The organism is Peribacillus sp. NJ4, assembly GCF_030348345.1.
Lineage (GTDB): Bacteria > Bacillota > Bacilli > Bacillales > DSM-1321 > Peribacillus.
Map to the genome: position 1 here is coordinate 1925488 of NZ_JAUCFQ010000001.1, position 115343 is coordinate 2040830.

General features: G+C 41.4%; 124 protein-coding genes, 1 pseudogene and 2 riboswitches (2 of these 127 only partly in view). Of the genes and pseudogenes, 102 read left to right on the forward strand and 23 right to left on the reverse strand.

Features of this window, described 5'->3' with window-relative positions:
• The 6 genes from QUF94_RS09650 to phoU all read left to right on the forward strand — a co-directional run.
• On the forward strand, positions 1-1555 hold the 3' portion of the coding sequence (locus QUF94_RS09650) for a peptidoglycan D,D-transpeptidase FtsI family protein (protein ID WP_289315657.1). The gene continues 614 nt to the left of window position 1, outside the view; 1555 of the gene's 2169 nt are visible here — the last part of the coding sequence; its start codon lies beyond the left edge, outside the window; it ends in the stop codon at positions 1553-1555.
• Positions 1556-1761: 206 nt separating this feature from the next.
• Positions 1762-2724 carry a PstS family phosphate ABC transporter substrate-binding protein gene (locus tag QUF94_RS09655; RefSeq protein WP_289315658.1) on the forward strand — a complete coding sequence of 321 codons (963 nt, stop codon included), beginning with the start codon at positions 1762-1764 and terminating at the stop codon, positions 2722-2724.
• Positions 2725-2862: 138 nt separating this feature from the next.
• Positions 2863-3762, forward strand: a complete 900-nt coding sequence (gene pstC, locus QUF94_RS09660) for a phosphate ABC transporter permease subunit PstC (RefSeq protein WP_289318334.1) — start codon at positions 2863-2865, stop codon at positions 3760-3762.
• A gap of 3 nt (positions 3763-3765) precedes the next feature.
• Positions 3766-4644: a phosphate ABC transporter permease PstA gene (gene pstA, locus QUF94_RS09665; protein WP_289315659.1), complete on the forward strand. Its 879-nt coding sequence runs from the start codon at positions 3766-3768 to the stop codon at positions 4642-4644.
• A gap of 16 nt (positions 4645-4660) precedes the next feature.
• On the forward strand, positions 4661-5488 hold the full coding sequence (gene pstB / locus QUF94_RS09670) for a phosphate ABC transporter ATP-binding protein PstB (RefSeq protein WP_289315660.1): 828 nt from the start codon (positions 4661-4663) through the stop codon (positions 5486-5488).
• A gap of 20 nt (positions 5489-5508) precedes the next feature.
• The gene (gene phoU, locus QUF94_RS09675; RefSeq protein ID WP_289315661.1) at positions 5509-6162 is read left to right on the forward strand and encodes a phosphate signaling complex protein PhoU; all 654 of its coding nucleotides are present in this window, start codon (positions 5509-5511) and stop codon (positions 6160-6162) included.
• Between the two features lie 68 nt (positions 6163-6230).
• Here phoU and QUF94_RS09680 read toward each other — a convergent pair whose 3' ends face one another.
• Together QUF94_RS09680 and QUF94_RS09685 are read right to left on the reverse strand one after the other, a co-directional pair.
• Positions 6231-6683 (reverse strand): hypothetical protein, encoded by a 453-nt coding sequence (locus tag QUF94_RS09680; RefSeq protein ID WP_289315662.1) that lies wholly within the window; start codon positions 6681-6683, stop codon positions 6231-6233.
• 2 nt (positions 6684-6685) lie between these two features.
• A complete protein-coding gene (locus QUF94_RS09685; protein ID WP_289315663.1) occupies positions 6686-7066 on the reverse strand; it encodes a hypothetical protein in 381 nt (126 codons plus the stop codon).
• 424 nt (positions 7067-7490) lie between these two features.
• Between QUF94_RS09685 and QUF94_RS09690 the strand changes: the two genes are divergently transcribed.
• The 5 genes from QUF94_RS09690 (at position 7491) to QUF94_RS09710 (ending at position 11088) form a co-directional block, all read left to right on the forward strand.
• A complete protein-coding gene (locus QUF94_RS09690) occupies positions 7491-8096 on the forward strand; it encodes a hypothetical protein (RefSeq protein WP_289315664.1) in 606 nt (201 codons plus the stop codon).
• Positions 8097-8215: 119 nt separating this feature from the next.
• Positions 8216-8365, forward strand: coding sequence for a 50S ribosomal protein L33 (gene rpmG, locus QUF94_RS09695; protein WP_028391797.1), 150 nt, complete (start codon positions 8216-8218; stop codon positions 8363-8365).
• Between the two features lie 170 nt (positions 8366-8535).
• Positions 8536-9108, forward strand: coding sequence for a 5-formyltetrahydrofolate cyclo-ligase (locus tag QUF94_RS09700; RefSeq protein WP_289315665.1), 573 nt, complete (start codon positions 8536-8538; stop codon positions 9106-9108).
• A 76-nt stretch (positions 9109-9184) separates the two neighbouring features.
• The gene (locus QUF94_RS09705; RefSeq protein ID WP_289315666.1) at positions 9185-9373 is read left to right on the forward strand and encodes a hypothetical protein; all 189 of its coding nucleotides are present in this window, start codon (positions 9185-9187) and stop codon (positions 9371-9373) included.
• 176 nt (positions 9374-9549) lie between these two features.
• On the forward strand, positions 9550-11088 hold the full coding sequence (locus QUF94_RS09710) for a rhomboid family intramembrane serine protease (RefSeq protein ID WP_289315667.1): 1539 nt from the start codon (positions 9550-9552) through the stop codon (positions 11086-11088).
• On the opposite strand, the gene QUF94_RS09715 is transcribed toward QUF94_RS09710, so the two are convergent.
• Positions 11083-11940, reverse strand: coding sequence for a hypothetical protein (locus QUF94_RS09715; RefSeq protein WP_289315668.1), 858 nt, complete (start codon positions 11938-11940; stop codon positions 11083-11085). The genes QUF94_RS09710 and QUF94_RS09715 overlap by 6 nt on opposite strands.
• 239 nt (positions 11941-12179) lie before the next feature.
• On the opposite strand from QUF94_RS09715, the gene QUF94_RS09720 reads away from it, so the two are divergent.
• The 5 genes from QUF94_RS09720 (at position 12180) to QUF94_RS09740 (ending at position 18062) form a co-directional block, all read left to right on the forward strand.
• Positions 12180-12389, forward strand: a complete 210-nt coding sequence (locus tag QUF94_RS09720) for a YqgQ family protein (protein WP_076365307.1) — start codon at positions 12180-12182, stop codon at positions 12387-12389.
• A 14-nt stretch (positions 12390-12403) separates the two neighbouring features.
• A complete protein-coding gene (locus QUF94_RS09725; protein WP_289318335.1) occupies positions 12404-13375 on the forward strand; it encodes an ROK family glucokinase in 972 nt (323 codons plus the stop codon).
• 161 nt (positions 13376-13536) lie between these two features.
• The gene (locus QUF94_RS09730) at positions 13537-15390 is read left to right on the forward strand and encodes an LTA synthase family protein (protein WP_289315669.1); all 1854 of its coding nucleotides are present in this window, start codon (positions 13537-13539) and stop codon (positions 15388-15390) included.
• Between the two features lie 159 nt (positions 15391-15549).
• A complete protein-coding gene (locus QUF94_RS09735; RefSeq protein ID WP_289315670.1) occupies positions 15550-16716 on the forward strand; it encodes a M14 family metallopeptidase in 1167 nt (388 codons plus the stop codon).
• A gap of 173 nt (positions 16717-16889) precedes the next feature.
• Complete coding sequence (locus QUF94_RS09740; RefSeq protein WP_289315671.1) at positions 16890-18062, forward strand: YqgU-like beta propeller domain-containing protein; 1173 nt, start codon at positions 16890-16892, stop codon at positions 18060-18062.
• 41 nt (positions 18063-18103) lie between these two features.
• Here QUF94_RS09740 and QUF94_RS09745 read toward each other — a convergent pair whose 3' ends face one another.
• On the reverse strand, positions 18104-18277 hold the full coding sequence (locus tag QUF94_RS09745) for a DUF2759 domain-containing protein (protein WP_289315672.1): 174 nt from the start codon (positions 18275-18277) through the stop codon (positions 18104-18106).
• A gap of 233 nt (positions 18278-18510) precedes the next feature.
• Between QUF94_RS09745 and QUF94_RS09750 the strand changes: the two genes are divergently transcribed.
• On the forward strand, positions 18511-19137 hold the full coding sequence (locus QUF94_RS09750; protein WP_289315673.1) for an MBL fold metallo-hydrolase: 627 nt from the start codon (positions 18511-18513) through the stop codon (positions 19135-19137).
• Between the two features lie 421 nt (positions 19138-19558).
• Complete coding sequence (locus QUF94_RS09755; RefSeq protein WP_289315674.1) at positions 19559-20686, forward strand: class I SAM-dependent methyltransferase; 1128 nt, start codon at positions 19559-19561, stop codon at positions 20684-20686.
• 55 nt (positions 20687-20741) lie between these two features.
• On the opposite strand, the gene QUF94_RS09760 is transcribed toward QUF94_RS09755, so the two are convergent.
• Positions 20742-20984, reverse strand: coding sequence for a DUF2626 domain-containing protein (locus tag QUF94_RS09760; RefSeq protein ID WP_289315675.1), 243 nt, complete (start codon positions 20982-20984; stop codon positions 20742-20744).
• Positions 20985-21069: 85 nt separating this feature from the next.
• Positions 21070-21771 carry a helix-turn-helix transcriptional regulator gene (locus tag QUF94_RS09765; protein ID WP_289315676.1) on the reverse strand — a complete coding sequence of 234 codons (702 nt, stop codon included), beginning with the start codon at positions 21769-21771 and terminating at the stop codon, positions 21070-21072.
• A 214-nt stretch (positions 21772-21985) separates the two neighbouring features.
• Between QUF94_RS09765 and QUF94_RS09770 the strand changes: the two genes are divergently transcribed.
• From QUF94_RS09770 to QUF94_RS09810, 9 genes and pseudogenes are all read left to right on the forward strand, one after another.
• The gene (locus QUF94_RS09770; protein ID WP_289315677.1) at positions 21986-22366 is read left to right on the forward strand and encodes a Spx/MgsR family RNA polymerase-binding regulatory protein; all 381 of its coding nucleotides are present in this window, start codon (positions 21986-21988) and stop codon (positions 22364-22366) included.
• Positions 22367-22471: 105 nt separating this feature from the next.
• Complete coding sequence (comGA, locus tag QUF94_RS09775) at positions 22472-23548, forward strand: competence type IV pilus ATPase ComGA (RefSeq protein WP_289318336.1); 1077 nt, start codon at positions 22472-22474, stop codon at positions 23546-23548.
• Complete coding sequence (gene comGB / locus QUF94_RS09780; RefSeq protein ID WP_289315678.1) at positions 23532-24566, forward strand: competence type IV pilus assembly protein ComGB; 1035 nt, start codon at positions 23532-23534, stop codon at positions 24564-24566. Before comGA ends, comGB begins: the two co-directional genes overlap by 17 nt.
• Before the next feature lie 113 nt (positions 24567-24679).
• Positions 24680-24964 (forward strand): annotated as a pseudogene (gene comGC / locus QUF94_RS09785) (competence type IV pilus major pilin ComGC); the annotation flags it as partial.
• Positions 24957-25415: a competence type IV pilus minor pilin ComGD gene (comGD, locus tag QUF94_RS09790; protein ID WP_289315679.1), complete on the forward strand. Its 459-nt coding sequence runs from the start codon at positions 24957-24959 to the stop codon at positions 25413-25415. The pseudogene comGC and the gene comGD, both read left to right, overlap by 8 nt.
• The gene (locus QUF94_RS09795) at positions 25402-25740 is read left to right on the forward strand and encodes a hypothetical protein (RefSeq protein ID WP_289315680.1); all 339 of its coding nucleotides are present in this window, start codon (positions 25402-25404) and stop codon (positions 25738-25740) included. Before comGD ends, QUF94_RS09795 begins: the two co-directional genes overlap by 14 nt.
• On the forward strand, positions 25688-26167 hold the full coding sequence (gene comGF / locus QUF94_RS09800; RefSeq protein ID WP_289315681.1) for a competence type IV pilus minor pilin ComGF: 480 nt from the start codon (positions 25688-25690) through the stop codon (positions 26165-26167). Before QUF94_RS09795 ends, comGF begins: the two co-directional genes overlap by 53 nt.
• Entirely contained in the window at positions 26160-26546 is a 387-nt protein-coding gene (gene comGG, locus QUF94_RS09805) for a competence type IV pilus minor pilin ComGG (protein ID WP_289315682.1), read from the forward strand. Before comGF ends, comGG begins: the two co-directional genes overlap by 8 nt.
• A 127-nt stretch (positions 26547-26673) precedes the next feature.
• Positions 26674-26859 (forward strand): YqzE family protein, encoded by a 186-nt coding sequence (locus QUF94_RS09810; protein ID WP_289315683.1) that lies wholly within the window; start codon positions 26674-26676, stop codon positions 26857-26859.
• A gap of 45 nt (positions 26860-26904) precedes the next feature.
• Here the strand turns inward: QUF94_RS09810 and QUF94_RS09815 are convergent, their stop codons facing one another.
• Both QUF94_RS09815 and QUF94_RS09820 read right to left on the reverse strand, forming a co-directional pair.
• Entirely contained in the window at positions 26905-27702 is a 798-nt protein-coding gene (locus QUF94_RS09815; protein ID WP_289315684.1) for a YqhG family protein, read from the reverse strand.
• Positions 27680-29368 (reverse strand): DEAD/DEAH box helicase, encoded by a 1689-nt coding sequence (locus tag QUF94_RS09820; RefSeq protein WP_289315685.1) that lies wholly within the window; start codon positions 29366-29368, stop codon positions 27680-27682. The genes QUF94_RS09815 and QUF94_RS09820 overlap by 23 nt, the downstream gene beginning before the upstream one ends.
• 374 nt (positions 29369-29742) lie before the next feature.
• A riboswitch (glycine riboswitch) is annotated at positions 29743-29830 on the forward strand.
• A 3-nt stretch (positions 29831-29833) separates the two neighbouring features.
• A riboswitch (glycine riboswitch) is annotated at positions 29834-29917 on the forward strand.
• 134 nt (positions 29918-30051) lie between these two features.
• On the opposite strand from QUF94_RS09820, the gene gcvT reads away from it, so the two are divergent.
• Genes gcvT through gcvPB form a run of 3 tightly spaced genes read left to right on the forward strand, consistent with a single transcriptional unit; the run spans position 30052 to position 33975 of the window.
• Positions 30052-31158, forward strand: coding sequence for a glycine cleavage system aminomethyltransferase GcvT (gene gcvT, locus QUF94_RS09825; protein WP_289315686.1), 1107 nt, complete (start codon positions 30052-30054; stop codon positions 31156-31158).
• A gap of 17 nt (positions 31159-31175) precedes the next feature.
• Positions 31176-32522 carry an aminomethyl-transferring glycine dehydrogenase subunit GcvPA gene (gcvPA, locus tag QUF94_RS09830; RefSeq protein ID WP_289315687.1) on the forward strand — a complete coding sequence of 449 codons (1347 nt, stop codon included), beginning with the start codon at positions 31176-31178 and terminating at the stop codon, positions 32520-32522.
• The gene (gcvPB, locus tag QUF94_RS09835) at positions 32515-33975 is read left to right on the forward strand and encodes an aminomethyl-transferring glycine dehydrogenase subunit GcvPB (protein WP_289315688.1); all 1461 of its coding nucleotides are present in this window, start codon (positions 32515-32517) and stop codon (positions 33973-33975) included. The genes gcvPA and gcvPB overlap by 8 nt, the downstream gene beginning before the upstream one ends.
• A gap of 159 nt (positions 33976-34134) precedes the next feature.
• On the opposite strand, the gene QUF94_RS09840 is transcribed toward gcvPB, so the two are convergent.
• Positions 34135-34518 carry a rhodanese-like domain-containing protein gene (locus QUF94_RS09840; protein ID WP_289315689.1) on the reverse strand — a complete coding sequence of 128 codons (384 nt, stop codon included), beginning with the start codon at positions 34516-34518 and terminating at the stop codon, positions 34135-34137.
• Between the two features lie 214 nt (positions 34519-34732).
• On the opposite strand from QUF94_RS09840, the gene QUF94_RS09845 reads away from it, so the two are divergent.
• Both QUF94_RS09845 and QUF94_RS09850 read left to right on the forward strand, forming a co-directional pair.
• Positions 34733-35569 carry a lipoate--protein ligase family protein gene (locus tag QUF94_RS09845; RefSeq protein ID WP_289315690.1) on the forward strand — a complete coding sequence of 279 codons (837 nt, stop codon included), beginning with the start codon at positions 34733-34735 and terminating at the stop codon, positions 35567-35569.
• A gap of 390 nt (positions 35570-35959) precedes the next feature.
• The gene (locus QUF94_RS09850) at positions 35960-38530 is read left to right on the forward strand and encodes a vitamin B12-dependent ribonucleotide reductase (RefSeq protein WP_289315691.1); all 2571 of its coding nucleotides are present in this window, start codon (positions 35960-35962) and stop codon (positions 38528-38530) included.
• Between the two features lie 175 nt (positions 38531-38705).
• Here the strand turns inward: QUF94_RS09850 and QUF94_RS09855 are convergent, their stop codons facing one another.
• Positions 38706-38891 (reverse strand): hypothetical protein, encoded by a 186-nt coding sequence (locus QUF94_RS09855; protein WP_289315692.1) that lies wholly within the window; start codon positions 38889-38891, stop codon positions 38706-38708.
• A 143-nt stretch (positions 38892-39034) separates the two neighbouring features.
• Here QUF94_RS09855 and splB point away from each other — a divergent pair, with 143 nt between their 5' ends.
• Together splB and QUF94_RS09865 are read left to right on the forward strand one after the other, a co-directional pair.
• On the forward strand, positions 39035-40060 hold the full coding sequence (gene splB / locus QUF94_RS09860) for a spore photoproduct lyase (RefSeq protein WP_289315693.1): 1026 nt from the start codon (positions 39035-39037) through the stop codon (positions 40058-40060).
• A gap of 83 nt (positions 40061-40143) precedes the next feature.
• Positions 40144-41025: a patatin-like phospholipase family protein gene (locus QUF94_RS09865; protein ID WP_289315694.1), complete on the forward strand. Its 882-nt coding sequence runs from the start codon at positions 40144-40146 to the stop codon at positions 41023-41025.
• Positions 41026-41047: 22 nt separating this feature from the next.
• Here the strand turns inward: QUF94_RS09865 and QUF94_RS09870 are convergent, their stop codons facing one another.
• Together QUF94_RS09870 and QUF94_RS09875 are read right to left on the reverse strand one after the other, a co-directional pair.
• Positions 41048-41422 carry an SA1362 family protein gene (locus QUF94_RS09870; protein ID WP_061464010.1) on the reverse strand — a complete coding sequence of 125 codons (375 nt, stop codon included), beginning with the start codon at positions 41420-41422 and terminating at the stop codon, positions 41048-41050.
• A gap of 137 nt (positions 41423-41559) precedes the next feature.
• Positions 41560-42513, reverse strand: coding sequence for a DUF1385 domain-containing protein (locus tag QUF94_RS09875; RefSeq protein WP_289315695.1), 954 nt, complete (start codon positions 42511-42513; stop codon positions 41560-41562).
• Positions 42514-42846: 333 nt separating this feature from the next.
• Between QUF94_RS09875 and QUF94_RS09880 the strand changes: the two genes are divergently transcribed.
• From QUF94_RS09880 to QUF94_RS10015, 28 genes are all read left to right on the forward strand, one after another.
• A complete protein-coding gene (locus QUF94_RS09880; RefSeq protein ID WP_289315696.1) occupies positions 42847-43359 on the forward strand; it encodes a YqhR family membrane protein in 513 nt (170 codons plus the stop codon).
• 93 nt (positions 43360-43452) lie between these two features.
• Positions 43453-43899 carry a type II 3-dehydroquinate dehydratase gene (aroQ, locus tag QUF94_RS09885; RefSeq protein ID WP_289315697.1) on the forward strand — a complete coding sequence of 149 codons (447 nt, stop codon included), beginning with the start codon at positions 43453-43455 and terminating at the stop codon, positions 43897-43899.
• Entirely contained in the window at positions 43900-44961 is a 1062-nt protein-coding gene (locus QUF94_RS09890; protein ID WP_289315698.1) for a M24 family metallopeptidase, read from the forward strand.
• Between the two features lie 26 nt (positions 44962-44987).
• Positions 44988-45545, forward strand: a complete 558-nt coding sequence (gene efp / locus QUF94_RS09895; protein ID WP_034308328.1) for an elongation factor P — start codon at positions 44988-44990, stop codon at positions 45543-45545.
• 586 nt (positions 45546-46131) lie between these two features.
• A complete protein-coding gene (spoIIIAA, locus tag QUF94_RS09900; protein ID WP_289315699.1) occupies positions 46132-47064 on the forward strand; it encodes a stage III sporulation protein AA in 933 nt (310 codons plus the stop codon).
• Positions 47057-47572 (forward strand): stage III sporulation protein SpoIIIAB, encoded by a 516-nt coding sequence (gene spoIIIAB, locus QUF94_RS09905; RefSeq protein ID WP_289315700.1) that lies wholly within the window; start codon positions 47057-47059, stop codon positions 47570-47572. The genes spoIIIAA and spoIIIAB overlap by 8 nt, the downstream gene beginning before the upstream one ends.
• A gap of 21 nt (positions 47573-47593) precedes the next feature.
• The gene (gene spoIIIAC, locus QUF94_RS09910) at positions 47594-47797 is read left to right on the forward strand and encodes a stage III sporulation protein AC (RefSeq protein WP_034308319.1); all 204 of its coding nucleotides are present in this window, start codon (positions 47594-47596) and stop codon (positions 47795-47797) included.
• A 14-nt stretch (positions 47798-47811) separates the two neighbouring features.
• The gene (gene spoIIIAD / locus QUF94_RS09915; protein ID WP_289318337.1) at positions 47812-48201 is read left to right on the forward strand and encodes a stage III sporulation protein AD; all 390 of its coding nucleotides are present in this window, start codon (positions 47812-47814) and stop codon (positions 48199-48201) included.
• A 33-nt stretch (positions 48202-48234) separates the two neighbouring features.
• Positions 48235-49443 carry a stage III sporulation protein AE gene (gene spoIIIAE, locus QUF94_RS09920; protein ID WP_289315701.1) on the forward strand — a complete coding sequence of 403 codons (1209 nt, stop codon included), beginning with the start codon at positions 48235-48237 and terminating at the stop codon, positions 49441-49443.
• Between the two features lie 16 nt (positions 49444-49459).
• Positions 49460-50068, forward strand: coding sequence for a stage III sporulation protein AF (gene spoIIIAF, locus QUF94_RS09925; protein ID WP_289315702.1), 609 nt, complete (start codon positions 49460-49462; stop codon positions 50066-50068).
• Positions 50069-50075: 7 nt separating this feature from the next.
• The gene (gene spoIIIAG, locus QUF94_RS09930) at positions 50076-50744 is read left to right on the forward strand and encodes a stage III sporulation protein AG (protein WP_289315703.1); all 669 of its coding nucleotides are present in this window, start codon (positions 50076-50078) and stop codon (positions 50742-50744) included.
• Positions 50745-50758: 14 nt separating this feature from the next.
• Positions 50759-51352 carry a SpoIIIAH-like family protein gene (locus tag QUF94_RS09935; protein WP_289315704.1) on the forward strand — a complete coding sequence of 198 codons (594 nt, stop codon included), beginning with the start codon at positions 50759-50761 and terminating at the stop codon, positions 51350-51352.
• A gap of 623 nt (positions 51353-51975) precedes the next feature.
• Positions 51976-52473 (forward strand): acetyl-CoA carboxylase biotin carboxyl carrier protein, encoded by a 498-nt coding sequence (gene accB / locus QUF94_RS09940; RefSeq protein ID WP_289315705.1) that lies wholly within the window; start codon positions 51976-51978, stop codon positions 52471-52473.
• 14 nt (positions 52474-52487) lie between these two features.
• Complete coding sequence (gene accC, locus QUF94_RS09945) at positions 52488-53840, forward strand: acetyl-CoA carboxylase biotin carboxylase subunit (RefSeq protein ID WP_289315706.1); 1353 nt, start codon at positions 52488-52490, stop codon at positions 53838-53840.
• Between the two features lie 37 nt (positions 53841-53877).
• Complete coding sequence (locus tag QUF94_RS09950; RefSeq protein ID WP_222620245.1) at positions 53878-54282, forward strand: Asp23/Gls24 family envelope stress response protein; 405 nt, start codon at positions 53878-53880, stop codon at positions 54280-54282.
• A 451-nt stretch (positions 54283-54733) separates the two neighbouring features.
• Positions 54734-55126 (forward strand): transcription antitermination factor NusB, encoded by a 393-nt coding sequence (nusB, locus tag QUF94_RS09955; protein WP_289315707.1) that lies wholly within the window; start codon positions 54734-54736, stop codon positions 55124-55126.
• 71 nt (positions 55127-55197) lie between these two features.
• Positions 55198-56073 (forward strand): bifunctional methylenetetrahydrofolate dehydrogenase/methenyltetrahydrofolate cyclohydrolase FolD, encoded by an 876-nt coding sequence (folD, locus tag QUF94_RS09960; protein ID WP_289315708.1) that lies wholly within the window; start codon positions 55198-55200, stop codon positions 56071-56073.
• 148 nt (positions 56074-56221) lie between these two features.
• A complete protein-coding gene (gene xseA, locus QUF94_RS09965; protein ID WP_289315709.1) occupies positions 56222-57574 on the forward strand; it encodes an exodeoxyribonuclease VII large subunit in 1353 nt (450 codons plus the stop codon).
• Positions 57571-57804: an exodeoxyribonuclease VII small subunit gene (locus tag QUF94_RS09970; RefSeq protein ID WP_064463276.1), complete on the forward strand. Its 234-nt coding sequence runs from the start codon at positions 57571-57573 to the stop codon at positions 57802-57804. Before xseA ends, QUF94_RS09970 begins: the two co-directional genes overlap by 4 nt.
• Before the next feature lies 1 nt (position 57805).
• Entirely contained in the window at positions 57806-58699 is an 894-nt protein-coding gene (locus tag QUF94_RS09975; protein WP_289315710.1) for a polyprenyl synthetase family protein, read from the forward strand.
• Between the two features lie 250 nt (positions 58700-58949).
• Positions 58950-60842: a 1-deoxy-D-xylulose-5-phosphate synthase gene (gene dxs, locus QUF94_RS09980; RefSeq protein ID WP_289315711.1), complete on the forward strand. Its 1893-nt coding sequence runs from the start codon at positions 58950-58952 to the stop codon at positions 60840-60842.
• Between the two features lie 4 nt (positions 60843-60846).
• Positions 60847-61674 (forward strand): TlyA family RNA methyltransferase, encoded by an 828-nt coding sequence (locus QUF94_RS09985; protein WP_289315712.1) that lies wholly within the window; start codon positions 60847-60849, stop codon positions 61672-61674.
• A gap of 132 nt (positions 61675-61806) precedes the next feature.
• Positions 61807-61956, forward strand: coding sequence for a hypothetical protein (locus QUF94_RS09990; protein WP_289315713.1), 150 nt, complete (start codon positions 61807-61809; stop codon positions 61954-61956).
• Between the two features lie 34 nt (positions 61957-61990).
• Positions 61991-62440 (forward strand): transcriptional regulator AhrC/ArgR, encoded by a 450-nt coding sequence (gene ahrC / locus QUF94_RS09995; protein ID WP_061144401.1) that lies wholly within the window; start codon positions 61991-61993, stop codon positions 62438-62440.
• A gap of 22 nt (positions 62441-62462) precedes the next feature.
• On the forward strand, positions 62463-64178 hold the full coding sequence (gene recN, locus QUF94_RS10000) for a DNA repair protein RecN (protein WP_289315714.1): 1716 nt from the start codon (positions 62463-62465) through the stop codon (positions 64176-64178).
• A 162-nt stretch (positions 64179-64340) separates the two neighbouring features.
• Positions 64341-65633 carry a SpoIVB peptidase gene (gene spoIVB, locus QUF94_RS10005; RefSeq protein ID WP_289315715.1) on the forward strand — a complete coding sequence of 431 codons (1293 nt, stop codon included), beginning with the start codon at positions 64341-64343 and terminating at the stop codon, positions 65631-65633.
• Between the two features lie 323 nt (positions 65634-65956).
• Positions 65957-66748 carry a sporulation transcription factor Spo0A gene (gene spo0A / locus QUF94_RS10010; protein WP_289315716.1) on the forward strand — a complete coding sequence of 264 codons (792 nt, stop codon included), beginning with the start codon at positions 65957-65959 and terminating at the stop codon, positions 66746-66748.
• Between the two features lie 586 nt (positions 66749-67334).
• Positions 67335-68069, forward strand: coding sequence for a glycerophosphodiester phosphodiesterase (locus QUF94_RS10015; protein WP_289315717.1), 735 nt, complete (start codon positions 67335-67337; stop codon positions 68067-68069).
• A gap of 48 nt (positions 68070-68117) precedes the next feature.
• Here QUF94_RS10015 and QUF94_RS10020 read toward each other — a convergent pair whose 3' ends face one another.
• On the reverse strand, positions 68118-68354 hold the full coding sequence (locus QUF94_RS10020; RefSeq protein WP_101222519.1) for a DUF2627 domain-containing protein: 237 nt from the start codon (positions 68352-68354) through the stop codon (positions 68118-68120).
• A 207-nt stretch (positions 68355-68561) separates the two neighbouring features.
• Between QUF94_RS10020 and QUF94_RS10025 the strand changes: the two genes are divergently transcribed.
• The 16 genes from QUF94_RS10025 (at position 68562) to QUF94_RS10100 (ending at position 87829) form a co-directional block, all read left to right on the forward strand.
• Positions 68562-70619, forward strand: a complete 2058-nt coding sequence (locus QUF94_RS10025) for a sigma-54 interaction domain-containing protein (RefSeq protein ID WP_289315718.1) — start codon at positions 68562-68564, stop codon at positions 70617-70619.
• Positions 70620-70987: 368 nt separating this feature from the next.
• On the forward strand, positions 70988-72085 hold the full coding sequence (gene bcd / locus QUF94_RS10030) for a branched-chain amino acid dehydrogenase (RefSeq protein WP_289315719.1): 1098 nt from the start codon (positions 70988-70990) through the stop codon (positions 72083-72085).
• Between the two features lie 133 nt (positions 72086-72218).
• Positions 72219-73640, forward strand: coding sequence for a dihydrolipoyl dehydrogenase (gene lpdA, locus QUF94_RS10035; RefSeq protein ID WP_289315720.1), 1422 nt, complete (start codon positions 72219-72221; stop codon positions 73638-73640).
• Positions 73641-73664: 24 nt separating this feature from the next.
• Positions 73665-74660: a thiamine pyrophosphate-dependent dehydrogenase E1 component subunit alpha gene (locus tag QUF94_RS10040; RefSeq protein WP_289315721.1), complete on the forward strand. Its 996-nt coding sequence runs from the start codon at positions 73665-73667 to the stop codon at positions 74658-74660.
• A 12-nt stretch (positions 74661-74672) separates the two neighbouring features.
• Positions 74673-75656, forward strand: coding sequence for an alpha-ketoacid dehydrogenase subunit beta (locus QUF94_RS10045; protein WP_289315722.1), 984 nt, complete (start codon positions 74673-74675; stop codon positions 75654-75656).
• A gap of 26 nt (positions 75657-75682) precedes the next feature.
• Positions 75683-76972, forward strand: a complete 1290-nt coding sequence (locus QUF94_RS10050; protein ID WP_289315723.1) for a dihydrolipoamide acetyltransferase family protein — start codon at positions 75683-75685, stop codon at positions 76970-76972.
• Positions 76973-77323: 351 nt separating this feature from the next.
• Positions 77324-79201 (forward strand): methylmalonyl-CoA mutase family protein, encoded by a 1878-nt coding sequence (locus tag QUF94_RS10055; RefSeq protein WP_289315724.1) that lies wholly within the window; start codon positions 77324-77326, stop codon positions 79199-79201.
• A 1-nt stretch (position 79202) separates the two neighbouring features.
• Positions 79203-81395 (forward strand): methylmalonyl-CoA mutase, encoded by a 2193-nt coding sequence (gene scpA / locus QUF94_RS10060; RefSeq protein WP_289315725.1) that lies wholly within the window; start codon positions 79203-79205, stop codon positions 81393-81395.
• Positions 81395-82522 carry a methylmalonyl Co-A mutase-associated GTPase MeaB gene (gene meaB, locus QUF94_RS10065; protein WP_289315726.1) on the forward strand — a complete coding sequence of 376 codons (1128 nt, stop codon included), beginning with the start codon at positions 81395-81397 and terminating at the stop codon, positions 82520-82522. Before scpA ends, meaB begins: the two co-directional genes overlap by 1 nt.
• Positions 82523-82714: 192 nt before the next feature.
• A complete protein-coding gene (locus QUF94_RS10070) occupies positions 82715-83152 on the forward strand; it encodes a BrxA/BrxB family bacilliredoxin (RefSeq protein WP_289315727.1) in 438 nt (145 codons plus the stop codon).
• An 86-nt stretch (positions 83153-83238) separates the two neighbouring features.
• A complete protein-coding gene (locus QUF94_RS10075; protein WP_289315728.1) occupies positions 83239-83460 on the forward strand; it encodes a hypothetical protein in 222 nt (73 codons plus the stop codon).
• Between the two features lie 330 nt (positions 83461-83790).
• Entirely contained in the window at positions 83791-84594 is an 804-nt protein-coding gene (locus tag QUF94_RS10080) for a transporter substrate-binding domain-containing protein (RefSeq protein WP_421157108.1), read from the forward strand.
• A 130-nt stretch (positions 84595-84724) separates the two neighbouring features.
• Positions 84725-85384, forward strand: a complete 660-nt coding sequence (locus tag QUF94_RS10085; protein WP_289315730.1) for an amino acid ABC transporter permease — start codon at positions 84725-84727, stop codon at positions 85382-85384.
• A complete protein-coding gene (locus tag QUF94_RS10090) occupies positions 85377-86099 on the forward strand; it encodes an amino acid ABC transporter ATP-binding protein (protein WP_289315731.1) in 723 nt (240 codons plus the stop codon). The genes QUF94_RS10085 and QUF94_RS10090 overlap by 8 nt, the downstream gene beginning before the upstream one ends.
• Positions 86100-86292: 193 nt before the next feature.
• Positions 86293-87282, forward strand: coding sequence for an aromatic acid exporter family protein (locus QUF94_RS10095; protein WP_289315732.1), 990 nt, complete (start codon positions 86293-86295; stop codon positions 87280-87282).
• A gap of 31 nt (positions 87283-87313) precedes the next feature.
• Positions 87314-87829: a L,D-transpeptidase gene (locus QUF94_RS10100; RefSeq protein WP_289315733.1), complete on the forward strand. Its 516-nt coding sequence runs from the start codon at positions 87314-87316 to the stop codon at positions 87827-87829.
• 42 nt (positions 87830-87871) lie between these two features.
• Here the strand turns inward: QUF94_RS10100 and prli42 are convergent, their stop codons facing one another.
• Positions 87872-87967: a stressosome-associated protein Prli42 gene (gene prli42 / locus QUF94_RS10105; protein ID WP_155726463.1), complete on the reverse strand. Its 96-nt coding sequence runs from the start codon at positions 87965-87967 to the stop codon at positions 87872-87874.
• Between the two features lie 167 nt (positions 87968-88134).
• Here prli42 and mce point away from each other — a divergent pair, with 167 nt between their 5' ends.
• The 7 genes from mce (at position 88135) to gndA (ending at position 94749) form a co-directional block, all read left to right on the forward strand.
• Positions 88135-88560: a methylmalonyl-CoA epimerase gene (gene mce, locus QUF94_RS10110; protein ID WP_289315734.1), complete on the forward strand. Its 426-nt coding sequence runs from the start codon at positions 88135-88137 to the stop codon at positions 88558-88560.
• Complete coding sequence (locus QUF94_RS10115; RefSeq protein WP_289315735.1) at positions 88557-90107, forward strand: acyl-CoA carboxylase subunit beta; 1551 nt, start codon at positions 88557-88559, stop codon at positions 90105-90107. The genes mce and QUF94_RS10115 overlap by 4 nt, the downstream gene beginning before the upstream one ends.
• Positions 90108-90331: 224 nt before the next feature.
• Positions 90332-91453, forward strand: coding sequence for a tripeptidase T (locus QUF94_RS10120; protein WP_289315736.1), 1122 nt, complete (start codon positions 90332-90334; stop codon positions 91451-91453).
• A gap of 147 nt (positions 91454-91600) precedes the next feature.
• Positions 91601-91735 (forward strand): hypothetical protein, encoded by a 135-nt coding sequence (locus tag QUF94_RS10125; protein WP_289315737.1) that lies wholly within the window; start codon positions 91601-91603, stop codon positions 91733-91735.
• Between the two features lie 47 nt (positions 91736-91782).
• Positions 91783-91923 (forward strand): hypothetical protein, encoded by a 141-nt coding sequence (locus tag QUF94_RS10130; RefSeq protein ID WP_289315738.1) that lies wholly within the window; start codon positions 91783-91785, stop codon positions 91921-91923.
• Between the two features lie 97 nt (positions 91924-92020).
• Complete coding sequence (locus tag QUF94_RS10135) at positions 92021-93295, forward strand: DNA polymerase IV (protein WP_289315739.1); 1275 nt, start codon at positions 92021-92023, stop codon at positions 93293-93295.
• Between the two features lie 41 nt (positions 93296-93336).
• Positions 93337-94749, forward strand: coding sequence for an NADP-dependent phosphogluconate dehydrogenase (gndA, locus tag QUF94_RS10140; protein WP_289315740.1), 1413 nt, complete (start codon positions 93337-93339; stop codon positions 94747-94749).
• A 92-nt stretch (positions 94750-94841) separates the two neighbouring features.
• On the opposite strand, the gene QUF94_RS10145 is transcribed toward gndA, so the two are convergent.
• Positions 94842-95015 (reverse strand): asparagine synthase, encoded by a 174-nt coding sequence (locus QUF94_RS10145; protein ID WP_089361468.1) that lies wholly within the window; start codon positions 95013-95015, stop codon positions 94842-94844.
• A 292-nt stretch (positions 95016-95307) separates the two neighbouring features.
• Between QUF94_RS10145 and QUF94_RS10150 the strand changes: the two genes are divergently transcribed.
• Positions 95308-95469, forward strand: coding sequence for a hypothetical protein (locus QUF94_RS10150; RefSeq protein ID WP_289315741.1), 162 nt, complete (start codon positions 95308-95310; stop codon positions 95467-95469).
• Positions 95470-95515: 46 nt separating this feature from the next.
• Here QUF94_RS10150 and zwf read toward each other — a convergent pair whose 3' ends face one another.
• Positions 95516-97015, reverse strand: coding sequence for a glucose-6-phosphate dehydrogenase (gene zwf / locus QUF94_RS10155; protein WP_289315742.1), 1500 nt, complete (start codon positions 97013-97015; stop codon positions 95516-95518).
• A gap of 228 nt (positions 97016-97243) precedes the next feature.
• Here zwf and rnz point away from each other — a divergent pair, with 228 nt between their 5' ends.
• The 5 genes from rnz (at position 97244) to QUF94_RS10180 (ending at position 102088) form a co-directional block, all read left to right on the forward strand.
• The gene (rnz, locus tag QUF94_RS10160; protein ID WP_289315743.1) at positions 97244-98185 is read left to right on the forward strand and encodes a ribonuclease Z; all 942 of its coding nucleotides are present in this window, start codon (positions 97244-97246) and stop codon (positions 98183-98185) included.
• A 63-nt stretch (positions 98186-98248) separates the two neighbouring features.
• Positions 98249-99067: a squalene/phytoene synthase family protein gene (locus tag QUF94_RS10165; RefSeq protein ID WP_289315744.1), complete on the forward strand. Its 819-nt coding sequence runs from the start codon at positions 98249-98251 to the stop codon at positions 99065-99067.
• A 192-nt stretch (positions 99068-99259) separates the two neighbouring features.
• Positions 99260-100255 carry an ABC transporter substrate-binding protein gene (locus QUF94_RS10170; protein ID WP_289315745.1) on the forward strand — a complete coding sequence of 332 codons (996 nt, stop codon included), beginning with the start codon at positions 99260-99262 and terminating at the stop codon, positions 100253-100255.
• A gap of 32 nt (positions 100256-100287) precedes the next feature.
• A complete protein-coding gene (locus QUF94_RS10175) occupies positions 100288-101319 on the forward strand; it encodes an ABC transporter permease (RefSeq protein ID WP_289315746.1) in 1032 nt (343 codons plus the stop codon).
• Complete coding sequence (locus QUF94_RS10180) at positions 101294-102088, forward strand: ABC transporter ATP-binding protein (protein WP_289315747.1); 795 nt, start codon at positions 101294-101296, stop codon at positions 102086-102088. The genes QUF94_RS10175 and QUF94_RS10180 overlap by 26 nt, the downstream gene beginning before the upstream one ends.
• 172 nt (positions 102089-102260) lie before the next feature.
• On the opposite strand, the gene QUF94_RS10185 is transcribed toward QUF94_RS10180, so the two are convergent.
• Positions 102261-102815, reverse strand: a complete 555-nt coding sequence (locus tag QUF94_RS10185) for a MerR family transcriptional regulator (RefSeq protein ID WP_289315748.1) — start codon at positions 102813-102815, stop codon at positions 102261-102263.
• A gap of 288 nt (positions 102816-103103) precedes the next feature.
• Here QUF94_RS10185 and QUF94_RS10190 point away from each other — a divergent pair, with 288 nt between their 5' ends.
• Entirely contained in the window at positions 103104-103535 is a 432-nt protein-coding gene (locus tag QUF94_RS10190) for a VOC family protein (protein WP_289315749.1), read from the forward strand.
• Positions 103536-103675: 140 nt separating this feature from the next.
• Here the strand turns inward: QUF94_RS10190 and proC are convergent, their stop codons facing one another.
• On the reverse strand, positions 103676-104521 hold the full coding sequence (proC, locus tag QUF94_RS10195; RefSeq protein WP_289315750.1) for a pyrroline-5-carboxylate reductase: 846 nt from the start codon (positions 104519-104521) through the stop codon (positions 103676-103678).
• Positions 104522-105031: 510 nt separating this feature from the next.
• On the opposite strand from proC, the gene QUF94_RS10200 reads away from it, so the two are divergent.
• The 3 genes from QUF94_RS10200 to QUF94_RS10210 all read left to right on the forward strand — a co-directional run bounded on the left by QUF94_RS10200 (position 105032) and on the right by QUF94_RS10210 (position 107493).
• Complete coding sequence (locus tag QUF94_RS10200) at positions 105032-106000, forward strand: MBL fold metallo-hydrolase (RefSeq protein WP_289315751.1); 969 nt, start codon at positions 105032-105034, stop codon at positions 105998-106000.
• On the forward strand, positions 106000-106815 hold the full coding sequence (locus QUF94_RS10205; protein WP_430103143.1) for an SDR family NAD(P)-dependent oxidoreductase: 816 nt from the start codon (positions 106000-106002) through the stop codon (positions 106813-106815). Before QUF94_RS10200 ends, QUF94_RS10205 begins: the two co-directional genes overlap by 1 nt.
• A gap of 150 nt (positions 106816-106965) precedes the next feature.
• Positions 106966-107493 (forward strand): DUF3221 domain-containing protein, encoded by a 528-nt coding sequence (locus QUF94_RS10210; RefSeq protein ID WP_289315753.1) that lies wholly within the window; start codon positions 106966-106968, stop codon positions 107491-107493.
• Positions 107494-107582: 89 nt separating this feature from the next.
• On the opposite strand, the gene QUF94_RS10215 is transcribed toward QUF94_RS10210, so the two are convergent.
• Positions 107583-108242, reverse strand: a complete 660-nt coding sequence (locus tag QUF94_RS10215; RefSeq protein WP_063575710.1) for a C40 family peptidase — start codon at positions 108240-108242, stop codon at positions 107583-107585.
• Between the two features lie 413 nt (positions 108243-108655).
• Between QUF94_RS10215 and QUF94_RS10220 the strand changes: the two genes are divergently transcribed.
• The 3 genes from QUF94_RS10220 (at position 108656) to QUF94_RS10230 (ending at position 110845) form a co-directional block, all read left to right on the forward strand.
• Positions 108656-109915 carry a Y-family DNA polymerase gene (locus QUF94_RS10220; RefSeq protein WP_289315754.1) on the forward strand — a complete coding sequence of 420 codons (1260 nt, stop codon included), beginning with the start codon at positions 108656-108658 and terminating at the stop codon, positions 109913-109915.
• 26 nt (positions 109916-109941) lie between these two features.
• Complete coding sequence (locus tag QUF94_RS10225) at positions 109942-110274, forward strand: YolD-like family protein (RefSeq protein ID WP_289315755.1); 333 nt, start codon at positions 109942-109944, stop codon at positions 110272-110274.
• A gap of 247 nt (positions 110275-110521) precedes the next feature.
• Complete coding sequence (locus QUF94_RS10230; RefSeq protein ID WP_289315756.1) at positions 110522-110845, forward strand: iron-sulfur cluster biosynthesis family protein; 324 nt, start codon at positions 110522-110524, stop codon at positions 110843-110845.
• 44 nt (positions 110846-110889) lie between these two features.
• On the opposite strand, the gene QUF94_RS10235 is transcribed toward QUF94_RS10230, so the two are convergent.
• Complete coding sequence (locus QUF94_RS10235; protein WP_289315757.1) at positions 110890-111789, reverse strand: alpha/beta hydrolase; 900 nt, start codon at positions 111787-111789, stop codon at positions 110890-110892.
• A gap of 130 nt (positions 111790-111919) precedes the next feature.
• Between QUF94_RS10235 and QUF94_RS10240 the strand changes: the two genes are divergently transcribed.
• The 3 genes from QUF94_RS10240 to QUF94_RS10250 all read left to right on the forward strand — a co-directional run bounded on the left by QUF94_RS10240 (position 111920) and on the right by QUF94_RS10250 (position 112985).
• Complete coding sequence (locus QUF94_RS10240) at positions 111920-112183, forward strand: YqkE family protein (protein WP_289315758.1); 264 nt, start codon at positions 111920-111922, stop codon at positions 112181-112183.
• 163 nt (positions 112184-112346) lie between these two features.
• Complete coding sequence (locus QUF94_RS10245; RefSeq protein WP_289315759.1) at positions 112347-112784, forward strand: MarR family winged helix-turn-helix transcriptional regulator; 438 nt, start codon at positions 112347-112349, stop codon at positions 112782-112784.
• Positions 112785-112823: 39 nt separating this feature from the next.
• Positions 112824-112985 carry a hypothetical protein gene (locus QUF94_RS10250; RefSeq protein ID WP_289315760.1) on the forward strand — a complete coding sequence of 54 codons (162 nt, stop codon included), beginning with the start codon at positions 112824-112826 and terminating at the stop codon, positions 112983-112985.
• Positions 112986-113232: 247 nt separating this feature from the next.
• Here the strand turns inward: QUF94_RS10250 and QUF94_RS10255 are convergent, their stop codons facing one another.
• The 3 genes from QUF94_RS10255 to mciZ form a co-directional block, all read right to left on the reverse strand.
• Complete coding sequence (locus QUF94_RS10255; protein WP_252281220.1) at positions 113233-113658, reverse strand: Ohr family peroxiredoxin; 426 nt, start codon at positions 113656-113658, stop codon at positions 113233-113235.
• A gap of 307 nt (positions 113659-113965) precedes the next feature.
• On the reverse strand, positions 113966-114874 hold the full coding sequence (locus QUF94_RS10260) for an aldo/keto reductase (RefSeq protein ID WP_289315761.1): 909 nt from the start codon (positions 114872-114874) through the stop codon (positions 113966-113968).
• A gap of 56 nt (positions 114875-114930) precedes the next feature.
• Positions 114931-115092 carry a Z-ring formation inhibitor MciZ gene (mciZ, locus tag QUF94_RS10265; RefSeq protein WP_289315762.1) on the reverse strand — a complete coding sequence of 54 codons (162 nt, stop codon included), beginning with the start codon at positions 115090-115092 and terminating at the stop codon, positions 114931-114933.
• Positions 115093-115167: 75 nt separating this feature from the next.
• Between mciZ and QUF94_RS10270 the strand changes: the two genes are divergently transcribed.
• Positions 115168-115343 carry the start of an NUDIX hydrolase gene (locus QUF94_RS10270; RefSeq protein ID WP_289315763.1) on the forward strand. Its footprint extends 376 nt past the window's final position, so 176 of the gene's 552 nt are visible here — the first part of the coding sequence; it begins with the start codon at positions 115168-115170; its stop codon lies beyond the right edge, outside the window.

A 115343-nucleotide genomic window follows, 5' to 3' on the forward strand; every position in this document is an offset into this window, starting at 1 on the left:
AAGTGAAAACCTTGATTCCCTCCCAGGGGTCGATATATCAACGGATTGGGATCGTTTCTATACGTATAATAAAACACTTAAATCTGTATTAGGTAAAGTTTCCTCATCTGAAGAAGGATTGCCTAGTGAAAGCCTGGACTATTATCTAGCACGCGATTATAGCCGGAATGACCGAGTTGGCAAGAGTTATATTGAGGCGCAATATGAGGATATTCTTCAGGGACAGAAAGCTAAGGTAAGGAATGTGACCGATAAATCGGGAAATGTCGTCGATTCCGAAGTGATTACTGAAGGTTCGCGAGGAAAAGATCTTATATTGACAGTCGATATGGATTTACAGCTTGCAACTGAGGAAATCATTGAAAAGCAATTGATTGCCAAGAAAAAATTGGGCAACACCAAATTCTTGGATAGGGCTTTTGTCGTCATGATGGATCCCGATACAGGTGAAGTATTGACGATGGCTGGTAAGAAATACGAGAAGAACCCAGAAACCGGGAAATCTTACATTGAGGACTTTGCATTGGGAAATATCACGACTTCCTATACAATGGGTTCTGCAGTTAAAGGTGCTACCGTTTTAACTGGTTATCAGCAAGGTGCGATCCAGCCGGGTACTTACTTTTATGATACGAAGTTGAGAATCAAAGGTACCCCTCCTAAAGGTTCTTATAGTGACTTCGGGAACATTAATGATTTGACTGCGTTAAAAGTATCTTCTAACGTTTATATGTTCAGAACGGCAATTAATATTGCAGGTGCGAATTATGTGCCGAATGAACCTTTGAATATTAGTTCAAGCGCCTTTTCAACAATGCGGAATTCTTTCGCACAGTTTGGCTTGGGTGTGCGGACGGGGATTGATCTTCCGAATGAAATGAGTGGATTCAAAGGTTCTGAAACTTCTCCAGGTAAGCTGCTTGACCTTGCTATAGGACAGTATGATACGTACACACCAATGCAGCTCGTGCAATATGTTTCGACCATTGCGAATGGCGGTAACCGCATGAAGCCGCATATGGTTAAGGAAATCCGCGATCCTGTTGATAATAATGAGGAATTGGGTCCTATTGCCGAAGACGTTTCTCCGACTGTCCTTAATCGACTTGATATGAAGGAAGAATGGGTTGAACGTGTTCAGAGCGGTTTCGAGAAAGTTTCAATGGAACAAGGCGGAACAGCTTATACCTATTTTGGGAAAAAATCTTATACAGTGGCTGCTAAAACCGGAACGGCGGAAGCATTCTATGACGGCCCGAACCGGATGGATTATAGCGAGCCACAAGAAACGATGAACATCACGCTTGTTGGCTATGCACCTGCCAAAAATCCGGAGGTTGCTTTTGCAGTCGTTGTGCCTTGGGCATACCAAGGACATACGGGCCATAGCATGAGTAAAGAAATAAGTGAAGAAATCATGGATACTTATTTCGATTTGAAGAAAGAACGGGCAAAGAAGGAAAATACTGAAACCTCGACTGATTTGAAAGTGGAGAACGGTAAAGACGTCCAAAAGGACCAGGCTGAAGTTAGAAAAAGCCAGGAAAATGAATAAAAGGTTAAAACACGTTTTTGGGTAAACCGAAAACGTGTTTTTTTTGCATTTTAAGAACGAAATCAGTTCAGTTTCTTTCATCTTTACAATAAGCACACAATAATTTACTGAATATTTACAAATGCTTTAAACGGAATTTACAGTCTGAAAGTATGATATGAGAGTAGTACAAAATATTCATATAAAATTCTTAGGGGGATTTACAAATGAGACGTTTCAAAGGTATGGCAATGACTGTAATGATGGGCGGAGTAATTGCAGTAGCGGCGGGTTGTGGATCCGATGACACTAAGACAAGCAGCGGTGAAGGAAAAGGATCTGGCCAACTGCAGGGAGAAGTGATTACGGATGGTTCTTCAACGGTCTTTCCAATCATGGAGGCAGTTGCAGAAGAATATATGGCTACACAGCCTGATGTGAAGGTTTCAGTGGGATCGTCAGGAACAGGTGGGGGATTCAAGAAATTCATCGCTGGTGATACGGACCTAGCCAATGCATCCCGTCCGGTCAAAGAAGAAGAAACTGCCTTACTTGAAAAAGAGGGAGTTAAATATACAGAATTGAAACTGGCATTTGACGGTATTTCAATCGTTGCCAATAAAGATAATGAATTCATCGATTCACTAACAGTTGAAGAACTTCAAAAACTGTGGGTTGATAATGGAAAGGTGAAGAAATGGTCTGATATACGTCCTGAATGGCCGAAGGAAGAAATTAAATTCTACTCTCCGGGAACAGATTCAGGCACATATGATTATTTCAATGAAGTGATCCTTGAAGAAAAACCGATGGTGGAAAATGCTACGCTTTCAGAAGATGATAACGTTCTTGTACAAGGTGTAGAAGGTGATAAAAATGCGATTGGATTCTTCGGTTATGCCTACTATTCAGAAAATAAAGATAAGTTAAAGATCATTTCCATCGACAACGGCAAAGGTGCCGTAGAGCCAACACATGAAACGATCAAAAGTGGCGAGTATGCCCCGTTATCACGTCCACTATACACATATGTAGCTAATAAGTCTGTAGCTGAAAAAGAACAAGTGGCAGATTATACTCAATTCGTCATTGAAAATGCAGGAGAGCTTGCTGAAGAAGTGGGTTATATCAGCCTGCCGGAAGAAGAGTACCAGAAAGATCTTGATAAATTAAAAGAACTGGAAAAATAACCGATATTACAGGCTACTGAAATCCCGCCTTGACTCGATTAAGGCGGGGGTAACAGCTTGTAAATCCAAAAATTGCGTGTCTGAAATGGAGGATGCAAGTTGGAACTTAGAAAAACAGAAACCTATTCTGTACAGCAAATGATCCTGGAAAAGAAAAGTAAGAAAAAAATGAATATGGAAAAAATCATACCTAAGCTTTTGTTCCTTACGGCGGCAATTTCCGTTTTCACTACACTCGGGATTATCCTGACGCTTATATTTGAAACATTTATCTTTTTTGACAGAGTGTCCATCGTGGAATTTTTTACAGAAGCTAAATGGCTGCCATTTGCATCTACACCTTCCTATGGGATTATGCCCCTTATCGTTGGAACGTTGAAGATAACAGTCATAGCAGCGGTGGTTGCAGTTCCAGTAGGGCTTGCAACAGCCATTTTCTTGAGTGAATATGCATCTGAGAAAACACGGAGAATCATCAAGCCGATTTTAGAAGTTTTAGCTGGGATTCCTACTATCGTTTACGGCTTCTTTGCCTTAACTTTTGTAACACCGGTTTTGCGGGATATATTTCCTTTCCTTGACATGTTCAATGCTTTAAGTCCAGGAATCGTTGTAGGTATCATGATCATGCCGATGATAGCCTCATTGTCGGAAGATGCCCTTGTATCAGTGCCGAAGTCGATTCGCGAAGGTGCGTATGCTTTAGGAGCAACGAAACTCGAAACGACAATTAAAGTGGTATTGCCAGCAGCCATTTCAGGAATTGTGGCATCCATCGTTCTTGCTTTATCCAGAGCGATCGGGGAAACCATGATTGTGAGTGTTGCCGGTGGCTCGACCCCAAATATGAGCATGGATGTGACTTCATCGATCCAAACGATGACTGCTTATATCGTACAGGTCAGTTCGGGGGATGCAGGGTACGGGACAACGATTTACTACAGCATATATGCGGTTGGAATGACACTGTTCGTCTTTACGCTTATCATGAATTTACTGGCGCAGTTCATCTCTCGCAAGTTCAGGGAGGAATATTAAGACATGAAACTGATAAACAAAAGTCATGTTGCAAAAAAGATGCCCGTTAGGCTGGCTGTTAACACGATTTGTAAAGGATTATTCTTCTTGGCAACATTGGTTGGCCTCGTAGTACTGGCCATCTTATTTTATCGGATATTCACTCAAGGAATTGGTAGTCTGAATGTGGATTTCCTTCAGAATTTCGCTTCCAGGAAACCAGAAGAGGCTGGTATAAAGGCAGCATTGATCGGTTCAATATGGTTGATGGTAGTCGTGGCTCCAGTTTCCCTGCTGCTTGGTGTCGGAACGGCCATTTATTTAGAGGAATATGCCAGGAAAAATTGGATCACCACTTTTATCAAAGTGAATATTTCCAATCTGGCAGGTGTCCCGTCAATAGTATTTGGACTGCTGGGCTTAACGGTTTTCGTTCGTGCTCTAGCATTGGACCGGTCCATATTGGCAGCAGGCTTGACCATGAGCCTACTCGTTCTTCCGGTCATCATAGTAGCTGCCCAAGAGGCCATACGTGCCGTACCGCGTGATTTAAGGGAAGCTTCCTTTGGAATGGGTGCAACAAAGTGGCAGACGATATTGAAAGTGGTCCTGCCGGCTGCGGTACCTGGCATTTTAACTGGAGGAATACTGGCTTTGTCACGGGCAATCGGTGAAACGGCGCCACTTGTGGTGGTTGGCATACCGATGTTCATCGCCTTTTTACCACAAACGGTCATGGATACATTTACAGTTCTGCCAATGCAAATCTATAATTGGACATCTCGTCCACAGGAGGAATTCCAGCAGGTTGCTGCCGCCGGAATCATCGTTTTACTCATCCTGTTAATTTTCATGAATTCAATAGCGGTTTTAATTCGAAATAAATTCCAGAAAAGATACTAATAGGAGGAAGGAAAGCATGAATATGACCTTAATGAGAGAAAATGAGTCACCGGCTATCGGGTTCGAAAATGTCGAGTCCGTTCCCTTTTCGGAAAAGGTATATGAAACGTCCAATCTCAATTTATGGTATGGAGAAAACCATGCTTTGAAAAATATTAATTTGGATATGCATCAAAATGAGGTGACAGCCATCATAGGACCTTCGGGATGTGGGAAATCCACCTACATCAAAACATTGAACCGAATGATCGAACTAGTCCCGAATGTTAAAACGACAGGCCAGATTAAATATAGGAACAGGAATATCCTCGATCAGTCCTACAAGGTTGAAGATTTAAGGACACAGGTGGGAATGGTCTTCCAAAAGCCTAATCCCTTTCCTAAATCAATTTATGAAAATGTTGTATACGGACCGAGGATCCATGGAATAAAAAATAAAAAAATTCTTGATGAGATAGTTGAAAAGAGTTTAAAAGGGGCAGCCATTTGGGATGAAGTGAAAGACCGTCTGCATGAAAATGCATATGGACTTTCAGGTGGACAGCAACAGCGTCTTTGTATCGCCAGATGTTTGGCAATCGAACCAGATGTCATATTAATGGATGAACCGACATCTGCCCTTGATCCGATTTCCACTTTGAAAATAGAAGAATTGGTCCAAGAACTTAAAAAGGATTTCAGCATCATCATCGTTACCCATAACATGCAGCAGGCAGCACGTATCTCTGATAGAACAGCCTTCTTCTTAAATGGGGAAGTCATCGAATATTCTGATACCAACACCATCTTCTCTAATCCGAATGATAAAAGGACAGAAGATTACATTACCGGACGCTTCGGTTAAAGAGAAAGGGAGATGCGATAATGGTCGTTCGTGAAAATTTCGAGCTTCAGTTGAAAGAGTTACAGGAGAAAATAGTGAAGTTGGCTAATTTAGCTTCAGGGGCAATATCAAAATCATATGCCGCACTGGAAAACAATAATGTTGATGATGCTCTTGAAGTTATAGATGATGATACAATAGCTGATTTACTGGAAGAGGAAATTAATGACTTTGCGATTTTACTGATTGCGAAGCAGCAGCCGGTTGCAATTGATTTGCGGCGTATCATTGCTGCCATAAAAATTGCCTCGGATATTGAGAGGATGGCGGACTTTGGCGTCAATATCGCTAAATCAGCCATCCGAATCGGTGACCAGCCATTTATTCTGCCTTTAACACCTTTAAGGCAGATGCATGATATTACATTAAAGATGATTGAACTTTCGATAGAAGCATTTGAGAAGGAAGATGTTGTCCTTTCAAGAGAAATCATTGAAATGGATGATGAGGTCGATCGCTTTTATGGAGAGATGATTCGAAGTCTCCTTCGGCTTTCAGATGAAAAAAACCTACAGCAGGTCACACAGCTTTCCTTAATTGCCCGTTATTTAGAAAGAACGGCAGATCATACAACGAATATCGCAGAGAATATTTACTTCCTGGTAAGAGGGAGATATATCAGCAGGAATGAATGAATTCCTATTTGAAAAAAAGAGAGGCTTTTTTTTCGGACAAAGTCCAATTAAAAAGTCTCTCTTATTCATTAATGGGTCAAAGTATTGGCCAATTGTCTATATGTCATATTATTCGTAACGACAAACTCGCCGATTTGAACTTTTTTTGAGAAATCATGTTCATTCATATAAGCGTCAAATCCAGCAGCATCATCGATGATCTTTTCCTTGGAGAGCCTATCGGCAATTTCAGTTGTGTTCATATTCGTTTTCACTTTAATCGTATAGGAGACGATGGATTGATCTTTTTTTGAAGCTTCATTCTCCATTAAAACTTTATCTGCATCCTTTGGTTGGACGGTCTTTTTTGTTTCCTCCATAGGAAGGGAAACGACGAATCCCTGCTTCACGAGCAATTCCTTAGCTTCCTCTGCAGTCGGAGTGGTACCTTCGATTAATCCGGTGCCATAATAAAAACCGGCAAAGATTGTTGTTGTAAAGATGATACCGGCGGAAAGACCTTGCAGTACTGCTTTGTTCATCTTCATTCACCCCGCAATCTTTGTTGCTCGATCACTGAAATGGTTTGTTCCTTCGTTAACGAGGATTGTCTAGCGATCAGGTCCAAAGAAAGACCTTGACTATATAAGGATAGAACCTGACTTTTTAGAATTTCATGAATAGGTTCAACTTCATTGGAAGTGACAAGTGATTTAGTCTTAACGGGAGGAACAGGGTCATCCTGGATAACGAATTCCTCTTCAAGAATCTTCACCTTCTTCTTTAATTGGTAGATATCCTGCATATACGTAATGGTCATCTGTTCTAAATCTTCTTCTAATTTGGCAACTTTATCTTTACTGAAAAAGGAAATGATAAGAAGGAAAATTGCTAATGAAAAAAGAAGGATGATAAGTGTTTCCATGATTTCACCTCAGAAGCTAAATTTCGACATTTACTTATATTTTACACATATTATAAAAAAATTGGAGATTTTCATATTTTTATATCTTCAGGAAGTGGCAGTTACCTTCAATTATTGTCTGTTTTGTTTCAAATTATTGTCGAAATGCCTCATGACTATCGTTGAAGAAAAAAATTCAGGCACTAAAAAGGGGAAAAAACCCTTTAGATATAACATACATAAAATTCGACAAAATGTGTTTATTGTCCATCAGCCAATTCAGTGCTAACATAAAGATAGAATAAATCGAAAAAACTAAATATTTTGAATAGTTAAAATTAATGAACCTATAAGGAAATGGTGTGCAGATTCTAAAGTGGATAGTTTCACTGTCAGCGCCTAACGATAAGTTATATAAGGATAAAGAAGGGGAAGGGATGATTATATGAATTCGATCGCGTATATGCCGCAGGATAACCAGGATATGTATCGTAAGGGGTTAAAGGCTGGGTTATGGATGGATGAGAGTTTTGATTGGTATCCTGAGGAAGATATGATGAGTCATCCTAATGGGGAGATCCGGACACTTTCACAAACTTATACCCAAGGGCAGGTGACTTTTTCGAAGTTCACGATTAGGAATACCTCATTTGAGACTAAGCGCCCAAAAGTGTTTTTTCACTATGAAAACGCTTTCGAACGACAGGCGGTGGCTTTTTATAGCCCGAATGAACGGGCGATTTTACATGTAGCCCCTCAATCGATTGCCTTATTGGGTGGATTGGTGAAAGGGAAAAGCATTTCTCAATATTGCATCCAAGGTAAGGGAAGCCTTTATCAAGAGGGATGCTTCAAATCATTGAAAGAAGGGCTCCTGGCTTATTCACCGCTCGCCAAAGGGGAGGTAACCAGCGTTTTCACACTAGAGACGGAAATCTTACCGAAGGAATGTGTGGAAGCTGTGGCTTGGGTCATTCATGCTGAAACGAAAGAAGAAGCGAAAATCATTAATAATCAGCTCCTCCTGACGATGCAAAACGTAACCAATTAAAAATTAAAAAAAAGTTAATGTTGGATTTCCCAAAAAACATACTAGCAATTCGCATCGAATAATGCTATTATAGAAAAGTCCTATGTGAAAAAGTCAATATGTTTGGAGGGAAATACACAATGCGCGTGAATATTACATTAGCTTGCACTGAATGTGGAGACCGTAACTATATTTCTAAAAAAAATAAACGTAACAATCCAGACCGTCTTGAGCTTAAAAAATACTGCTCAAGAGAAAAACGCAGCACGACTCACCGTGAAACAAAGTAAGCAACAGGATTTTTCCTGTTGTTTTTTTTTGCATTTTTTTAATGTCTTCTCCCTATCTTTCCTTTAGTGAATATTTTCAGAATGCACTCGGCAATTTCCCATTTCGTATTTTCGTAAATGAACAAATATTATGAGATAATAATAGAATTAGACTAAAGGAGTCGGAAATGATGAGAGAAAACAAAAATAAGCTCCGCCAAGAAGTTAGGTCCCGTTTAATGGAGCTGACCAAAGAGGAACATAAAGAACTTTCGAACAGCATCGCTGAAAACTTATTTTCACTGGAGGAATGGAAAAAAGCTAAAACCATTGGGATCACCATCTCCATTCCGCCTGAAGTTCCAACGGTACGGATCATCGAACAAGCATGGAGTGAAGGAAAAGAAGTGGCAGTACCAAAATGTAATCCTGAAAAAAAGACAATGGAATTCAAAAAGATTTCGTCCTTCAATCAGCTGGAGTCTGTTTATTATGGATTGCTTGAACCAGTGGAAGAAACAGCCAAGGCCCGCAAAGAGGAATTGGATGTAATGATCGTCCCCGGTCTTGCTTTTACCAAAGAAGGGTATCGCCTGGGCTTTGGGGGCGGCTATTATGACCGTTTCCTCTCTCATTACCGAGGAGCTACATTGGCCCTTACATACGAGCTTCAATTAATGGATGATCTCCCGATAGAGGTTCATGATATAGCTGTCAGCAAACTCATCACCCCATCCAGGATATTACGCACGTACGCCCACTAGAAGAAGTTTATTAATTATCACTTTTTTGCTCATAAAAATCCTGTCCTGTATCACACTAATGATAGGAGGGATCGTTATGCTTCGATTAATTATTCAAATCTTCTTGGTTGGTTTAGTGGTTTATGCAGGTTATCAAAATCGGTACCGCTTGTTAAATGTTGTGCTGTCTAGCGGTATACTAAGAAGATTTCTAGTGACTAAATCCTTGGATATGCCAATGTTCAGGGATAAAATGATGCAAAGCATGTTCAGTCAGACCAAATGATGATGCCGGCATCTTAAAAGGAACCTGATCAGGGGTTCCTTTTTTATTTATAACCCAGAGGGAGAGAGGGGTTAAAACAGTCTCCTTTTTTACTTTTTTCATGATTTCGTCTATAGTTTTAATTATAGAAACAGGAATTTCAGAAGCTTAAGATTCATTGGAAAGTGGGGAAGGCATTGGGATTTAAAGAGGATTATTTGTTTTGGGAAACCATAAGGGAGTTGTCGGCCCATTATGATTATCGAATGATCACTGTCACGGAAAACCATCAGGAGATTTGGCTTGAGAGCGATAAGAATAAGGAGTTTCCAGTCATCAGACTCATTCGACATGATTTGGATTGGGCTAATTGGCTCAAGCGCGATATCGACCGAACATTGCAGAATGGGGAAAGGATCAGAAGGAAATTATACAAAAAGCCCATAGACATATTAAGTATCTATGTTAGTAAATTTGCCCCGGTCGATGATCATGACTTTAGTTTACAGGTGACTTCCTTTAAAAAAACGAATGTTAACACGTTTATTCTAACTTGTGAATCATTTAATGATTCGTTGCAAAACCTTGAGCATGTATTGAAAAAACCACTTTCAATTCAAGTTCTTGAAGAAGATGAAATAGATGAGGAAAAGATTCTCGCAGTAAAGAAAGACGCAATCTCGGAGTCGGTCAAAAAGGCTAGGGCTGAGCAGAAGGTATTTCAAAATGCCAATAAGCCATTCTTTACATATATATTCATGGCGATACAAATAGCTGTGTTCATCTTGATGGAGTTCAATGGAGGCAGCACCAATTCCAAGACTTTGATTGAGTTTGGCGCTAAATTTTCTCCTTATATCATACAAGGGGAATGGTGGCGGTTCTTTACACCAATGATTGTCCATATTGGGTTTATTCATTTACTGATGAATACATTTTCATTGTATTTGATCGGTGCTGAAGTGGAAAGGATTTACGGTAATGCCAGGTTCCTTTTCATCTATATATTCGCTGGTTTCGCTGGAACTCTAGGCAGCTTCATCATGACCCCGAATCTTTCGGCAGGGGCGAGCGGGGCCATTTTTGGCTGTTTTGGGGCACTTCTGTACTTTGGTATCGTCTATCCGAAATTGTTCATGCGCTCGATGGGTTCATCGGTGATCGTGTTGATCATCATTAACTTAATATATGGTTTCACCGTTTCGGGAATTGACAATGCAGGGCATATCGGAGGTTTGATCGGAGGGTTCTTGGCTGCTGGAGTGGTCCATCTGCCAAAATCCAAGAATATCTTTCGGCAGCTGGCTTTTCTGATAGGGACGGCAATACTGACCTATGGCCTGCTTCAATTTGGTTTCAACCATCAGGACAGTGCAGCTATGGATGATAATACCATGGCCATGCTTGCCCAAAAGTATATTGATGATGAAGAAGAAGATAAAGCGGAAGAGATGTTATTCAAATATGTGGATGCAAACCCTGATGCACCACTATCGCTTTTTATGCTAGGGAATTTATCTTTTGAGAAAAAGGATATATATAAAGCGAGGGATTATTATGAAAAGGCGGTTGAAAGCAATCCGGATTTGCATGAAGCCCATTACAATCTTGCCTTAGTCTACATGAATCTCGAATCATTCGATCAAGCTAAGGAGCAAGCTGAAAAGGCTATTGAGCTTGCCCCGGATAATAAGTCATATACTAAACTGCTGCCAGAAATTGAAAAACGGCTATAACTTTTGACGTAGCATGATTGGAGTACCGTCATTCAGTGTAAACAAGACAAGTATTTCACTTTGATTCTTAGCCAGGAGCAATTGGGGGATGGTGCTGCCTTGTGGACTCACAGTGGATCCATCCTCCTTTTTTATTCCTAACACATAATTTTTATAAAGCCCTTCCCACAGCTTTCCCACAATTTCTTCCCGTTTGAATTGGGGAAAGGCAGAAAGCCATTGGTTTTTTTTTGAGGGTAGGTCTGTCAATGAGATGATTTTGTACTGATCCAGATTAACTTGAAATGCTTGACCGGCTTTCTCCAAACCATTTCGAACCGTTTGATCGGTAAAGCCGTCCAGCGTTTTTTTCCACTGAATCTGTTCCTCTGAAAGGGGACGGTGGAAGTATTGAAAAGTTGGTGTAGTTACTGTATAAAGTTTTTCTTTACTCAGCTGCTGGGCACTGGTGAAAATTGTGTCGCTCGGATGAACCTCGGCATAATGAAAAGTTACCGCTTCATAACGCCCACTCTCGGTTTCTTTAGATTTCGCTTTTTGAGAGAGTTCTTGTTTATTTTGCCGCCAATTTTTTAACGCTCCTGCCAATTTTCCATTTTTGTATAAGAGCGATACATCCTGACGTAAGTAAGCAGGCTGGTCCAACGCAGAATTCACCTTCCAAGTGATTGTATAGGTGGAATTCCCGGTACCCTTCGGTGTCAGGTGGGTGGAAGCATGTTCAAAATGGAGCGAGGAATCGATGGGAAAAAAAATGATGGTTTCCTCTGTCTGTTCATTATTTGAAAAATAAAGGATGACAAAAATGGTAGTTAAGACTAAAAAGACGGTATACTTCAATTGTAGTTTCATTTTTCCCCTCCGTTTTTACGCAAGATGAATGGTTTAAAAAAATATTAAGCAGTTTCAAATTTTCAAATCAAATCGAAAGAGTCCATATTGGGCGTTCACATTCTTGATATTTCATCATATGAATAGAGTTGGACATGTATGTGGAGGATGGGGAAAATTATCAAAAGTGGAAATGGACGCTTGTTACAATGAGGCTGATTCGATATACTTTCCTATAGAAAAGAGTAAAGAGGCTTACTATGAAAACATATTATGATCTTCAACAATACCTGAAAAGATTCGGCACATTTATTTACATTGGTGATCGATTAGCCGAGCTTGAACTGATGGAAGCTGAAATCAGGGAAATCCACCGTATGCAGATGATGGATACGAAAGATTATCAAATGGCGATCCTTTTAATTAGGCAGCAATTGTCTCTTGAAAGGGAAAAACAGAAAAAAAATTGATAAAAAAGGTGAGAATGATGGAAAAGTGGCTGATGGGTGTAGATTTAGGCGGTACAACTACCAAACTGGCTCTGATCAATTCATACGGAGAGATTATTCATAAATGGGAAATCAGCACGGATATCTCCGAAAAGGGCAAATTCATTACGATTAACATAGCCAAAGCGATTGATGCGAAGCTCGTGGAACTTAATGAACCAAAGAATAAGATAGTAGGGATAGGAATGGGTGCCCCCGGCCCTGTGAAATTTGTTAACGGTTCCATATATGAAGCTGTCAATCTAGGTTGGAAAGACTATCCATTAAAAGATTTATTGGAGGTGGAGACATCTCTCCCTGCGGTGATCGATAATGATGCCAATATGGCAGCTTTGGGAGAAATGTGGAAAGGTGCCGGTAATGGTGCCAAAGACCTCGTTTGTGTAACTCTGGGAACGGGTGTAGGCGGAGGGATCATCCATAATGGGCAAATCGTCCATGGTACTAGTGGAGCTGCTGGTGAAGTGGGGCATATAACGGTCGTAACGGACGGCGGGGCACCATGCAATTGCGGCAAGACAGGTTGTTTGGAAACGGTTGCTTCAGCTACGGGAATCGTTCGTATGGCTTTAGAGGCCTTGAATACTGCCGATGAAAAGTCAATGCTTCAGCAGAAAGTCGACGAGGGAAATGTGGTTACTTCCAAATTGTTATTCCAATGCGCTGCAGCAGGCGATCCTTTTTCCAGAGCAGTGGTGGATAAGGTAGGCAATTACTTGGGGCTAGCACTATCACATGTTGGGAATGTCATGAATCCGGATAAAATCGTCATTGGTGGGGGCGTTTCACAAGCGGGAGACATTTTGCTCGATCCTGTCCGAGCTGCCTTTGGAAAGTATGCCTTTAAACGGGTTAGTAAATCAACGAAAATCAGCCTGGCAACACTAGGCAATGATGCAGGGGTTATTGGTGCAGCCTGGCTCATTAAAAGCCAATTGAATGGTTGATCCGTTGTTGTGCCCTTCTGGGGTGTGTAAATTATCGAATTTTCAAAAAGTTCCCCATTTGAAGGGGTGGGTGCATATTGCATAGCGGGGAGAACTATGACCCAAGTTTGAAGCGCTCTGGATCATAGCTCCATCGCTTCTTCGATGAGGAGGGACCAGGATTGAAAAGGGTCTTCAAAAAACAGGGATATTCATTGTTTTGGGTCGTATTAATATCACTTTGGCTTAAGACATACATTGCTTATAAAACAAGTTTTGAGATGGATATTGAAAATTGGATCCAGGAATTCATCCTTTTCATCAATCCGGTCAGTTTCCTTTTACTTACTCTTGGCGTGTATATATTTTTAAAAGAAAATAAACGGACGGCTTACTTATTGATCATGAGTTTTTTCATCACCTTCGTCCTCTTTGCCAACCTTGTGTTTTTTCGCTTTTTTAATGACTTTTTAACCATTCCCGTTCTTTTTCAAACGAGCAATATGAACGACCTTGGAAGCAGTGTACATGAATTGATCAATCCGAGTGACCTTTTGTATTTTGCCGATATTCTGTTCCTGATGCTTCTGGTGAAATACAAACCGGAATCATTCCATGACCGTTCATACAATCCTCAGGACCGTAAATTCTTTGTGTTAATGGCTTTAGGAGTGACCTTCTTTAATTTAGCTTTAGCGGAAGCTGAGCGTCCTGAACTCCTGACGCGAACGTTTGACCGTGAAATCCTCGTCAAGAATATTGGTACGTACCATTATCACCTCTATGATGCAATATTACAGACGAAATCATCGGCCCAACGTGCCCTTGCGGATGGCAGTGAATTGTCGGAAATTGAAAATTATGTCCGTGCCAATCAAAAAGCGGTTAATGATGATCTATATGGTCTGGCAAAAGGCAAAAATGTGATTCTTGTTTCATTGGAATCGACTCAAAGCTTTGTCATCAATAAAACTGTGAACGGTGAAGAAATCACTCCTTTTCTGAACGAATTCATTAAAGATAGCTATTATTTCAATAACTTTTATCACCAAACTGGCCAGGGGAAAACATCCGATTCAGAATTCATTATTGAGAATTCCCTCTATCCTTTAGGCAGAGGTGCAGTATTTTTCACTCATGCCCAAAATGAATACAGAGCCACCCCTGAAATCTTAACGGAAAAAGGTTACTATACGGCTTCCTTGCATGCCAATAATAAAAGTTTTTGGAATCGTGACATAATGTACGATTCTCTTGGGTATCAGCAGTTTTATGATAGTGATGAATACAAAGTCTCTGAAAAGAATTCCGTCAATTGGGGTTTGAATGATAAATCGTTCTTCCGGCAATCAATTGCCCACTTGAAGGGGATGCCGGAGCCTTTTTATGCCAAGTTCATAACGTTAACCAATCATTTCCCATTCACTTTGAATGAAGAAGACCGGACATTGGAACCTTACGATTCGAGTTCCAAAACATTGAATCAGTATTTTCCGACCGTGCGCTATACTGACGAAGCATTGGAACGATTTATCGGTGATTTGAAACGTGAGGGATTATATGAGGATTCCATTATTGTATTATATGGCGATCATTATGGCATTTCGGAAAATCACAACTCTGCCATGAGCCAGTTCCTTGGGAAGGAAATCACGCCTTTCGAATCCATCCAGCTTCAGCGAGTCCCTCTCATCATACATGTCCCAGGGCAGAAGGGTAAAACGGTTTCCACCGTTTCCGGTCAGATTGATGTAAGGCCGACTCTCCTTCATTTATTGGGGATTGAAAATGATGATTATATCGAATTCGGCAAAGATCTATTTTCTGAAGAGAAAATAGAATTCACGGTTCTTCGTGATAGCAGTTTCATCACGAAGGATTATCTCTATACGATGGATACCTGTTATGATAAAAAGACCGGAGCGGCGACGGAAGAGGATCCATGTGAGAAGTACTTGGAAAAGGCGAAGCAGGAGCTTGATTACTCCGACAAAATCATATACGGGGATTTGCTCCGATTTTATGAGCGACGTTGAAAAAAGAAACCTGGAGCAATCCAGGTTTTTTTGTTTTTGTAAGGAGATTCAGGTCCATAAAAGGAGAACCTAGAATCAATTATGAAACATGGAGACTTCCTGAACATCTTTCTACCTTTCGTTTCATAAAGATTAAACAATGAAAGGGGCGGAGGCTGAATGAAAGTCGTGAGCAGAAACGGGGATAATTTGGCATATTACAGCCAAATGTTCCAAATTCCCCGAGTTTTGATTGAGGATGCAAATCCCGGTATTACTGACGGGGTTTTGCCAAATGGCATGGAAGTACAGATACCGGGGTACATTGTTCAGGAAGAGTCCCGGTTAGATATCGATTTTGCCGAAATCGCTTTACTATATCACCTGCCCATCGATGGGATATTATTATTGAATCAAGTTGAACAAAAAACGATTTCCGTACCCGTCCAAATTATGAATCCCATGCTTGTCACCGAAAAACCCTATGATTATCAATCACTCCTTAACGATCTTGATATTCTATCTTTTCATTACCCCTTTATTAAAGTTGAATCGATCGGGAAGAGTGTATTGGGAAAAGACCTCCTTGAGGTAAGAATCGGTCAAGGTGAAAAAATCATACATTATAACGGTTCATTCCATGCAAATGAATGGATCACTTCGGCGGTCTTGATGAAGTGGCTGAATGATTTTCTGCTGGCAGTAACGAATGATCGTACATTATGCGGTATGGATTGTATGCCCTTCTATAGGGATACGACAATTTCGATGGTTCCAATGGTTAATCCGGATGGAGTAGAGCTAGTCCTAAAGGGGGAGGAGGCGGCAGAGGGGAAAGTCGATGTTTTGAAAATGAATAATGGAAATCCTGCCTTTTATGCTTGGAAAGCCAATATCCGCGGTGTCGACCTGAATAATCAATATCCGGCCAATTGGGAGATTGAAAAGCAAAGAAAGATTCCAAAAGCCCCTGCCCCGAGGGATTTTCCAGGCGAGACCGCATTATCGGAACCAGAAGCATTGGCCATGAAGGAGCTGGCAAAAAGACGGAATTTTGAAAGAGTGTTAGCACTTCACACACAAGGAAAAGAATTTTATTGGGGATATGAAGGACATGAACCTGAACAGGCTGCGAATGTTGCGAGGGAGTTTGAGAAACGGAGCGGATATCGGGCTGTACAATATGTTGACAGCCATGCTGGGTATAAAGATTGGTTCATTCAGGAATTCAAACGTTGCGGATTCACAATTGAGCTGGGAAAGGGCATCAATCCACTTCCCCTATCCCATTTGCCTGGTATATATGAAGATTCCGTTAAGATTTTGATGGCTGGCTTGTATATGTGATGCCATTAATCCGAGGAATATACTTCCAAAAAAATATAAGGTAATTATTCGCCACATTTTCTCTTTTTTACTTTATAATGAAAGTCGTAAGGGTTCGATTGGTTAATCCTTACTCTCTTTCTAATGTCTCGCTCACATATGCCAGGCGTTTTTAGTTATGAAGTGGGAGGTGTGTGGAGATTAAAGTATCCAAAGCAGCACTTTGTATGCGGCTTTCCATTTGTAAGATGTTGTGTTTCATCCCATTATTTATCTCCACTATCCTTCTTATCTCGGCTTGTGAGCCTTCCAAGGACCTTAGTAAACCCGTAAATGATACGGAAAAAGAACACTCCCAATCTACCAAGGAAACTTCAGTGAGCAAATTAAAGGTCCCGACTGCAGAAACGGAAAAAATCGAAGCCATTTTTGGATGGCTGGATTCTAAAACCATTTTATATTCTGTGAAGCGGGATGGTCATGAATTATCCCAGTTGATGTCATGGAATTTGGAAACGAATGACACTTCCGTTTTCTATCAGCCGGCTTTTGCGTTTTCTGAAGTATCCATCAGTCCGTCTGGTACGCATATTTTGTTATCGTCCTTCACCTCTTCGGGTAAAGCATCAATCACAATACTCGATAAAACGGGAAATCCACTGTATTCCGTGGCGATCCCAGCCTATGAATTAGCTTATGAGTGGAATTCATATCAAGATGGCATGTTGTTTTTATCGAGTTTTTATGAAGATTGGACATACAGCAGTTATGTATTGAATCCAGGTGATCAAACAATGGAAACACTGGACTTTCCACAGCCCTTTGCTCAATGGGCAAGTGAAAAAGAATTGATGTTTCTCGATTGGGATAAGCAAGAACCTGCTTTGACGGCTCCCCTGGAAAGAAAAGCGCTGAATGATGCTGGAGCGGAAAGCCTTATGCTCGATGTCATTCACTTTAAAAAAATGAAACAAGCGCTGATGACAATTCAAGTGGAGACAGAAAAACAAGATCGGGGTACATATGCATTTTATGATCGAACAAACAAACCGATCCACTCTTTTTCCGTGCCACTATTGAAAAGCTTTTCAGATTGGGTGATTCCATCCTATGATTTCATTGAAAAAAACAAGGAATTCATAACGTTTATTCCTAATGAATCAAAAGATGCGGACCAATATAAGGGAAGGTTTACCTTAACTAAATTAAATTGGGAAAAAGGCACACAAGAAGAATTGATGAAGGACATGGAAAATGAACCATTAAGCTGTTCGCTTGATGGCAACCTCTGCTTATATGGATATCAATTTGAGAAAATCATTGATATGAAAACCCATCAAATACAAAGATTGTTCAAACAAACATAATGACCTAAAACAAAAGCTCGCCGGATGGCGAGCTTTTTTCTTTAATGGGCAACAGGAAAACCACTGTTGATGACAGTCATGACAGTGAACCAGCCAAACACGACTGCACTGCCGGCTGCAAAAAGGAATCCTAAGAAGTTTCTCTTTTTTAATGAGGTAAACACAGCTGCAACTCCTAAGATGGCCACAAGTCCGAAAACAACCATTAATATCATATCAAAACCCCCTTTTTTGTAATGAATACCTAATCTCTAATAATATACCCAGAGAATAAAGCAACTACCAAAAATATGTAGAAAAGATTGCATTTGTTAATATCTTAATATTTTTTCAATTATTTGTCGAGGTTTAAAAGGTGACACTTATATGACTTGAGTAAACTGAATTAACATTAGCAGCTTTAATTGGTGTAAGATGAAGATAGAAAATCATATAGGAGTTGATGAAAATGAAATGGACACAAATACCTCTAGGCCCGCTGCAAACGAATTGTTATGTAGTTTCCGATGGACAGGATTGCGTCATTTTCGATCCGGGTGAAGAGCCTCAAAAAATCATACAGTACATACAGACAAAAAAATTGAAGCCATTGGCGATTTTATTGACACATGCACATTTTGACCATATCGGTGCTCTTGATGCTATTCGCGATTATTATGAGATACCTGCATATATTCACGAAAAAGAGGCCAAGTGGCTACTTGATCCCGCATTGAATGGTTCCCAAAAGTGGTTCCCTGAAAATCCAATGCGCATGAAGCCAGCCGATCACATCCTCGCAAATGAGCAAGAACTTACTATTGGAGGATTCACTTTCGAAGTATTCGAAACCCCTGGACACTCACCAGGGAGCGTGTCGTATTATGTGAAGGAGGAACGTCTTCTATTTTCAGGGGACGTATTGTTCCAGGGAAGCGTTGGCAGAACCGATTTAATAGGCGGAAGCGAAGCAGTGCTGTTAAAAAGCATTGAAACGAAGCTGCTGACACTTTCTGATGATGCTATCGTTTTTCCAGGTCATGGGCCAGTCACGACCATTTTAGATGAAAAGAATACCAATCCCTTTTTAAGATAATGACTATTGCAGGTGCCATATGGCACCTGTTTTATTTTACGTTCTTTGTAATGTAAAAATATTGAAATCGGTCATCTCCCGAACTATACTGAATATAAAAAATGTTTTGTCTCTCACCGTGATCGGAGAATGGAGGGGATGAAAAGGGAGGCCCAAGAAATTTACGGGACTTCCTGGGAGTGGATGACTTTCCTGATTCCTGCTCTGAAATAAGATGCTTATTTTAATGTTGGTTTTAGGGAGAACATTCCTTTTTTTCGATTAAAGTTATCAAGGTGCATCTTTTATGAATTGTGTCAAAAAAAGTGAACCTTCTGTGAACTTTAAAATACAGTTTTTTGCATGTGGTCGATAAAAAAACTTATTCATGATATAGAACCTATTTTTATTAAAGATAAAGGAAGGTTTAATTTTCCAATTGATGAAAGAGCGTGGAGACGGAGGCATTGTGTTGAAAAATCACTTGAAGGAATTGATTGCAAGCAGCCCCCAAAGGAGAATTTCCTATCATGACTATATGGATGCTGTTTTATATACACCAAATATAGGCTACTATGTGCGCGAAAAAGAAAAGATTGGCTCAAGAGGGGATTTTTATACGTCTGGTAATGTAGGGGATGCATTTGGGAGGTCACTTGCCAGATGGTTCGTTTATTTAATAAAAATGTGCGGAGTTTCACCAAGAATCATCGAAGTCGGTGCTGGGGATGGTAAGCTGGCTTATGACATCCTCGTTTTCATAAAAGAAATGGAACCGCTTATATGGGACTCCCTGACTTATATCCTGGTCGATGGCAGTCCGTATCATAGAAAGATCCAGCAAGAACGTGTAGGGATGTTCAAACAGGCAGTTTCTGTTGCCAGTTTAGAAAAATGGACGAAAGTAAATGGAATCGTCTTTTCAAATGAACTTTTCGACGCGTTGCCTGTACATGTCATTGAAAAGTATAAAGGAGCGCTTGTAGAGGTATTCGTTGCTGAAAAGGAAGGCGATTTGGTAGAAGTGAGGGAACCTTTGGTCAACCCTGGCATTCTATCTTACCTTACAGAACGAAACATCACATTAAATGAAAGACAACGATACGAAGTTCCGCTTAAAATGGTCCAGGAATATGAGAATATCATTTCCCATATCGATTCGGGCATGCTCCTTACAATTGATTATGGTTATACCGAACGGGAATGGAAGGAGCCAACCCACCTTCAAGGGAGCTTGAGGGGCTATTATCAGCATGAAATGATCAAAGATCCACTTATGTATCCTGGTGATATGGATTTGACGACACATATCCATTTTGACACATTAATCGAAATCGGAAAAAGAAAGGGTTTTTCCAATCAGGGGCTTTTTCTTCAAAATGAATTCCTGATTAAAGCTGGGATACTTGAGGAATTGAAGGACCACCAAGGAACTGATCCATTCTCCAAAACGGCAAAGCGTAATCGTGCAATTCGGGGGCTAATCGTTCCAGGGGGATTTAGTGAACATTTCAGAGTGTTGCTTCAATCGAAGAATTTAGCTGAAGATGCAAAGATCCTCCCTGAATGAGGACAAGTAAAAACCCATGAATTAAAATTCATGGGTTATGTAATATTGCTTGTTCTTAATGCGCAGTACCCGGAGTCATCATAAATACGCTCCAGTAGGAAAATCCTACAAAGAAAACGGTAAGATAGGCGCCGAAAACATAAATATACATGCGCTCAGATAATTTCAAATAACTTAAAAGTACGAAAAAGCCGGTTTGTGCAAAGAAAAGTAATGACGTTTGATGCATATGGCCAAGATAAAAGAAAATTGCCATAATTCCTGTCCAAAATCCACATACTCTGAACATGCGTTCCATCCGAATCCCTCCTTATGTCTAGTCGTGTACATTCTAAATAATTATAAATGAGATTGTAAGGTAATGTAAAGGATGCCTTTTGTTTCTATGTGAGAACCGAAGCCTGATAAGAGCATGTTGCGCAATTAGACATCATATTTTCTAATTCCACCATATGGACATTTTCAAACAAGGCTTCGAACATACCTTTTAAAAATGAATTGTGCATGGAACAGATTGCTCCTGGTTCTAATTCAGTAACTTCCTTAAACGGGCAATTGTAGATACTGAAGTAGATTTTATTTTCTTCTTCGCTAGCTTGTATTTCAGGCGACAAGCCTGCAATGGTAGCCGCATTTTTAAGCATGTTGACTTTTTCCGCAAAAGCGATTTGATCGATCGGTGTTGAGTTCATGGATAGTTGCTGATTGATCAATTCCTCTCCGAATACTTTTCCCGTTTCATAAAGAGCCTGTTTTCCTGGTTCCCCTAATGTCATAATCGTCTGGATTGCAATCTTTGAAAGGAGCTGATAGTTCCTATATGGAAAATTAAGCTGAATGACTTTATCAGACAATCGATAAAGTCTGCTAGGGCGACCGCCTTTCCCAGTTTTACGGGCATCAGAGGTCAACATATCGATATCTTCCAGTTTTGACAAATGTAGACGGGCCACATTGGGATGGATTTTAAAAGAATCGGCGATTTGCTGAACCGATACATCTCCATGGCTTTTCACTATATGTTGATATATATAATATCTGGTGGGATCTGCTAACACGTTTGTTATTCTTAACGTTTGTTCCATTTTACCCTCCTCATGTTCCATAGATTAACTATGTTCATTATAATGCAGGAAGAAAAAAATGGAATAATAGAAATGGCAAACTCCCCTTAGTTTAAAAAAAGTTCACAATTCAAACGGTTTTATAAGGTAAAATAATATACAACAATTGTACAAATGTTATACAATCATTATATGGGTGATTATATATACAAAATGTGAACGGGGAGTGATAAGTATGCAACAGTTAACATTCTTTTCGTACCCAAGTTGTACATCTTGCCGAAAAACAAAAAAATGGTTAAAGGCCAATCATGTTTCCTTCGATGAGCGACATTTATTCAGGGAAACTCCAACAGTAGCAGAGTTAAAAAGAATTCTTGAATTGACAACGGAAGGACTTGATGAAGTCTTGGCAACCAGAAGTGAAGCTTACAAAGGCTTACATATTAATATTGACGAAATGATGCTTTCTGATGTCATCCAATTATTAACAAAAGAACCGAAGTTATTAAGAAGGCCCATCCTTATCAACGGGGAAAAACTGGTGATTGGTCATAATGAGGACGCATTAAGAAATTTGGTATCACACAGGATTAATTTGAAAATGAGCATGTAAGTCGATTCTCGAAGTTTCCTTTCGGGGGTTTTTTTATTCATAAGCAGGAATTTGTCGTGGATTGTCGAATTCATACAACAAGAAACATAGGAGGTGATGAATGAATTGATATCGATTGAAAAGACCGCAGAAAAAATACTTACCCGTGCCATAAAGTTATCAGCATCGGATATCCACATTTTTTTTCGCAGGGAGGGGCCTCTCATCCAATTCAGGATAGACAATAAACTCGTTCCCCAGGAAACATTATCATTCTTTGAAGCTGAAAGGCTGATAGCCCATTTGAAGTTCCTTGCCGCAATGGACATAGGGGAGAAAAGGAGACCCCAGAGTGGTGCCATCACCATCAATTTGGCTAACCAAGTGGTTGGACTCCGCCTTTCCACTCTACCCACTTCCTATCTCGAAAGTTTGGTCATCCGCTTAATACCCCAACAGAATATCCTTCCTCTAGAACAGTTATCCTTATTTCCAAACACCGTTCAAAAATTGATTGCACTTTTGAAGCATTCCCATGGCATGCTCATATTTACCGGTCCGACCGGCAGTGGGAAAACCACGACACTATATTCCCTGCTTCATCATGCCCATGAGATAATCAATCGAAATATCATAACGCTTGAAGATCCCATTGAAAATGTATCTGAAAAGGTACTGCAAGTCCAAATCAATGAAAAGGCGGGCATTACTTATTCTGTCGGTCTTAAAGCTGTGCTAAGGCATGATCCCGACGTGATCATGGTAGGGGAAGTCAGGGATGCCGAAACGGCCAAAATCGCAGTGCGTGCAGCTCTAACCGGCCATTTGATACTTACAACCATGCATACAAGGGATGCACAGGGTGCTATCTCCAGGTTACTTGAATTTGGTGTCAGCTTGCTTGAGATTGAACAGAGTTTGATTGGCGTGACAGCACAGCGGCTGGTTGAATTGAGGTGTCTGCCATGTAATGGGGACTGTGCTTTTGCTTGCCAAATGACTGCCAGGAATAAAAGGGCAAGTGTGTATGAATTGCTTTATGGAAAAAGCCTGGCCGAGGTTCTCCGGATGATGGGGGATGAAAAAGGAAAGGCAACGGCCAGCTACCGCCTATTGAAGGATGAAATAGGAAAAGCTGTTGCGATGGGCTATGTGGATTCGCAGGAATATGAACGGCTTGTATACCATGAAGCTAAAAACTAAATGGAAGTTAAAAGAACAGGCGGTCTTTATTTCGAAGCTAGGTGAATTATTACATCATGGTTATCCCTTGGCGGAAGCTTTACATTTTCTCGAATTTCAGGAATCAAAGAATAAAGCGGAAGACTTCACTCTGGCCATAAAGGAATTAAGGAACGGTTACCCGTTGCATCAAGTGCTAACCCATCTTAATTTTCATCCGCAGCTTGTAAGTTATATATTTTATGGAGAGCAATACGGCGACCTGGATCGGGCATTGAAAGAGGGAGGGCGATATTGGAAGAAAAGAACGGAGGATATGGATAAAGTAAAAAAGTTAATGGTGTATCCCGTATTCTTAATCTTTTTTGTAAGCATCGTTTTTTACATTCTTCAGAGTGTTCTCCTTCCTAAATTCCAGACCATCTATTTCACGATGGATGTTGAACAGAATACAATCTTGAAATTACTGTCAGCTTCTACATTCATTCTTCCGGCTCTCCCCTTCATTTTTCTCGTATCGCTCCTATTCTTGTTTGTACTCAAACGATTTTGGTTTAACGGATTATGCCCATTACGGCAGCGGAGGATTTTGATGGGAATTCCGATATTAGGAACCTTCATCAAGTTATACGAAACTTATTTTTTTGCAAGCCAATTCAGTGGCTTACTTTCCGGAGGGTTATCGATTAACGACAGCATCAAATTATTCTCTATAAATCAGCAGCAGCCTTTTTACCAAAAACTATGCTCGATCATTAAGGATGACCTTATCGAGGGCAGGTCGCTTGAAATGATCTTTCGTGAACTCCCCTATTTTGATGGGAATTTACCGGTGGTCGTTGCAAATGGTCAAAGATATGGCAGACTTGATGCGGAGCTACTTCATTACAGTCGTTTTTTACTGGAGAAAATTGAAGAGAGAATGAATGCAGTCTTGAAAATCATTCAGCCCCTTATGTTTTTACTGATAGGTATTGTGATCGTGTCCATTTATTTAGCGGTTTTGCTGCCGATGTTCTCTCTGCTCGAAGGTATATAGAATCTGATTTTTGCATTCTGGAGGTGAAATTGCTCTGAAACCATCTAATCCATCTGGTATTCAGATGGTTTCAGGAGCAGGATGATATGATGAAGAAAGTGATGAATGAATGAGGTTTTACACTAATTGAGATGCTCATTGTTTTACTTGTAATATCCATTCTTTTGATTATTACAATACCCAATATCACGAAGAACCAATCGACAATCCAGTCTAAAGGGTGTGAAGCATTCGTGAAAATGGCTCAAGCACAGGTTCAGGCATATGAGATCGACAATGCTAAACTGCCCGTAAGTATCAGTGAATTGGAAAGCCAAGGCTATCTCAAACAGACATCCTGTCCTAATGGCGATGATATTAGTTTGGATAGCAAAGGAAAGATAACGGTCGTTGAGTAGGAGAAAAGTGAATGCACGGCGCTCCAATGGCGGGTATACCCTGTCTGAAACCCTTATAGTCCTCGTTATTTTTGTACTCCTGATTTCCATCAGTCCAAATTTATATCCAAGCTTCACTAAAGGAATGGAAAATAGGCTATTCATTTCCCGGTTCCATGAAGATCTTTTCCATGCACAGCAGTATGCCATCAGTCATGAGAGCCTGATTTACCTCCAGATTGATAATAACAAAAAGGTTTATACCATTTTGTCTTATAAGGAGGGAATCGTTCTAGAGAGAAGCATACCAAAGGATATACAGTTTTTAAATGGCACATTAGGGTTCAGCTTTCATTTTAATCAGTTTGGAAATGCTTCAAAAGCAGGAACGATGATCATTGACACTTCAAAAGGACAGTATAAATTGGTCCTCAATATAGGTAAAGGGAGGTTCAGGATTGAGAAATTGTAAAGGTTACGTCTACCTTGAGCTGATGGCCGCATTTTCCGTTTGTATTTTCTTGATCCTTTCCATTTTACCGATTATTGACGAGTTAATCACGCGTCGGAAAGATATCGTCATTAGGACAGAAGCCCACCATTTATTATATGAAAGATTGACGGCTTTCATGGATGGGGAGATACAAGCAATTGGACAGGAAATCATCAACAAAAAAAAATCCTATGAATTGATTTGGAAGGATCATGGGGATTTCCCGGGGATGATTGAAGGGTGTGTACGTTATGAAAATGAATCGGGTAAATTTGAAACCATTTGTGATGCTGCGAAAAGATGATGGTTTTACGATGATAGAATTGCTTTTTTCTTTAATGATCTTAATGACGACGTCCCTTTTTGTCCTACAGCTTTTTTCAATCATTCACACCCAGATGAGATCCATTGAAAAATTGCATCCTAAAGAGTGGGAGGTCTTTACCATGCAAATGAAGCAGGAGGTCCGGAGTTCCAAAGTTCAGGATGTAATGGGAAATAAATTATATTTGCTTTCAGGTGAACAATTATCATCCATTGAACAATATGAAGATAAGGTCCGAAGGAGAGTGAATGGTAAGGGGCATGAGGTCATCTTGCAGAACATTTCGGAATTCCAGGTTGAGAAGGATGGAAGTGTCATTGTTCTAAATATAACGGATAAAGCAGGGACTACTTTCAGTCGAAGATTTCATCCTTTCTTAAGACATGTGACGAAAGTCGATGAATAATCAAAAAGGAGTCGTTTTCCCGATGGTCATGATTGTAGCGAGTGTTTTCATCATGTTCACGATATTAATGATCGATCAGTTTATCATCGATAAAATGTTTTATAAAGAAGTGGAAGAATCGCTTGTGGCCGATCATCTTGTCCACCTTGCCGTTAAGGATGTGACGTCAGAGTGGGGGGAAGAGGTCCCGGAAATCATCCAGGGGGAAATTTTATACCCCAATGGTACGGTGCGATATTCCTTAATGGAGGAAGACGGTCCTTACGTCTATATAGAATTTTCATCGACGACTAAAAATGACCGAAGGGGTAGGGTCATCATTCAATACGATACAGAAGCGGGGCGAGTGATACAATGGATAGAAAAGCAGGCTGTGTAATACGTAAAATACACAGTCTTTTATAAAGGTTCAATCATGTTCAAGCGATAGATTCGCGTGTTTAGGGAACAAGTGAAGGAATAAAACAAGCGTAAACCGGGCATACTTTGTTTAGGGTGATTTTTATATGTCTACAAACGCTTATATTAAATATCTGACGCAACAGCTTGTCGAATATTTTAATCTGACCAAAAAAGAACGAAAAGAAAAGCGACGTCATAGAAAAGAGGATAAAAACCATGGTATGTCCCATTGGTTTGGCATTGTCCCTTTTGCTTTGTCGATGTTCTTAAGGAAAAATATCAAGAAATAGAACAGATGTCCTTAAATTAGGACATCTGCTTTTTTATTAAGGATCCTATCCCAACGCCCTATCTGAAAGGTAAAATAAACCTCCATTGATGATGGATATTCGGATGTTCGGTTCATATTGTGCTTTTAAGGCTTCTTTTTCGGTAAAATAGCTCTCACTTTTTTCGTCCATATCCTTGTAAAAATGCTCCAATAAATTCAAGTCATTCTGCCAGCGAAGCATTGCTTCTTCCGCCCAAGAATGGTCATCATCCTCGAAACTGGTTCTGATGTATGTATCCAGTCTTGCCAATCCACTCTTGGGCATGATGAGCGGTGAAAGCGTAAAGGAATAATCCGGAATTTTTGGGGTGACCTTAACCGGTAAAACCCGATGGTGAAAGCTTTCCATGATCTCGCCTGAGATTAAATTCAATCCGATGGACATAAATGTATCTTTTTTACGATCGCATTGATAGGATATTTTCACATTAAGGGTTAGCCAAGGAAACAATGGATTATTCCCGCCTTTTGATGGAGGAGTATCCTCAAAAAGTCTAGTATACCCTGCCAGATTTTTTGTTGATTGAATAATTTGATGAAGGCGAGGGGAGCCAAAATGAATCATTTCTCCCTTTAAATCGGGTGGAGAATGTTCTGGGTCGGTAATGAAAGTCATCTGGGCTGGGTTCGGAATGCCACCCGTTTTTTCTAGATAGTGCCAATAAAAGGGTCTGTTCATTAATTCTTTATCCATTTCAATTGTCAGTTGAACGGTAAGGTGGGTGGGTGTATTATCCAGTATTTCACAATCATTGGCTTTAAAGTAAGTTAATAAAAAATCATGAATTTCCCGTTGCTGCATGAACCTCACCTTCCTTCATGGATTGAGCGAATTGAATTAACGATGAAAAATTATCCATCTTGATTTTCATTTCGCCCTCTGTTTTGGACTCGCCGACTACATCAATTAAGTATTCTTCAATGTTGTTAATTTCCAGTTTGGTTAGAATATCATCCAGTTCACCAATTACTTTTTCAAATAAATTAATTTTTTCGTATAGTAACTTCAGAATATGTTCTTCAACTGTATTTTTCGTGGCAAAGTTATAAATCATGACATCTTCTTCCTGACCAAGCCGGTGAATCCGCCCAATTCTTTGCTCGAGTCTCATGGGGTTCCATGGCAGGTCAAAATTAATCAAGTGATGGCAAAACTGAAGGTTTATCCCTTCCCCGCCGGCTTCGGTTGCGATTAATACCTGTATTTTCTTTTGGAATAATTCGCGCATCCAGTCTTTCTTTCCACGCTTAAATCCGCCTCGGAAAGGGACTGAAGAAATCCCATTCTGTTGCAGGTACCATTGCAGATAAAGCTGGGTCGCTCGGTATTCGGTAAAGATAATCACTTTGTCATCAATTTTCTTGATCAGTTCCAAAGCTTTTTCAGCTTTGGAGTTCTGAACCGTTTCGTTCACTTTAGAAAATAAATCATCAAGCTTTGCCAAAAAGTCAGGGGAAGGCTGGTCGTATTTTGCTTTCATATTTTTTAAAGTATAAAAGACTGCCTCCCTGCTGCTGCAGGCTTCCCTTTGGAGAGTGAGAGCTGAAAAAGCGCTTCCTTTTGTTCCATCCGAAATAGGCTTGAATTTGGAAACGGCATCGTACAATGCCTGCTCGGTTGGAGAAAATTCAATGGTGATGGTTTCCACATGCCTTTTTGTCCATTCAATACCAGTATCGGCCCGCCGGTTTCGTATCATAACAGTGTTGACCAGTTCCTTTAGGTGTTCATCTTCAATTATGTTCCGGCCTTTCCCTTTATATTTTTCCGAAAAGAGTGAGGCATTTCCCAAGTGGCCTGGTTTCAATAACGAAACGAGGTGGAAAATTTCCTCGACTTTATTTTGAATGGGAGTAGCTGTCAGGAGTAAACAAAATTTCTTTTTCAGATTTTGGACGAATTCATAGTTCTTCGTCTTATTATTTTTAAGTTTATGAGCTTCGTCAATAATGATGAAGTCATATTCCTGATTGAAAATGATTTCACGATGTGGATCGCGTTTCGCTGTATCAATGGATGAAATGACCACATCACAGGAGTCCCAAACATAACTTTTTCTCTGAACGACTGCCGGAATATGAAACTTGGTATTCAATTCAAAAGCCCATTGTGTGACAAGTGAGGCCGGTACAAGGATCAATACTTTTTTTACAAGGCCTCTAATCATATATTCTTTTAGGATCAAGCCGGCTTCAATTGTTTTTCCGAGCCCTACCTCATCAGCTAAAATGGCCTTTCCATTCATCTTTTCCACCACTTGCTTTGCTGCTTCCAATTGGTGGGGGAGCGGGGTTAACTGCGGAAGGTGCTTGGGCGCCTGTAATCCCTCAAAATCAGGGATGATGAGATTTTCCTCCATTTGAACCGCCAACTTATAAAGCTCCCAATTTCCCCATGGACCATCATTTTCCATCTTTTGCAGAAACTCGTCATTCCATTCAGAATTGAAGGATATATTGATTTTCATAGAAATAACTCCCTCTTAAATCATAATTTCCTTAATAAAAGGTCAAAACCCGAACATTTCATATGTGAAGTAAGAAAAATATTTCTCCTCAAAAGATATTGCAGAGATAAGTTTCTTAGGGTAGGATATAAGTATATTTAGAAAATTCCAATTTCCAAACGCTGTAAAGAATCTTTGTATTTCGGTTTTGCAGTTCGCGTTTTCTTAGTATGCGCTACAGGCTCCTATTTTATCCAAGATACTGAAGGAGATCATTCAAATGGTTCCTGAAGTTTTAGGAGAGTTGGCAGAGAATGCATTCCATGATGCTCAAAGGTTTTACTAATGCTTAGGGCTTATTCGCTTACTTTCATTGGTAGACCATTTATATGCGGGTGAAGATAAGGGGAGAGACTACGGATGTAGCGCCGAAGGAGCAAACTTAGCAGTGAATCTCTCAGGCAAAAGAACTCTTATTGGACGCAACTCTGGAGAGCGCCGCCCATTTTGGGACGGCCACCAAAGGGGAAAACCTATTATATAGGTAAACTTTCAGGTTTCAGGACAGAGAAAAAGCTCAAACGGGCTTTCTCTGTCCTTTTTTGTGCTTTTTTCACATCATGAATCAGGATATCTGATGCGTAATGACAAGAAGCTTTGATAATGAAGCCATTTAAATTAAAAAATCTGAGGGGGGTCATTTTTTGACCAATTTAAAAAGAACACCACTATTTGAAGTTTATCGTGAATGCGGCGGTAAAACGATCGATTTTGGCGGTTGGGAACTTCCTGTCCAATTTTCGGGTATAAAGGACGAACATGAAGCCGTACGTACAAAAGCGGGGTTATTCGATGTTTCCCACATGGGGGAAGTTGATGTTAAGGGTCCTGGGAGCCTTTCCTTTTTACAGAAGATGATGACTAATGATATATCAAAGCTACAACAGGGCGGTGCCCAATATACGGCTATGTGCTATGAAAACGGCGGGACTGTTGATGATCTCATCGTTTATAAGAGGGCTGAAGACGACTATCTGCTCGTGGTCAACGCAGCGAATACAGATAAAGATTTCGATTGGCTGCAAGCTAATCTACCGGAAGATGTCCAAATCACGAATGTATCGAGTCACTATACACAGCTAGCACTTCAAGGGCCATCTGCAGAGAAGATATTACAAAAACTATCAGAAAATACTGCCTTAAGTGAAATTGGATTTTTCAAGTTCAAGGAAAATGTCATGATAAATGGTATCTCCACGATGGTATCCCGTACCGGATATACTGGTGAAGATGGTTTTGAGATATATAGCGACAGTGAAAACGGTCCTGCCCTTTGGAAGGCGATTCTGGATGCCGGAAAGGAAGAAGGGATTCAGCCGATTGGTTTAGGTGCTCGTGATACCCTGCGTTTTGAAGCGAAACTTCCGCTGTATGGGCAGGAACTTTCAGCGGACATCACCCCAATAGAGGCCGGGATCGGTTTTGCGGTAAAAGTGGATAAGGAAGCAGATTTTTTCGGGAAAGCCGTTCTTTCTGAACAAAAGGAGAAAGGGGCTCCCCGCAAGCTTGTGGGAATTGAAATGATTGACCGTGGCATTCCACGTCATGGGTATAAGGTCTACAGCGGGGACAAAGTCATTGGCGAGGTCACGACTGGTACCCAATCACCAACGTTGAAGAAGAACGTAGGGTTGGCACTTATCGATAAGGAATTTTCGGTGCTGGATGCGGAAGTCGAAGTGGAAATTCGATCCAAACGTTTGAAAGCCGTTATCATACAAACACCTTTTTATAAAAAACCACGTAAATAGAGGGGAATGGTCATTAGATGAAACATCGTTATTTACCCATGACAGAGCAAGATAAACAAGAAATGCTTGAAGTGATAGGTGTACCTACTGTTGAAGAACTTTTCAATGATATCCCTGAAAGTGTTCGTTTTCAAGGCGAATACGATATCAAGCCCGCTAAATCGGAACCTGCCTTAATGAAAGAATTATCAAAGCTTGCTGCCAAGAATGCGGATCTTAAAAACTATGCTTCCTTCCTTGGTGCGGGTGTCTATGACCATTATGCACCGGTCATCGTCGATCATGTTCTTTCCCGTTCTGAGTTTTATACGGCTTATACACCCTATCAGCCTGAAATTTCACAGGGCGAGCTTCAGGCCATCTTTGAATATCAAACGATGATTTGTGAATTGACGGGTATGGATGTGGCTAACTCCTCCATGTATGACGGCGGGACAGCGCTAGCTGAAGCAGCCATGCTTGCTTCAGGTCAGACACGACGCAAGAAGATTCTCATTTCAGGGACGGTTCATCCTGAATCAAGAGAAGTTGTTAAGACCTATGCGAAAGGACAACGCGTGGAAGTGATCGAAATTCCTTATAAAGACGGTGTGACGGATATGGCCGCCTTAAGGGAGTTGGTGAAAGATGATATTGCAGGAGTGATTGTGCAATATCCGAACTTTTTTGGCCGTATCGAGCCATTGAAAGAAATGGAAGAAATCATTCATGGCGTCAAGTCCATGTTTATCGTTTCCAGTAATCCGCTTGCACTGGGAGCCTTGACATCCCCTGGTGCCCTCGGTGCAGATATCGTAACGGGGGATGCTCAGCCATTCGGCATTCCAGCAGCATTCGGTGGACCTCATTGTGGATATTTTGCCGTTACGAATAAACTTGTACGGAAAGTTCCGGGCAGACTCGTCGGTCAAACAGTGGATGAAAATGGAAAAAGGGGTTTTGTGCTGACGCTTCAAGCTCGTGAGCAGCACATTCGCCGTGATAAGGCCACATCCAACATTTGTTCCAATCAAGCGTTGAACGCCTTGGCAGCTTCTGTTGCAATGACCGCTCTTGGGAAAAAGGGGGTCAAAGAAATGGCCGTGCAAAATATTCAAAAAGCGCATTATGCGAAAAAAGCTATTGAGGCAAAAGGGATAAAAGTAATGTTCGACGGTCCTTCGTTTAATGAATTTGTCATTAAACTGCCTGCTTCGTTTTCAGAAATCAATAAAAACCTATTTGAAAAAGGGATGATCGGCGGCTTTGATTTAGGAAAGGTTTATCCTGAGCTGGAAGACCATATGCTGGTCGCGGTAACGGAACTTAGAACAAAAGAAGAAATTGATGCACTTGCGCAGGAATTGGGGGATCAACATGAATAATCAAGATCAATCACTCATTTTTGAAATCAGTACATCCGGTCGAATCGGGTATAGTCTGCCAGAAATGGATGTTGCAACTACTCCGCTCGAAGAAATTCTTCCTGCCGACTACATCCGTGAAGAAGAGGCTGAGCTTCCTGAGGTGTCCGAATTGGATATCATGCGTCACTATACAGCACTTTCCAAACGGAATCATGGAGTGGATTCGGGTTTTTATCCGCTGGGTTCATGCACGATGAAATATAATCCGAAAATAAATGAAAATGTGGCACGCTTTAACGGTTTCGCCCATATCCATCCATATCAAGATCCGAGTACTGTTCAGGGAGCCTTGGGACTATTATTTGATTTGCAGGAACATCTAACGGAAATCACAGGGATGGATCAAGTGACATTACAGCCTGCAGCAGGTGCACACGGTGAATGGACAGGGTTGATGATGATTCGCGCTTTTCACGAAGCTAATGGCGATACAGAACGGACGAAAGTGATCGTACCCGATTCTGCACACGGTACGAATCCAGCTTCTGCCACTGTGGCCGGACTTGAAACGATAACAGTGAAATCCGATGAAAACGGGTTAGTCGACCTTGAGGATTTAAAGCGTGTTGTGGGACCAGATACGGCGGCTTTGATGCTGACGAACCCCAATACGTTGGGATTGTTTGAAGAGAACATTTTGGAAATGGCACAACTTGTCCATGATGCCGGTGGGAAGCTTTATTATGATGGTGCCAATCTGAATGCAGTACTTTCAAAAGCACGCCCGGGTGACATGGGCTTTGATGTGGTTCACTTAAATCTCCATAAAACATTCACTGGCCCGCATGGCGGCGGCGGTCCGGGTTCTGGCCCTGTAGGGGTAAAGTCGGATTTGATTCCTTACTTGCCTAAACCGCTTGTGGTCAAACAAGATGAGCAATTCGTTCTTGATTATGATCGCCCGCAATCCATTGGCAGGGTAAAACCCTACTATGGGAATTTCGGGATAAACGTAAGGGCTTATACGTACATTCGTTCAATGGGTCCTGATGGCCTTAAAGCCGTCACCGAGAATGCGGTCCTCAATGCAAATTATATGATGCGTAGGTTGGAACCATTTTTTGACCTACCATATAATCGTCATTGTAAGCACGAATTCGTATTAAGCGGACGTCGGCAAAAGAAATTGGGAGTCAGGACTCTCGACATAGCCAAAAGATTGCTGGATTTCGGGTATCATCCTCCAACCATTTACTTCCCGTTGAACGTGGAAGAAGGAATGATGATAGAACCGACCGAAACGGAGTCCAAGGAAACTCTGGATGCATTCATCGATGCAATGATCCAGATTGCCAAGGAAGCGGAGGAAACTCCGGAAATCGTTCAGGAAGCTCCGCATACGACCGTTATAAAGCGGCTTGATGAAACTCTTGCTGCAAGAAAACCGGTTCTGCGTTTTCAAGCCGACTGAAAGCTTACATGAAAAACCCCCTGCCGGACGGCGGGGGTTTTCATGTTTATGTATCTTGTAAAGAACTAATCAAAGTCAATGAGTTAACTTTCATTTTCATTGAGCCCGCATTGAACATGTAGACGTTTTAATTAAAAAGAGCCCATGCGGAGATGGGTCTTATTTCTTTGCTTTGATTTTCCCAGTCCACATTTTGAAACCGCCTTTTAGGTGAAAAAGTTCCTTGTAGCCCTTTTTGTATAGCATGGCTGCAGCTCTTCCGCTGATGATTTCGCTTTGAGCGTACAAGTATACAGGCTTGTCCGGCCTAATTTCGACCAAGCGAGTTTTCATTTGCGTCATAGGGATGTTTCTTGCGCCTAAGATATGACCATTATCAAAATCATTCGGTTCCCGAACATCGATCAGCTGCACTTTTCTGTAGTTAGCGATAAATTCGTCCTGTGTTAATGTTTTAACGATTTTACGCTGGCGGTACCAATTAAAAAGTGAATACGCAATAACCACTCCCAAGATGATGAGCAGTGTATATAATAATTCCAAACATTAAAACTCCCTTCTACCTTAACGAATACAGACAATACTTATTATATAATTGCTTTACTTAATAATCAAAAAGAATTTTCATCAAATTCTTTATCGACTTGATAGCACTTTCTTTTTTAGAGTGTTAAAGTCTGTTAAACTACTACATGTGAGTTTTTTGTGGGGTATAACGTAATTACTGAAAAACAGTCTATTGAAACGAGGGTTTAGGATGACTAAAGAAAAATGGGGTTTTATAGATTCTGGAAATTGTTCACCGGCTTTTAATATGGCGATGGACGAAGCGCTTTTAAATTGGCAAAGCAAAGGGGAAATTCCGCCAATCATACGCTTTTATGGTTGGGATCCAGCGACATTGTCGATTGGTTATTTTCAAAAGGCAGAAGCGGAAATCGATATGGAAGAGGTCAAAAGGCAAGGCCTCGGTTTTGTTCGCAGACCAACAGGAGGACGAGCGGTGCTGCACGAGCATGAATTGACTTATAGCGTAATCGTTCCAGAATCCTATCCGGGAATGCCAACTACCGTTACTGAAGCATATCGCGTCATATCCGAAGGAATATTAATGGGGTTCAGGAATCTTGGATTGGATGCTTATTTTGCTGTGCCTCAAACCGAGCAGGAAAAAGCGGCTTTAAAAGCGCCCAAGTCTTCCGTCTGCTTTGATGCTCCAAGCTGGTATGAACTGGTTGTTGAGGGCAGGAAGGTCGCTGGCAGCGCACAAACCAGGCAAAAGGGCGTCATCCTTCAACACGGGGCCATTTTGCTTGAACTTGATGATGAAAAGCTCTTTAGCGTATTTAAATTCTCAAATGACAGGGTTAAAGAGAGAATGCAAAAAAACTTAAAAAACAAAGCTGTAGCCATGAATGACATTGCCGGAAGAAAGATTACCATCCCCGAAGCGAAAGTTGCTTTTGAAAAAGGTTTTGCCGAAGGACTATCGATCGATCTAGAACCATACGTCCTCACTGAACAACAATTGCTGGAAGTGAAGGCCATTGCAGAAAGCAAATATGAAAGCGATGAATGGAATTTCATGAGATAGAAGAAGCAGAATAATTAAAGTGGAAAATAAAAAAGTTTTTTCAGATTTGTTTACCAAATAAGCTATTCCTTGCAGGAATAAGTCCTAAAAGGGATGGGGAAAAAGCAAGGTCCAAATTAATTGAAATCTGATGAAAAATTATCGTAAATCGACATTTTCCTCCCTTTTGCTAACTATATTAATTGATTTATCGTTTGACAAAATTAAAAGTCATTCAAAACAAACACAATATATAGTAGTTGAAATATTTAATGCGACACTATATGTTGATTTTTGAGTTTCGCTATGATAAATTTAGGGTACTTGTTAAGCGAAACGGACATGTAAGGCTACATATAGATTTTTGCGGCGGCAAGAACGGATCTTGAAACATATAAAGGAGAGGGAATTATGTCGGTTGTAATAAAAGAAGCTTTAAAGGTTGATCTAGAAAGGTTGAATAAGGATATTTCTTTATTTCCCCAGGTTCACCCTGTAACGGCTGATATGAAAATGGCGCATAAGGGAGTGTCCCGTCTAGTCATGCTTGACCGCTATTCTTTTAAGGATACTGAAAAAATCACACTCTCGGCAGGCGATTTCGTAGTGTTGACGATCAAGGAAGATCCGAAATTCCCAGCACGGGGTCTCGGTCACATCGTTGAAATAGATTGGGAAACCAAAAAAGCCAAGGTATTGGTGGATGAAGAATTCCGCGGCGTATTGGATAGTCCGGAAGAAGTGGAGACGGGGATTGTAAACCGTCCGCTGGATATTATCGAAAAACCGCTTGAAATATACTATGAACAAATTGCGAAACGTAATGCAACAGGCTTGGCTTCAGTGGAAACCACTGAAGAAAAAAGAACGGAATGGTTCAATAAATTCTATGAAGAATTAAAGAACCTTAATTTTGTCCCGGCAGGTCGAGTATTATATGGTGCGGGTTCCAATACGGATGTTACTTATTTCAACTGCTATGTGATGCCATTCGTACCTGATTCACGTGAGGGAATTTCAGAACATAGGAAACAAGTGATGGAAATCATGAGCCGCGGCGGCGGAGTGGGTACGAACGGATCGACATTGCGTCCAAGGAACACTCTGGCAAAAGGGGTAAATGGAAAATCCTCGGGTTCAGTGTCATGGCTTGATGATATTGCGAAATTGACGCATCTAGTTGAACAGGGCGGTAGCAGACGCGGTGCGCAAATGATCATGCTCGCTGATTGGCATCCTGATATTGCAGAGTTCATCATTTCTAAAATGCAAAATCCAAGGATCCTTCGTTATTTAGTGGAAAACACTAAAGATGAGGCCATCAAGAAATATGCGACGGATAAATTGAAATTCACGCCGCACACCGAACAGGAAACGGCTATGTATCAAGGAATCATCAATTATAAAGAGATTCCTGGTCTAGGTGGATTTAGCGAGAAAATCATTAGGGATGCAGAGGAAAAGATCCGTACAGGCGGTACGTACAGTGTCCATAATTCCGATTTTCTAACTGGCGCCAACATTTCGATTTGCTTGACTAAGGAATTTATGGAAGCGGCAGAAAAAGATGAGGAATACGAATTGCGTTTTCCTGATGTTGAAAGCTATAATGCCGAAGAAATGGCTATTTATAATGCCGAATGGCATAATGTCGGTGATGTTCGCGAATGGGAGAGAATGGGTCACAAAGTTCGTGTTTATCGTAAAATCCGAGCTAAAGAGCTTTGGAACTTAATAAACATTTGTGCAACATATTCTGCTGAACCAGGTATTTTCTTTATCGATAATGCTAATGAAATGACGAACGCCAAAGCATACGGTCAACAGGTCGTAGCTACGAACCCATGTGGCGAACAGCCATTGGCCCCATATTCAGTATGTAACCTCGCTGCTGTCAATTTGGCTGAAATGGCCGATAAAGATAACAAAACCGTTAATTTCGAGAAACTTAGGCAGACCGTCGAAGTCGGTGTACGTATGCAGGACAATGTCATTGACGCAACTCCTTATTTCTTGGATGAAAACAAAAAACAGGCACTGGGCGAGCGACGCGTTGGACTTGGTGTAATGGGTCTGCATGACCTGTTAATCTACTGTGAAACGGAATACGGATCTGAAGAAGGAAACATCCTGGTCGACAAGGTGTTTGAAACGATTGCGACTACAGCTTACAGGGCATCCGTGGAACTTGCTAAAGAAAAAGGCAGTTTCCCATTCCTGATCGGATCAAATGATAAAGAAACCGATGAGCTTAGAACGCGTTTCACACAAACCGGATTTATGGAAAAAATGCCGGAAGACATCAGGGAAAGTGTTGCTGCACATGGCATCCGTAACTCTCATTTATTGACAGTGGCTCCTACAGGAAGCACAGGAACGATGGTTGGGGTATCTACAGGTCTTGAACCATACTTCTCCTTCACGTATTTCCGCAGTGGCCGACTTGGTAAATTCATTGAAGTTAAGGCTGATATTGTTCAGGAATACTTGGACCGTCATCCAGAAGCTGATCCAGAGGAGCTTCCAAAATGGTTCATCTCCGCTATGGAATTGGCACCTGAAGCCCATGCGGATGTTCAATGCATCATTCAACGCTGGATTGACAGTTCGATCAGTAAAACGGTCAATGCTCCGAAAGGATATACTGTCGAACAGGTTGAAAAAGTATATGAACGTCTATACAAAGGCGGAGCAAAAGGCGGTACCGTTTATGTGGACGGCAGCCGTGACAGTCAGGTTCTCACGCTCAAAGCGGAAGAAAACCAAATGGACGAACAGCTAGAGATGGACGAATTGACAGATGTGGAAGTAAAGAAAAAAGTCGTATTGGTCGATACGATAAATGAACTCCGTTCGACGAATGTTACGATTGGGTCGGAAGTGGGCAACACTTGTCCGGTCTGCCGTAAAGGCGAAGTCCAGGAAATGGGCGGATGTAATACTTGCACGAATTGTGGAGCACAATTAAAATGTGGGCTATAAGCTAAGCTGATAGAAGAAGTCGTTAAGTGTGCTGAAAAGCTGATCTTAACGGCTTTTTTTTTAATAAACATAATGGATTGAGCTTGTAGGTTGTTAACTTCTGTTCAATTTACATTCCATTGAACTTAAATAAAGAGAAGCCGAATCGTTGGATTCGGCTTCTCTTTGCGTTCATTCATCCATTTTCATTTTGCTGGCCTATTTCCTTCTCGGCTAGATATTGGTTTCCATCCTTCAATACCGAAAATTCATCGACCGAGTCTCCAGGTATATTCCTGGGATTTGGATATTTATTATCTGTTTGGACGGTAATCGATTGTTTCCCCATTCCATTTGTCAAGAAGTCTCGTTTATTAGCCATACCATATCGCATCTCCTTCATTTTGGATTTTCCAATTAAAAACAATCATGAGGATAACAGAATAAAGAAAAACTATCCCTATTAATTAGATTGTGTAGTTCGATTGAAAGTATGAACAAATCCAGAAAAGAACGGAGAACGAAATGAAACCATTTATGCCACAGTTAGTATATATCGAGCCCAGGGCATTGGAATACCCGCTTGGCCGGGAATTGAAAAAAAAATTCGAGGATTTGAACATTGAAATCCGTGAGACTACCTCACATAACCAAATTAGGGATCTTCCTGGAGAAAATGATTTACAAAAATATCGTGTCGCCAAGTCCACGCTTGTGGTAGGGATCAGAAAGACATTGAAATTCGATTCTTCAAAGCCATCTGCTGAATATGCCATCCCTCTTGCAACCGGGTGTATGGGGCATTGTCATTATTGTTATTTACAGACGACACTCGGAACAAAGCCATACATTAGGACATACGTGAATCTCGAGGAGATTTTCGAGGCAGCCGAAAATTATATCAATGAGAGAAAGCCTGAAATTACACGTTTTGAGGCGGCCTGTACATCAGATATCGTCGGAATTGATCATTTGACACATTCATTAAAAAGGGCTATAGAATATTTTGGGAAAAGTGAATATGGGGTTCTAAGGTTCGTAACTAAATTTCATCATGTCGACCACCTGTTGGATGCTGAACATAATGGAAAAACTAGATTTAGGTTCAGTATAAATTCACGTTACGTGATAAAGAATTTCGAGCCCGGCACTTCGAGCTTTGAAGAAAGAATGGAAGCGGCGCGAAAAGTGGCAGGTGCCGGATATCCCTTGGGTTTTATCGTAGCTCCAATATATCGTCATGAAGCATGGAAAGAGGGCTACCGTGAATTATTCGAACGGTTAAGTGAGGCGTTAAAAGGCGTGGATATCCCAGACTTGACTTTCGAATTAATCCAGCATCGGTTTACTGGCCCTGCCAAAAAAGTGATTCAAAAAAACTACCCGAAAACGAAATTGGAACTGGACGAAACGAAGCGTAAATATAAATGGGGCCGATACGGTATTGGTAAATATGTTTACCAAACCGAAGAAGCCGCAGAACTGGAAACGGCCATTCGTGGGTATATAGCAGAATTTTTCCCTAAAGCGGAAATTCAGTATTTTACCTGATGAAGGCAATCTTTCATATAAAACTGTCATAAATCGCTCTAATCCTGCTTAAAAATGTAAAGACCGGATTAGGGAGGGCAGCTATGATTATTGACGGCGTTTTCTCCGGAGGCGGGATTAAAGGCTATGGTTTAGTTGGAGCCCTGCAGGAATTAGAGGAACGAGGATTTGTATTCCATAGGACAGCGGGTACAAGTGCTGGTTCCATAATTGCAGCTTTCGTAGCCGCTGGATACACAGGTAAAGAGATGGAAGAGCTTTTTCTTAATATAGATTTAAGCGGCATGCTGGATAAAAGGCGTGGTCTATTGCCTATCCCGCTTGCTAAGTGGCTCCTTATTTACTGGAAACTGGGCCTTTATAAAGGCGACGCTTTGGAATCATGGGTTGCCGGTAAACTTGCCGAAAGGAATGTAGTTACCTTTAAGGATGTTCGACCGGAGTCTCTCCGTATCATAACCTCTGACATTACAAATGGGAAATTGGTGGTACTGCCTGATGAGTTACCGAATTATGGAATTGATCCGCTCACATTTCCAGTGGCTAAGGCAGTGAGAATGAGTTGTAGCATTCCCTATTTTTTTGAGCCAGTAAAACTTGATGTCGGAAAAAGCACGTTCCTTTTTGTTGATGGAGGTGTGTTAAGCAATTTTCCAATGTGGTTATTCAATTCAGATCATGTAAGGAAGGAACGACCGGTCATAGGCTTGCGACTAAGTGTCGATGAGATATGGAAACCGCATGAGGTGGATAATGCGGTAGAATTGTTCTCCGCACTATTCAAAACGATGAAAGATGCCCATGATGCACGTTATATTTCCAAAAAACACGTCCAGAATATTGTATTTATCCCGATGAAGGGAATTTCTGCAATGGATTTCAATCTGAATGATGATAAAAAGGGTGAATTGATGAATCAGGGCAGACAGTGTACTAAAGAATTCCTTAAGAATTGGACATATTAATAATCATAAAAAAATCGGGCTCTTAAAAAGAAGCCCGATTTTTCTTTTTATTCTTTTTCCCCTCGATGACGGTTAAGTGACTATCCGTTTTCTTTCTCACTTTTATTTTTTTTGATGATTTTGCTGCAGAGAAGCTAGCCACATTATCCTTTTTCGAAGTTCGGTTTTTTAGCCTTTTTTTCGATTGGCGGGCAGCCTTTCGGAATGCTTGCTGCTCTTTTTTAACTGGTTTTCCCTTTGTTAATCCGGTATAAATCATATAAATAATCCCTGCGACAATGGCTATTATGAGAATGTTTCTAAAAAAGCCAATCGGGTCATTAAATAGTCGGCTCATTAGTCCGAGGACTCCGAGGGCGATGATTCCGTATATCATGAAAGATATGAAACGTTTCAACAAAGACACCTCCTTAAGAGCATCATAAGCATTTTTTGCTTATTTTAAACATTCTCCATGTAAAATATTTGAAATAAATGAAGATCATTCCCTAAGTTAGTATATGATTTACCATAATCAAAATGTGTATAGATGTTTTACACAATAACATCTGATTCTAAAACTTTTTCAGTTCTTTTTTCCATTTTTAACAGTTCGTGGAAGGACGCCAATGCAACTTCGACTTGATCGTCGGTAGGGGCTTTGGTTGTCAATAACTGAAGCCAAAGGCCAGGATAGCCAAGGTAACGCAGGATGGGGATATCTCTTACTTTGTTGGTCAACTGCAATACCTCGAAGGCTATGCCTAGCACTACGGGGATAAGTAAAACGCGATCCACGACACGGAGCCATAATGGATCGGTCGGAACGAGCATATAGACAAACATACCTACAATGACTGTAAATAAAATAAAGCTACTGCCACAGCGATAATGAAGGCGTGAACTTGCCTGCACATTTTCAACGGTCAATTCTTTTCCGCTTTCAAAGCAATTGATCACCTTATGCTCTGCTCCGTGATACTGAAAGACCCGCTTGATCAATGGGGTCATGGATACTAAATAAATGTATACCAGCAATAATATCAACTTGAACAAGCTTTCGATTAAAACCTGGGCCATATGGCCACTGAAGATGGGTCTTGTCAATTCGGCAAGAAAGACTGGAATCAAAGTGAAAAGCAGCTTCCCAAATAGGAAGGAAAGAACACCGATTACGGCAACTCCAAGCCATACACTTAATTTAGAAGATTCTTTCGTTTCTTTTTTCTTTTCGTCCTGCTTTTCCCCGTCTTCTTCTTCATACTGTTCAGTGGAAAAGTTCAGATGTTTCGAGCCGGTGGCACTTGACTGAATCAGTGATACGATACCCCTTAGAAACGGCACTTTTTTTAATTGGTTGACAACAGGTTTTGATTCTCGCGGCAGGTGATAATATACAATCGTTGAATCTTTGCGGCGTACCGCAGTTACTGTGTGATGTTTGCCCCCGAACATGACGCCTTCCACAACAGCCTGCCCTCCATAAACGGGTTTTTGGACCTCAGACATTTCTACACCAACCTAATAGTTATTCACGTAGCTCTCTCATGGGTGCTAACATGTTTATTATCAAGCATCACAAGGGTTTAAAGGCGGTCCTCCAAAATTGAATGGCGGCTTTATCCCTGCGATTGCTTTATGAATGTTGACTCACAGGAAGTTAGTATCCTGTGTACATTATAAACTTCAACAGAGGATAGGTATTTTCCTCTGAAAAAAGTACAATATTTATGATTTAATCATACAGAATAAATCCCAAAACCTCTAGTGATTCTCCTCCTTAAGAATAAAAAAAATAGTTCTATTTAACAAAGGGCATACTACGTAGCGGAGGTGTTTGATATGTCTTCTAATGAAAATGGACAAATTCAACAGGAAAATCAAAGCGTGTTGATCTACAATGTACTAGCTATCGGTTTTGTTGGCGGGGCTGCAGCCAGTTTTGCCGGAATCATCGCCCATTATGTTAATTTTATGGGGTTTAGCCCAAAATTCATACTTACTTCGTGGTCGAATATGACTTGGATCGATCACTGGCTTGGTACGGTAATGACCATACTTTTGTTCGGAATTCTATCCGTGGGGATCGCTTTTATATACTATGGTCTTTTTAAAAGGATGAAGAGTATTTTTTCGGGTATTTTTTTTGGAGTGGTTTGCTGGGTGTTGCTCGTATTTGTCCTGAAACCGATGTTCGCCGATTTGCCAACCATTTCGAAAATGTCGGCAAATACGATTATAACCAGTGTCTGCATTTTTATTTTATACGGTCTTTTTGTAGGGTATTCTATATCATACGATCATCAGGAATATATACGTCAACAAAAGCACGCCGAGAAACGAAAGGAAAGCTGATCGCTTCTTGGTTGTAAAAAAGTAGTAAGACAATTTGTAATTATGATAGAATGTTCATGGAAAGCATTCTTTTAATTATGAGCAGGTGTTGAGATGACAAAAATCTTACTAATCAATGGTCCGAATTTAAATCGCTTGGGGAAGCGGGAACCTGCACATTATGGATCCTCGACGCTTGCGGATGTGGAAGCTCTACTGCTGCAGCAAGCTCAAGGCTTGAATGTGGAATTTACCTCTTTTCAATCTAACCATGAAGGGGCGATTATCGACAAGCTCCATTGGTCAGAAGATCATGGGATCGACGGGATTATCATTAATCCTGGAGCTTTTACTCATTATAGCTATGCGATTCGTGATGCAATTGCCGGAATTGATGTTCCAGTTGTGGAAGTGCATATTTCGAACATACATGCCCGTGAAAGCTTTCGGCATGAATCAGTGACCGCGCCGGTATCGGCGGGACAGATTGTCGGCTTGGGGATACACGGTTATGAATTGGCGTTGCAGGCGATCACAAAGATTGCAAAGGGGAGAAATTAAATGAATAAACTAATGCGCTTAAGAGCCTCAATGGAAAAGGTGGGCATTGATGGTTTTTTGATCACCAGTACATATAACCGCCGGTACATGACCAATTTTACGGGAAGTGCAGGCGTCGTCCTGATTTCCCAAAAAGAAGCTAAATTCATCACTGATTTCAGATACGTGGAACAAGCGGGCAAGCAGGCTGCAGACTATGAAATCGTCCAACATAAGGGAACCATCATCGAAGAAGTCGGTAAGCAGGCAAAAGAGATGAATATCGGCACACTGGGCTTTGAGCAAGAGCATATGACTTTTGCGACATATAAGGCATACGAAGCGGGCATTGAAGCACAACTTTTGCCGGTGTCTGGAGTTATTGAGAATTTACGCTTGATAAAGACTTCATCAGAGATTAAGATATTAAAGGAAGCGGCTGCTATTGCTGATGCTGCCTTTACACATATTCTGGATTACATGCGTCCAGGGATTTCAGAACTGGATGTATCCAATGAACTTGAATTCTTCATGAGGAAACAGGGGGCAACTTCCTCATCCTTTGATATTATCGTAGCATCTGGTGTAAGATCCGCTCTTCCACATGGAGTGGCTACGGATAAAATCATTGAAAAAGGCGATTTTGTCACATTGGATTACGGAGCATACTATAACGGATATGTGTCTGACATAACTCGGACATTGGCAGTTGGCAAGCCAAGTGAAGAACTTATTAACATTTATGACATTGTTTTAGAAGCGCAACTGCGCGGAATGGCTGGGATTAAACCTGGGATGACGGGCAGGGAAGCGGATGCACTAACTCGTAATTTAATTGAAGAAAAGGGATTCGGGCAGTATTTTGGACATTCGACTGGACATGGAATCGGTCTGGAAGTTCATGAAGGTCCGGCATTATCCTTAAGGTCTGATATCATTTTAGAACCAGGTATGGCCGTAACCGTCGAGCCGGGGATTTACTTACCGGGGGTAGGCGGAGTGCGGATTGAAGATGATACAATCGTTACAAATGAAGGTAACGAAGCACTTACTCATTCAACGAAAGAGTTAATCATTCTGTAAACATGTACATGTAGGAGGACAATTTTATGATTTCTGTAAACGATTTTCGCACGGGTGTTACGATTGAAGTAGATAATGGAATTTGGCAGGTTATCGAGTTCCAACATGTTAAACCTGGTAAAGGTGCAGCTTTTGTACGTTCTAAACTTCGTAATCTTCGTACAGGTTCGATCCAGGAGAAAACATTCCGTGCTGGTGAAAAAGTTGCTAAAGCACATATCGAAAACCGCAAAATGCAGTACCTTTATGCAAGCGGAGATAGCCATGTATTCATGGATAACGAAACGTATGACCAAATCGAGCTACCAGCTTCAAGCATTGAACGTGAACTGAAATTCCTTAAGGAAAATATGGAAGTACATATCATGACTTTCCAAGCCGAAACACTTGGGGTCGAGCTTCCAAACACAGTAGAACTTGAAGTTGCGGAGACTGAGCCAGGAATAAAAGGCGATACATCTTCAGGCGGAACGAAATCAGCGGTACTTGAGACGGGCCTTTCGGTTCAAGTTCCATTCTTCATCAACCAAGGTGACAAATTATTGATCAATACAAATGAAGGTTCTTACGTATCACGCGCATAAATGAAAGAAGGCCGAGATGAATTTCTCGGTTTCGTTTGTAGACAAAAAGGTTTCGGAATGGTTTCATTCCGAAACCTTTTTGATTTTTTATTGGATATGGATGATTTGTACTCACGATAGCCCTCTTTATTTGTTGTTGTATACTTTAAATCCCCATTTTACGAACCAAATGTTTCGCTGGCACCAATTGGTCTAAAGTAGTAATCATTTCAAGCTGATCTCGCTGAATAGAATCATGATCATGTTTAAAAAGCATCCTCATCACCTCAAGTTTTCATCCTTTTATTTTAAAAAGACTGTAGGCAACTCGCTTTCTTCAAATTTGTCTACAGTCTGGAGGGTCCGTTTGGTCTAATCCCAAACCATGATTTTATAAGAAGACTTGGTTATCCTTCATGTTTTACCTTTTTTTTAATAAAAAGACTGTAGACCGAGATTAATTTCTCGGTCTTTTTTTTGGTCTTTTTTAGATCCAGGAAGTAATAAAAAAATCAATAAATGGTCGGTTTCTTTAATAGCCTGTCATCATTGTGGGCAGGTCGGCATATATTTTATTGAAAGTGGTGTATACAGGAGGATTATCAAAATGGAAACGATTCTTTCCTTTTTACCGAAAATATTATACGAGCAACTCCGGGGTATGACACCGATGATGATCGAAAAGATGGAAGAGCTGCGGATTCGGGTTGGAAGGCCGCTTGAGGTCATTGTAGGTGGGGAACCTTTCTTCTTTTCCTATGAAGTGACCCATTCGGATGCAGATCAATTATTGAATCAGATAGGTCAATTTTCGTTATATACACTTGAGGAAGAATTAAAACGAGGATATATAACTATAGCGGGTGGACATCGGGTGGGTCTTGCTGGCAAGGTTATCCTGGAAAATGGGGCGGTCAAAGCGATCAGGGACATTTCCTCATTCAATATTCGGATTGCACGTGAAAAAATAGGTGCTGCTGAACCGCTCACTTCTTATTTATATAATGGGGAATGGCAACATACGATGTTGATTGGTGCTCCGCAAACAGGAAAAACGACGGTATTACGTGATATCGCAAGGATGATATCCAGTGGAGATGAAAAACGGGGCATTCCCCCTCAAAAGGTGGGAATAGTGGACGAGCGCTCAGAAATTGCCGGGTGTGTTCATGGAGTGCCGCAGCTCGAATTTGGAACAAGGGTGGATGTGCTCGATGGATGTCCCAAAGCGGAAGGGATGATGATGATGATCCGTTCGATGTCCCCTGATGTATTGATCGTGGATGAAATAGGCCGCGCGGAGGATACACAGGCTGTGCTGGAAGCTGTGAATGCAGGTATTAAACTCATGATAACTACGCATGGCCATACACTGGCTGAGGTTAAGAAGCGGCCCTTCATCACAGAAATATTACAGCAAAACATCTTTGAACGTTTTATAGAATTACAGAGAAGTAAATCCGGAAAGAGGGGCTACAAAGTCCTTGATGCAGCGGGGGTTCCCATTTTCTTGGGAGAAAGTGTGAACCCGCATGTTTAAGTTAATTGGAGCAGCGATCATTATCATTGCAACGACATGGGCAGGTTTCGAAGCTGCGAAAAAATTAAGTATGAGGCCCCGCCAACTGAGGCAGCTAAAAGTTGCCATGCAATCACTTGAAGCAGAAATCATGTATGGTCACACACCTTTGAAAGAAGCCGCAAGGAAACTTTCTAAGCAGATGCCCAAACCTTTATCCATCTTTTTCGATACCTTTGCAAATCGACTCGAATCAGGTGAGACCACCGTCAAAGAAGCATGGGATGATAGTTTGAAGAAAATATGGCAATCCCTTGCTTTAAAACAGGGAGAATTCGAGATTCTTTCACAGTTTGGGGAGACGCTTGGAAAAAGCGATAAATATCATCAGCAAAAGCAAATCATGCTGACGATGGCACACTTGGAACGGGAAGAGAGCGATGCACTCGACCGACAGGGGAAATATGAAAAAATGATGAAAAGTCTTGGTTTTTTATCAGGTCTATTATTGATCATCTTGCTGATGTAGGAATATGTGGGGGGAATGAAAATGGGCATTGATGTGGACATCATATTTAAAATAGCTGGTGTAGGGCTTGTTGTGGCATTTCTTCACACGATACTCGATCAGGTTGGGAAGAAGGAATATGCCCAGTGGGTCACACTTTTCGGATTTATCTATATTTTATTCATGGTAGCTTCTGTAGTAGAGGATTTATTTCAAAAAATTAAATCTGTATTCCTATTTCAGTAAGGGAGGGATTCACGATTGAAATCATAAAAATCGTGGGCATTGCCCTAGTTGCCACCTTTTTGGCCCTAGTCGTCAAAGAGCAAAAACCAAATTTCGCATTCCTGCTTGTCGTTTTTGTAGGCTGCTCCATCTTTCTTTTTCTAGCGGATAAGATATACGAAATCATTTTGATGTTAGAAAAAATTGCTGTGAATGCGAATGTAAATACCGTGTATCTGGAGACCATCCTAAAAATAATCGGAATTGCCTATATTGCCGAATTCGCTTCTCAAATTACAAAAGATGCAGGGCAAGGGTCGCTCGCTTCCAAAATAGAATTGAGCGGAAAAATCTTGATTCTTGCCATGGCGATTCCGATTTTGACGGTCATCATCGAAACGATTTTACAGATGCTCCCAAGTTAACGGATTACTTCTACTAGTCAATGAGGTGAATGTATGAAGCAGCGGATGCCTTACTTATCCATTCTATTCGTTTTACTCTTTTTTTTGCATACATCTATTGGACAAGCTGCCGAAGATCCTGAAAGTGGTGAAATCGAACAAGAGCCGATCATGCAGTCGGAACTGGTACAAGCCCAAATAGAAAGGCTCGGTGTCGATGAACTCAAACAATATTGGGATAACATCGTAACGGAATATGGAGGATTCTTACCGGAAAGCCAGAAAGGGAGCTTCATGGATTTTGTAAGCGGTGATAAGAAATTCTCCTTTGAGCAATGGATAAAGGGGATTACAAAATTCATTTTTCATGAACTGCTCGTGAATGGAAAGCTGCTGGGATCACTCATTTTATTAACAGTTTTCAGCATGTTCCTGCAGTCTTTGCAGAATGCGTTCGAACAAAGCTCCGTAAGTAAAGTCGCTTACGCAATCGTTTATATGGTGCTGATCATTTTGGCACTTAACAGTTTTCATGTGGCGATTGAATATACAAAAGATACGATAGATTTGATGATTTCCTTTTTAATGGCGCTCATCCCTTTACTCTTGGCCTTAATAGCTGCTTCAGGCGGACTTGTATCAGCAGCTTTCTTCCACCCGGTATTAATGTTTTTGATGAATACAAGCGGTATCTTGATCCAGTTTGTCGTCCTTCCGTTATTATTCTTTGCAGCGATTTTAAGCATCGTCAGCACGCTGACCGAACATTATAAAGTGACACAGCTGGCACAGCTTCTCCGTAATTTTGCCATCGGGATCCTTGGAGCATTCATGACCATATTCCTTGGCGTCATATCCGTTCAGGGGGCATCCTCCGCTGTAGCTGACGGAGTGACGATCAGAACGGCCAAATTCGTGACAGGTAACTTTATACCGATAATAGGGCGCATGTTTACAGATGCAACGGATACGGTCATCAGTGCTTCCGTTCTTCTGAAAAATACAGTTGGCTTGTCAGGCGTCATTATTCTCTTGCTCATAACCACATTTCCCGCCATAAAAATCTTGATGATTTCTTTTATCTATAAATTGGCAGCGAGTCTTTTGCAGCCGCTGGGCGGAGGGCCTGTAATAAAGTGCCTTGACATTATAAGTAAAAGCATGATTTATATTTTCGCAGCATTGGCCATTGTCTCACTCATGTTTTTTTTAAGTATCACAGTAATTATCGCCTCTGGAAACATTACATTGATGGTTCGTTAGAAAGGAGGAGGGCTTGGTGAGTTTTTTAGCTGGCTGGGTATCCAACATCATCATATTTGTATTGCTGGCTACTGTGATCGATATGCTTCTACCGAATTCGGCTTTACAGAAGTATGCCAAAATGGTAATCGGACTTTTACTGATTGCGATCATCATCACTCCTATATTGGGATTATTCAATAAGGATTTCGACGAAATCCTCTCTGCGGCTACAAGTGAATTTGAAGATCAGAAAAAAAAAGATTTAGGAAATTTGACAGAAATGAAGAAAAAAGAAATACAAGCAGCACAGGGTGCATATATTTTAGAACAAATGGCTGTCCAATTACAGACAGAAGTGGAAGAGGAGTTGATGGCGGATTATAACATGAAAATTAGTTCAATTGATGTAGGAGTCAAGAATGAGGAAAAGCCGGGCGTTGATGATTTGCAAAACATAACCATATCATTGGAAAAGGCAGAGGGGAAAGAAGACTCGGAGATAGAGGCAGTAGCGAAGGTTGATATCAATGTAGATAGACCTTCCACTTCGAATGATGCCAATCTGGATGCTGTCAAAAGGTTTCTGGCAACAAGTTGGTCCGTTGATGAAGAGATCATTGAAATCGCCGGGGAAAGGAAGTGACTGATTATTGAACAAAGACAAAGGTCCATTATCCTGGCTGCAAAAACTATTAAATAAAGACCCTGACCAAAAAGAGCCTAAGGAAAAAAAACCTTCCCTGTATGTCTATGCTCTAATAGTTGTCCTTTTGGGAGCGGGAATTATGATGGCCGGGAATTTGTTAACCACCAACCAGACGGGACAAACACCTGAAGTGAAGACGGTATTCAATAATGATAAACAAGATGACGAAGGGGATGTTGAAACATTCGGCCAGAAGAAATCCGAATTCAAGACGACAAAAGACTATGAAATATATCTTCAGAATGAAATGAAGGAAGCGCTTGAATCCATCGCAGGCGTCCAGGATGTAAAAGTCGTAATCTACGTGGATGCATCCGAGAAAAAAGTATATGAAAGAAACAAAGTCACCCAAAGTCAAGTCACAGAAGAAACCGACCAGGAAGGCGGCAAAAGGACGGTCGAAGACACATCGGTTGATGAACAGCTCGTTTTGGTCAAAAGCGGTGAAAAAGAAGGGCCGATCATTTCGGAAACGAAAAAACCTAGTGTACGAGGCGTCCTGGTAGTCGCTAAAGGGGCTGAAAACATCCAAATAAAGAAGTGGATCATCGAGGCTGTCACACGTTCACTTGATGTACCGAGTCACAGGGTTTCTGTCATGCCTAAAAAATAAGGGGGAAAATCTACATGTTATTAAAAAAACAAACCGTTTGGTTATTGACTATGCTAAGTCTGGTCGTTGTACTTTCAGTCTATTATTTAACAGCTCCTGAGGAAAATGCTGCCGATATGACGGCAACGGAAGAAATGGAACAGGCAGAAAATAAAACAGAAAGTAAAACAGATAGCAAAGCGGATACCAAAGGGGAAAATAAAAGTGATAAAGAAACGTCCAAAAATACAGAAGGTTCCTCTGTAACCATTGCATCAGGGGACGAGTTCGAATCGTTAAGGATGCAGATTGAAGATGAACGGGCTAAGCTGAATGAAGAATTGACTGCAAAGATGGGCAATACAGACCTATCCGCTGAAGAACGAGATGAGGCTTATGCGAAAATCGAGCAATTAAGTGAAACGAAAGTAAAAGAAAATATCATCGAAAACTTAATTGTAGCCATGGATTACAATGCCGCACTGGTGCGGGTGGACGGAACGGATGTAAAGGTGAGTGTCAAGGCCGATAAACAAACGAAAACAGAGGCCAATAACATTATCCGCCTCGTAAGGAAAGAAGTGAGCGATGCACAAAATGTAGTGGTAGATTTCCAACCGGAAAAGTAATCTCAGATACAGAAATAAGGGCTGATACACAACAGTTCATAATCGTAAAAATTTGAAAGTCCCCCTTAAATAAAAAAGGGAGGCTTTTTTATTATTATTTTTTCACTAACTTACAACCGGGAAACTTTAGAGGAAAAGTTTTTTTATGTAAATTGATACCAGGAACTCAAACAGAAATGGGTATTATGATCATCCGTAATATTCTAGAAAAGTAATTTAGATGGAGATTAATGCAGGTTTCAAAGTGGGAATTAGCAGAATTCAAGTGGAAACGCTAAGGGTGCCCGGTTGAAAAATATTCACAATATTAGAATAAAGGTGTAATATAAAAGCATGGATAACAAGTTGCAACTAATCTATCATTGAATTTGTATAAGCTAATATTGTATGATGTTAGAAGCTGGTCATAAACTTTTCAATTCTCTAATGGGAACAATATTTTGAGAAAATGAAATATCTGTTATAATACAGATGGAGGGTGCATTCAGTTTATACGCTTTCGGATGGAGAAAGCGGCTACATTGTGCAGAATTGGACAAAGTAGGATAAGCTAAGGGTAAAAGGTTACATAAAATATTATTGCCTCACAAACTCATATTAAATTAGACAAGGGGTGCCACAAAATGAAAGTGCAAGAAATTCGTGAAATTATTAAGCTAGTCGGTCAATCAAATATCAGTGAATTCGTTTTTGAAAATGAAGGAACGAAAATTAAATTGAAAAAAACTGAAACGGGTATAGTATTACAGCCATCAGCTGCTCAAGAAGTTGTTCAAGCCAATGCAGCAGTAGAGGTCAAGCCCGCAGCGGCTCCTGTCTCTGTAGCGCCAAAAGCTGTTGAACCTGCAAAACCGGCTGCTGCCGTCACTGAACAGGAAAATTTACATAAAATCACTTCTCCGATGGTGGGTACATTCTACCAATCTCCTGCACCGGATTCACCTGCATACGTAAAAGCAGGCGATAAAGTAACAGGGGATTCCATTGTTTGTATCGTGGAGGCTATGAAACTTTTCAATGAAATCGAGGCCGAAGTAAGCGGTGAAATCGTTGAAGTCCTTGTAAAAGAAGGTCAACTTGTAGAATATGGACAACCATTATTTTTAGTAAAGCCGGAATGAGGAGCTGTTTCTAAATGATTAAAAAGGTATTAATTGCCAATCGTGGGGAAATTGCTGTCCGAATCATCCGGGCATGCAAGGAATTAGGAATCGAGACTGTAGCGGTCTATTCAGAAGCAGATAAAGAAGCATTACATGTTCAAATTGCTGATGAAGCATATTGCATCGGCCCTAAATTATCAAAAGACAGTTATTTAAATACAACGAACATAATCAGTACAGCCAAGAAGACGGGATCCGATGCGATTCACCCTGGATATGGATTCCTTGCTGAAAATGCGGACTTTGCTGAGCTATGCCGTGAATGTAATATCATTTTCATCGGTCCTAGCCCAGAAGCCATCAATAAAATGGGAACGAAGGACGTAGCAAGGGAAACCATGCGTAAAGCTGGTGTACCGATCGTACCAGGTTCCAAAGGCATAATTAAAGATACGGATGAGGGTGTAGCCCTGGCTAATGAAATGGGCTATCCAGTCATCATCAAAGCTACTGCCGGCGGGGGCGGTAAAGGTATCCGCGTCGCAAGGACCGAAGAAGAACTCATTAAAGGCATAAACATCACGCAACAGGAAGCCGCGACTGCATTTGGGAATCCAGGCGTGTATATTGAAAAGTTCATCGAGGACTTCCGTCACGTTGAAATTCAAGTCATGGCAGATAATCATGGCAACGCCATTCATTTAGGTGAGCGTGATTGTACGGTTCAGCGACGTTTGCAAAAACTTGTTGAGGAAACTCCTTCTCCAGCCCTGGATGGTGAAACACGGGCGGATATGGGGCAGGCTGCAGTTACGGCTGCTCTTGCCGTAAACTATTCAGGTGCCGGTACAGTTGAATTTATTTATGACTATGTGAATAGAAAATACTACTTTATGGAAATGAATACACGTATCCAGGTCGAACACCCAGTTACAGAAATGGTAACGGGCGTCGATTTGATTAAAGAACAGATCAAAGTTGCTTCAGGTGACAAACTATCACTTTCACAAGAAGATGTCACGTTTAACGGATGGTCCATCGAATGCCGGATCAATGCGGAAAATCCAGAAAAGAATTTTATGCCTTCAGCAGGTAAGATTCACATGTATTTACCGCCAGGTGGCTACGGAGTACGTGTGGATTCTGCGGCATACCCTGGGTACTCGATACCTCCGTATTACGATTCCATGATCGCTAAATTGATTGTCCATGCACCGACGAGAGACGAGGCGATTGAGAAGATGAAACGCGCTTTAGGTGAGTTTGTCATTGAAGGGATCAGCACGACAATTCCTTTCCATATTAAGTTACTTCAGCATGAACAATTTGTTTCCGGAGAATTTAATACCAAATTCCTTGAAATATATGATGTAATGAACTCATAATGTAAAGGAAGACAGGAGGTGCTTTTGAATGAGTGAAATGGAAGGCCAATTACTCGAAATGAATGATTATAATAGTGGTTTGGGCAAAGTTGAAATTGCGCCTGAGGTGATTGAGGTGATTGCGGGTATCGCTGCATCGGAAGTTGAAGGTGTTGCACATATGCGCGGGAATTTCGCTACAGGTGTAGTTGAAAAGCTTGGTAAAAAGAACCACGGTAAAGGTGTTAAAGTTGACTTAACGGGAGAATCCATCAAAGTCGAACTTTATTGTGTCATGAAGTTTGGTGTCTCAATTCCGAAAGTTGCTCAGGAAGTGCAAGATAACATTCGTGAAGCCTTGTTGAACATGACCGCTATCGACGCGGGCGAAGTGAACATTCATGTAGTGGGCATTGCGTTTGAAAACGCTAAACAAGAAGCGGATTACGAACAAGAAGTGTAAGTTGGCTTCATTCGATTCACACCTGCAAAAACCCGGCAAAAAGCCGGGTTTTTGTTTTTTTGAATTTTTGACTCAATGATACCCTGCTTTTGGAGCCCGCTAATAATATTACGTTAAATGAACATAATAAGGCGGTATCTGGAAGTTTCCCTTTAATTCAAGGGTGATTTCTGTTAGAGTGTAAAAGGTGAAATATGAGCATGAAAGCTAGGCAAGAGCTTTTTGACACTTTCAAAAAGTATATGACTGTGTTGGCCGTTTAACTGGAAATGAATCTTGAGATGTTGTCTTGAATCAAGATATTTGAGTCTTTTGGCCTTAATTCAAGTGGGATTCAGCTTAATTTATAAAAAAATAAGCGAAAATCTTAATATTTTTGAAAAAATGTTATTAAATGTTCGTTTGTTCTAGCGTTTTCATATATAATAGTAGATGTTAAAGGAGTAAGATTATGAAAAGAAGAGTAGCCCGTGAAAAATCCCTTCAAGCACTATATCAGATAGATATTGCCAAGTCGAATGCAGAAGAAGCAATGGAAAGCGTACTGGATGGTGCTCCTACTGATGAATATTTCAAGAAATTAGTAATGGGGATAACGGAAAATCGTGAACAACTTGATGGAATGATCAGGGACAATTTAGAGAATTGGACGTTGGAAAGACTGGCGAACATTGATCGGAATTTACTGCGGATCGCGGTTTATGAAATGGTTCACAGTGAAGATGTTCCTGTAAGTGTTGCAATGAATGAAGCTATTGAAATTGCTAAGAAATTCGGTGATGATCAATCGAGCAGCTTTGTAAATGCCGTTTTATCCAAAGTTAAGGTGAAAAGCGGCAGCTAAGGCTGCAGCCTTTAACCAGGGGATTCTCTCAGCAATTTCTTTAGCAAAATTATCTTGGGAGGAATATACACATGTCAGCTCAAATCATTAATGGTAAAGAAATTGCAGAGGCAGTTAGGCAAGAAATCAGTAAGGAAGTTCAACAATTACGGGAAAAAAATATCGTTCCGGGTTTGGCTGTAATCCTTGTGGGGGACAACCAAGCATCGCAAACCTATGTACGCAATAAGCAAAAGGCGTGTGAAGATCTGGGCATGCATTCTGTATTGATTAAAAAGCCTGCGGGACTCTCTCAGGAGGAATTAATTCAGAGCATTGATGAATTAAACCAGGATGACAGCATTCATGGTATATTGGTGCAGCTGCCGTTACCTGGACATATTCAGGAAAAAGCGATCATTGAAGCGATTTCCCCCGAGAAGGATGTAGATGGATTCCATCCCATTAATATTGGGCGGATGATGACTGGGCAGGATGCTTATTTACCTTGTACGCCTTACGGGGTGATGGTGATGCTTGAGTATATCGACTATGACCTTGAAGGTAAGCATGTTGTTATCGTAGGGAGAAGTAATATCGTGGGAAAACCGGCCGGACAAATGTTTCTAAATGCGAATGCAACCGTCACATACTGTCATTCAAAGACAAAGGACCTTGCGTATTATACAAAGCAAGCTGATGTCGTTGTGGCAGCTGTCGGCAAGAGGGACACGATCACGAGTGACCATATTAAAGAAGGTGCTGTCGTCATTGACGTCGGAATGAACAGGAATGATGAAGGGAAGCTTTGCGGTGATGTGGCGTTTGATGAAGTGAAAACCAAAGCTTCATACATTACACCTGTTCCTAAAGGCGTTGGTCCCATGACGATTACGATGCTTATGAAGAATACGGTCAAATCTGCTCAAAAAACACTTGAACAGAATAAGCAAGCCTTAAAAAGCTAAAAAAACGTTAAATTATTTTAAAGAAGCGGACCTCTTGTTTTATAATAACGGGAGACCGCTTTTTTTCATTCATAGAATAAGCGAGTTTTAAGTAAAACCTATAAGTGAGTTTTCTTTAAATCCGATTTCCATCGGAAGGAGACATTATATGAGCAACCAACAATATTTGAGTGTATCGGCTTTAACGAAATACATCAAAAGGAAGTTCGATGCCGATCCCCATTTGCAAAATGTATACATAAAAGGCGAAATTTCAAATTTTAAACAACATACAAGCGGACATATGTATTTTACTCTAAAGGACGAGAAGGCCCGACTCCTCTCCGTTATGTTTGCCGCCAATAACAAAGGGATGAAATTCCTGCCTGAAAATGGAATGAAGGTACTTGTTAAGGGCGATATTTCATTATATGAGGCAGGCGGACAGTATCAGCTTTATGTGAAAAGCATGGCCCCTGATGGTGTCGGGGATTTGTATCTTGCTTATGAACAGCTAAAGAAAAAGCTGGAGGCGGCAGGTTTGTTTTTGGCCGAGCATAAGAAACAGATTCCACAATACCCTAAGTCTGTAGGGGTCATAACATCACCGACCGGAGCTGCATTAAGAGATATCCTGATCACCATCAAGCGGAGATATCCAATTGCCAGAGTCATCGTTTACCCAGCATTAGTCCAAGGAAATAATGCCGCTAAATCGATTGCCAAGGCAATTTCCATGGCTAACGCTAGGGCAGAAAGCGATGTACTCATTGTCGGAAGGGGCGGCGGGTCGATCGAAGAGCTATGGGCCTTTAATGAGGAGATAGTGGCTGAGTCAATCTATGATTCTGATATACCGATAATTTCTGCTGTCGGTCACGAAACCGATTTTACAATTGCTGATTTTGTCGCCGATATGCGGGCTCCTACACCGACTGGTGCAGCAGAGTTAGCGGTTCCCCACCTTAATGAAATACTTGAACGCCTGATGAACCGTAAGAATCGCTTGACCCGCTCCATTCGTGAAGTGGTGAATTTCGAACGAACCCGTTTGACCAGGATGGAGAGATCTTATGCTTTCCGTTATCCACATAAAATGTATGAACAGAAGCTTGAACAGCTAGACAAGACGGTGGACAGGCTCGGGAGGTCCGGCACGCGGTATTTCATGAAAAAGAGGGATGAGCTGAACCAGTTGAACGATATTCTGAAAAAGCAGCATCCTGAACAAGCGGTGCAAAATTCCAAAGATGAATTGCGGCAGCATGCAAAAGTATTGCGGAGGGCAATGGAAGCCATTTATCGGCAAAAATCACAGCAGTTCGTTCATATTACAGCCACTTTGTCTGCCCTCAGTCCATTAAAAATCATGGAACGGGGCTATGGATTGGTTTTTGCTGAGGATGAGACGTTAGTGAAAAGTACACAGCAAGTATCCAGAGGGGATAAGATAGCCGTTTCCATAAAAGATGGAACGCTTGAATGTGAAATTAAAGAAATAAAGGAGCGAATAGAACCATGACAAAAAAACAGGAAGCCACTTTTGAAGAAGCGATGGAGAATCTTGAGAAAATTGTAGAACAGTTGGAAGAAGGCGATGTGCCCTTAGAGGAAGCCATCTCCATATATAAACAAGGAATGGATTTATCCAGGCTTTGTCACTCAAAGCTTAAGGCGGTTGAAGATCAGTTGACTCAAATTTTGCGCGAAGATGGGGAACTAGAAAACTTCACTGTACAGGAGGAAGAATAACATGGGTACGGCGTCCTTTGATATGTTTTCTAAAGAATATAAGGCGATTATAGAACGGGAAATCGTTGAATATGTCAATAAACTTAATGCTCCTGCTGTGGTCAAAGAAGCCATGATCTATTCATTGGAGGCAGGCGGTAAACGGATTCGTCCTTTATTGGTCTTTGCGGTTCTGGAGGCCTTTGGAAAAAACTTGAGGATGGGGATACCTGCAGCTGCTGCCATTGAAATGATTCATACATATTCTTTGATTCATGATGATCTTCCAGCGATGGATGATGATGATCTCCGCCGCGGAAAACCGACGAATCATAAAGTGTTCGGTGAGGCGGTAGCAGTACTGGCAGGTGATGCCCTCCTTACATATAGCTTTCAATTGGTGACGGATATGAACGATCCAGATGTGACGGCTGAAATGAAGCTGAACCTTGTAAGTGAAATTGCTAAGTCTGCCGGTGCCGAAGGGATGGTTGGAGGTCAAGTTGCCGATATGGAAGGTGAAAATAAACAGTTGACCCTTCAGGAATTGGAGTATATCCATGAACATAAAACAGGGAAGTTATTGACTGCAAGCATCCTTTCCGGTGCTATATTAGCCGGTGCGAATGAAGAACAGCGACTCCATTTACGTGACTTTGCATACCACCTGGGACTTGCTTTTCAGATTCGGGATGATATTCTGGATATTGAAGGGTCAGTCGAGTTGATCGGCAAGCCGGTTGGCAGTGATGAGGGAAATCATAAAAGCACATATCCTTCTTTACTTTCGCTTCAAGGGGCAAAGGAAAAGCTGGAACATCATATTGAACTTGCTCATGCCGCTTTGGGAAAAACAACCTTACAAACGGGTTTGTTGAATGAACTAACCGATTTAATAGCGAACCGTAATCATTGATTGTGGCTAAATTTGTTATCAATTGAGGTTTTATGGTATACTCATTGTGCAAAAATATGCGAAAATCAAAATGAATTTTTTAATTGAGATACGTGATAAAATAGGTCTATTAAGCCGCCGAAATCACCTGGGTGTTGGCGGCTATTTTTTAACTTAAAACCAATTTTTCGGTCAAGTCTTCCATATAGCCCTCTTTATGAGGCTTTGTTTATGCTAACAACCGAAAATGACAGAAAGTGAGTGGTCCTGTTTGGATCTTCTATCTATAAAAGACCCTTCTTTTTTGAAGAAGATGAATAATGAAGAACTAGTCGAGTTAAGTGTGGAAATACGTAAATTCCTTGTGGAAAAATTATCGGTGACCGGTGGGCATATCGGTCCCAATTTAGGAGTAGTCGAGTTGACTATAGCCTTGCATAAAGAATTCGACAGTCCGAATGATAAAATATTATGGGATGTCGGACACCAATCCTATGTCCATAAAATCCTGACAGGCAGAGCAGGGGAGTTCAATACCTTAAAGAAATATAAAGGTCTTTGCGGCTTTCCTAAAATGATTGAAAGTCCCCATGATGTTTGGGAAACCGGTCACAGTTCGACTTCCCTTTCAGCTGCAATGGGAATGGCCGCTGCCCGTGATATAAAAGGTGAAAAAAGTTTCATTTTGCCTGTAATCGGTGACGGGGCCCTAACAGGCGGAATGGCACTTGAAGCATTGAATCATATCGGGGATGAAAAAAAGGACATGATCGTTATCCTGAATGATAATGAAATGTCGATAGCGCCTAATGTGGGGGCTTTGCACACGATATTGGGAAGATTGCGGACCGCAGGTAAATATAACTGGGCAAAAGATGAATTGGAGTTACTTTTGAAAAAAATTCCTGCAGTCGGTGGTAAGCTTGCAGCTACCGCTGAACGCTTGAAGGATAGCATGAAGTACTTATTGGTCTCAGGAATCTTTTTCGAAGAACTCGGTTTCACATACCTTGGACCTGTCGATGGTCATAATTATGAAGAGTTGCTGGAGAATTTAAGATATGCCAAGAAAACGAAGGGACCCGTACTGCTACATGTCATCACGAAAAAAGGCAAGGGCTATTCACCTGCCGAGTTGGATACAACAGGAAATTGGCATGGGACAGGCCCCTACAAGATAGAGACAGGCGATTTCGTGAAATCCCCTAGTAAAGCTCCTGCATGGAGTGCCCTTGTAAGCGATACTGTCAGCAGGCTCGCCCGTGAAGATGAACGGATTGTCGCGATTACACCTGCAATGCCAGTAGGTTCGAAATTGGTGGGGTTTTCCCGAGAGTTCCCAGAGCGTTTCTATGATGTAGGGATTGCCGAGCAGCATGCTGCAACTTTTGCAGCTGGATTGGCAACGCAAAAAATGAAACCGTTCCTGGCCATTTATTCAACCTTCCTGCAAAGGGCTTATGACCAGGTGGTCCATGATATCTGCCGACAGAATTTGAACGTATTCATAGGAATTGATCGTGCCGGATTGGTTGGTTCCGATGGTGAAACGCATCAAGGCGTTTTCGATATTGCATTCTTACGACACATTCCTAATATGGTGTTGATGATGCCGAAAGATGAAAACGAAGGCCAGCATATGGTCAATACGGCCTTAAGCTATAATGATGGTCCAATCGCTATGCGATTCCCTCGTGGGAATGGTTGTGGTGTTGTGATGGATGCTGAATTACAGCAGATTCCAATCGGTTCGTGGGAAGTTCTTAAAGATGGAACGGATGCTGCCATCTTAACGTTCGGTACCACCATTCCAATGGCCCTTGAAGCGGCAGAACTGCTAGAGAAAGAGGATTATTCAGTTAAGGTGATCAATGCCCGGTTCATTAAGCCTTTGGATGAGAACATGCTAAGCAGCCTACTTGGTGAAAAAATGCCTATCTTGACAATAGAAGAAGCGGTTCTTCAAGGTGGTTTTGGCAGTTCTGTACTAGAATATGCTCATGACCAAGGGTTTTATGGAGCAATTATAGATCGAATGGGAATACCTGATTATTTCATTGAACATGGCAGTGTCGATGAACTTCTTGAAGAAATCGGTTTAACGACTGAAACAGCCATCAAAAAGATTAAAATGATAACACCCAAAAAAGAAAAAAGGGCCTGACAATATGAAAGTGATGAAAGAAAGAGTAGATGTATTACTTGTAGAACAAGGCTTGGCAGATACACGAGAAAAAGCGAAGCGTATGGTTATGGCTGGTCTTGTCTACGCGAATGAAGAGAGGTACGAAAAACCTGGGGAAAAAGTACCGGTTGATCTCGAATTTACTATTAAAGGAAAAGTCATGCCTTACGTTTCAAGAGGCGGACTTAAACTTGAGAAGGCTTTAAAGGAATTCGATTTACAAGTGAACGGAAAAATCCTGCTTGATATCGGATCATCAACAGGAGGGTTCACGGATTGTGCCTTGCAAAATGGTGCCACAATGTCTTATGCCCTTGATGTAGGATATAATCAACTTGCCTGGAAGCTTAGGCAGGATGAACGGGTGAAAGTAATGGAACGGACGAATTTCCGTTACGTTACACCCGCCGATCTCGATGGGGAGATGCCTAACTTTGCAAGCATTGATGTTTCTTTCATCTCCCTAACGTTAATTTTACCGGTGCTGAAGACCTTGCTCGTTCCGAATAGTGACGTCGTTGCCTTAGTTAAACCGCAATTCGAAGCTGGGAAGGATCAGGTGGGTAAAAAAGGGATTGTTCGTGATCCCAAAATCCATAAACAAGTGTTGGATAAGATCATTTCTTTTGCTAAAAAGGAAGGCTACGATATTAAAGATGCCTCATTCTCACCGATTACCGGCGGTGATGGAAATATTGAATTTTTACTTCATTTATACTGGCAAGGGTCAAAGGAAGATGGAGCGATATTGCTTTCGAAAACGGTTGATGACATCGTTGGGGAAGCCCATGCGCAATTTAAAAAAGAATAGCAAGAACTTGTACGGCTCCTTTGGCTGAATGGTTGGCTAAAGGAGCTTTTTAACTTGAAATGGTGTTGAAATGCACTTGAATCATTTAAGTGTGGATACATAATATAGGTAAGAATAAATAATAGACTTGTTATGCATTTTAGAGAAAAAGTTGTACAATTGCATAAAAATCCGATAACATTAATTTTAGCCACTTTCAAGAGCGGCCTATTTGCACGTACGGATGATACCGAAGCAATCCCATATTGGGAGCTTCCTAAGTATGATATCGATTGCCATTAAAATGAGCAACAGATGAGAAGAGGTGCTACTACTTATGAATAAAGGACAACGACATATAAAAATAAGGGACATTATAACTAATAACGATATTGAAACCCAGGATGAGCTGGTTGAAGAACTGAAATTAGCTGGATACAATGTAACTCAAGCAACCGTTTCAAGGGATATTAAAGAGCTTCACCTAGTTAAGGTCCCTTTAACGGATGGAAGGTATAAATACAGCCTGCCAGCCGACCAACGTTTCAATCCACTTCAAAAATTAAAGAGAATCCTGGTTGATGCATTTGTACGTATTGACGCAGCCAATAATCTACTGGTTATGAAGATGCTCCCGGGTAATGCCCAGGCAATTTGTGCATTGATTGATAATTTAAATTGGCAAGAGATACTCGGGACGATTGGCGGCGATGATACTTGTTTAATTATCTGCCGTTCTGAGGAAGATGCAAAGATCATTTCCGGCAAATTCTTGGACATGCTCTAATAATTTTGTGAGGTGACCTAGTTTGTTAACAGAACTATCGATTAGGAATTTTGCGATCATAGAAAGCCTGTCCGTTTCATTTGAGAAAGGCTTGACTGTCTTGACCGGAGAAACAGGGGCAGGGAAATCAATCATTATAGATGCCGTTCATCTTTTGGTTGGGGGACGTGGTTCTGCAGAGTTCATTCGGCATGGTGAGTCCAAGGCCGAAATAGAGGGATTATTTCAAATTGAAGATGAAAAACACCCGGTATTTGCCAAAGCAGAAGAATTTGGACTGGATATGAATGATGGGATGGCCATTCTTCGAAGGGATATTTCACAGAGCGGCAAAAGCGTTTGCAGAGTAAATGGAAAACTTGTAACGATTGCCATTTTACGCGAGATAGGACGGACATTGATAGATATTCATGGTCAGCATGAACATCAGGAATTAATGGATGAACGACTCCATCTTCCTCTGCTGGATCAATTCGGCGGTGAAAAAATCGCCTCTGCACTCACGGAATACCAAAAGCTCTATAAACGTTATGAAACCGCTTCAAAACAATTGAATGGTTTGAGCCAAAATGAACAGCAAATGGTCCACCGTCTTGATTTGATCCAATTTCAATTCGATGAAATTCAAAAAGCTGATTTGAAACTACGTGAAGATGAAGAATTAATGGAAGAGCGGAAGAAAATTAATAATTTCGAAAAAATTCATGAAGCGCTGCAAACCAGTTATAATGCTTTAAATGGAGAGCAGCATGCAATTGATTGGCTTTCCGTAGCCATGAATAACCTGGAAGAAGCCGCAGGTCTTGATGAAGGTTTAAAAAACAGCTCCGAAACCGTTTCAAATAGTTACTTCCTGCTTGAAGAGGCCGTGTCAAACATCCGGGATCAATTAGACTCTTTGGATTATGATACAGAACGTGTCGAATTCATTGAAAGCCGCCTTAATGAAATAAATCAATTAAAACGTAAATACGGGCGGACCATCGAGGAAATCCTGGAATATGGTGCAGGCATAGAAGAGGAAGTCGAAAAGCTGCAAAATAGGGAAACGCATATAGCGAAGCTTGAAAAGGAAATGAAATCCATCAAGGCCGATTTAATTGTTGAAGCAAAGAATCTGTCTGAACTTCGTCAGACATTCGCTCAGCAGTTAACCAAAAAGATCCATCAGGAATTAAAAGATTTATACATGGAAAAGACCATTTTCGAACCACATTTCCTTCAAACGGCTTATACTTTCGATGAGTTGTCAGATAGGGGCATTAATCAGTCGGGGCTGGATTCGATGGAATTTTATATTTCCACAAATCCAGGTGAACCGTTAAAACCTCTATCAAAAATCGCATCGGGTGGAGAACTCTCGAGGATCATGCTGGCTTTGAAAAGCATTTTCTCCAAGCACCAAGGCATAACGTCCATTATATTTGATGAAGTGGACACCGGTGTGAGCGGACGGGTTGCACAATCCATTGCTGAAAAGATCTATAAAGTGGCAACGGGATCTCAAGTACTGTGCATATCCCATTTACCACAAGTGGCAGCTATGGCGGATACTCACTTATTCATAGCGAAAAATGTAAGGGCAGGACGCACGAATACCTCGGTAAAGCCTTTAATTGAAACGGAAAAGATAAAAGAAATTGGCAGGATGATTTCTGGAGTCGAGATTACGGATTTGACGAAGCAGCATGCCAATGAATTAATCCAGCTGGCAAAAAGGTTGAAAATCACATCTTGATGGACAGGTAAAGTAGATAATTTAAACTTATCATAAGCATTCATTGTAAAGCTATCCAAAAACGGATAGCTTTTATTTTGTGCATCTGTTATAAATGACTGTCTTGAGGGCTAAATTAAAGGTGTAGCCATAAAGTTTCAGAGAGCGAGGAGAGTGAATGGGTTGAAATTTGTATGGATAAACAGGATCATCGGTGGAATTCTCCTTGTTTCGCTATTAACATTAGGGTTATACCAGCCATTTCGTGAATATTTTTTAATTCCAAATCATCTTGTACTATTTGAAGGAAGTCAATATAGTATTTCCAAATCATTGCCTGTTTCTGCAAAAGCTTCGGGATTCAGTGATGGGATTTCGCTTCATGATGAGCAAGCTTCAATTACGCTTGGTGCTGAGAAACCAGGTACGAATGAAGTGTTGCTGGATGTAGCAGGCTTGCCCGCCAAAAAGGTCGACATTAGGGTGTTGAAAGACTTTAAAGTCATGCCTGGAGGCCAATCCATTGGAGTGAAGCTAAATACTCTCGGAGTGCTCGTAGTAGGTCATCATCTTATTGATACTGCGCAGGGGAAAAAATCACCAGGAGAAAAAGCGAAAATTGAAATCGGTGATATTATTACAGAAATCAATGGTCAGACGATAAAGAAGATGGGGGATGTAACCCCTTTTGTTCAGCAGGCAGGTGAAAAGGGGGAGGCGTTGAATCTAGTCATCAACCGTGATAATGAAGTGCTTCAAAGCACCCTTTTACCTCTAAAAGATAAGAATGAAGGAACTTACAAATTGGGTTTGTATATCCGTGATTCAGCAGCTGGCATCGGAACGATGACGTTTTATCACCCGGATTCGAAAAAATATGGAGCATTGGGACATGTCATTTCCGATATGGATACCAAAAAGCCGATTGTTGTAAAGGATGGACAGATTGTTCAATCCACGGTCACGTCCATTGAAAAGGGAAGCAATGGTGATCCTGGAGAAAAATTGGCACGCTTTTCTTCCAACAAAGAAAAAATAGGAAATATCAATCGCAATAGTCCCTTTGGGATTTTTGGGAAATTAAATCAAGATTTTAAAAATGGGATTAATGACAAGGCTCTCCCGATCACCCTTTCCCATGAGGTAAAGGAAGGACCAGCAAAAATCCTGACTGTGGTGGATGGTTCTAAAGTGGAGGAATTCGATGTGGAAATCGTCAGTTCCATACCACAGAAGTTTCCTGCGATTAAAGGAATGGTCTTAAAAGTGACGGATAAAGAACTGCTTCAAAAAACGGGTGGGATCGTTCAAGGTATGAGCGGCAGTCCTATCATACAAAATGGGAAATTAATCGGTGCAGTCACCCATGTATTTGTTAATGATCCAACAAGTGGGTATGGAGTCCATATCGAATGGATGTTAAACGAAGCCGGTATAAATATATACGACAAAGATAATTATGAAAAGGCAAGCTAAAGAAACCGGGTATCCTTTTGGATGCCCCTTTTTAATTGATTAGCCCAGGTCATGGATGGTAATTAAATATGATTTCTCCAAAAAATAGAGGTTTTTTTGAAACGTTGTGATAAAATGATAACAAAATGAAGATTTTTCGACAATCGGTTTATTCGAATAGCAAACGAAGTCGAAAACAAGAGATATCCGGAGAATAATATTGAATTCCTTATATTTTTTCAAAAATAAAAGGAATTTAGTTTCCATTGTCGAAAAGTTCAATTACAATAGAATTTAGTCATATAGAAAAAAAGACCAATTGTAGTTGAGGGTTGAAATCAAGCGTGAAAAAAATTAAGGTGTGCGTTGTAGACGATAATAGAGAACTTGTTGGCCTTCTGGAAGAATACATTTCAGCACAGGAAGACATGGAAGTAATTGGGGTGGCACATAACGGTCAAGATTGCCTGGGTATGCTTGAAAGTGTTGATCCGGATATATTGATCCTCGATATTATCATGCCTCATTTAGATGGGTTAGGTGTACTTGAAAAACTTCGTGAAGTAAAACGGGGTGCTATGCCTAATGTCATTATGCTTACTGCCTTTGGTCAAGAAGATGTAACGAAAAAAGCTGTTGATTTGGGCGCGTCTTACTTTATCCTGAAACCTTTTGATATGGAAAATCTGGCCAATCACATTCGTCAGGTAAGCGGTAAAGGGCAGGCGGTTTTAAAAAATCATAGTCAGTTTAGCTATCGTCCCCAAAATGAAGCCAAGCCGAAAAACCTCGATGCCAGCATCACAAGCATCATTCACGAAATTGGAGTGCCTGCACATATCAAGGGCTATTTGTATTTAAGGGAAGCCATATCCATGGTATATAATGATATTGAACTATTGGGTTCGATCACGAAAGTTTTATATCCGGATATCGCAAAAAAATACAATACTACGGCCAGCCGTGTTGAAAGAGCCATCCGACATGCGATTGAAGTGGCTTGGAGCCGTGGCAATATAGAATCCATTTCATCTCTTTTCGGTTATACTGTCAGCATGACTAAGGCAAAACCTACAAATTCCGAATTCATTGCCATGGTTGCCGATAAGCTTCGTCTCGAACATAAAGCTTCTTGACAGTAGGGGAACACCGGTTGTTCGGATTCAGGATAACAATTGACCATATAAAGGCTAGAGCCGCTAAATATAAATAGGAACTCTCCGTCTGGTGGTATGGACAGGAAGAAGTTGCTTTCTGATTTTTTCTAATCGGCAACTTCAATTTTTTTCGCTGCCGGTTAAAAAAAATTAAACGCCTTTTATTTATTGGATTTGCAGGAAATCCAATAAATAAAAGGCGTTTTTGTTTACGTTAAAAAGCGACACTAATTATCTGAATCACTAATTTTTAAAAGGATTTTGGCATTATGGGTCCTTTTCCGCTTTTCCATTCTTCAATTTAATCCCATCCTATTGGATTTTCCGCAAAGCATGCTGGAGAATGTCAAACAATAGCTGCTGATAAAATGTCCGTAAGTGTAAAACTCAATTGTTCTGATAACTACATTAAAAGGAACTTTTCAGTAATTATGGGGAATATTTCAGAAAACCTTCTACGAAGAAAATAATCACCTCTATTTCGATTGAAAGAAGATGAAAATAATTTATCGTTTCTGTTCATAAAATTGGGTTATAACAATTTTTGGGAGAGGCGGCTTTCATCATGACCTTAATCTTTGCACATCGAGGCTCTGCAGGAACACATCCGGAAAATACGATGTCGGCGTTCAAAGAAGCTGCCCGTGTTGGGGCGGACGGTATTGAAACGGATGTCCAACTCTCGAAAGATGGAGAAGTGGTCATCATTCACGATGAAAAGCTCGATCGGACCACGAATGCCTCAGGGTATGTAAAAGACCGGACCTTGATGGAGTTGAAAACTCTTAATGCGTCCTCAAGCTTTAAGGGTAAATTGGGTAAAGAAAAAATTCCGACGCTAGAAGAACTATTTATATGGCTTAACGATAACCAGCTTTTTTGTAATATTGAATTGAAAAACACGCTTTTTCTGTATCCAGGCTTAGAAGAGAAAGTCATAAGGCTCATTCGTGCCTACGAAATGAAGGAAAGGATAATCCTTTCTTCTTTCAATCATTATAGTTTGGTTAATTGTCATCAATTGGCACCTGAACTGGAAACGGCACCGCTTTATAGAGATGGTCTATACATGCCATGGATATATGCCAAGGCAATAGGCGGGAGCGCAATCCATCCAAATATCAAGTCTGCCTCTGATGCACTAATTCAAGCATCGTTGAGCATGGGTGTTGCTGTACGGCCCTATACCATTAATAAGGAAGCCGATATGAAGCGATTATTCAAATTGGGGTGCAGTGGCATCATAACCGATTTTCCTGAGGCAGCCGTACGGGTCAGAGAAGAACTTAAATCAAGATAAAGAAAAAGAAAAAGGTGCCCATTTATACATGGCACCTTCTTTTTACGTTTAAAATTTATTGAACCTGCTTTGGACCTTATTTTGTTTTCGATCTCGATGAAGGACGAAGCCTGCGATAAAGGCTATTCCTCCAATCGTAATAAGCAGTCCGATTAAAAATTGCAGCCAAAGGACTGGATAGGGAGGCTGTAAAATACCGAACACCATGTCCCTCATTATTTTAATGCCATAGGCAGCAAAGGCCCCGGGTATAAAAAGAATCAAAAAAGCGATTAAACGTTTCATGCGGTCAAATCCCTTCCGAAAATTCCGTCTTTTAAAAATGATAAAGGATATAAAATATTTGTCAAGTTTCGGGAAACTAGAAAATGACTGGAAGTTAGAGGCTGTGTTTAAAGGATGCCAATATGGTAAAATGAGGTGTGAAGTATGAAGAAAATTGCAGAGATATATCTAATAATAGGGGTAATTATATCTTAAGGGGGATGGCTCATGCAAAAAGTCATGATAGTAGGGGGAGGAGTGGGGGGGACAACGGTGTTGAAACTCCTTTCGGAAAGTGAAGTATTCTCAATTGTTTGTATGGCTGATACGAATGAATCCGCTGAAGGGATGCTTGCTGCAAAAGAAAGAAGGATTCCTACAGTGACTAATTGGAGCGAGGGATTGGATGGGGATTTGGATATCATTTTTGATACCACCGGAGACCCGACCGTCTATAGTAAGATAAAACGGGATATGAGCGATCAAACGATACTCATTCCTGGAAGTGTCGCCCTCATTATGACAAAGTTGTTTGAAGAGAAAAATCGTTTAATAAATAAATTGGAAAATACTTCGGCAAAAATGGACTTGATCCTTAATACGACCAGTGAAGGAATGGTGGTGATTGATCATGATGGATTCATCATCATGTTCAATGATAGTGCAGAACGAGCATCTGACACAAAGCGCGAGGACGTGATAGGCAAACATATCAAAGATTTCGTTCCTTCAACTGGATTACTTCGAGTGATGGAAACGAACCAAAAAGAAGTGAATCAGGAGATTACCCTTACTAATGGGATGGAGCTCATAACGACAAGGATTCCTCTGGTGAATGCCGATGAGGAAATCATAGGGGCTTTTTCCGTGTTTAGGAATAAAACGGAAGCTGTACAATTGGCGGAGCAGATCACTGATTTAAAAGAGATACAGACGATGCTCCAGGCAATCATTCAATCCAGTGATGAAGCCATCTCGGTCGTGGACGATCAAGGGAGGGGACTTTTGATCAATCCGGCATATACAAGAATCACTGGCTTAACCAAGGACCAAGTGATTGGTAAGCCGGCTTCCATCGATATTTACGAAGGTGATAGCATGCATATGAAAGTGCTTCAGACAAAAAAGCCTGTTCGGGGTGTCAATATGCGTGTCGGCCCAAAACATAAGGAAGTGATTGTTAATGTTGCTCCAATCATTGTGGATGGGTACCTGAAAGGTAGCGTTGGCGTCATTCATGATGTATCGGAAATTCAAACCTTGACTCACGAATTGAATCGGGCAAGACAGATTATCCGGACATTGCAGGCTAAATATTCCTTTGATGATATAATAGGGGCTTCCGAAGAGATGAAGCTTCCCATCGAACAGGCGAAATTATCGGCAAGGACACCGGCTACCGTCTTATTAAGAGGGGAATCAGGGACCGGCAAAGAGTTATTTGCCCACGCCATCCATAATGCGAGTGATAGGAAATTCAATAAATTCGTTCGTGTAAACTGTGCGGCCATCTCGGAATCATTACTCGAAAGTGAACTGTTCGGTTATGATGAGGGAGCGTTTACAGGGGCAAGCAGGGGCGGAAAGGTCGGTTTTTTTGAAGAGGCAAATCAAGGAAGCATCTTTTTAGATGAAATTGGTGAATTACCAGCTAACATCCAAGCTAAATTACTCCGGGTTTTACAAGAACGGGAAATCATCAGAGTGGGGGGGACAAAGCCGATTTCCATCAATGTCCGTGTCATAGCCGCCACGAATATCAATCTTGAACACGCCATTGCAAACGGATCATTCAGGGAAGACTTATATTTCAGGCTGAACCGCATGCCTATTTTCATTGCTCCTTTACGAAAACGAAAAGAAGATTTGAGAGAATTGGCGGAGCATTTGATTCATAAAATCAATCAGGAGTATGGACGGAGCATAGAGGGGATTACTGAAGCAGCTATACATAAGATGCAAATCTATAACTGGCCAGGGAATGTAAGGGAACTGGAAAATATCTTAGGACGGGCAATCATTTTCATGAAATTGAACGAGACAATCATTGATATACAGCATATTCCTGATTTTATCGAAGAGATTCCATTAAAACAGGAGAAACTCTTAATGGAGCCTTCTGGCTACGTATCGGGTAAACCGCTCTCGGAGATAATAGACCAGTATGAAGCCGAAATCATTCAGCAAGCGTTCGATACCCACAAGGGAAATAAAACACTTACGGCAAAAGCGTTGGGAATTTCAGTTAGAAATCTATATTATAAAATGGAAAAATTAAAACTGTGAAAATGTTTGCATGCAAGGAATTGCATAGTGTGAAAAAAACTGCGCAGAATTTTCTGATTTATTTTAATTTAAGCGAGAGTTCACTTCCAACATGAAATTTTTTTGAATTTGTTATAGGCTATAGTTGCCCAATATATTAACCAGCATCTCCTTTTTTTGGGTGAAAAGGCTCTCATTATTTAATTTATTGGCATGTTATTTGCATATTTAAAGGTGCATGGATTTTTCAAGGGAACCATTCCCAATGGGAAAAATATCATGTGATTAGCGGATTTTATTTAAAATGAACGTAGTGACCAGTAAGAATGAGGAGTGATTCAGTGTCCTCATATCTGACATTTATTAAAACATCTAGGGAGGATTCCTGTATGGAAATTTTTAAATATCTTGAGAAGTATGATTACGAACAACTGCTATTCTGTCAGGATAAACAATCGGGTTTGAAAGCGATTATTGCCATTCATGATACGACATTAGGACCAGCACTTGGTGGCACAAGGATGTGGACGTACGCTTCCGAAGAAGATGCCATAGAAGATGCTTTAAGGCTTTCGAAAGGAATGACATATAAAAACGCAGCGGCCGGCTTGAATTTAGGCGGGGGAAAAACCGTCATCATCGGCGATCCTCGCAAGGATAAAAATGAAGAAATGTTCCGTGCATTCGGAAGGTATATCCAAGGGCTGAATGGGCGTTATATAACTGCTGAAGATGTAGGGACCACGGTTGAAGATATGGATCTCATCCACGAGGAAACGGATTTTGTCACTGGGATTTCCCCTGCATTCGGTTCTTCAGGTAACCCTTCGCCTGTAACTGCATATGGGGTATACCGCGGTATGAAAGCTGCTGCAAAAGAAGCATTCGGCACTGATTCATTAGAAGGCAAGGTTGTTGCAGTCCAAGGCGTCGGGAATGTAGCTTATAACTTATGCCGTCACCTTCATGAGGAGGGTGCTAAGCTGATCGTTACCGATATCAATAAAGAAAGCGTGGCACGTGCGGTTGAATCCTTTGGGGCGACTGCAGTGAATACTGATGAAATTTATGGGGTTGAATGTGATATCTATGCTCCTTGTGCATTAGGTGCCGTCATTAATGATCAAACAATTAATCAAATTAAGGCGAAAGTCATTGCAGGTGCAGCCAATAATCAATTGAAGGATCCTGTTCATGGTGATCAAATTCATGAAAAAGGCATTATATATGCTCCTGATTATGTAATTAATGCAGGTGGTGTCATAAACGTGGCTGATGAACTTTTAGGGTATAATCGAGAAAGAGCCCTTAAGAAAGTGGAAATGGTTTATGATACGATTGAACGAGTCATGGAGATTGCCAAACGCGATCAAATTCCAACTTATAAAGCAGCGGACAGGATGGCAGAGGAGCGCATTGCTCGTATGCGGAATTCAAGAAGTCAATTCTTGCAAAATGAAAAACATATCTTGAATGGAAGAAAATGAATATAGTTGACAAGATATGGATTCCTGTGTTTTTTTAAAATATAAACACAGGAATTTCAACATGGATAACGTAATGAAACATAGGACAAGTAATAACGGTGACAATAGTGTGTATTTGTGAGGAGGAGTGGTTTTGGCTGAAGAATTTGACCTCGTTATCCTCGGAGGAGGAACAGGCGGGTATGTGGCAGCAATAAGGGCTGCTCAATTAGGATTGAAAACGGCTGTCGTGGAGAAAGGCAAGCTCGGCGGAACGTGTCTACATAAAGGCTGTATCCCTTCAAAAGCACTTTTAAGGAGTGCTGAAGTTTATCAGACTGCAGTGAAAAGTGAGGAATTCGGTATTGTAACCGGGGATGTAAAGGTGGATTTCCTTAAGGTGCAGGAAAGAAAGAATAAAGTCGTCGATCAACTCTATAAAGGTGTTCAGCACTTGATGAAACAAGGGAAGATAACGGTTTATGAAGGTTTAGGACGTATACTTGGTCCATCTATATTTTCACCGATGCCTGGGACAATTTCAGTGGAAATGAATAATGGCAGTGAAAATGAAATGCTCATTCCTCAGAATATCATCATTGCTACCGGTTCGCGTCCGAAAACACTGCCCGGTTTAACAATTGACGGGGAATTGGTGCTTACATCGGATGAAGCTCTAAAGCTTGAGAGCCTGCCGAAATCAATGATTATTGTAGGCGGTGGGGTTATCGGCATTGAGTGGGCTTCGATGCTGAAAGATTTTGGTGTGGAAGTAACCGTACTGGAATATGCGGATAGGATCATCCCGACTGAAGACCAGGATATTTCCAGTGAAATGCTTCGTCTCCTAACTAAAAAAGGCGTCAAATTCATTACAGGTGCCAAGGTATTGCCTGAAACCCTGAAAACGGATGTTTCAGTATCCATTTCTGCTGAAGTAAAAGGATTGGTAGAGGAATTCACAGCTGAAAAAATGCTGGTATCCGTAGGCAGAGCAGCAAATGTTGAAGGGATCGGCCTTGAAAATACAGAAATTGTGAAAGAAAAAGGTTTTATTGAAACCAATGACTTCTTCCAAACGAAGGAAACGCATATCTATGCGATCGGTGATTGTATCGGCGGTCTGCAATTGGCTCACGTTGCCTCCCATGAAGGTATTACGGCCGTTGAACATATGGCAGGCCAAAAACCGGAACGCTTGGATTATTCGCTCATTTCAAAATGTGTGTATTCAAGCCCTGAAGCGGCAAGTGTCGGTTTGACGGAAGAACAGGCAAAAAAGGAAGGCTATGAGCTTAAAATTGGAAAATTCCCATTCCGTGCAGTTGGTAAGGCCCTGGTTTTCGGGGAAGCGGATGGTTTTGTCAAAATCATTGCAGATAAGAAAACGGATGATATATTGGGCGTTCATATGATCGGTCCACATGTTACGGATATGATTTCAGAAGCGGGACTTGCAAAAGTGCTTGATGCGACACCTTGGGAGGTAGCCAAGACAATACATCCACACCCAAGTCTTTCTGAAGCAATCGGAGAGGCGGCGCTTGCTGTCGATGGACTTGCCATTCATTCATAAAGAATAAGGTCAGGAGGTTTTATGATGGTAGAAAAACGTCATGAACAATTAGGCTTAAATGAGGAAACGGTTTTAGATATGTACCGGACAATGCTTTTGTCCCGCAGGATTGATGAGCGTATGTGGCTTTTAAATCGTTCCGGGAAAATTCCCTTCGTGATTTCCTGCCAGGGGCAAGAAGCTGCGCAGGTTGGGGCAGCGTTTGCGCTGGATCGGCAAAAGGATTATGTACTTCCTTATTATCGGGATGTAGGTGTGGTACTTACCTTCGGAATGACAGCAAAAGACTTGATGCTTTCAGGTTTTGCGAAAGAGGAAGATCCCAATTCAGGCGGACGCCAAATGCCTGGCCATTTCGGTCAAAAGAAAAATAGGATCGTCACTGGTTCATCACCTGTAACGACACAGGTCCCGCATGCAGTTGGAATTGCCCTTGCTGGGAAGATGGAAAGCAAGGATTTAGTAACATTCGTTACGTTTGGTGAAGGTTCATCCAATCAGGGCGATTTTCATGAAGGGGCCAACTTTGCAGGTGTACATAAGCTGCCGGTCATTTTCATGTGTGAAAATAATAAATATGCGATTTCGGTTCCTATTTCGAAACAACTATCATGTGAAAATGTTTCCGACAGGGCGATTGGCTATGGGATGCCTGGAATAACGGTGGATGGCAATGACCCATTGGAAGTGTATGCAGCAGTGAAAGAAGCGGCTGACCGTGCACGAAGGGGAGAGGGGCCTACCCTTGTAGAAACCGTCTCATATAGGCTCACTCCTCATTCAAGTGATGATGATGACCGAAGCTACCGGACAGCGGACGAGGTGGCCGAAGCCAAAACGAAGGATTCCATAATTACATTTGGAGCGTATTTAAAAGAAGCGGGAATCATGGATGATGATCTTGAGAAACAAATGAATGATGAAGTCATGAAGATAGTCAACGAAGCAACTGATTATGCTGAAAATGCTCCATATCCGAAGGCTGAAAGTGCTATGAATCATGTGTATGCACAAAAGTAAGGGGGTAATAGAATGCCAGTGATTTCTTATATAGATGCCGTGACAATGGCAATGAGGGAAGAGATGGAACGTGATTCCCGTGTATTCGTATTGGGAGAGGATGTTGGAAAAAAAGGTGGGGTCTTTAAAGCCACTAACGGTTTATACGACCAATTCGGTGAAGCCAGGGTCATCGATACACCGCTCGCTGAATCTGCAATTGCTGGAGTGGGAATTGGAGCCGCCATGTACGGGCTTCGGCCAATAGCTGAAATGCAATTTGCTGATTTCATCATGCCTGCCATTAACCAAATTGTTTCAGAGGCAGCTAAAATTAGATACCGTTCTAATAATGACTGGAGCTGTCCTATGGTAATCCGTGCTCCTTATGGAGGAGGGATTCATGGAGCTCTTTATCATTCGCAATCGGTTGAAGCGATTTTTGCTAATCAACCGGGCTTGAAAATTGTGATGCCTTCCACTCCTTATGATGTCAAGGGGTTGCTTAAAGCTGCCATCCGTGATGAAGATCCAGTTCTTTTCTTTGAACATAAACGCGCATACCGCTTGATTAAGGGTGAGGTACCCACTGAAGATTATGTACTTCCAATCGGTAAGGCGGATGTGAAAAGGGAAGGGGAAGACATTACTGTCATATCCTATGGCCTTTGCGTGCATTTTGCTCTTCAGGCAGCTGAAAAATTAGCTGCAGATGGAATCTCTGCACATGTTCTTGACTTGCGCACCGTCTACCCTTTAGATAAGGATGCTATCATAGAAGCAGCTTCTAAAACAGGGAAAGTTTTACTGGTTACGGAGGATAATAAAGAAGGAAGCATTATGAGTGAGGTGGCAGCCATCATTGCCGAGAATTGCCTTTTTGATTTGGATGCCCCTATAAAACGATTGGCCGGACCTGATGTACCTGCCATGCCATATGCGCCTACGATGGAAAAACATTTTATGGTGAACCCTGATAATGTGGAAAAAGCGATGAGGGAATTGGCCGAGTATTAATGACTGTTAAGAAGGAGGAACGATTTATGGCTATGGAATTAATGAAGATGCCTCAATTAGGCGAAAGTGTCACAGAGGGAACCATCAGTAAATGGCTTGTAAAGCCTGGGGATCATGTCACGAAATATGATCCGCTAGCTGAAGTGATGACTGATAAAGTAAATGCTGAGGTTCCTTCTTCCTTCACCGGCATCATCAAGGAATTGAAAGCGGAAGAGAATCAAACGTTGGCAGTCGGGGAAGTCATTTGCTCGATTGAAGTTGAAGCGGCAAAGACGGATAACGAAAACGCAGGCCAAGCTGTTTCTCATAGCGAGGAAAATGTTGATGCACCTGTTACAAAAGATGTGCAGCAAGCAGGTGAACCATCAAGGAAAGCTCGCTTTTCACCTGCCGTGTTAAAACTTTCCCAGGAGCATGGGATCGACCTTTCAAAAGTGAAAGGAACGGGGAATGAGGGACGAATCACCCGTAAAGATCTACTGAAACTTGTTGAATCCGGTACTCTTCCTAAGGCGGATGAACCTTCCGCAATATCCGATTCGGCTCATGAAGAGAACACGCCTCCAATTAATCGTCAAACTAGTGCAGTGACTACTAACGTGCCGACTGCTATTGGTGACAAGGAAATACCTGTTACGGGTATCCGTAAGGCAATTGCATCCAATATGTTAAAAAGTAAGCACGAAATTCCGCATGCATGGACAATGGTGGAAGTCGACGCAAGCAATATGGTGAAGTTGCGTGATAATCTCAAGTCCGGCTTTAAACAAAAAGAAGGCTATAATTTAACTTACTTTGCCTTTTTTGTAAAAGCGATTGCTCAAGCCCTTACGGAATTTCCAGAGCTCAATTCGATGTGGGCTGGCGATAAAATCATACAAAAGAAAGAAATCAATATTTCTATAGCCGTTGCAACTGAAGATGCCTTATTTGTACCTGTCATAAAAAATGCAGATGAAAAATCAATCAAAGGTATAGCAAGGGAGATACAGGAACTCGCATCCAAAGTGAAGGCGGGTAAGTTAAAAGCAGAGGATATGCAAGGTGGCACGTTCACTGTCAATAACACTGGCTCATTCGGTTCAGTCCAGTCCATGGGAATCATCAATTATCCACAGGCCGCCATTTTACAAGTTGAAACGATCGTAAAACGTCCAGTGGTCATAAATGACATGATTGCAGTTCGGGATATGGTGAATCTCTGTTTATCACTTGATCATCGTGTTTTGGATGGATTGGTATGCGGACGTTTCCTCGCAAGGGTTAAAGAAATCATCGAAAAGATTTCCAAAGACAACACTTCCATATACTAAAGTGAAGAAAAAGGAAGGCCATTAGGTTCCTTCCTTTTTTTTGCACTTTATTTTTCAGTAGAAAAACATCGACAAAAATTTTATTTTTGCTATTATTTTAATTAGAGCTGTTCTAATACAGAGAAGGGGCTGTACTTCATTTTAAATAGGAGAAATAGGCTTTTGGTTTCCCATACAGCAGCTTTGTAATTTCTATTAACATAAATTTCAAGAAAATTATGATAGAATGTTAGTATAATCCAGATTAAATTGATGGGAGGGTGGTTTTCTTACCTAAACCGACTGAGCGTTCGTTCTCCAGTGGGATGGACCAGGCATTTGAGGCGGCAGACGATAAGAAAGCGATTACAGATGGAACTGAAAGATGTGAAAAACATAACCTTTCCTAGGCCTTCTTTTGAAGAGTGGAAAGAAGCTGCGGAAGCCAGTTTAAAAGGAAAAAGTATAGAAAAGTTAAAAACGAATACATATGAGGGCATCACGTTATATCCGCTCTATACAGAAAAGGCGGATTCGACAGTAAAAGTATCTGAATTGCCAGGATTCTTCCCTTTCACCCGAGGAACGTCCCCAATGGGTTATTATGAAAAACCTTGGCTTGTCGTTCAACCTGTAAGCGGTACCACGGCAGAAGAGGCAAATGAAAAGATGAAGGCGTCATTCAAGCGCGGTCAAAATGTTGTGGCATACCCTGCACGATTGCTTGCTGAGGGGGCAAGGGCCGAAAAGTTGTTTAAGGATATCCCATTAAAGGAAATCCCGATTTTCATTGACCTTAAGGGGAAACAAAAAGGATTATTCCCGCAATTCAAAGCTATTGCCGAATCGCAAAATGCCCAATTGACAGGTGTAGTTGCAGAAGATCCCATTGCAGAATGGCTCATTGGCGGACAGCTGCCAGAAGATACGGATAACTATTTTGCAGACTGGATGAAGACGATCCAAGATTATCAGAAGATAGGCCGGGATTTAAAGACAGTTCTGATTAATACGGCAGTCTATCATAATGGAGGGGCTAATGCCGTACAAGAAATAGCGTACGGATTATCCGCAGCCGTCCAATATCTATTGGAAGGGCAAAAACAAGGGCTTTCTATTTCTTCAGTATCCGAAAGAATAGTATTTTCGTTTGCAGTGGATTCCAATTACTTCATGTCCATCGCTAAACTGAGGGCTGCCAGGAGGCTTTGGGCAGGTCTTGCTGAAGCCTTCGATACAGCTCAGGACCATTTTAAAATGGCCATACATGCTGTTACTTCCGAATTGACAGAAACGCTATATGATCAGCACGTCAATATTCTTCGGACCACAAACCAAGCTTTCGCTGCAGCTATTGGAGGCATTCAATACCTTCAAATTCATCCATTTACTCACGCAACTGGTGAAGTTGATGATTTTTCAGAAAGAATCGCCCGCAACACTCACTTGATATTAAAAGAAGAAACAAATATCACGACAGTGGTCGATCCTGCTGGCGGTTCATGGTATGTTGAGCAATTAACGGATGAATTGGCTGAAAAGGCTTGGGCGAACTTCCTTGAAATCGATGAAGCCGGGGGGATTTTAGAGCTAATTAAGCAAGGCACCCTGCAAAAAGAAATAGCTGAAGTTTACCAAGGCAGAGTTCAAAATGCGGCTTTCAGAAAAGAAAGTATCATCGGAACGAATGTATATCCGAATCCAGCGGATAAGATTAAAACTCCGACACAGGATAACCAAGTGTCATATATGAAAGTCGAGAAACCGGTTGGCATTACGCCAATTGCCAGGAATAGGGTATCCATTCAGTTCGAACAGATAAGACAACGTAGTGAAACGTATAAAGAAATAAGTGGAACGGCTCCAACGATTGGTTTAATTAACTTGAAAAATCTTAAATCCTATAAACCCCGTGCAGATTTCGTTAAAAGTCTGGCTGCAGCAGGAGGTATTGAAACACTCGGTAGTAATGGGTGTCAAACCACTAAGGAAGCAGTCGATTACGTAGCTTCCACCAAGCTCTCTGTTTATTGTGTTTGCGGCAGTGATGGTGACTACTCGGAATTAGCGCCAATCACAATTAAAGAAATCAAAAAGCAATTCCCGGAAATCAATATTTATATGGCTGGCAAGCAGCAAGAAGAATTGGATATTACACTAAGTGAAGCCGGAGTCAAAGATTTTATCCATGTTAAAACGAATGCAATAGCCATTTTATTGGAATTATTGCAGAAGCTAGGGGTGAACTGAAATGAAAAAACCGAATTTTTCTGCTATAAATCCTGCCAAGGCTGAGATTAAAGGGACGGTAGAAGCATGGAAAAAAGAAGCCGAAAAAGCCGTTGGGGAAAATATCGAGGATCTTCTGTTTGAAACCAATGAACAAATAAAAGTCAAACCGCTTTATGTTAAAGAAGATAATCGCAACTTGGAGCATATGGAGAGTGTACCAGGCATCGCCCCATTTACAAGAGGGCCCTATCCTTCGATGTATGTCAACCGTCCTTGGACAGTACGTCAGTATGCAGGATTTTCTACTGCTGAGGAATCGAATGCGTTTTACAGACGTAATCTCGCAATGGGGCAAAAAGGGCTCTCAGTTGCCTTTGATTTAGCCACACACCGTGGTTATGACTCTGATCATCCGCGAGTTGTCGGTGATGTGGGGAAAGCGGGAGTTGCCATTGATTCCATTCTAGACATGAAAATCCTGTTCGACGGTATTCCGCTTGATCAGATGTCCGTGTCAATGACCATGAACGGGGCGGTATTACCCATCCTGGCATTTTATATCGTGACAGCTGAGGAACAAGGCGTTACACAGGATAAACTTTCAGGCACGATTCAAAATGACATTTTAAAGGAGTATATGGTTCGGAATACGTATATCTACCCACCTGAAATGTCCATGAAAATCATAGCTGATATATTCGAGTATACATCGAGATATATGCCCAAATTCAATTCCATTTCCATCTCCGGTTATCATCTGCAAGAAGCGGGTGCGCCGGCGGATATCGAACTTGCCTATACGTTGGCTGATGGGCTTGAGTATGCACGTACCGGCATGAAAGCAGGTATTGATATCGATAAATTTGCACCACGACTGTCATTCTTCTGGGCTGTAGGTATGAACTATTTCATGGAAGTGGCGAAAATGAGGGCGGCTCGTTTCATCTGGTCAAAACTGATGAAACAATTCGAACCGAAAAATAATAAAGCGATGGCATTGAGGACTCATTCCCAAACCTCCGGTTGGAGCCTCTCCGAGCAGGATCCGTTTAATAATGTCGCAAGGACCCTGATTGAAGCGCATGCGGCCGCACTTGGACATACACAGTCCCTGCATACGAACGCATTGGATGAGGCCATTGCACTTCCAACTGATTTCTCGGCACGCATTGCACGCAACACACAGCTTTATCTGCAGGAGGAAACCGGGATCACAAAGGTAATCGATCCATGGGCGGGTTCATACTATGTAGAATCGCTCACAAATGAATTAATCGAACGCGCATGGGCTCACATAGAAGAAATCGAAGGACTTGGAGGAATGGCAAAGGCAATTGAAACCGGCGTTCCAAAAATGAGAATCGAGGAAGCGGCTGCAAAGCGTCAAGCTAAAATCGATTCTCAAGATGAAACGATCGTCGGCGTCAATAAATATCGTTTGAAAAAAGAAGATCCGATTGAAATACTGGAGATTGATAATACTGCAGTTCGCGAGAGTCAGCTTAAGCGTTTGGGCGAATTAAAAGCGAAACGTGATCAGGCAAAGGTGGATGAAGCCCTTCAGGCGCTATCCTTGGCTGCTAGAACGGGTGAAGGCAACCTGCTGGAATTGGCTGTTCAAGCTACAAGAGTACGAGCTTCACTAGGTGAAATCTCCGATGCAATCGAAGAGGTGGCTGGACGTCACAAAGCAACCATCCGTTCAATCAGCGGCGTATACAGCTCAGCATACTCAAAAGAAGCGGAAATTGAGGAAGTCGTCCGCATGACGGAAGAGTTCCTTGAAAATGAAGGAAGAAGGCCGCGTTTGTTAATGGCTAAAATGGGTCAGGATGGTCATGATCGCGGAGCTAAAGTAGTAGGAACGGGTTTTGCGGATTTAGGCTATGATGTCGATATCGGTCCATTATTCCAAACACCGGAAGAAACTGCTTTACAGGCCGTGGAAAATGATGTGCATGTTGTCGGAATGAGTTCGCTTGCTGCCGGCCATAAAACATTATTGCCTCAGCTTATGTCGGAACTGAAGAAATTGGGCCGTGAAGACATTATCGTGATCGTCGGTGGCGTCATACCTGCACAGGATTATGAGTACTTAATGGAAAATGGCGCTTCAGCCATTTTCGGACCTGGTACTGTCATTCCCCAGGCAGCGAAAAAAGTGCTTCAGGAAATATACAATCGCCTTGGATATGAGGAAGTGGCCCAATAATGAGTGAAGACAAGAAGCCGGAATGGGTCGATGATAACAATCAGGAAGGTTTTGCTTCATCATTAAAGCCAGGTGTAGAATTAGCAGCCAGCCATAACAAAGCTTCAAAAAGCAAATTCGTCAAAAGACAAAATGTAAACGTACCGATCCATGAACTTAAGGAGGGAATCATAAAAGGGGACAGGGCCAGGCTTGCTAAAGGGATTACACTGATTGAGAGCAATGCATCCCACCACTTCGATCCTGCACAGGAATTATTGCATGCCATCCTTCCTCATACCGGGAACTCGATTCGAATCGGGATTTCCGGAGTGCCTGGTGCCGGAAAAAGTACGTTTATCGAGACTTTCGGAACCTACTTATGTGAAAGGGGTCATAAGGTTGCTGTCCTAGCCGTCGATCCAAGCTCTTCGATAAATGGGGGAAGTATACTAGGCGATAAGACGAGGATGGAGGAGCTGGCAAGAAACCCCCATGCCTTCATAAGGCCCTCACCATCCGAAGGCACCTTAGGAGGAGTTCACCGTAAAACGAGGGAAACGATGTTGCTTTGTGAAGCGGCAGGATTTGATGTCATACTGATAGAAACCGTTGGTGTCGGTCAGAGTGAAGCTATAGTACGAAGCATGGTCGACTTCTTCATGCTCCTTGTACTAACAGGTGCCGGGGATGAATTACAGGGGATGAAAAAAGGGATCATGGAACTTGTGGACGGAATTGTGGTCAATAAAGCGGATGGAGAGAACATTCCGCTGGCGATTAGGACAAAGTCCGAATATAGCAGAATCTTGCACTTCCTTCAGCCAGCAACAAAGGGATGGGCAGGAAAGGCATATACTTGTTCTGCTATAACCGGTAAAGGAATTCCTGAGCTTTGGGATGTATTGAATGAATTTTCCGATATGACCAAGGAATCGGGTGTTTTCCAGGAACGGAGAAGAATGCAATCTAAGGAATGGCTTTATTCATTAATGGATCACCAACTTAAAACGATGTTCTATAAAAATGAAACCGTCAAAGGTCTTCTCCCTATACTCGAGAATCAAGTGATGTCAGGGAATAAAACGGTCACAGCTGCTGTTAAGCAGGCGTTTCAATCTTTTACTGATACGTTTAAGCCGAATTAAACTAGAAAAGGATGGGGCATGCCCCATCCTTTTCTAAGAAGTCTTCTTGTTGTTACACATATAATTCCCGCTTCGCTTTCGTTTTAAACATATTCGGAACGCTTTATGCTGTTTAGCAGGTAAATTTATTGAATCACGAAGAGGCAATTGTTATGATAGGATTGAAGAGAAAACTTGGAAGGAGCACATACCATGAATATGGATTTTAATTTTTTAATGAACGACGTAGTCAAACAGGCTCGCGATGAGATTAAGACTGCTGGATATACAGAATTGACCACTCCCGAGGAAGTAGAAGAAGTATTTGCACAAAAAGGAACGACGCTTGTTATGGTCAACTCCGTTTGTGGCTGCGCCGGGGGTATAGCTAGACCTGCAGCGGCTCATGCGATTCATAATGATAAACGCCCAAATCAGCTTGTTACGGTTTTTGCTGGACAAGATAAAGAGGCAACGGAGAAAGCACGTGATTATTTCGAAGGGTATCCGCCGTCATCCCCATCATTTGCATTGTTGAAAGATGGAAAAATCGTCACTATGGTAGAACGCCATGAAATTGAAGGTCACCACCCGATGTCCGTAGTTGAAAAATTGCAAGACTACTTCGACCAATATTGCGAAGAAGTGTAAGTCATAGTCATAACTGAAAAACCCGCCCAATCGGCGGGTTTTAGTTTGTTGACAAAATGGGGTTCGGAATGCTCTCATCCCGATCCATGATTTATAAAAAGAAGACTTGGTTATCCTTCATGAATTTTTACTTTTTTATATGGAATGAAATCCTCTCTGGATTGAAGAAATTTACGACACTCCTGCCGAATAACTGGCTAGCCAAGACACCACAGACGCTTGCTTTGATGAGGCTTGGCAGACAGTCGGCGGAAAGGGAGCGGATTTCTGAAATCAACTGGAATATTTTTTTTAGAAAAAATCCGTAGACAAACTAGCTTTTCTTCTAGTTTGTCTATAGTCTGAAACCCGCCCAATCGGCGGGTTTTTTTATTCATGAACTTGCATAATTAAGGAACGTTTAGGAAAGAAGATAGATAAGGAAGCCAGATATATCCTCATGGAGGAAAGTGCGAAAACTCAGAAAGAAACTTGTGTAAATATTCTGAAAAATAAATCTATTATTTACGTTATTGAATAATTATTAGAGTGTGTTAAAATACACATTAGTGTATGAATATTAGTTATTCAAAATTTAACTAAACCAAATTTAATAACAAGAGAATTGAAAATATCATTTTGGAGGAATAATAATGAAGTTGAAAAAGCAGTTAGCATTGTTGCTTACTTCTGTTTTATTAGTAGGTATTTTAGCGGCATGCGGAACATCAGAGAAAGAAGATAAGAACACAGCTGGCAACGAAGACAAAAAGGTCCTGGTTATGGGAACATCTGCGGATTATCCGCCATTTGAATTTGTTGAAACATCTAAAAGTGATGAAATAAAAGGATTCGACATCGATATCGCTAAAGCAATCGGTAAAAAATTAGGTTATGAGGTCCAAGTTAAAGACATTGACTTTAATAGTCTTGTGCCGGCTCTGGAAAATAAATCGGTCGATTTCGTTATCTCTGGAATGACTCCGACAGAAAAACGTGAGCAATCCGTTGATTTCAGTGATATTTACTATACAGCTAAGAACATGATCATCACGACAGAGGACAGTAAGATCAAAACTGTTGAAGATTTAAAAGGGAAAACGGTAGGCGTACAGCTTGCATCCATTCAGGAGACATTGGCAAACGACTTGAATAAATCCAAAGATATCGGGATGAAAGTTGAAAAACGGAATCGTATTCCCGAAGTTGTTCAAGAAATGTCTACTGGACGTTTTGACGCCGTGATCATGGAAGATACTGTGGCTAAAGGCTATTTGAAAGATAACAAGGATTTGGTGGGCCATGTGATCGAGTCTGGTGAACAAGATGCCGGTTCGGCAATCGCTTTCCAAAAAGGAAGCGAGTTAACTGACGAATTCAATGCCGAATTGAAAAAAATGCTAGAGAATGGCGAAATGGAAAAATTAATACTAAAATGGTTCGGTGGCAGCGAAACTGAATAATGCAGAGAGATGAAAAACGTTCAGAAGAGATGCAATATGCCTTCTGAACGTTTTTCCGCGCTTTATTGTTATTAAAATGAAGCAGGAGGAAGGCCTGGGATAACGGCCTTCATAAGAGAGGATGAATGGAGTGAATCTGGAATTTGATAGGATTATACCCTCCCTTCCATATATCTTGGAGGGAATACCGACTACATTAAAAGTTGTAGCGGTTGCGGCTGTAATCGGTTTTGTTTTGGGAATATTATTATCTATACTAAAAATCAGTAGAATCAAGCCCTTGAATTGGATTGCTGACTTTTATACATCCATTTTCCGCGGTACCCCTTTAGTGCTGCAATTAATGCTTATTTATTTTGGTTCACCACAAATATTAGGGATTCAAATCGAAGCATTCCAAGCAGCATTTTTAGCGTTCGGGTTAAATTCTGCGGCATACATTTCTGAGATTATCAGGGGGGGGATTTTAGCGGTCGATAAAGGGCAACGCGAGGCTGCACTTGCACTTGGGGTCCCTTATTCAGGGATGATGCTTAATATTATCCTTCCGCAGGCCATCAAGAATATCCTGCCCTCCCTTGTGAACGAATTGATTTCCTTAACGAAGGAATCAGCCGTTGTCACAATCATTGGATTAGGGGATATCATGCGTCGTGCTTATATTGTCGGCGGTGAGACATATAAATTCTTCGAGCCTATTTTATTTGCCGGACTCATTTATTATGTGATGGTCATGGTTCTTACCATCTTAGGCAAAGTGATTGAAAGGAGAATGAGGCGCAGTGATTAAAATTGATGAACTCAAAAAAAATTATGGTAAGCTCGAGGTATTAAAAGGAATCAGCACCGAGATAGGGCAGGGTGAAGTGTTGGCGATCATCGGCCCATCCGGTTCGGGAAAATCAACTTTCTTGCGCTGCATCAATATGCTCGAGACTCCAACTGATGGTCAAATAAGATTTAAAGATCAAATTATCACTGAAAAAAAGACCAATATCATGAAAGTGCGTGAAAATGTCGGGATGGTATTTCAACATTTTCATTTATTTCCTCATAAAACCGTACTGGAGAATTTGACATATGCACCTATGAAGGTGAAAAAATTATCAAAGGCTGAGGCAGTGAAACAAGCTCGTGAGCTATTGACTAAAGTCGGTTTGGACGATAAAGAATCAGCTTATCCGAATCGTCTGTCAGGCGGGCAAAAACAAAGGGTCGCCATTGCACGGGCATTGGCAATGAACCCGGAAGTAATGCTTTTTGATGAGCCGACATCTGCTCTTGATCCCGAGATGGTAAAAGAAGTGCTCGAGGTTATGAAGACACTGGCACATACAGGGATGACCATGCTGATCGTAACGCATGAAATGGGATTTGCCAAAGAAGTGGCCGATCGTGTCCTTTTCCTGGATGGAGGTCTGCTCGTTGAGGAAAGTGCTCCGGAAGAATTCTTTTCCAATCCGAAAAGCCAGCGTGCAAAAGACTTCTTGGAAAAAGTTTTATAAGCTAAAGCAAATAGTATATAATTATGAAAAAAAGGTAACGTTTAGGTTGCCTTTTTTTATTTTATTCCTATAATGTATTTTTGAGTGAATGTATTTTGAATAATTGGAAATTTCATTCGCAAAGGACTGTGAAAATATCTGAATTCCTGATAGTATTATAATAGATAGCGAAAGAGCCAGGTGATACATAACAATGTTTAAAATCGGATACAGAACGATTAAAACTGCTTTGGGGGTTACCCTGGCAATCATTATTGCACAAATGCTTAACCTGGAGTATTTTTCGGCTGCGGGAATCATTACGATCTTATGCATTCAAGTCACGAAAAAGAAGTCGGTGTATGCCTCCTGGCACCGGTTTTTAGCTTGTTTGATCGCAATGGCCTATTCATCCCTAATGTTTCAGTTCATCGCGTTCCATCCACTGATAATAGGATTGATTCTCTTGATTTTCATTCCAACGACAGTTGCCTTGAAGATTAATGAGGGGATTGTGACGAGTAGCGTCATCATCATGCACCTATATGGGTCGGGTGACATCACTTTCTCACTGCTGATCAATGAAACGATATTAATTGCCGTTGGTGTTGGAGTGGCGCTTGTCATGAATCTGTACATGCCCAGTGTCGATAAGAAACTGCTTGCCTATCAGGAACGTATCGAAACTAACTTTAGTGCGATCTTGATGGGGATTGTCCGCTATTTAAGGGATAATGATCACACATGGGATGGTAAGGAAATTACTGAAACAGCCAATCTTCTTAATCAAGCCAAAAGCCTTGCCTTCAGGGACGTGGAAAATCATTTTTTAAGGGAAGAAGACCTGTATTACCATTATTTCAAAATGCGTGAAAAGCAATTTGAAATCATTGAACGAATTCTTCCCCTAGTCACGAATATTCCATTGGTCGTCAAGCAAAGCGGGATAGTGGCTGATTTTATAGAAGATCTGGCAGAAAACGTCCACCCACAAAATACGGCCATTCTTTATCTGAAGAAGCTTGAAGAAATGGAGATTCATTTTAGGGGAATGGCACTGCCGCAGACACGGGAAGAGTTCGAATCCAGGGCCGCATTACTGCAGCTCATGAAGGAAATGGAACGCTATTTATTGTTGAAGCATTCCTTCAAGGGATTACCCAAGCTGACCAGCAACCGAATGAAAAAGAGGCACTTGGCTTAAACTAAGCAAAAAAGTAAAGGGATTGAGACGAATGAAATGGTTCCTTTCTTTGTTGCTTATGCTATCTTTGTGGCCGCTGCAGGTACATGCCCAACCTCAACCTGTTAAGCCTGGCGATCCTTTTATCATCATCAATAAAGCCAACAATAAATTGGCGTTCATTGATGATAACGAGGTCAAGGAGATACTGCCGGTCGGTACGGGAAAGAGCCAGGAACTGACACCTGAAGGGATTTTCACGGTTAAAGTAAAAGCGGTCAATCCTTATTACCGTAAAAAGAATATTCCCGGCGGCGATCCCAGGAACCCTCTGGGGTCGCGGTGGATTGGCTTCGATGCACGAAATACCGATGGGAGGATTTACGGAATTCATGGTACGAATCAGCCATCATCAATTGATAAATACATCTCAAATGGCTGTGTACGGATGCTTAAATCCGATGTAGAGCGTTTGTACGAAAAAGTCCCTATCGGCACTAAGGTGTTGATTACCATATCGAACGAGGATTTCAAAACTTTGGCAAAGAAAAACGGAGCGATAAAATAAGGAGAGGGAAGCTTTTTGCTCCCCTCCCCATTACGATGTCTATTACAAAAGAAATGCGATACCTGATAATAAGCTCGTTAATAACATTGAGATAAGCATTAAATACACGACGATCTTTCTTATTTTTTTGTTTCCCATATGCTCTCTCCTTCAAAACAGTTTAATTGATTTCATTTTAACTTGAACATTTAGTAGAAACAAGTAAAAGTATTATGTTCATATTATTCCGAATCTTAAAGGACTTTAATGCAAGATTAGTAGTGTTTAAATGGAGTCATCCAATAATACATAGCATGGGGGTTTGAATGATGATAAAAAATATCGATCATATCGGGATTGCCGTCAAGTCACTTGATGATACTTTGCCACTTTACACGGAAACGCTGAAATTGAAACTTGAAGGAATTGAGATAGTGGAGAACCAAGGCGTAAAAGTGGCCTTCATCTTGGCAGGCAATACCCGTTTGGAGTTGTTGGAAGCGTTATCACCTTCAAGTCCAATCGCCAAATTCATTGAAAAACGCGGTGAAGGTATTCATCATGTGGCGCTTGGCGTCGATCGTATCGAAGATCGAATTGAAGAAATTAAAGAATCGGGATTGCGCATGATTGATGATTCATCAAGAAAGGGAGCGCACCATGCAGATGTTGCTTTCGTTCATCCCAAGTCTACTGCGGGTGTATTATATGAGCTTTGTGAACGAGCCGAATCAAAGGAGGAGCAGGAATGACAGACATATATGAAACGATCAATGACTTATATGATAGACGCCGAAAAGTGGAAATGGGCGGTGGAGAAGAAAGAATCGATAAGCAGCATGAAAAGGGCAAACTTACTGCAAGGGAAAGAATTGAACTTCTAGTTGATCCGGGAACTTTCATTGAACTCAATCCTTTTATCAAACACCGTAATACCAATTTTGGCATGGAAAAGGAAGAAGGACCGGGAGAAGGGGTTGTCACCGGTTACGGAAAGGTGAACGGCCGCGACATTTACCTGTTTTCGCAGGACTTTACTGTATTTGGCGGTGCACTAGGGGAAATGCATGCTCTGAAAATTGCCAATGTTATGGATTTGGCAGCGGAAAATGGAGCCCCTTTCATAGGTTTGAACGATTCTGGTGGAGCGCGTATTCAAGAAGGTGTTGTTTCCCTTGACGGATATGGTCAAATATTTTATCGAAACTCCATTTATTCAGGCGTCATTCCACAAATTTCCGTTATTATGGGACCTTGTGCAGGCGGAGCCGTATATTCTCCAGCCATAACCGATTTTGTCTTCATGGTTGAAAAAACGAGCCAAATGTTCATAACAGGACCCAAAGTCATTGAAACGGTAACGGGTGAGAAGATTTCATCTGAAGGATTGGGTGGAGCGACTGTACATAATACCATAAGCGGTAATGCGCATTTCAAGGGAGCAACAGAAGAACAAGTATTGGCCGACGTTAGACGTCTCCTGAGCTATCTTCCACAAAATAATGAAGAGAAGCCGCCGGTTGTGGAAGCGGACGTAGGCGATGACTACCGTCCGGACTTAACGGATGTAGTCCCTTATGAAGGGATCCGTCCATATGATGTTCGGAAAGTATTGGAGCAAATTGTCGATGAGGATTCCTTTATGGAAGTGCAAGAGGGCTTTGCGAAGAACATAGTGATCGGTTTAGCGCGAATCAAAGGGAAATCAGTGGGGCTTGTCTGTAACCAGCCAAAAGTATTGGCAGGGGGACTGGATATTGATTCATCTGATAAGGCTGCCCGTTTTATTCGTTTCTGTGACTCGTTTAACATTCCGTTAATTACGTTTGAAGATGTTTCCGGGTTCTTTCCGGGCGTTAAACAAGAGCATGGCGGAATCATTCGCCACGGTGCAAAGCTGCTATACGCTTATTCGGAAGCGACAGTACCAAAATTGACGATCATTCTGCGTAAAGCATACGGGGGAGCTTACGTGGCTCTTAATAGTAAATCCATCGGTGCGGATCTTACGTTTGCATGGCCGAATGCTGAAATCGCGGTAATGGGTTCTGCTGGAGCGGCAAATATCATTTTTGCCCGTGAAATTCAAAATAGTGAAGATCCAGATGCGACCCGTGCAGCTAAAATAGAAGAGTACCGTGAGAAATTCGCCAATCCATATGTTGCCGCAAGTCTTGGAATGGTGGATGATGTAATTGATCCCCGTGAAACAAGGATTAAGATCATTCAATCACTTGAAATGCTTCGCAACAAAAAAGAAAAACGTCCATGGAAAAAACACGGCAATATCCCGTTGTGATCCAACTGCAATGAGCCCAAAATAAATCCATTTTGGGCTCTTTCCATATTGGGAAGAAATCATGATTAAAGGAAATCATTTATAAGACATCATTCACCAGTTTAAAACGACCTTTTGGGAGGGAAATGACCATTAAGCAGGGTTCTTCATTTTCACATTATTTGCCGGGGCGCCGCTTTTAGAAGTATAATTAAAGAGGAAAACTTTTTTGGAGGTTTTATTTTATGATTAATGAAGAACGTTTAGTTAGTGAATTCATGGAATTGGTGCAGATTGATTCCGAAACGAAAAATGAAGCAGCCATCGCCAAAGTGCTGAAAGAAAAATTCGGGGCACTGGGTGTAGAGGTTTTTGAAGATGATACAACAGCAGTTACCGGTCATGGTGCAGGCAATTTAGTATGTACTTTAAAAGGAATGAAAGAAGGCGTAGATACCATTTATTTCACCTCCCATATGGACACGGTTGTTCCTGGGAACGGAATCAAGCCTTCCATCAAAGATGGATACATAGTGTCAGACGGAACGACCATTTTAGGGGCGGATGACAAAGCTGGATTAGCGGTCATGTTAGAAACGCTTAAAGTGTTGAAAGAACAGAATATCGAGCATGGAACAATCGAGTTCATCATAACAGTCGGTGAAGAATCTGGCTTGGTTGGAGCAAAGGCATTGGATCGCTCCCTTGTAACGGCTAAATTCGGTTTTGCACTTGATAGTGATGGAAAAGTGGGCAATATCGTCGTTGCTGCACCTACCCAGGCGAAAGTGTCTGCGACAATTTTAGGCAAGACCGCTCACGCTGGTGTCGCTCCAGAAAAAGGAGTTTCGGCTATTACGATTGCAGCAAAAGCAATCTCTAGAATGCCATTAGGCCGAATCGACGAGGAAACGACAGCCAACATCGGACGTTTCCAGGGTGGACAGCAAACCAATATTGTTTGTGACCATGTTGAAATCCTTGCAGAAGCAAGATCCTTGATTCCTGAAAAAATGGAAAAACAGGTAGCGAGAATGAAAGAGGCATTCGAGACTGCCGCTATTGAAATGGGTGGACGTGCCGAAGTTGAAGTTAACGTCATGTATCCTGGTTTTAAATATGGGGCTGGTGACCATGTAGTCGAAATCGCGAGAAAGGCAGCAGAGAAAATCGGCCGTCCATGCGAGTTGGTTAAAAGCGGCGGCGGAAGCGATGCGAATGTCATTGCAGGCTTTGGGATTCCTACTGTCAATCTCGCAGTGGGCTATGAAGATATCCATACTACGAATGAAAGAATTCCAGTTGAGGAATTAACGAAGCTTGCTGAGATGGTTGTCAGTATCATCAAAGAAGTATCCGGCGAATAATCAACCCGGAAAATGACAGGAGTTTCCTGAATATATCGAAGCAGGTTACCGACGGGAAACCTGCTGCATTACATTGGTTCCCACTTTCCAGGATTTGTTGCTGGCATGACAAAGTCTGGAATGAATTGTAACCACTGATTGATATGAATGAGGTATTATATCCAGGTAAATCAGGTATCGGCAGATGAACAGAGGGGGATTACATTAAAGGTGGATATCCCCTTCATTGTCCAGGCAGCCCGTGAAATACTTGATTTACGGATATACCCTTTGAACGGATAGGCTAATTAGGCAATCAAAAAACTGAATATATGCAGGGTGTTGCCAATGTGGGTAGCCGTTTGATTACGATCATTGATCCGCAAAAACTCGTATCATCTTTGGAAGGAGTTCAGGTATTGCAGGAATTTATGTACAGTCATCAATACATGATGGCTGTTTTTCTTGGAGTGGAAGCACTTTTACAGTGATTACCAAAGATAAATAGGGGTATCTTAAAAGAAATGTTTTTTTTATTGACCCTATTATCCGGTGTTTTTTATTTTTACAAGGATGTGACGGTCAAACATGAAGGACATGTATCCCAAAAATGGCAGGGTCATTCTCCATGTAGACATGAATAGTTTCTATGCTTCAGTGGAAATGTCATATGATGTTTCATTGAAAGGCAAACCGCTTGCCATAGCAGGCAATGTTGAAGAGAGAAGAGGCATAATCGTCACTTGCAGCTATGAAGCAAGGAAGTTTGGGGTTAAAACGACCATGCCGATTTGGCAGGCGAAAAAACTATGTCCTCAATTAGTCATCCAGAAACCGAATTTCGAGCGTTATCGAAAGGCATCACTGGCTATTTTCGATGTATTAAGGCAATATACAGAGATGGTTGAACCGGTTTCGATAGATGAGGGATATCTGGATATTAGTGAATGCGCCGAATTGGGTTCACCTTTAGATATAGCCAAGAGCATTCAGGAAAGAATTTATAATACGATGGATCTCCCTTGCAGCATCGGGATTGCCCCTAATAAATTTTTGGCCAAAACTGCCTCAGATATGAAGAAGCCTATGGGAATCACCGTATTTAGGAAAAGGGATATTCCGGAAAAGCTCTGGCCTTTACAAGTCGGCGAAATGCATGGCATCGGGGATAAGACCTCGGAAAAGCTTCATACTATTGGCATAATGACGATAAGGGACCTTGCACACGCCAATGATCATCAACTGAAACAGCTTCTTGGGATCAATGGCATCCGTTTGAAAGATAGGGCTAATGGAAACGATCCCAGGGTTGTCGATCCCGAAGCGATTTTTGATCATAAAAGCATTGGGAACTCGACAACTCTTCCACATGACACCACCAATCAAAAAGAACTGATCGGTGTATTGGAAAAGCTTTCCGGCAAGGTAGCCGTCCGTTTAAGAAATAAACGCCTGCTTGGTCAAAAAATTGGTGTGACGATCCGTTATAAAGACCGCCGCACTATAACGAGAAGCAGAACGGTTCCTAATCCAGTTTTTGAAAAAAAGGATATTTTGGATGTAGCTACCGATCTATTTATGAAAAATTGGAATGGGGAAGGAATCAGGCTTCTTGGTGTCACTGCATATGATGTCATCGAGAAAGAGTCGGCCTTCAAGCAGCTGGATATTTTCTCCTTTAAAGAGGATGCAGAAAAAGAACCTCTGTATGAAGCGATGGAACACTTGCAAAATAAGTACGGAGAAAATATTATTAAAAAGGGATTACCCTTGAAGAATCGTTCGATTGGAACAGACACTAGCTTCAGCAAAGATTTCTTTGAGCAATCCAGAAGGCATGATGATTCTTTTGACAAAGAATAGCGTATAAGCTGTGTAAAGATATAGAGAAGGGAAAGATGATCATGACAAAACAACAGATTGGCGTTATCGGACTAGCTGTAATGGGCAAAAACCTTGCATTTAATATTGAAAGCAGAGGATATTCAATTTCCGTGTTTAATCGCTCAGGGTCAAAAACGGACGAAATGATGAAGGAAGCGGAAGGCAAAAACGTAACAGCCACTTATACGCTTGAAGAATTCGTCGATTCTTTGGAAACGCCACGTAAAATTTTATTGATGGTTAAAGCTGGTGCTGCAACAGATGCAACAATCGAGCAGTTAAAACCGTTACTTGATAAAGGTGATATCGTTATTGATGGAGGGAATACCTTCTTCAAGGACACTCAGCGCCGTAATGAGGAATTAAGCCAGCTTGGCATCCATTTCATCGGTACAGGCGTGTCAGGAGGGGAAGAAGGAGCTCTGACAGGTCCATCCATCATGCCTGGAGGTCAAAAAGAAGCATATGAACTGGTTGCACCGATCTTGAAGGATATTTCAGCTAAGGTCGATGGTGATGCTTGCTGTACATATATCGGACCGAATGGAGCAGGTCATTATGTGAAAATGGTACATAATGGTATTGAATACGGGGACATGCAGTTGATTTCCGAATCTTATTTCCTTTTGAAAAATCTTCTGGGACTATCCGCTGAAGAATTCCATGAAGTCTTTACTGAATGGAATGAAGGGGAACTTGATAGCTATTTAATAGAAATTACTGCTGATATTTTCAAAAAATATGATGAAGAAACTGGCAAGCCGATGGTCGATGTCATTTTAGATAAAGCTGGCCAAAAAGGTACAGGGAAATGGACAAGTCAAAGTGCGCTTGATCTTGGTGTTCCGCTTCCGATCATTACAGAATCCGTATTTGCCCGGTTTATTTCAGCAATCAAGGACGAGCGTGTTGCAGCGAGTAAAATCCTTCGCGGTCCAAAAGCCGAATCATTTACTGGTGACAAAAAGGCTTTGATTGAAAATATCCGTAAAGCACTTTACATGAGCAAGATCTGTTCATATGCACAAGGATTTGCACAAATGAAAGCAGCATCAGAAGAAAATGACTGGAACTTGCAATATGGGGAAATCGCGATGATTTTCCGTGGCGGCTGTATCATCCGTGCACAATTCCTACAAAAAATCAAGGAAGCGTACGATCGTGAAGCGAACTTGAACAACCTTCTTCTAGATCCTTATTTCCAAGGAATCGTTGAAAGCTATCAAGGAGCTTTACGTGAAGTAGTGTCAACGGCAGTGATGAACGGAATTCCGGTTCCTTGCTTGTCATCAGCTCTTGCTTATTTCGACAGCTATCGTACAGAAACGCTGCCAGCTAACCTAATTCAAGCTCAACGTGACTATTTTGGTGCTCATACTTATCAACGCATTGATAAAGAGGGAACGTTCCATACCGAATGGATGGAAAAATAAAAAGTTCAAGCCGGCTTTTTTTGTATTCATCGATTGAAGTAACTTGTATGTACAGAAAAAGAGAGGGCGCCCCAATGCGCCCTCTCTTTTTACTATCTCCGATGCTCTACAAGGTCAATGACCCCTAATACAATATGTGCCAAACCGAAACCAAAGACCGTATTAGCCACCATTTTGTTTGAGCGCCTGTTCTGCTTCATTGCATAGCCCGCAGCTGTCACGGCTGTGCCCAAGGCTGTTGGAATTAATCCTTCACGAATGTCCATCGTTTAATCCCTCTACATCGAAGTTAGTGGTGCCTTAATATCACCTTCTCTAGTGTAACCTCAGCATTCTTTTCTTATAAAGAGAATAAAAGGGTGAAAATGGTAAAAACGAACTAATTGTAAATAGTGCTAATTGATTTACCTTTTTTATGGAAAACGTAGTATGATGTATGTCATTCATCCAGGCCTTTTAGGTTTAAACACCTGCGGAAAAAGGAATATAAACATGGAAAGCCATGGACGGACCCTAGGATACAGTAGGCAGATAAGAGAGAGAAGGAGCGGATGGCAGATGTTCATCATCTGGTTGGCTGTAGCCATTTTTTTATTTTTCATTGCCTTAGAATTTGGTGTTTCATATTGGCTTAATTCAGAAATGGATGAAGAAATGTCCAAGCCCAAGGAAATGCTTCGTATTATCAGGGAGAAGTTGGTCAGGAAGAGTTTTTCATGAATGAAGAAGGGATGCAGATTCAAATCTGCATCCCTTCTTTATTTAATCAATCATCATTATTTTCGTTTTTCTTGATTTGCCACCAAATATGCCCATCCTTTTCCAGGAGTTCATCGGATGCAAGTGGACCTGTGGATCCTGCTTCATAGTTAGGGAAAGACTCTTCTTTAGTATTTTCCCATGCATTGGAAATGGTATCGACGAACTTCCATGAGAGGGCAACCTCGTCCCAGTGCGTAAAGTTTGTAGCATCGCCGCGCATACTATCAAACAATAGCTTTTCATATGCCTCGGGAGAATTGATGTGTTCGATCCCTTTGTTGGATACGGTCAGTTTCACTGGCTTTGTATTGGATGTCGTCCCGGATTTCTTGACATTTAAGTATAGTGTGATGCCTTCGTCTGGCTGGATATGGATAACGAGAAGATTCGGGTTCAACGTTTCTTCCGTTTTATAATACAAATTCATTGGGATATCTTTGAATTGAACAACGATATTCGTTGATTTGACATCCATTCTCTTACCGGTACGGATATAAAAAGGTACACCGGCCCAACGGAAGTTATCTATCATCAATTTGCCCGCAACATAGGTCTCTGTGTTGGATTCGGGATTTACGTTATGTTCATTGCGGTATGCCGGAAGTGTTTGATCGTCTACCGCTCCTTCACCATATTGGCCACGGACGAAGTATTGATCGACTTCGTCCACTTTCATTGGGCGAAGTGAACGCAAAGCCCGCACTTTTTCGCTTCGGATCTCTTCGGTAGTCAAAGCGATTGGGGGTTCCATGGCAAGCAAGGCAACCATTTGCAGCAGATGGTTTTGGACCATATCCCTTAGGGCACCGCTAGTTTCATAATAACGCCCACGTTCTTCAACGCCAAGTGTTTCGCTTGAAGTAACCTGGATGTTAGATATATATCTGTTATTCCAAAGCGGTTCGAAAAGGGCATTTGAAAAACGTATGACCTCAATATTTTGAACCATTTCTTTTCCTAAATAATGATCGATACGGTAGATTTCATCTTCAGCGAAGGCAGTTCGAATCTGCTCATTCAATTTTTGTGCTGTTTCGAAACTGTGTCCAAATGGCTTTTCTATGACCAGGCGCTTGTATCCTTTCGAGTCAGTCAGGCCTTGAGCTTTAATCTGTTCGGCAATCGTTCCGAAAAACTCGGGTGCCATCGCTAAATAAAAGATCCGGTTTCCTTCTAATTGATATTGTCCGTCTAATTTTACGGCAATGTCCTTTAACTGCATGTATGATTCCGAGCTAGTTACGTCATGGGAGTGATAATGGAAATGGGAAATGAATTCGTCTACCTTTTCTTCCGCATGTCCGAACGTAAGTATGGAGTCCTTGACACTTGTTTGAAACTCTTCGTTCGTCAATGGTCTCCTTGCTACTCCAACGACAGCGAATTTATTGATTTTCTCTTTTTGAAATAGTCGATATATGGAAGGAAACAATTTCCTTTTCGCTAAATCTCCGGTAGCACCAAAAATCATGATCAATGCTGTGGGTTTATTGTTTTCTGTCATGTTAAAACCTCAACTTTCCCTTAAATCTGTCTATAAAGTTGGAATTCCCGAATGTGTACCAATTTCTAATTTTACGTTTAGCTTTCCCTCAAAGCAATCAATTTGCGCATTTTTTCTCATATTTCATTAAAAGATTAATTTGGTTTCGGTTTTAATGGACCATAAATGAAAGAGCACCTTGGTTATGCTATAGTTAAGTCATAAAGTATTTGCAACGGAGGTAGTATCGTGGATTTTGTTTTATTGGGTACAGGCGCTGGCGTTCCGGCTAAAGCGCGTAATGTGACGTCAATCGCTCTTCAATTATTGGAAGAGCGGGGGAAGGTTTGGTTATTTGATTGTGGTGAAGCGACGCAGCATCAAATTTTAAAAACGGCAGTCAAACCGCGAAAGATCGAAAAAATTTTCATCACCCATTTGCATGGTGATCACATCTTCGGACTCCCTGGGTTTTTAAGCAGCCGATCTTTTCAGGGCGGACTGGAAAAATTGACCGTATATGGTCCACATGGCATTGATGCATTTATTAAGACGAGCTTACAGGTGAGTGGCACTCATTTAAAATATCCATTGGAGATCATTGAAATAGAGGAAGGCGTAGTATTTGAGGACGAACAATTCATAGTGACGGCGATGTCGCTTGATCATGGCATTTACAGTATCGGTTACAGGATTGTGGAAAAGGATCGTCCGGGAAGCTTACTGGTCGACCGGCTGCTAAAAGAAGGTGTAAAGCCGGGTCCGCTTTTTAAAGCATTGAAAGATGGACAAACGGTCAATCTCGATGATGGCCGTGTCCTAAATGGGAAGGATTATCTCAGTGCTCCGCAAAAAGGCCGGGTCATCACGATTCTTGGTGATACACGAGTGTGCAGCAATGCCCTCATTCTTGCTGAATCGGCGGATTACCTTGTTCATGAAGCTACATTTTCAGCGGAAGAATCTGAAATGGCATCCGCCTATTATCATTCGACCACGGTTCAGGCTGCAGAAACGGCTTTGAAAGCGGGAGCTAAGCATCTAATCCTTACCCATATCAGCTCACGTTATACTCCAGAGGATTCGGAGAGGTTAAAAGCGGAAAGCGAAGCAATCTTTGCAAACACGATCATGGCAGAAGATTTAATGACCATTAAAGTTCCTTTATATTCAGAGGAAGAGGGTAGCTGAAATCGATGCTGATGTTTGATATAATTAATCAATTGTTCATTGGATATTTAAAGGAGTGTAAATATGACTGACCAAAGTAACCTACATACTAAAGCAATGGATTTTCTCTTAAAAACAAGCCGGACTTTCTTCATACCAATCAGCTATCTTCCAAAGGGATTACAGGAGGCCATTGGAGCAGCATACCTTTGCATGCGCGCCATCGATGAGATCGAGGATCACCCAGGTCTTCCTGCTGATATTAAGTTTTCCCTGTTACAGGATCTCAGTGAGCTGCTTGGTTCGGATTATAGGGAAGAAGAACTTCAATCGTTATTTGAACCATATAAGGATGAACTGCCCGAAGTGACCCTGCTTCTTTCGGACTGGATTCAATATTGTCCTCCCGGTGCAAAAGCCAAAGTCCTAGAGTCGACAAAGGAAATGGCCGAAGGCATGGCCAAGTGGGTTAAGAAAGATTGGCAAATCCATAATGAGGAAGAGCTCGATGATTACACTTATTATGTTGCGGGTTTGGTTGGAGTCATGTTGTCTGATATGTGGAACTGGTATGATGGAACGGAAACGGACCGTGAACTTGCCATCGCATTTGGCCGTGGACTCCAAACGGTCAATATCCTGCGTAACCGTGAGGAAGATGCAGAACGTGGTGTGAACTTTTATCCGGATGGCTGGGGTTTCGATGAGATGCTTGCCCATACGGAACATAATCTTACATTAGCCGATGCCTACATTGGGGAGATTGAAACGAAAGAGATCATCCACTTCTGTAAAATACCCTTGGAATTGGCAAAAGCCACATTGAAGGCCTTGAAAGAAGGCAAAGAAAAAATTGATCGTGCTACAGTTACCGAAATTGTTAACCAAGTAGTCGAACACTGATATTCCATTTAGCTGCTGTGAAAGTTATCCCCTTTCACAGCAGCTTTTTTGATGTTTTACAATTAAAACTCAAAAAATTCTAAAAAGTTAAAAAATAGATTGGAATAATTGGGACTAAACGATTATAATTTAGGACATAAAAGCTAAAAAGCTGGCGTCGTTATTAAATAAGAAAAAAGCGGGGGGAAACATATGAGAAAGAAATTATATTCAACTGCAGCCATGACATTGGTCGCAGGTTTATTACTGGCTGGGTGTGGAAATGACAAGGAAAAAGATACGGCCAAGGATGAAGGCGGAAAGGATACCTTCAAGATTGGGGTATCACAAATCGTTCAGCATGATTCCCTGGATCAGGCATATGAAGGATTCCAGGCGGCATTGAAGGACAGTGACATCAATGCCAAGTATGATCTTCAAGTTGCACAGGGTGACCAAAACAACAGTCAGACGATTGCCAATAACTTCGTTGGGGATAAAGTGGATCTGATTTTTGCGAATTCCACTCCTAGTGCCCTAAGCTCATTAAATGCGACCAAGGATATTCCAATCGTTTTTACATCGGTTACCGATCCCGTAGCGGCGGAGCTAGTTACATCTTTGGATAAGCCAGGCGGAAATGTGACGGGCACGACGGATTCCCATCCTGAAGCCATTGCAAAGTCAATGAAATTCCTAGCGGAAGAACTTGGCGCCAAGACAATTGGAACCGTTTATAATACAGGGGAGCAAAATTCCGTCGTCCAAATAAAAAATGTGAAAGCGGAAGCGAAAAAAGCAGGATTGAAAGTCGTGGAAGCATCTGTCTCGACTTCAGCCGAGGTAAAACAGGCAGCGGAATCATTAATCGGAAAAGCGGATGCTTTCTATATCATTACTGATAATACAGTTGTCTCGGCTCTGGAATCGGTCATTTCCGTCGCAGATGATCAAGATATCCCTTTGTTTGTTGGTGAGCTTGATTCCGTTAAAGCGGGTGGTTTTGCAGCCTACGGCTTCAGTTACTATGATATTGGTTATGAAGCGGGGCAAAAAGCGGTTGAAATATTGAAGGATGGTAAAAAGCCTGGGGATATCTCGGTTCAATATCCACAAAAACTTAAATTGGTCATTAATGAAAAGGCAGCAAAAGATATGGGTGTTGAAATAAAAGAAGAATGGAAAGCAGATGCTGAGTTTGTAAAATAAACTCTGCTTTTGTTCGGGGAAGGAAGAAAAAAATGTTCTCAGCCTTATTTAACTCTTTTGAGTCGGGAATGATTTATGCGATCATGGCACTCGGTGTCTATTTAACATTCAGGATTCTCGACTTCCCGGATATGACAGTGGAAGGTAGTTTTGTGACAGGGGCCTCTGTTGCCGCCATTATGATCGTTAACGGTTTCTCGCCAATCGTAGCCACATTGAGTGCTATGGTGGCAGGGTTCATCGCTGGGACAATAACGGGTTTCCTGCATACGAAAGGAAAAATCAATCCACTCCTGGCAGGTATCTTAATGATGATTGCGCTCTACTCCATCAATTTAAGGATCATGGGTGCATCCAACATTCCGTTGCTTTCTCAAACGACCATTATCACGAATATCCAGGATGCCTGGGTCGGCACCGGGCTGGACAATTTGTTGAATGGTCTTTTATCGATCGTGGGTCTCGGTGATAGCCTGCCAAAGACGTGGGCCATATTAATCGTTATGCTGATTGTGGCCGTTGTCATTCAAGCTGGAATGTCAGCTTTTTTAAAAACGGAAATCGGTCTGGCTTTACGGGCAACTGGTGATAATGAAGCCATGGTCAAGAGTTTTTCAGCCCATACCGGCAACATGAAAATCCTCGGACTTGCAATCGGAAATGGACTTGTGGCATTCTCGGGATCCTTGGTTGCCCAATATAACGGTTTTAGTGATATTGGCATGGGGATAGGAATCATCGTCATCGGATTGGCATCCGTCATAATCGGTGAGGCTTTATTTGGGGCAAAAACGATTGCACGTGCGACGCTTGCGGTTATTGGAGGGGCGATTATTTATCGAATCGTCGTAACTTTGGCACTTCGCGTAGAATTCCTTGATACAGGTGATGTTAAATTAATTACGGCACTTATTGTGGTCGGGGCACTTGTCATTCCGAAAATTTCCGATAAACAAAAGGAAAAAAACCGGAAGAAAAGACGGCTTAAAGAAATACAGATGCGTCATGGCGGGACTTTACCGAAAGGGGGGGAAGGATATGCTTCGGTTAAATCAGATTTATAAAGTCTTCAACGAGGGAACACCGGATGAAAAACTTGCCCTTGGAAATCTGGAACTGCATATGACAAAAGGCGAATTTGTAACAGTCATCGGAAGTAATGGAGCAGGTAAATCGACGTTGATGAATATGATTTCCGGTAAGATTCTCCCTGATGCCGGTGAAGTCATCATTGATGGGGAAAACGTATCGGCAATTGAAGAACATGCACGTGCCAGAATGATTGGCCGCGTTTTTCAGGATCCCATGCTGGGAACGGCACCACATATGACGATTGAAGAAAATATGGCGATCGCCTATGGCCGAACCAATAGAAGAGGTTTAGGCTTCGGGGTGACAAAAAAACGGAAAGAACTATTTAAAGAATGTTTAGGTACCCTTCATTTAGGCTTGGAAAACCGGATGACAGCAAAAGTGGGATTATTATCGGGAGGGGAGCGCCAGGCTCTATCATTGCTGATGGCGACCTTCACCGATCCTAAAATCCTGCTTCTTGATGAACATACAGCAGCACTTGATCCTTCCAGGGCAGAGCTTGTTACAAATCTGACGAAGGAAATCGTCGAAAAGAACCAGTTAACGACGTTGATGGTGACTCATAATATGCAACAGGCGATCGATCTTGGAAATTCCTTGATCATGATGGATAAGGGACAGATCATTTTTGAAGCTAGAGGCGCTGAAAAGCAGAAGCTAACCGTTGAAAAACTGCTTAACGAATTCCAGCGCATCAAAGGTGAAAAAATGCTAAATGACCGTGCAGTGTTGATTTAAGATGATGAAAAGGCCCGACCCAGGTGGAAGATTAACCTTGGGGCAGGGCCTTTTTATTTTGGGCAATTATCAGATCAGGTCCTATTTCTGAACGAATGTCGATGAAGTACCTGAACATAGGGAAAATGGCTATGGTGGAGCAATCATTAACGATCTTGGATGATAACCGATGCTAATCGCTGTCGGCTGTGCTCCATGATGAAGTATCGTTCTTTCTGTAATTTCCAAAAATCATTTTTATGAATGGTCTTTTTTTCGGCTTTTTCGTGGCAGCAGCTTCTTCAGCCGCGAGGAAATAATCAAAGTGCTGGTCCATTGGTGTTTCTAACGCTTCAATACGGGCTTCGAGCTTCTTAACGAGTTTGTGCATTTCTTCCATTTCACTTCTGTGCTGTAAAAGTTGATAGGATACAACATCGTCCGCTTTTGTTTTCAGTCCATTTTCAAGCCTGACGACCCGTTCTATCAATTGTTCATGTTCTTTATTCGTTTCGGAGTGTTTCTGGACGGTTGCTTTTCTAATTTTTTTCTCTGATATGCTGACCTTTTGGAGAATGATGCCCTCGTTCAGCTGATCTTGGACTTTTCTCAATAATGCAATGTCATCATCTGAAAACTGGTAGTGGCCAAGTTGATTCCGTTCTACTTCCATGTTCAATTGGGTAACCCAGCGTTGAATCGTACTATGGGAAACATTCAGTAACCGGGCAACTGCACTTGTATTCATCGAGATTCCCCCTTTTGGTTGTTGAATTCGATAAGTATGAGGCAATTCCTTTACAGATGACAAAACATGTTTTCATTCGGCAAAGAAAGTGGATTTCCTACGTAATTTGCATGCGAAACGATCAATAAGGGGGAAATTCTCTTGGAGTCGGTTTTGGAAAATGGTGAGCCTTGTTAGGAGCTTTAAAGAGCATTTGTGAGTGCGTGGTTTGCCGGTCAATTAAGCTTTTAAAGGAAAAATGATTCAAATGTCGAATTACCAATGAACAATGTAAAAAGGAGGACTAGTATGAACAGGATCAACATTATAACTTTAGGTGTCAGGGATATCAATGAATCATTAAGGTTTTACCGGGACGGATTGGGATTCCATACATCGATTAAAGAGGACGAATTCGCAATCGTTTTTTTTAATAATGCAGGAACGAAACTTGCTTTGTATCCTTTAGAGGAGCTAGCAAAAGACATCAATGAGATAGAACCGCCTAAGAAAAATGGTTTCCCGGGTCTTACGCTCGCTTATAATGCTAAATCAACTGAAGAAGTCGATGAGGTGATCAACAAGGCTGAAAAGGCCGGGGGAACAATCGAGAAATCACCTCAAGATGTTTTTTGGGGAGGATACAGCGGATATTTTTCAGACCCCGATGGTTACTATTGGGAGGTTGCGTATTCGAAGGATTGGAGTTTTGATGAATCGGATATGCTGATTATAAAGTAACGCTCACTGCAGCTGTGAAATCAAATTGACCTGGACCTTCCCTATGCCCCTCATAAGAAGTCCGGATCATAAAAGGGCTGTTGCCTAGCCGCTTCCTGTAAGGGAGTGCTAGTCAACAGCCAATCATCATTTCTGGGCATTTACTGAGAAACTACATGCTTGGCAAGTTCTTTACTTATTTGATTGCCCATTCGCTTCGATTGCTCAGTCGCTTCTTGTACACAGGCAATGAATGCTTCTTGCACTTGATGTGCTTGAAGTGCTTTCAGACCTGCTTCGGTCGTTCCGCCTGGTGAAGTTACTTCCTTTCTTAGCACGGCTGGGGTTTTAGGTGATTTCTGCAACATATCGGCCGCACCCATCAGTGTCTGGAGAATTAATTGCTTCGCGGTTTCGGAATCGAGACCTATTTCTTCTGCTGATTTTTCCAATGCTTCGACCAAGTAATAAATATAAGCCGGTCCGCTTCCTGATAAGCCTGTTACCGCATCGAGCTGCGTTTCGTCAACGACTGCCACCGTACCCACCGTTTCAAAGAGAGTAATCGCCGTTTGTAATTGCGATTCTTTCGTATGACCATTAGCCGCAAGGGCCGTTGCTGATTTTCCCACAGCTGCCGATGTATTAGGCATGGCACGGACAATCGAGAACCGCTTGTTGGCGATTCCTTCCAAGCTTGCAGTTTGAACCCCGGCCACAACTGAAATGAATAGCATTTCTTCCCGAATATATTCTTTTATTGATTGCATCGTTTCTAAAATATCTTTCGGTTTCACGGCCAGTACGACAAGGTTTGCATCCTGTACTAAAAGCTTCAGCGATCTTGTGGTAGTTACACCGTATTGTTCCTTTAAATAATTGAACCTATCATCATTGGATTTATTAGTTACAAAAATATTTGCTGGGTCAATTACCTGTTGGGTCACCAGCCCCGAAATGATTGCTTCTGCCATCGATCCAGCTCCGATAAACGCGATTTTTTTCATATTTTCCGCTCCTTTTCCTATTAAATTTCTGGCTTTTTTTGAAAAACAAAAAGACCCCTCATCCAATAAAGGACGAAAGGTCTAGCTTCCGTGGTACCACCTTTGTTCAACTTTTCCATAATAAATAAACAGAAATGCTGCACTTGAATCCTCTAACGCGGGAATTACGTCAGGTTTTCCTGAAGGCTCATAAGGTAGGTTCAATAATGAGGGGGCGATGAAGCCTTTCAGCACATTCCAGCTTCACTCTCTTTACGCCATCAATAAATTTACTTGGCCTTAATCAAAGCCATGCCGTCTTTAATTACTTGTGATTATGAAGGATATATCAGTACTCTGTCAATGATAATATATGCATGGACGACAAAAAATAGACATGAATTATGTGAAAATAATGACAGTAATTAAAAATACATGTAAAATGGTAATTATACATGATAAGTATACTTAGAATCCTGTTTAGCGTATAAAAAGATTTATATAAATATAATTTCTAAGGTGGAAAAGATTATGGCGAATTGGAATGGAAATATTGCGAAAATTGCTTTGCCCACGCCGTTTGCAGTGGGTGATGTGAATGTTTATGTAGTTAAAGGGGATGCCTTGACGCTCATTGATACTGGTGTTAAAACCAAACGATCAAAGGAAGCCTTGACTATCGGGCTTGGGGATTTGGGTCTGAAACTGACCGATATCGAACAAATCATTTTAACCCATCATCACCCTGATCATGCTGGTGCACTCGATTTCTTCGATAAAGAAATCCCGGTTTATGGACATAAAAACAATCAGCGCTGGCTTACTATCAGTGATGAGTTCCTTGAAACCCATAATCGTTTTTTCCTTGATTATGCCAAAAAGTTCGGAGTGGCAGAAGAGCTGAAAAATAAACTGATCCATAGCCGCGACGAAATCAGTTTCCTTAGTGAACGGAAGCTGCATGGATATTTGGCTGAGGGGGATGAGCTTCCTGGTCTTCCAGGCTGGAAAGTGATCGAGACTCCAGGGCATGCGCAAAGCCATTTATCCTTTTACCGGGAAAGTGACGGGGTCATGATTGCGGGCGATCACTTGCTTGCCAAGATTTCACCAAATCCATTACTGGAACCGCCTTTACTTCCGGGAGGCATGAGGCCTCGTCCGTTACTGCAATATAATGCATCACTTCAGAAATTATTGGATTTTTCGATTTCCACTGTTTATTCCGGACATGGATCTGAAGTGGAAGGAGATGAGGTTGCCGACTTGATTCAATATCGATTCGAGCGGCAGCATAACCGTGCCATGCAGGTGAAAAGCATGCTTCAAGATAAGCCTTTATCGGCCTTTGAAGTGTGTCAGCAGCTTTTTCCAAAAGTATACCTTCAGGAAGTGGGCCTGACACTTTCGGAAACGGTCGGTCAGCTGGACTATTTAGAAGACTTGGGTGAAGTCGAAACAGAAATCCAATCAGGGGTCATTCTGTATTCAATCGCTTAATGTTAGCAAGGAGGCCACTTTTTTTGAATAAGTTGCAAGGCAAAGTTATTGTTATTACCGGTGCTTCCGGAGGGATTGGCAAGGAAGTTGCCATCCGAAGTGCAAAGCAGGGAGCCCGTCTTGTCCTCTTGGCCAGAAGCATGGATAAATTACTACAGCTAAAGAATGAACTAATCAACCAATATGGAATTGATGCATATGCCTATAAGCTCGACGTTGCAGACACTGATCAGGTGACAAATGTATTTAATGACATCCATGCGCAAATAGGTGAAGTGGATGTGTTGGTCAACAATGCTGGTTTCGGCACGTTTAAAGAAGCGCAGGATACGGAATTGAATGAAACGAAAGCAATGTTTGCTGTCAACGTCATTGGATTAATGGCCTGCACAAAGCTGGTTCTTCCGTATATGAAGCAGAGAAAATCGGGGCATATCATCAATATCGCTTCACAGGCCGGTAAAATTGCCACTCCTAAATCAACATTGTACTCTTCGACCAAGTTCGCAGTTCTTGGCTATTCAAACGCACTTCGGCTTGAGCTGATGGATGATCATGTTTTTGTGACCACCGTCAATCCCGGACCCATAGAAACGAATTTCTTTAACATTGCGGATGAATCAGGGACATATTTAAAGAATGTCGAAAAGTTCATGCTTAAACCTGGAGATGTCGCGGCTAAAATCGTAGCGGCGATGCTGACCAATAAGAGGGAAATCAACCTCCCTGGCTGGATGAATTTAGCTGGGAAATGGTATAACATGTTTCCAAAGATCACCGAAACATTAGGGAAAAAAGCATTTTTTAAAAAGTAGGCTAGTTCAAAAAGGCGAAAGATGGTCTAATAATAGGCAAAGGGGAATGTCGATGACATTCCCCTTTTTTATGAAATAACGGAAGTTTTATTCCGAATAAATTGGTAACTATTTCATGGGGAATCCGTCTATTTCTTAGGAGGGATTTTCATGAAGATGATTGTAAACCTTTTTATATATATAATTGTTGCCTTTATTCTGGTTAGCTGTCAATCCTCTGATTGGAACATGCATGAAGCCATAGATAAGGGGGAAGAAGGTTTCATTACGGATCTTGACGATAAAAGGATTTTGATTAAAGGGACGTACTATAAGGTGACCAATGATACATATATTCAAGATCAACATGGTAATGACCTCGATTTCTCTGACCTGGAAATCGGGATGAAAGTGAAACCATGGCACCGGGGCGGGGTCAAGAAATCATTTCCTGGGAAAGCGGAAGCGGAATTGATTCTTGTTTTGACGGATGAAAAAAGTTTGGCCGAACAAAGGGCGGTCACTGCTGCCCTCGATCATGTCAGCAAAGCGGAAAGTCAGCGATTCATGGTTCTCGATGTCGTCCATTTGCCCTCAGAGCATGTGTATAATATTGAAATGATGAATCGTTCCAATTTGGATTCATCATTCATGGTGACTGTAGAGGATTTAACGGATGAAATATTATATATAAAATAAATCAAAAAAAACGGACTGAATCATTTATGAATTCAGTCCGGTTTTTTTAATGGGATTTCGCTCACAAGGATGAGCTCATGTCCTGGATTTTATAACGTTTTCGCACCTAAATATTTTGGTTTCCAATAAGAATTATCCATATCCGTGATGGTTATTCCTTTAGAAGACGTAGCACTAATGAATTGACCATTTCCGATATAGATCCCAACATGGGATACTCCTGTTCTTCCAGAAGAAGTATCAAAGAATACAAGATCACCTTTAGCTGGTGATGATACTTTTAAACCTGTATTGGAATAGAGCAATGATGTTGTACGCGGTAAGGTAATTCCTTGTGATTTCTGGAATACGTAATAGACGAAGCCTGAGCAGTCGAATCCAGTCGGTGTTGTCCCGCCCCATTTATAGGGTTTGCCTATTAAGGTTTTTGCATAGCTAATCAGGCTTGTATTATTGACATTATAAACACCAAGCGCATTAAATGTGCCTCGGCCGGCAATTCCGTCGACAGTTAAGCCTTTGGCTTTTTGGAATTTTTTTACTGCAGATACAGAATACGTGCCGTAATATGTAGTAAGTGAACCTGAATATGTGAAATAACCTTTGGTTTTTAAAAGTTGTTGTAGTTGTTTGACATCACTATGTGTCATTCCGGGTCTGAGGGTTTGATCTCCGATATTTGCAAAGGCTTGCAGTGGGGTTAGCATCATGGCAGATGCAACAGCAGCTGAAGCGATCCATTTCTTCATAATTTTCATTTCCTCTCTATCTATCTCTCTATTATTCTTAACAATATTATCCTACAATACCATTATGACAATTAGACATAATTTTGGTTACAATTACATTACAAAAAATGAGTAGTAAGACTAAAATTAAATAGACGAAAGCCTGTTGAAAAGGGTGGATGAATTTTAAAAAACTAAGCATATGGATCCACTTGAAATTATTCAAGTTACTAATTAATCTATTTTAAAAAAACTATATGGAAACATAGTTTAAATATGGCAATTTATCCGTTTTTAGGGTCTATTATATTTTTCAAGGAAATTACAATAAAAAGTAGAAATTTGTATGAAAACTTCCATTGAATAAGAACGTATATTCGGTTAAAGTTATGAATATAATAAAAGCGAACGTATATTCTTGTTAGGGTGAAGAAATGATGGATTATGGGACGATGCCGAAACAATCAATTATGTGTATCGATATGAAAAGTTTTTATGCAAGCTGTTCTGCGGTCATGCTTGGTCTGGACCCACTCGATTGTTATCTGGCGGTGGTTGGTGATTTGAAGAGGACGGGGAGCATTGTGCTTGCAGCTTCTCCAAAAATGAAGAAGGAATTTGGCATCAAGACAGGTTCGCGGATGTTTGAGATTCCGAATGATCCAAGGATTGTCGTCGTTGAACCCAAAATGGCGACCTATTTAAGGGTCTCGACGGAAATCACCCGCTTGTTCAACCGTTATGTGCCCAAAGAAGCGATTCACGTGTATAGTGTGGACGAAAGTTTTGTGAAAGTCGATGGTGCCGCTTCTTTATGGGGAGATGCCCGGGTGATAGCTGAAAAGATAAAAGATGAAATCGAACGGGAATTACAGCTCCCCTGTGCCATTGGAATTGGTCCGAACATGCTTATGGCAAAACTTTGCCTGGATTTGGAAGCCAAACATAAAGGGATTGCAGAATGGAAGTATGAGGATGTGCCAAACAAACTTTGGCCGATTTCCCCGCTTCGTGAAATGTGGGGAATCGGCAGGCGCGTAGAAAAAACCCTTCACGGAATGGGAATATTCACGGTTGGGCAGCTTGCCAATTATGATCTTGAATTACTTGAAGCGAAGTTTGGAATTATGGGCAATCAGCTTTACCACCATGCGTGGGGAATAGATTTATCGGATATGGGGGCAGTGATCATTGAAGGGCAGGTCAGCTTTGGCAAAAGTCAAATCCTGCTTAGGGATTATAAGGCGGAGCATGAGGTCAAGCAGGTCATGCTGGAAATTTGCGAAGAAGTTGGAAGAAGGGCACGTACCCATCGCAAGGCAGGAAGGACGGTCAGCCTAAGCATTGGTTACAGTAAGGATGAGTTTGGCGGTGGTTTCCATCGTTCGCGTTCGATCAGCGAACCGACCAACATTACGATGGAGTTATATAAAGTTTGCCTGGAGCTTTTTCATGAGAACTATAAGCAAAAAACGGTTCGGAGCATAGAGGTCAGACTCTCGAATATTGTGGATGATAACGAAATGCAGCTGACTTTATTTGATGCTTCGCGCTGGAAAAAGCGGGAATTGAGTTACACGGTTGATCGAATCCGCCATAAATATGGACCCAAATCGTTATTGCGTGCAGTTTCGTATACAGAAGCGGGTACAGCTGTTCACCGAAGCAGGCTGCTTGGTGGGCATAAGGCGTAAGGTTGACTTTGAAGGGAGGGAAAAGAATGATTCGTGATCGCGGCCGTATCAAATGGACATCGATGATGTTGCCGGAGCATGTGAAGATGCTGCGGGATTGGGTGGTGGAGGATGGCTATGAAACGGAGCGCATCCTGGATGAGCAGCAACTGGAAGAAATGAATGCGGTAATGGGGGAAGCGATGGAGGAAAGAAAGGATGTCGCGATTGCTCATTATGAAGGAAACCGGTATCAGCTGTTAATCGGCAGGATCCATTATTATAATGAGCTCACCCAAAAGCTTCATATCGTTGATCGCTTTCAGCAGGCTCACTATATCAGGCTTTCCGATATAGCGGATGTAAGGATAATGGAATAATGAGCGGAAGGGCTGTTCTCAAGGGACAGCCTTTCATTTTCGAAACGACATCGATCCTCTTTACTGTATTTTCTTCTTGATAAAAGGAAATCATTGGGCAAAAGAGAATCTGACTTGTAGCACGGTCAATGGAAAAAGTGATTTTCATGTCGGCCGATCTTGCAGAAGGAAGCAGGCAGTTTCGTTAACAGAAACATTTTTATCGTTTATAATGGGGGAATGCAAAGACATCGGGAGGCATGTAATCATGTATATTGAATGGACGGAAAGAGCGGCTGAGAAAATAGCCGATAAGGTACAGGGACAAGAAGGATATTTACAGTTGAAATATGATACTGATGGCTGTGGCTGCGTGGTAAGTGGTGTGACGGCGCTATGGTTGGTCACCGAACCTGAGGAAGGTACCGAAAAAGCGGAAACAAACGGAATCCCTCTATATGTGGAGAAATCAAAAATGATTTTTTTGGATGAAGTCATGAAAATAGACTTTGTTCCGGAAGCGAACAGCTTTCAGTTAAAAAGTCCGAATCAAATCTTAAATCCGAGGATGAGCTATTTTAATAAAATCTAACTGAAGAAAATGAGAGGGAATCTTGGATCCCTCTCATTTTCTTCTCAGACAAGTTCGAGAAACTGATCGATTTGATTTTCATATTCTTTTGGATTTTCATTATAAGATTGAGCATGGGCCCCTTTTTTAGCGATGTACAACTGCTTTGGGCCCTCTTTTGCTGCATATAATTCCGCTGTCATGGAAGCAGGAATAAAGCTGTCATTCTCACTATGGATGAAGAGCACAGGGTTTCGGATATTTTTCATATAATCGATTGGGGACACTTCATTGGTCCAATATCCATCACGGAGTTTGATGAACGTACGCCCAAGCGGAAACACGGTCCAAGAGGGAAATGGGATTTCAAGCTTGAGCTGGTGTTTGATCTGATCCTCGAAATTTGAAAATGGACAGTCCGCAATGTAAAAGTCAGCACCATCTTCAAGCATTCCGGCATATAAAAGCAGGGTTACGGCCCCCATGGATTCTCCATGAATGCCAATATGAAGATCAGAACCTTTACGCCTTTTCAATTCATCGATTACGGCCTTCAGGTCGAATTTTTCATAATGTCCATAACTGCTCGTCTTGCCACCGGAATCCCCATGCCGGCGGTGGTCATAAATGATGGCATTGAAGCCCCGCTTAAGAAAAATATTCATGTACTTAATGGAATTGACTTTGTTCTCCGTCACACCATGGGAAATGACCATCCATTTATTGGTATCGTGCGGTTCGATAAACAAGCATTTCAAGGAATATCCGGATGGTGAGGATACCCAAATTTCCGTTTTAGGCAGATTATCAAAATCCTCCCTGATCAGGCGTTTAGCCGTGATTTCACGATTCTGGATAAAATCAGCTTCCTTTTTTTTCATGTACATGATCCGATTGGAAAAATAAATGCCGACGCCGATGATATAGGTTAGGATTCCAGCGAGTGTAAACCACCATTTCTTCATGAAGGATCCTCCTCGGTTGATTTTCTTTATTTTACCATGAGGGAAATGGGAAAACACTGTTTGAAAACCATAACGAGGAAAACGGCAGTCGTGATATAATAATTTCATAAATGGCCAGGAGGTTTTAAGGATGAAAAAGAAACAGCCGCGAAATCAAAATCAAAGCAAAAACCAAGATAAAGATTCATCATCATCATTGAAACTTGGTGATATGATCAATCAAGATATCATGTCCCAGCTTCGTCAAAAGCAAAAGGAACTGAATGAGGCTGAACAAGAGAAAATGGCAGCGGAAGAAGAAAAAAAACGCGAAGAAAGAAAGCAGCGGGAGAAGAACAAATCATTCGAAGAACTATTGGGTGAAAGCAATATGAACTGGAAGAACTATAAATGAAGAACAGGGAGCAGTTTAAGTTTTAAGAGGGCTGGCTCCCTTTTTCTGTTCAGGAGGACCATTCCTTGCTGATATTCCTTTATTTTATAAAGTATAACGATTATATTAAAGATAAGTTCGATATGCTTTCATATCGGATGGACTACTATTAGCTGGTGATATGATGCAAAGTAAAATAGAAAATGTACTGGAAAACCAATTATGTTTCCTGCTTTATGCAAGTTCAAGGGAAATGACGAAAAAATATAAACCGCTGCTTGATAAACTCGAAGTGACATACCCTCAATATCTGGTTCTTCTTCTACTATGGGAACAGGATACACTTACAGTGAAAAAACTAGGGGAGCTGCTTGCCCTCGACTCAGGAACGCTAACCCCCATGTTGAAACGAATGGAGCAGAATGGCTTGATTGTCCGTGAACGTTCCACTGAAGATGAACGGTCTGTCATGATAAAGCTGACGGAAAAGGGACATGGTTTACAGGAAGAGGCCTGTTTCATTCCCGATCGCATTTCGGCTATGTCGGGTGAGGATAAGAGGGTGGTTGAGGATTTGAAAGCTTCACTGCTCCAACTATTGAAAACATTACAGGAATTTTAGCAAAAAGGAAAAACGCTTGGGAATCCCAAGCGTTTTAGTTTGTCGAAAAAAGGAGATTCGGAATGGTCTTATCCCAAACCAAATTATAAAAGAAGGCTTGGTTATCCAAACCTTAGTAGATTGAAGAAATTTGCGACACTCCTGCCGAATAACTGGCTAGCCGAGACCCCACAGACGCTTGCTTTGATGAGGCTTGGCTGACAGTCGGCGGAAAGGGGGCGGATTTAATCCGTGGATCTTAAATAATTGCTTCGGCGTCCGAATAGTGAAATGAAAGTCGAAATAATTTGTGAAAGATCGAATAAAGTACGGTGTAGGTCGAAAAAAGTGCACCGGCTGAAATCAACTGCAACTTTTTTAAAATAAAAAACTGCAGGCAAACTCGTTTATCTTCGAGTTTGTCTACAGTCTGAGACGCTTGGGAACCCCCAAGCGTCTTTTTGTCGGATTAATCTACATCTATTTCAATGGCGACATCCACATTGCCGTTGATTGCTTTTGAATAAGGACACATTTGATGTGCTTTATGAACAAGGGTTTCGAATGTCTCCTTGTCGACCCCGGATCCCTTCACGGCCAAAGTTACAGCCAAGCTGTACTGATGCATCTCACCCATCAATAGACTGACGCTTGCAGTGACTTTGGAATCGAAAGAAACTCGTTCAATTTTACCAACTGATTGCAAGGCACTATCAAAACATGCAGCATATCCAGCTGCAAAAAGCTGTTCCGGATTAGATGCTTCAGGCATCTGTTTAGCCCTTGGCGTTCCCGGCATCGCAATATCAACCGTGAAGTTACCGTCAGCGGAAATAGCCGTTCCTTCTCTTCCGCCATCCACTGTTACTGATGTTGTAAATAATGTTTTTGTCATGATTTTTCTCCCTTACCTTCTTATTTTTAATTGTGCACAACTGAATTGTACAACATTAACTTTAGGATGGCAATGAAAAAGTTGAAAAACTATATCGAATGAAGTTATCGATCAAAATTCATTAACTGAATATATTAGAAGTGGGGTTTGGAAAGGATTAGAATGATAGGAGATACAGAAGCACTATGGCAAATAAAATGACGGAACGGAAATAGGCTGCCTATCCCGTTGGTTAAACGCAGATAAGGCAGCCTCTAAAGATCGTCCTGACATTCCTTTAAACATTTAGTTTAGTTCGAACAACTTTTTATTCCCGGTGACTTTCATATTTGTTCGCTTTGGTCAACTGCTTCAAGATATCAAGCTCGGTTTTGGACAGTGAAGAGCTGTTAGCGGCCTGGCAGTTTTCACGGAGCTGCTGTACTGAGCTTGCTCCTGGTACAACGGTAGCGACGCTTTGATGGGACAATACATATTGAAGTGCCGTTTCATTCAACTTCCTATCAGAAAGTTTGTCCTTTAATTGCGGAAGTAAGTCCTTAAGCTCGTTATAGCTATAGTCGAGGTATCCATCCTCTTTTGCCTTTGCAAGCATTTTCTCACTAAGCAACCCTTTAGCAAGGGGCCCACGGGCGATGATGCTGATCTGTTTGTTGTCCAAAAGGGACATCCATTCTTCTGGGCGGCGGTCGAGAAGATTAAACTGCATCATTACGGAATCGAGCTCGGATTTTTCAGTGAATTCCTTGATCACATTCGGACGAATCGAGGAAATTCCATAATATCGGATATAGCCTTCTTTTTTCAGCTCTTCAAATGCTTCTACCGTTTCTCCGATATTGTCTGAAATGGTGCCTCCATGTAACTGATAAAGGTCAATATAATCAGTCCCCAACCGTTTTAAACTATCTTTTACTGCCGTTTTAATATAAGAGCCAGATGGATCCCAGCTCCAGGCATCCTTATTTTCATTCCAACGGTTTCCAACCTTGGTGGCTATGTATACCTTATCGCGGACCGATTTTAAATTCTTTCCGACGATTTCTTCATTCATACCGAAATCATATAAGTCAGCCGTATCAAAGTAATTGATTCCTTCATCTAAAGCGGCCTGTATGATTTCGGATGCCTGATTTTCAACAGTCCCCAATGACATGCATCCGAGCCCGATTTCAGATACTAGCAATTCTGAATTGCCTAGTCTGCGTTTTTTCATGTTATCCACTCCCTTTACATTCATTGTAAAGGAGAAATCCATTTCACTCAAAGAATTCACTTGATCCGTTTTAAAGGAGCGGGTGGCGCCTGATGGTGTATGTCGGCAATCCAATCATTGATATAGACATATTGATTTTGCAATTGTTTTAGTTTTTGAAGGATTTCCCAACTCTTTCCGGATAAAGTAACGCTTTTTTCCAATACGTAAACTTTCATTAAATCGCCCTCCCTCTCTATTATGGTAAAATGTATGAGAAATCATGCTGCAATTAGAACAGAGGAGTGGTCAGGATGAAAAAATTTGAAGAAAAAACGCTGTCTTCGGAAAAAATCTTCACAGGAAAGGTAATCAGCCTGCAAGTGGATGATGTAGAACTTCCTGATGGGAAAACGGGTAAACGTGAAATAGTCAAACATCCGGGAGCGGTTGCAATCATAGCTCTTACTGCAGAAAATAAAATCATCAT

Excerpts from the sequence above, each read along its gene's own strand:
- QUF94_RS09655 (WP_289315658.1), top strand. The coding sequence starts at position 1,762 with ATGAGACGTTTCAAAGGTATGGCAATGACTGTAATGATGGGCGGAGTA.
- pstC (WP_289318334.1), top strand. The coding sequence starts at position 2,863 with ATGATCCTGGAAAAGAAAAGTAAGAAAAAAATGAATATGGAAAAAATC.
- pstA (WP_289315659.1), top strand. The coding sequence starts at position 3,766 with ATGAAACTGATAAACAAAAGTCATGTTGCAAAAAAGATGCCCGTTAGG.
- pstB (WP_289315660.1), top strand. The coding sequence starts at position 4,661 with ATGAATATGACCTTAATGAGAGAAAATGAGTCACCGGCTATCGGGTTC.
- phoU (WP_289315661.1), top strand. The coding sequence starts at position 5,509 with ATGGTCGTTCGTGAAAATTTCGAGCTTCAGTTGAAAGAGTTACAGGAG.
- QUF94_RS09680 (WP_289315662.1), bottom strand. The coding sequence starts at position 6,683 with ATGAACAAAGCAGTACTGCAAGGTCTTTCCGCCGGTATCATCTTTACA.
- QUF94_RS09685 (WP_289315663.1), bottom strand. The coding sequence starts at position 7,066 with ATGGAAACACTTATCATCCTTCTTTTTTCATTAGCAATTTTCCTTCTT.
- QUF94_RS09690 (WP_289315664.1), top strand. The coding sequence starts at position 7,491 with ATGAATTCGATCGCGTATATGCCGCAGGATAACCAGGATATGTATCGT.
- rpmG (WP_028391797.1), top strand. The coding sequence starts at position 8,216 with ATGCGCGTGAATATTACATTAGCTTGCACTGAATGTGGAGACCGTAAC.
- QUF94_RS09700 (WP_289315665.1), top strand. The coding sequence starts at position 8,536 with ATGAGAGAAAACAAAAATAAGCTCCGCCAAGAAGTTAGGTCCCGTTTA.
- QUF94_RS09705 (WP_289315666.1), top strand. The coding sequence starts at position 9,185 with ATGCTTCGATTAATTATTCAAATCTTCTTGGTTGGTTTAGTGGTTTAT.
- QUF94_RS09715 (WP_289315668.1), bottom strand. The coding sequence starts at position 11,940 with ATGAAACTACAATTGAAGTATACCGTCTTTTTAGTCTTAACTACCATT.
- QUF94_RS09720 (WP_076365307.1), top strand. The coding sequence starts at position 12,180 with ATGAAAACATATTATGATCTTCAACAATACCTGAAAAGATTCGGCACA.
- QUF94_RS09725 (WP_289318335.1), top strand. The coding sequence starts at position 12,404 with ATGATGGAAAAGTGGCTGATGGGTGTAGATTTAGGCGGTACAACTACC.
- QUF94_RS09735 (WP_289315670.1), top strand. The coding sequence starts at position 15,550 with ATGAAAGTCGTGAGCAGAAACGGGGATAATTTGGCATATTACAGCCAA.
- QUF94_RS09745 (WP_289315672.1), bottom strand. The coding sequence starts at position 18,277 with ATGATATTAATGGTTGTTTTCGGACTTGTGGCCATCTTAGGAGTTGCA.
- QUF94_RS09750 (WP_289315673.1), top strand. The coding sequence starts at position 18,511 with ATGAAATGGACACAAATACCTCTAGGCCCGCTGCAAACGAATTGTTAT.
- QUF94_RS09755 (WP_289315674.1), top strand. The coding sequence starts at position 19,559 with ATGAAAGAGCGTGGAGACGGAGGCATTGTGTTGAAAAATCACTTGAAG.
- QUF94_RS09760 (WP_289315675.1), bottom strand. The coding sequence starts at position 20,984 with ATGGAACGCATGTTCAGAGTATGTGGATTTTGGACAGGAATTATGGCA.
- QUF94_RS09765 (WP_289315676.1), bottom strand. The coding sequence starts at position 21,771 with ATGGAACAAACGTTAAGAATAACAAACGTGTTAGCAGATCCCACCAGA.
- QUF94_RS09770 (WP_289315677.1), top strand. The coding sequence starts at position 21,986 with ATGCAACAGTTAACATTCTTTTCGTACCCAAGTTGTACATCTTGCCGA.
- comGB (WP_289315678.1), top strand. The coding sequence starts at position 23,532 with ATGAAGCTAAAAACTAAATGGAAGTTAAAAGAACAGGCGGTCTTTATT.
- comGF (WP_289315681.1), top strand. The coding sequence starts at position 25,688 with ATGAAAATGAATCGGGTAAATTTGAAACCATTTGTGATGCTGCGAAAA.
- comGG (WP_289315682.1), top strand. The coding sequence starts at position 26,160 with ATGAATAATCAAAAAGGAGTCGTTTTCCCGATGGTCATGATTGTAGCG.
- QUF94_RS09810 (WP_289315683.1), top strand. The coding sequence starts at position 26,674 with ATGTCTACAAACGCTTATATTAAATATCTGACGCAACAGCTTGTCGAA.
- QUF94_RS09815 (WP_289315684.1), bottom strand. The coding sequence starts at position 27,702 with ATGCAGCAACGGGAAATTCATGATTTTTTATTAACTTACTTTAAAGCC.
- QUF94_RS09820 (WP_289315685.1), bottom strand. The coding sequence starts at position 29,368 with ATGAAAATCAATATATCCTTCAATTCTGAATGGAATGACGAGTTTCTG.
- gcvPA (WP_289315687.1), top strand. The coding sequence starts at position 31,176 with ATGAAACATCGTTATTTACCCATGACAGAGCAAGATAAACAAGAAATG.
- gcvPB (WP_289315688.1), top strand. The coding sequence starts at position 32,515 with ATGAATAATCAAGATCAATCACTCATTTTTGAAATCAGTACATCCGGT.
- QUF94_RS09845 (WP_289315690.1), top strand. The coding sequence starts at position 34,733 with ATGACTAAAGAAAAATGGGGTTTTATAGATTCTGGAAATTGTTCACCG.
- QUF94_RS09850 (WP_289315691.1), top strand. The coding sequence starts at position 35,960 with ATGTCGGTTGTAATAAAAGAAGCTTTAAAGGTTGATCTAGAAAGGTTG.
- QUF94_RS09855 (WP_289315692.1), bottom strand. The coding sequence starts at position 38,891 with ATGGCTAATAAACGAGACTTCTTGACAAATGGAATGGGGAAACAATCG.
- splB (WP_289315693.1), top strand. The coding sequence starts at position 39,035 with ATGAAACCATTTATGCCACAGTTAGTATATATCGAGCCCAGGGCATTG.
- QUF94_RS09865 (WP_289315694.1), top strand. The coding sequence starts at position 40,144 with ATGATTATTGACGGCGTTTTCTCCGGAGGCGGGATTAAAGGCTATGGT.
- QUF94_RS09875 (WP_289315695.1), bottom strand. The coding sequence starts at position 42,513 with ATGTCTGAGGTCCAAAAACCCGTTTATGGAGGGCAGGCTGTTGTGGAA.
- QUF94_RS09880 (WP_289315696.1), top strand. The coding sequence starts at position 42,847 with ATGTCTTCTAATGAAAATGGACAAATTCAACAGGAAAATCAAAGCGTG.
- aroQ (WP_289315697.1), top strand. The coding sequence starts at position 43,453 with ATGACAAAAATCTTACTAATCAATGGTCCGAATTTAAATCGCTTGGGG.
- QUF94_RS09890 (WP_289315698.1), top strand. The coding sequence starts at position 43,900 with ATGAATAAACTAATGCGCTTAAGAGCCTCAATGGAAAAGGTGGGCATT.
- efp (WP_034308328.1), top strand. The coding sequence starts at position 44,988 with ATGATTTCTGTAAACGATTTTCGCACGGGTGTTACGATTGAAGTAGAT.
- spoIIIAA (WP_289315699.1), top strand. The coding sequence starts at position 46,132 with ATGGAAACGATTCTTTCCTTTTTACCGAAAATATTATACGAGCAACTC.
- spoIIIAB (WP_289315700.1), top strand. The coding sequence starts at position 47,057 with ATGTTTAAGTTAATTGGAGCAGCGATCATTATCATTGCAACGACATGG.
- spoIIIAC (WP_034308319.1), top strand. The coding sequence starts at position 47,594 with ATGGGCATTGATGTGGACATCATATTTAAAATAGCTGGTGTAGGGCTT.
- spoIIIAE (WP_289315701.1), top strand. The coding sequence starts at position 48,235 with ATGAAGCAGCGGATGCCTTACTTATCCATTCTATTCGTTTTACTCTTT.
- QUF94_RS09935 (WP_289315704.1), top strand. The coding sequence starts at position 50,759 with ATGTTATTAAAAAAACAAACCGTTTGGTTATTGACTATGCTAAGTCTG.
- accB (WP_289315705.1), top strand. The coding sequence starts at position 51,976 with ATGAAAGTGCAAGAAATTCGTGAAATTATTAAGCTAGTCGGTCAATCA.
- accC (WP_289315706.1), top strand. The coding sequence starts at position 52,488 with ATGATTAAAAAGGTATTAATTGCCAATCGTGGGGAAATTGCTGTCCGA.
- QUF94_RS09950 (WP_222620245.1), top strand. The coding sequence starts at position 53,878 with ATGGAAGGCCAATTACTCGAAATGAATGATTATAATAGTGGTTTGGGC.
- nusB (WP_289315707.1), top strand. The coding sequence starts at position 54,734 with ATGAAAAGAAGAGTAGCCCGTGAAAAATCCCTTCAAGCACTATATCAG.
- folD (WP_289315708.1), top strand. The coding sequence starts at position 55,198 with ATGTCAGCTCAAATCATTAATGGTAAAGAAATTGCAGAGGCAGTTAGG.
- xseA (WP_289315709.1), top strand. The coding sequence starts at position 56,222 with ATGAGCAACCAACAATATTTGAGTGTATCGGCTTTAACGAAATACATC.
- QUF94_RS09970 (WP_064463276.1), top strand. The coding sequence starts at position 57,571 with ATGACAAAAAAACAGGAAGCCACTTTTGAAGAAGCGATGGAGAATCTT.
- QUF94_RS09975 (WP_289315710.1), top strand. The coding sequence starts at position 57,806 with ATGGGTACGGCGTCCTTTGATATGTTTTCTAAAGAATATAAGGCGATT.
- QUF94_RS09985 (WP_289315712.1), top strand. The coding sequence starts at position 60,847 with ATGAAAGTGATGAAAGAAAGAGTAGATGTATTACTTGTAGAACAAGGC.
- QUF94_RS09990 (WP_289315713.1), top strand. The coding sequence starts at position 61,807 with ATGCATTTTAGAGAAAAAGTTGTACAATTGCATAAAAATCCGATAACA.
- ahrC (WP_061144401.1), top strand. The coding sequence starts at position 61,991 with ATGAATAAAGGACAACGACATATAAAAATAAGGGACATTATAACTAAT.
- QUF94_RS10015 (WP_289315717.1), top strand. The coding sequence starts at position 67,335 with ATGACCTTAATCTTTGCACATCGAGGCTCTGCAGGAACACATCCGGAA.
- QUF94_RS10020 (WP_101222519.1), bottom strand. The coding sequence starts at position 68,354 with ATGAAACGTTTAATCGCTTTTTTGATTCTTTTTATACCCGGGGCCTTT.
- QUF94_RS10025 (WP_289315718.1), top strand. The coding sequence starts at position 68,562 with ATGCAAAAAGTCATGATAGTAGGGGGAGGAGTGGGGGGGACAACGGTG.
- bcd (WP_289315719.1), top strand. The coding sequence starts at position 70,988 with ATGGAAATTTTTAAATATCTTGAGAAGTATGATTACGAACAACTGCTA.
- QUF94_RS10040 (WP_289315721.1), top strand. The coding sequence starts at position 73,665 with ATGGTAGAAAAACGTCATGAACAATTAGGCTTAAATGAGGAAACGGTT.
- QUF94_RS10045 (WP_289315722.1), top strand. The coding sequence starts at position 74,673 with ATGCCAGTGATTTCTTATATAGATGCCGTGACAATGGCAATGAGGGAA.
- QUF94_RS10050 (WP_289315723.1), top strand. The coding sequence starts at position 75,683 with ATGGCTATGGAATTAATGAAGATGCCTCAATTAGGCGAAAGTGTCACA.
- QUF94_RS10055 (WP_289315724.1), top strand. The coding sequence starts at position 77,324 with ATGGAACTGAAAGATGTGAAAAACATAACCTTTCCTAGGCCTTCTTTT.
- scpA (WP_289315725.1), top strand. The coding sequence starts at position 79,203 with ATGAAAAAACCGAATTTTTCTGCTATAAATCCTGCCAAGGCTGAGATT.
- meaB (WP_289315726.1), top strand. The coding sequence starts at position 81,395 with ATGAGTGAAGACAAGAAGCCGGAATGGGTCGATGATAACAATCAGGAA.
- QUF94_RS10070 (WP_289315727.1), top strand. The coding sequence starts at position 82,715 with ATGAATATGGATTTTAATTTTTTAATGAACGACGTAGTCAAACAGGCT.
- QUF94_RS10075 (WP_289315728.1), top strand. The coding sequence starts at position 83,239 with ATGATTTATAAAAAGAAGACTTGGTTATCCTTCATGAATTTTTACTTT.
- QUF94_RS10095 (WP_289315732.1), top strand. The coding sequence starts at position 86,293 with ATGTTTAAAATCGGATACAGAACGATTAAAACTGCTTTGGGGGTTACC.
- QUF94_RS10100 (WP_289315733.1), top strand. The coding sequence starts at position 87,314 with ATGAAATGGTTCCTTTCTTTGTTGCTTATGCTATCTTTGTGGCCGCTG.
- prli42 (WP_155726463.1), bottom strand. The coding sequence starts at position 87,967 with ATGGGAAACAAAAAAATAAGAAAGATCGTCGTGTATTTAATGCTTATC.
- mce (WP_289315734.1), top strand. The coding sequence starts at position 88,135 with ATGATGATAAAAAATATCGATCATATCGGGATTGCCGTCAAGTCACTT.
- QUF94_RS10115 (WP_289315735.1), top strand. The coding sequence starts at position 88,557 with ATGACAGACATATATGAAACGATCAATGACTTATATGATAGACGCCGA.
- QUF94_RS10120 (WP_289315736.1), top strand. The coding sequence starts at position 90,332 with ATGATTAATGAAGAACGTTTAGTTAGTGAATTCATGGAATTGGTGCAG.
- QUF94_RS10125 (WP_289315737.1), top strand. The coding sequence starts at position 91,601 with ATGAGGTATTATATCCAGGTAAATCAGGTATCGGCAGATGAACAGAGG.
- QUF94_RS10135 (WP_289315739.1), top strand. The coding sequence starts at position 92,021 with ATGAAGGACATGTATCCCAAAAATGGCAGGGTCATTCTCCATGTAGAC.
- gndA (WP_289315740.1), top strand. The coding sequence starts at position 93,337 with ATGACAAAACAACAGATTGGCGTTATCGGACTAGCTGTAATGGGCAAA.
- QUF94_RS10145 (WP_089361468.1), bottom strand. The coding sequence starts at position 95,015 with ATGGACATTCGTGAAGGATTAATTCCAACAGCCTTGGGCACAGCCGTG.
- QUF94_RS10150 (WP_289315741.1), top strand. The coding sequence starts at position 95,308 with ATGTTCATCATCTGGTTGGCTGTAGCCATTTTTTTATTTTTCATTGCC.
- zwf (WP_289315742.1), bottom strand. The coding sequence starts at position 97,015 with ATGACAGAAAACAATAAACCCACAGCATTGATCATGATTTTTGGTGCT.
- QUF94_RS10165 (WP_289315744.1), top strand. The coding sequence starts at position 98,249 with ATGACTGACCAAAGTAACCTACATACTAAAGCAATGGATTTTCTCTTA.
- QUF94_RS10170 (WP_289315745.1), top strand. The coding sequence starts at position 99,260 with ATGAGAAAGAAATTATATTCAACTGCAGCCATGACATTGGTCGCAGGT.
- QUF94_RS10175 (WP_289315746.1), top strand. The coding sequence starts at position 100,288 with ATGTTCTCAGCCTTATTTAACTCTTTTGAGTCGGGAATGATTTATGCG.
- QUF94_RS10180 (WP_289315747.1), top strand. The coding sequence starts at position 101,294 with ATGCTTCGGTTAAATCAGATTTATAAAGTCTTCAACGAGGGAACACCG.
- QUF94_RS10185 (WP_289315748.1), bottom strand. The coding sequence starts at position 102,815 with ATGAATACAAGTGCAGTTGCCCGGTTACTGAATGTTTCCCATAGTACG.
- QUF94_RS10190 (WP_289315749.1), top strand. The coding sequence starts at position 103,104 with ATGAACAGGATCAACATTATAACTTTAGGTGTCAGGGATATCAATGAA.
- proC (WP_289315750.1), bottom strand. The coding sequence starts at position 104,521 with ATGAAAAAAATCGCGTTTATCGGAGCTGGATCGATGGCAGAAGCAATC.
- QUF94_RS10200 (WP_289315751.1), top strand. The coding sequence starts at position 105,032 with ATGGCGAATTGGAATGGAAATATTGCGAAAATTGCTTTGCCCACGCCG.
- QUF94_RS10205 (WP_430103143.1), top strand. The coding sequence starts at position 106,000 with ATGTTAGCAAGGAGGCCACTTTTTTTGAATAAGTTGCAAGGCAAAGTT.
- QUF94_RS10210 (WP_289315753.1), top strand. The coding sequence starts at position 106,966 with ATGAAGATGATTGTAAACCTTTTTATATATATAATTGTTGCCTTTATT.
- QUF94_RS10215 (WP_063575710.1), bottom strand. The coding sequence starts at position 108,242 with ATGAAGAAATGGATCGCTTCAGCTGCTGTTGCATCTGCCATGATGCTA.
- QUF94_RS10220 (WP_289315754.1), top strand. The coding sequence starts at position 108,656 with ATGATGGATTATGGGACGATGCCGAAACAATCAATTATGTGTATCGAT.
- QUF94_RS10225 (WP_289315755.1), top strand. The coding sequence starts at position 109,942 with ATGATTCGTGATCGCGGCCGTATCAAATGGACATCGATGATGTTGCCG.
- QUF94_RS10230 (WP_289315756.1), top strand. The coding sequence starts at position 110,522 with ATGTATATTGAATGGACGGAAAGAGCGGCTGAGAAAATAGCCGATAAG.
- QUF94_RS10235 (WP_289315757.1), bottom strand. The coding sequence starts at position 111,789 with ATGAAGAAATGGTGGTTTACACTCGCTGGAATCCTAACCTATATCATC.
- QUF94_RS10240 (WP_289315758.1), top strand. The coding sequence starts at position 111,920 with ATGAAAAAGAAACAGCCGCGAAATCAAAATCAAAGCAAAAACCAAGAT.
- QUF94_RS10245 (WP_289315759.1), top strand. The coding sequence starts at position 112,347 with ATGCAAAGTAAAATAGAAAATGTACTGGAAAACCAATTATGTTTCCTG.
- QUF94_RS10255 (WP_252281220.1), bottom strand. The coding sequence starts at position 113,658 with ATGACAAAAACATTATTTACAACATCAGTAACAGTGGATGGCGGAAGA.
- QUF94_RS10260 (WP_289315761.1), bottom strand. The coding sequence starts at position 114,874 with ATGAAAAAACGCAGACTAGGCAATTCAGAATTGCTAGTATCTGAAATC.
- mciZ (WP_289315762.1), bottom strand. The coding sequence starts at position 115,092 with ATGAAAGTTTACGTATTGGAAAAAAGCGTTACTTTATCCGGAAAGAGT.